Annotated in this window: 105 protein-coding genes and 1 pseudogene (2 of these 106 running past the window's edge); 49 read left to right on the top strand and 57 right to left on the bottom strand. The window is 63.7% G+C overall.

Features of this window, described 5'->3' with window-relative positions; translation table 11 throughout:
- The 5 genes from EPN51_RS18510 to EPN51_RS18490 form a co-directional block, all read left to right on the top strand.
- Positions 1-1,684, top strand: partial view of an MMPL family transporter gene (locus EPN51_RS18510; RefSeq protein ID WP_293045173.1) — the 3' portion only. Its footprint begins 1,178 nt before the window's first position; only the last 1,684 of its 2,862 coding nucleotides appear in the window; the start codon falls outside the window, past its left edge; the stop codon is at positions 1,682-1,684.
- 84 nt (positions 1,685-1,768) lie between these two features.
- Positions 1,769-2,434 carry a TetR/AcrR family transcriptional regulator gene (locus EPN51_RS18505; RefSeq protein WP_293045171.1) on the top strand — a complete coding sequence of 222 codons (666 nt, stop codon included), beginning with the start codon at positions 1,769-1,771 and terminating at the stop codon, positions 2,432-2,434.
- Positions 2,435-2,733: 299 nt separating this feature from the next.
- Positions 2,734-3,627: a DUF1295 domain-containing protein gene (locus tag EPN51_RS18500; RefSeq protein ID WP_293045169.1), complete on the top strand. Its 894-nt coding sequence runs from the start codon at positions 2,734-2,736 to the stop codon at positions 3,625-3,627.
- A 2-nt stretch (positions 3,628-3,629) separates the two neighbouring features.
- The gene (locus EPN51_RS18495) at positions 3,630-5,186 is read left to right on the top strand and encodes an NAD(P)/FAD-dependent oxidoreductase (RefSeq protein ID WP_293045167.1); all 1,557 of its coding nucleotides are present in this window, start codon (positions 3,630-3,632) and stop codon (positions 5,184-5,186) included.
- 31 nt (positions 5,187-5,217) lie between these two features.
- Positions 5,218-6,639 carry a cytochrome P450 gene (locus EPN51_RS18490; protein WP_293045165.1) on the top strand — a complete coding sequence of 474 codons (1,422 nt, stop codon included), beginning with the start codon at positions 5,218-5,220 and terminating at the stop codon, positions 6,637-6,639.
- A gap of 6 nt (positions 6,640-6,645) precedes the next feature.
- Here EPN51_RS18490 and EPN51_RS18485 read toward each other — a convergent pair whose 3' ends face one another.
- Together EPN51_RS18485 and EPN51_RS18480 are read right to left on the bottom strand one after the other, a co-directional pair.
- Entirely contained in the window at positions 6,646-7,959 is a 1,314-nt protein-coding gene (locus EPN51_RS18485; protein WP_293045163.1) for an NAD(P)/FAD-dependent oxidoreductase, read from the bottom strand.
- Positions 7,956-8,681, bottom strand: coding sequence for a hypothetical protein (locus EPN51_RS18480; protein ID WP_293045162.1), 726 nt, complete (start codon positions 8,679-8,681; stop codon positions 7,956-7,958). The genes EPN51_RS18485 and EPN51_RS18480 overlap by 4 nt, the downstream gene beginning before the upstream one ends.
- A gap of 274 nt (positions 8,682-8,955) precedes the next feature.
- On the opposite strand from EPN51_RS18480, the gene EPN51_RS18475 reads away from it, so the two are divergent.
- The 7 genes from EPN51_RS18475 (at position 8,956) to EPN51_RS18445 (ending at position 16,185) form a co-directional block, all read left to right on the top strand.
- A complete protein-coding gene (locus EPN51_RS18475) occupies positions 8,956-10,323 on the top strand; it encodes an NAD(P)/FAD-dependent oxidoreductase (protein ID WP_293045160.1) in 1,368 nt (455 codons plus the stop codon).
- Positions 10,316-11,380 (top strand): phosphotransferase family protein, encoded by a 1,065-nt coding sequence (locus EPN51_RS18470; protein ID WP_293045158.1) that lies wholly within the window; start codon positions 10,316-10,318, stop codon positions 11,378-11,380. The genes EPN51_RS18475 and EPN51_RS18470 overlap by 8 nt, the downstream gene beginning before the upstream one ends.
- A gap of 12 nt (positions 11,381-11,392) precedes the next feature.
- Positions 11,393-12,430, top strand: a complete 1,038-nt coding sequence (locus EPN51_RS18465) for a hypothetical protein (RefSeq protein WP_293045156.1) — start codon at positions 11,393-11,395, stop codon at positions 12,428-12,430.
- Positions 12,431-12,454: 24 nt separating this feature from the next.
- Positions 12,455-13,258 (top strand): enoyl-CoA hydratase-related protein, encoded by an 804-nt coding sequence (locus EPN51_RS18460; RefSeq protein WP_293045154.1) that lies wholly within the window; start codon positions 12,455-12,457, stop codon positions 13,256-13,258.
- A 43-nt stretch (positions 13,259-13,301) separates the two neighbouring features.
- Entirely contained in the window at positions 13,302-13,931 is a 630-nt protein-coding gene (locus tag EPN51_RS18455; RefSeq protein ID WP_293045152.1) for a TetR/AcrR family transcriptional regulator, read from the top strand.
- A 154-nt stretch (positions 13,932-14,085) separates the two neighbouring features.
- On the top strand, positions 14,086-14,832 hold the full coding sequence (locus EPN51_RS18450; protein WP_293045150.1) for a hypothetical protein: 747 nt from the start codon (positions 14,086-14,088) through the stop codon (positions 14,830-14,832).
- Positions 14,833-14,952: 120 nt separating this feature from the next.
- The gene (locus EPN51_RS18445; RefSeq protein ID WP_293045148.1) at positions 14,953-16,185 is read left to right on the top strand and encodes a phosphotransferase; all 1,233 of its coding nucleotides are present in this window, start codon (positions 14,953-14,955) and stop codon (positions 16,183-16,185) included.
- Here EPN51_RS18445 and EPN51_RS18440 read toward each other — a convergent pair.
- Positions 16,182-16,544 (bottom strand): hypothetical protein, encoded by a 363-nt coding sequence (locus EPN51_RS18440; RefSeq protein ID WP_293045146.1) that lies wholly within the window; start codon positions 16,542-16,544, stop codon positions 16,182-16,184. The genes EPN51_RS18445 and EPN51_RS18440 overlap by 4 nt on opposite strands.
- A gap of 252 nt (positions 16,545-16,796) precedes the next feature.
- Here EPN51_RS18440 and EPN51_RS18435 point away from each other — a divergent pair, with 252 nt between their 5' ends.
- On the top strand, positions 16,797-17,252 hold the full coding sequence (locus tag EPN51_RS18435; protein WP_293045144.1) for a pyridoxamine 5'-phosphate oxidase family protein: 456 nt from the start codon (positions 16,797-16,799) through the stop codon (positions 17,250-17,252).
- Between the two features lie 51 nt (positions 17,253-17,303).
- Positions 17,304-18,416 carry a phosphotransferase family protein gene (locus EPN51_RS18430; protein ID WP_293045142.1) on the top strand — a complete coding sequence of 371 codons (1,113 nt, stop codon included), beginning with the start codon at positions 17,304-17,306 and terminating at the stop codon, positions 18,414-18,416.
- A 99-nt stretch (positions 18,417-18,515) separates the two neighbouring features.
- Here the strand turns inward: EPN51_RS18430 and EPN51_RS18425 are convergent, their stop codons facing one another.
- Complete coding sequence (locus tag EPN51_RS18425) at positions 18,516-19,235, bottom strand: TetR/AcrR family transcriptional regulator (RefSeq protein ID WP_293045140.1); 720 nt, start codon at positions 19,233-19,235, stop codon at positions 18,516-18,518.
- A 69-nt stretch (positions 19,236-19,304) separates the two neighbouring features.
- Here EPN51_RS18425 and EPN51_RS18420 point away from each other — a divergent pair, with 69 nt between their 5' ends.
- From EPN51_RS18420 to EPN51_RS18405, 4 genes are all read left to right on the top strand, one after another.
- Positions 19,305-20,144, top strand: coding sequence for a hypothetical protein (locus EPN51_RS18420; protein WP_293045138.1), 840 nt, complete (start codon positions 19,305-19,307; stop codon positions 20,142-20,144).
- Between the two features lie 14 nt (positions 20,145-20,158).
- A complete protein-coding gene (locus tag EPN51_RS18415) occupies positions 20,159-21,001 on the top strand; it encodes a hypothetical protein (RefSeq protein WP_293045136.1) in 843 nt (280 codons plus the stop codon).
- Complete coding sequence (locus EPN51_RS18410; RefSeq protein WP_293045134.1) at positions 20,998-21,942, top strand: TIGR03619 family F420-dependent LLM class oxidoreductase; 945 nt, start codon at positions 20,998-21,000, stop codon at positions 21,940-21,942. Before EPN51_RS18415 ends, EPN51_RS18410 begins: the two co-directional genes overlap by 4 nt.
- A gap of 76 nt (positions 21,943-22,018) precedes the next feature.
- Positions 22,019-22,882 (top strand): SDR family oxidoreductase, encoded by an 864-nt coding sequence (locus EPN51_RS18405; protein ID WP_293045133.1) that lies wholly within the window; start codon positions 22,019-22,021, stop codon positions 22,880-22,882.
- Positions 22,883-22,904: 22 nt separating this feature from the next.
- Here the strand turns inward: EPN51_RS18405 and EPN51_RS18400 are convergent, their stop codons facing one another.
- Positions 22,905-24,518: an NAD(P)/FAD-dependent oxidoreductase gene (locus EPN51_RS18400; RefSeq protein ID WP_293045131.1), complete on the bottom strand. Its 1,614-nt coding sequence runs from the start codon at positions 24,516-24,518 to the stop codon at positions 22,905-22,907.
- A gap of 91 nt (positions 24,519-24,609) precedes the next feature.
- A complete protein-coding gene (locus EPN51_RS18395) occupies positions 24,610-25,164 on the bottom strand; it encodes a TetR/AcrR family transcriptional regulator (RefSeq protein WP_293045129.1) in 555 nt (184 codons plus the stop codon).
- 144 nt (positions 25,165-25,308) lie between these two features.
- Between EPN51_RS18395 and EPN51_RS18390 the strand changes: the two genes are divergently transcribed.
- From EPN51_RS18390 to EPN51_RS18360, 7 genes are all read left to right on the top strand, one after another.
- On the top strand, positions 25,309-26,418 hold the full coding sequence (locus EPN51_RS18390) for a spirocyclase AveC family protein (RefSeq protein WP_293045127.1): 1,110 nt from the start codon (positions 25,309-25,311) through the stop codon (positions 26,416-26,418).
- On the top strand, positions 26,415-27,785 hold the full coding sequence (locus EPN51_RS18385; protein WP_293045125.1) for an FAD-dependent oxidoreductase: 1,371 nt from the start codon (positions 26,415-26,417) through the stop codon (positions 27,783-27,785). Before EPN51_RS18390 ends, EPN51_RS18385 begins: the two co-directional genes overlap by 4 nt.
- 6 nt (positions 27,786-27,791) lie before the next feature.
- Positions 27,792-28,634: a hypothetical protein gene (locus EPN51_RS18380; RefSeq protein WP_293045123.1), complete on the top strand. Its 843-nt coding sequence runs from the start codon at positions 27,792-27,794 to the stop codon at positions 28,632-28,634.
- 24 nt (positions 28,635-28,658) lie between these two features.
- Positions 28,659-29,510, top strand: a complete 852-nt coding sequence (locus EPN51_RS18375; protein ID WP_293045121.1) for a hypothetical protein — start codon at positions 28,659-28,661, stop codon at positions 29,508-29,510.
- 98 nt (positions 29,511-29,608) lie between these two features.
- On the top strand, positions 29,609-31,180 hold the full coding sequence (locus tag EPN51_RS18370; RefSeq protein WP_293045119.1) for an NAD(P)/FAD-dependent oxidoreductase: 1,572 nt from the start codon (positions 29,609-29,611) through the stop codon (positions 31,178-31,180).
- Between the two features lie 45 nt (positions 31,181-31,225).
- The gene (locus EPN51_RS18365) at positions 31,226-31,996 is read left to right on the top strand and encodes a hypothetical protein (protein WP_293045117.1); all 771 of its coding nucleotides are present in this window, start codon (positions 31,226-31,228) and stop codon (positions 31,994-31,996) included.
- Positions 31,997-32,002: 6 nt separating this feature from the next.
- Positions 32,003-33,379: an FAD-dependent oxidoreductase gene (locus EPN51_RS18360; protein ID WP_293045115.1), complete on the top strand. Its 1,377-nt coding sequence runs from the start codon at positions 32,003-32,005 to the stop codon at positions 33,377-33,379.
- A 28-nt stretch (positions 33,380-33,407) separates the two neighbouring features.
- On the opposite strand, the gene EPN51_RS18355 is transcribed toward EPN51_RS18360, so the two are convergent.
- On the bottom strand, positions 33,408-34,571 hold the full coding sequence (locus tag EPN51_RS18355) for a cytochrome P450 (RefSeq protein ID WP_293045113.1): 1,164 nt from the start codon (positions 34,569-34,571) through the stop codon (positions 33,408-33,410).
- A gap of 457 nt (positions 34,572-35,028) precedes the next feature.
- Here EPN51_RS18355 and EPN51_RS18350 point away from each other — a divergent pair, with 457 nt between their 5' ends.
- From EPN51_RS18350 to EPN51_RS18335, 4 genes are read left to right on the top strand one after another with little or no spacing between them, the layout of a single operon-like run.
- Positions 35,029-36,603 (top strand): AMP-binding protein, encoded by a 1,575-nt coding sequence (locus EPN51_RS18350; RefSeq protein ID WP_293045111.1) that lies wholly within the window; start codon positions 35,029-35,031, stop codon positions 36,601-36,603.
- 2 nt (positions 36,604-36,605) lie between these two features.
- A complete protein-coding gene (locus tag EPN51_RS18345) occupies positions 36,606-37,769 on the top strand; it encodes an acyl-CoA dehydrogenase family protein (protein WP_293045109.1) in 1,164 nt (387 codons plus the stop codon).
- A complete protein-coding gene (locus tag EPN51_RS18340; protein ID WP_293045107.1) occupies positions 37,766-38,905 on the top strand; it encodes an acyl-CoA dehydrogenase family protein in 1,140 nt (379 codons plus the stop codon). Before EPN51_RS18345 ends, EPN51_RS18340 begins: the two co-directional genes overlap by 4 nt.
- Positions 38,906-38,937: 32 nt before the next feature.
- Positions 38,938-39,825, top strand: coding sequence for a TIGR03619 family F420-dependent LLM class oxidoreductase (locus EPN51_RS18335; RefSeq protein ID WP_293045105.1), 888 nt, complete (start codon positions 38,938-38,940; stop codon positions 39,823-39,825).
- Between the two features lie 68 nt (positions 39,826-39,893).
- On the opposite strand, the gene EPN51_RS18330 is transcribed toward EPN51_RS18335, so the two are convergent.
- The 4 genes from EPN51_RS18330 to EPN51_RS18315 are packed head-to-tail and all read right to left on the bottom strand — an operon-like array spanning position 39,894 to position 44,407.
- Positions 39,894-41,069 (bottom strand): spirocyclase AveC family protein, encoded by a 1,176-nt coding sequence (locus EPN51_RS18330; RefSeq protein WP_293045103.1) that lies wholly within the window; start codon positions 41,067-41,069, stop codon positions 39,894-39,896.
- Between the two features lie 34 nt (positions 41,070-41,103).
- Positions 41,104-41,898, bottom strand: coding sequence for a hypothetical protein (locus tag EPN51_RS18325; protein ID WP_293045101.1), 795 nt, complete (start codon positions 41,896-41,898; stop codon positions 41,104-41,106).
- Positions 41,899-41,945: 47 nt separating this feature from the next.
- Complete coding sequence (locus tag EPN51_RS18320) at positions 41,946-43,067, bottom strand: spirocyclase AveC family protein (protein ID WP_293045099.1); 1,122 nt, start codon at positions 43,065-43,067, stop codon at positions 41,946-41,948.
- Complete coding sequence (locus tag EPN51_RS18315; protein ID WP_293045098.1) at positions 43,064-44,407, bottom strand: FAD-dependent oxidoreductase; 1,344 nt, start codon at positions 44,405-44,407, stop codon at positions 43,064-43,066. Before EPN51_RS18315 ends, EPN51_RS18320 begins: the two co-directional genes overlap by 4 nt.
- Positions 44,408-44,490: 83 nt before the next feature.
- Between EPN51_RS18315 and EPN51_RS18310 the strand changes: the two genes are divergently transcribed.
- On the top strand, positions 44,491-45,117 hold the full coding sequence (locus EPN51_RS18310; protein ID WP_293045096.1) for a TetR/AcrR family transcriptional regulator: 627 nt from the start codon (positions 44,491-44,493) through the stop codon (positions 45,115-45,117).
- Between the two features lie 223 nt (positions 45,118-45,340).
- Here the strand turns inward: EPN51_RS18310 and EPN51_RS18305 are convergent, their stop codons facing one another.
- Positions 45,341-46,654, bottom strand: coding sequence for an FAD-dependent oxidoreductase (locus tag EPN51_RS18305; protein ID WP_293045095.1), 1,314 nt, complete (start codon positions 46,652-46,654; stop codon positions 45,341-45,343).
- 240 nt (positions 46,655-46,894) lie between these two features.
- Between EPN51_RS18305 and EPN51_RS18300 the strand changes: the two genes are divergently transcribed.
- On the top strand, positions 46,895-47,494 hold the full coding sequence (locus EPN51_RS18300) for a TetR/AcrR family transcriptional regulator (protein WP_293045093.1): 600 nt from the start codon (positions 46,895-46,897) through the stop codon (positions 47,492-47,494).
- A 212-nt stretch (positions 47,495-47,706) separates the two neighbouring features.
- Entirely contained in the window at positions 47,707-48,450 is a 744-nt protein-coding gene (locus EPN51_RS18295) for a hypothetical protein (protein WP_293045092.1), read from the top strand.
- A 35-nt stretch (positions 48,451-48,485) separates the two neighbouring features.
- Here the strand turns inward: EPN51_RS18295 and EPN51_RS18290 are convergent, their stop codons facing one another.
- The 4 genes from EPN51_RS18290 to EPN51_RS18275 form a co-directional block, all read right to left on the bottom strand.
- Positions 48,486-49,322, bottom strand: a complete 837-nt coding sequence (locus EPN51_RS18290) for a CbbQ/NirQ/NorQ/GpvN family protein (protein ID WP_293045090.1) — start codon at positions 49,320-49,322, stop codon at positions 48,486-48,488.
- Positions 49,323-49,337: 15 nt separating this feature from the next.
- A complete protein-coding gene (locus tag EPN51_RS18285) occupies positions 49,338-50,954 on the bottom strand; it encodes a VWA domain-containing protein (protein WP_293045089.1) in 1,617 nt (538 codons plus the stop codon).
- A 145-nt stretch (positions 50,955-51,099) separates the two neighbouring features.
- Entirely contained in the window at positions 51,100-52,266 is a 1,167-nt protein-coding gene (locus EPN51_RS18280) for a spirocyclase AveC family protein (protein WP_293045087.1), read from the bottom strand.
- A 42-nt stretch (positions 52,267-52,308) separates the two neighbouring features.
- On the bottom strand, positions 52,309-53,139 hold the full coding sequence (locus EPN51_RS18275) for a mycofactocin-coupled SDR family oxidoreductase (protein WP_293045086.1): 831 nt from the start codon (positions 53,137-53,139) through the stop codon (positions 52,309-52,311).
- Positions 53,140-53,333: 194 nt separating this feature from the next.
- Between EPN51_RS18275 and EPN51_RS18270 the strand changes: the two genes are divergently transcribed.
- Genes EPN51_RS18270 through EPN51_RS18245 form a run of 6 tightly spaced genes read left to right on the top strand, consistent with a single transcriptional unit; the run spans position 53,334 to position 58,065 of the window.
- Positions 53,334-53,807: a PaaI family thioesterase gene (locus EPN51_RS18270; RefSeq protein WP_293045084.1), complete on the top strand. Its 474-nt coding sequence runs from the start codon at positions 53,334-53,336 to the stop codon at positions 53,805-53,807.
- Positions 53,808-53,863: 56 nt separating this feature from the next.
- Positions 53,864-54,277 (top strand): nuclear transport factor 2 family protein, encoded by a 414-nt coding sequence (locus EPN51_RS18265; RefSeq protein ID WP_293045083.1) that lies wholly within the window; start codon positions 53,864-53,866, stop codon positions 54,275-54,277.
- 24 nt (positions 54,278-54,301) lie between these two features.
- A complete protein-coding gene (locus tag EPN51_RS18260) occupies positions 54,302-55,492 on the top strand; it encodes a thiolase family protein (protein WP_293045081.1) in 1,191 nt (396 codons plus the stop codon).
- Positions 55,493-55,515: 23 nt separating this feature from the next.
- A complete protein-coding gene (locus EPN51_RS18255; RefSeq protein ID WP_293045080.1) occupies positions 55,516-56,283 on the top strand; it encodes an SDR family NAD(P)-dependent oxidoreductase in 768 nt (255 codons plus the stop codon).
- Between the two features lie 7 nt (positions 56,284-56,290).
- On the top strand, positions 56,291-57,334 hold the full coding sequence (locus EPN51_RS18250) for an acyl-CoA dehydrogenase family protein (RefSeq protein WP_293045078.1): 1,044 nt from the start codon (positions 56,291-56,293) through the stop codon (positions 57,332-57,334).
- Entirely contained in the window at positions 57,331-58,065 is a 735-nt protein-coding gene (locus EPN51_RS18245; RefSeq protein WP_293045077.1) for a hypothetical protein, read from the top strand. Before EPN51_RS18250 ends, EPN51_RS18245 begins: the two co-directional genes overlap by 4 nt.
- A 10-nt stretch (positions 58,066-58,075) precedes the next feature.
- Here EPN51_RS18245 and EPN51_RS18240 read toward each other — a convergent pair whose 3' ends face one another.
- A complete protein-coding gene (locus tag EPN51_RS18240; protein ID WP_293045075.1) occupies positions 58,076-59,467 on the bottom strand; it encodes a wax ester/triacylglycerol synthase domain-containing protein in 1,392 nt (463 codons plus the stop codon).
- Positions 59,464-60,507, bottom strand: a complete 1,044-nt coding sequence (locus tag EPN51_RS18235; RefSeq protein ID WP_293045074.1) for an alpha/beta fold hydrolase — start codon at positions 60,505-60,507, stop codon at positions 59,464-59,466. The genes EPN51_RS18240 and EPN51_RS18235 overlap by 4 nt, the downstream gene beginning before the upstream one ends.
- A gap of 133 nt (positions 60,508-60,640) precedes the next feature.
- Between EPN51_RS18235 and EPN51_RS18230 the strand changes: the two genes are divergently transcribed.
- Positions 60,641-61,462: a tetratricopeptide repeat protein gene (locus EPN51_RS18230; RefSeq protein ID WP_293045072.1), complete on the top strand. Its 822-nt coding sequence runs from the start codon at positions 60,641-60,643 to the stop codon at positions 61,460-61,462.
- Between the two features lie 14 nt (positions 61,463-61,476).
- Here EPN51_RS18230 and EPN51_RS18225 read toward each other — a convergent pair whose 3' ends face one another.
- From EPN51_RS18225 to EPN51_RS18210, 4 genes are all read right to left on the bottom strand, one after another.
- Positions 61,477-61,671, bottom strand: coding sequence for a hypothetical protein (locus tag EPN51_RS18225; RefSeq protein ID WP_293045071.1), 195 nt, complete (start codon positions 61,669-61,671; stop codon positions 61,477-61,479).
- A 39-nt stretch (positions 61,672-61,710) separates the two neighbouring features.
- Entirely contained in the window at positions 61,711-62,676 is a 966-nt protein-coding gene (locus tag EPN51_RS18220; RefSeq protein WP_293045069.1) for a propanediol utilization protein, read from the bottom strand.
- 100 nt (positions 62,677-62,776) lie between these two features.
- Positions 62,777-64,060, bottom strand: a complete 1,284-nt coding sequence (locus EPN51_RS18215; RefSeq protein WP_293045068.1) for a sulfotransferase — start codon at positions 64,058-64,060, stop codon at positions 62,777-62,779.
- Between the two features lie 31 nt (positions 64,061-64,091).
- The gene (locus EPN51_RS18210) at positions 64,092-65,417 is read right to left on the bottom strand and encodes a DUF1214 domain-containing protein (RefSeq protein ID WP_293045066.1); all 1,326 of its coding nucleotides are present in this window, start codon (positions 65,415-65,417) and stop codon (positions 64,092-64,094) included.
- A gap of 62 nt (positions 65,418-65,479) precedes the next feature.
- On the opposite strand from EPN51_RS18210, the gene EPN51_RS18205 reads away from it, so the two are divergent.
- Positions 65,480-66,085, top strand: coding sequence for a TetR family transcriptional regulator (locus EPN51_RS18205; RefSeq protein ID WP_293045065.1), 606 nt, complete (start codon positions 65,480-65,482; stop codon positions 66,083-66,085).
- 310 nt (positions 66,086-66,395) lie between these two features.
- Here EPN51_RS18205 and EPN51_RS18200 read toward each other — a convergent pair whose 3' ends face one another.
- Both EPN51_RS18200 and EPN51_RS18195 read right to left on the bottom strand, forming a co-directional pair.
- Complete coding sequence (locus EPN51_RS18200) at positions 66,396-67,382, bottom strand: hypothetical protein (RefSeq protein ID WP_293045064.1); 987 nt, start codon at positions 67,380-67,382, stop codon at positions 66,396-66,398.
- A 30-nt stretch (positions 67,383-67,412) separates the two neighbouring features.
- Entirely contained in the window at positions 67,413-70,028 is a 2,616-nt protein-coding gene (locus tag EPN51_RS18195; RefSeq protein ID WP_293045062.1) for a PEP/pyruvate-binding domain-containing protein, read from the bottom strand.
- 130 nt (positions 70,029-70,158) lie between these two features.
- On the opposite strand from EPN51_RS18195, the gene EPN51_RS18190 reads away from it, so the two are divergent.
- Positions 70,159-70,860, top strand: coding sequence for a TetR family transcriptional regulator (locus EPN51_RS18190; RefSeq protein WP_293045060.1), 702 nt, complete (start codon positions 70,159-70,161; stop codon positions 70,858-70,860).
- Positions 70,861-70,886: 26 nt separating this feature from the next.
- On the opposite strand, the pseudogene EPN51_RS18185 reads toward EPN51_RS18190, so the two are convergent.
- The 3 genes and pseudogenes from EPN51_RS18185 to EPN51_RS18175 all read right to left on the bottom strand — a co-directional run.
- Positions 70,887-71,498 (bottom strand): annotated as a pseudogene (locus tag EPN51_RS18185) (serine/threonine-protein kinase); the annotation flags it as partial.
- 106 nt (positions 71,499-71,604) lie between these two features.
- A complete protein-coding gene (locus EPN51_RS18180; RefSeq protein ID WP_293045059.1) occupies positions 71,605-73,293 on the bottom strand; it encodes a PEP-utilizing enzyme in 1,689 nt (562 codons plus the stop codon).
- Between the two features lie 151 nt (positions 73,294-73,444).
- Positions 73,445-74,602, bottom strand: a complete 1,158-nt coding sequence (locus tag EPN51_RS18175; RefSeq protein WP_293045057.1) for an LLM class flavin-dependent oxidoreductase — start codon at positions 74,600-74,602, stop codon at positions 73,445-73,447.
- A 112-nt stretch (positions 74,603-74,714) separates the two neighbouring features.
- On the opposite strand from EPN51_RS18175, the gene EPN51_RS18170 reads away from it, so the two are divergent.
- Positions 74,715-75,305 (top strand): TetR/AcrR family transcriptional regulator, encoded by a 591-nt coding sequence (locus EPN51_RS18170; RefSeq protein WP_293045056.1) that lies wholly within the window; start codon positions 74,715-74,717, stop codon positions 75,303-75,305.
- 1 nt (position 75,306) lies between these two features.
- On the opposite strand, the gene EPN51_RS18165 is transcribed toward EPN51_RS18170, so the two are convergent.
- The 5 genes from EPN51_RS18165 to EPN51_RS18145 all read right to left on the bottom strand — a co-directional run bounded on the left by EPN51_RS18165 (position 75,307) and on the right by EPN51_RS18145 (position 79,098).
- Positions 75,307-76,296, bottom strand: a complete 990-nt coding sequence (locus tag EPN51_RS18165; protein WP_293045055.1) for a hypothetical protein — start codon at positions 76,294-76,296, stop codon at positions 75,307-75,309.
- A gap of 33 nt (positions 76,297-76,329) precedes the next feature.
- The gene (locus tag EPN51_RS18160; protein ID WP_293045053.1) at positions 76,330-76,599 is read right to left on the bottom strand and encodes a cytochrome C oxidase subunit IV family protein; all 270 of its coding nucleotides are present in this window, start codon (positions 76,597-76,599) and stop codon (positions 76,330-76,332) included.
- A gap of 2 nt (positions 76,600-76,601) precedes the next feature.
- A complete protein-coding gene (locus EPN51_RS18155) occupies positions 76,602-77,204 on the bottom strand; it encodes a cytochrome c oxidase subunit 3 (protein ID WP_293045051.1) in 603 nt (200 codons plus the stop codon).
- Positions 77,201-77,944, bottom strand: a complete 744-nt coding sequence (locus tag EPN51_RS18150; protein WP_293045049.1) for a hypothetical protein — start codon at positions 77,942-77,944, stop codon at positions 77,201-77,203. Before EPN51_RS18150 ends, EPN51_RS18155 begins: the two co-directional genes overlap by 4 nt.
- A 113-nt stretch (positions 77,945-78,057) precedes the next feature.
- Positions 78,058-79,098: a hypothetical protein gene (locus EPN51_RS18145; protein ID WP_293045047.1), complete on the bottom strand. Its 1,041-nt coding sequence runs from the start codon at positions 79,096-79,098 to the stop codon at positions 78,058-78,060.
- A gap of 207 nt (positions 79,099-79,305) precedes the next feature.
- Here EPN51_RS18145 and EPN51_RS18140 point away from each other — a divergent pair, with 207 nt between their 5' ends.
- On the top strand, positions 79,306-79,944 hold the full coding sequence (locus tag EPN51_RS18140; protein ID WP_293045045.1) for a TetR/AcrR family transcriptional regulator: 639 nt from the start codon (positions 79,306-79,308) through the stop codon (positions 79,942-79,944).
- A 59-nt stretch (positions 79,945-80,003) separates the two neighbouring features.
- Here EPN51_RS18140 and EPN51_RS18135 read toward each other — a convergent pair whose 3' ends face one another.
- Genes EPN51_RS18135 through EPN51_RS18110 form a run of 6 tightly spaced genes read right to left on the bottom strand, consistent with a single transcriptional unit; the run spans position 80,004 to position 86,466 of the window.
- Positions 80,004-80,729 carry a hypothetical protein gene (locus EPN51_RS18135; RefSeq protein WP_293045043.1) on the bottom strand — a complete coding sequence of 242 codons (726 nt, stop codon included), beginning with the start codon at positions 80,727-80,729 and terminating at the stop codon, positions 80,004-80,006.
- Positions 80,726-81,520: a hypothetical protein gene (locus tag EPN51_RS18130; RefSeq protein WP_293045041.1), complete on the bottom strand. Its 795-nt coding sequence runs from the start codon at positions 81,518-81,520 to the stop codon at positions 80,726-80,728. The genes EPN51_RS18135 and EPN51_RS18130 overlap by 4 nt, the downstream gene beginning before the upstream one ends.
- A 25-nt stretch (positions 81,521-81,545) precedes the next feature.
- A complete protein-coding gene (locus EPN51_RS18125; RefSeq protein ID WP_293045039.1) occupies positions 81,546-83,144 on the bottom strand; it encodes a PEP-utilizing enzyme in 1,599 nt (532 codons plus the stop codon).
- A gap of 6 nt (positions 83,145-83,150) precedes the next feature.
- Entirely contained in the window at positions 83,151-84,125 is a 975-nt protein-coding gene (locus EPN51_RS18120; protein WP_293045037.1) for a hypothetical protein, read from the bottom strand.
- On the bottom strand, positions 84,122-85,366 hold the full coding sequence (locus EPN51_RS18115) for a cytochrome P450 (RefSeq protein ID WP_293045035.1): 1,245 nt from the start codon (positions 85,364-85,366) through the stop codon (positions 84,122-84,124). Before EPN51_RS18115 ends, EPN51_RS18120 begins: the two co-directional genes overlap by 4 nt.
- Positions 85,363-86,466 carry a TIGR03857 family LLM class F420-dependent oxidoreductase gene (locus EPN51_RS18110; protein ID WP_293045033.1) on the bottom strand — a complete coding sequence of 368 codons (1,104 nt, stop codon included), beginning with the start codon at positions 86,464-86,466 and terminating at the stop codon, positions 85,363-85,365. The genes EPN51_RS18115 and EPN51_RS18110 overlap by 4 nt, the downstream gene beginning before the upstream one ends.
- Before the next feature lie 116 nt (positions 86,467-86,582).
- On the opposite strand from EPN51_RS18110, the gene EPN51_RS18105 reads away from it, so the two are divergent.
- Complete coding sequence (locus tag EPN51_RS18105; protein WP_293045031.1) at positions 86,583-87,191, top strand: TetR/AcrR family transcriptional regulator; 609 nt, start codon at positions 86,583-86,585, stop codon at positions 87,189-87,191.
- Positions 87,192-87,348: 157 nt separating this feature from the next.
- On the opposite strand, the gene EPN51_RS18100 is transcribed toward EPN51_RS18105, so the two are convergent.
- On the bottom strand, positions 87,349-87,978 hold the full coding sequence (locus tag EPN51_RS18100) for a hypothetical protein (RefSeq protein WP_293045029.1): 630 nt from the start codon (positions 87,976-87,978) through the stop codon (positions 87,349-87,351).
- Here EPN51_RS18100 and EPN51_RS18095 point away from each other — a divergent pair.
- Positions 87,977-88,195 carry a hypothetical protein gene (locus EPN51_RS18095; RefSeq protein ID WP_293045027.1) on the top strand — a complete coding sequence of 73 codons (219 nt, stop codon included), beginning with the start codon at positions 87,977-87,979 and terminating at the stop codon, positions 88,193-88,195. The genes EPN51_RS18100 and EPN51_RS18095 overlap by 2 nt on opposite strands.
- A 68-nt stretch (positions 88,196-88,263) precedes the next feature.
- Positions 88,264-89,862 carry a PEP-utilizing enzyme gene (locus tag EPN51_RS18090; protein WP_293045026.1) on the top strand — a complete coding sequence of 533 codons (1,599 nt, stop codon included), beginning with the start codon at positions 88,264-88,266 and terminating at the stop codon, positions 89,860-89,862.
- 41 nt (positions 89,863-89,903) lie between these two features.
- Here EPN51_RS18090 and EPN51_RS18085 read toward each other — a convergent pair whose 3' ends face one another.
- The 4 genes from EPN51_RS18085 to EPN51_RS18070 all read right to left on the bottom strand — a co-directional run bounded on the left by EPN51_RS18085 (position 89,904) and on the right by EPN51_RS18070 (position 97,041).
- The gene (locus EPN51_RS18085; protein WP_293045024.1) at positions 89,904-92,759 is read right to left on the bottom strand and encodes an MMPL family transporter; all 2,856 of its coding nucleotides are present in this window, start codon (positions 92,757-92,759) and stop codon (positions 89,904-89,906) included.
- Between the two features lie 243 nt (positions 92,760-93,002).
- The gene (locus EPN51_RS18080; RefSeq protein WP_293045022.1) at positions 93,003-94,628 is read right to left on the bottom strand and encodes a PEP-utilizing enzyme; all 1,626 of its coding nucleotides are present in this window, start codon (positions 94,626-94,628) and stop codon (positions 93,003-93,005) included.
- A gap of 11 nt (positions 94,629-94,639) precedes the next feature.
- On the bottom strand, positions 94,640-95,530 hold the full coding sequence (locus tag EPN51_RS18075; RefSeq protein ID WP_293045020.1) for a hypothetical protein: 891 nt from the start codon (positions 95,528-95,530) through the stop codon (positions 94,640-94,642).
- Positions 95,527-97,041 (bottom strand): PEP-utilizing enzyme, encoded by a 1,515-nt coding sequence (locus EPN51_RS18070; RefSeq protein WP_293045235.1) that lies wholly within the window; start codon positions 97,039-97,041, stop codon positions 95,527-95,529. The genes EPN51_RS18075 and EPN51_RS18070 overlap by 4 nt, the downstream gene beginning before the upstream one ends.
- Before the next feature lie 278 nt (positions 97,042-97,319).
- Between EPN51_RS18070 and EPN51_RS18065 the strand changes: the two genes are divergently transcribed.
- On the top strand, positions 97,320-98,117 hold the full coding sequence (locus EPN51_RS18065) for an SDR family oxidoreductase (RefSeq protein WP_293045018.1): 798 nt from the start codon (positions 97,320-97,322) through the stop codon (positions 98,115-98,117).
- 27 nt (positions 98,118-98,144) lie between these two features.
- Here EPN51_RS18065 and EPN51_RS18060 read toward each other — a convergent pair whose 3' ends face one another.
- The 5 genes from EPN51_RS18060 to EPN51_RS18040 all read right to left on the bottom strand — a co-directional run bounded on the left by EPN51_RS18060 (position 98,145) and on the right by EPN51_RS18040 (position 103,739).
- On the bottom strand, positions 98,145-98,936 hold the full coding sequence (locus EPN51_RS18060) for a hypothetical protein (protein WP_293045016.1): 792 nt from the start codon (positions 98,934-98,936) through the stop codon (positions 98,145-98,147).
- Positions 98,937-99,042: 106 nt separating this feature from the next.
- Positions 99,043-100,203, bottom strand: a complete 1,161-nt coding sequence (locus EPN51_RS18055; protein ID WP_293045014.1) for an acyl-CoA dehydrogenase family protein — start codon at positions 100,201-100,203, stop codon at positions 99,043-99,045.
- Between the two features lie 69 nt (positions 100,204-100,272).
- Positions 100,273-100,878: a MarR family transcriptional regulator gene (locus EPN51_RS18050; protein WP_293045012.1), complete on the bottom strand. Its 606-nt coding sequence runs from the start codon at positions 100,876-100,878 to the stop codon at positions 100,273-100,275.
- On the bottom strand, positions 100,871-102,499 hold the full coding sequence (locus tag EPN51_RS18045) for a pyruvate, phosphate dikinase (RefSeq protein ID WP_293045010.1): 1,629 nt from the start codon (positions 102,497-102,499) through the stop codon (positions 100,871-100,873). Before EPN51_RS18045 ends, EPN51_RS18050 begins: the two co-directional genes overlap by 8 nt.
- A 100-nt stretch (positions 102,500-102,599) precedes the next feature.
- Complete coding sequence (locus EPN51_RS18040; protein ID WP_293045008.1) at positions 102,600-103,739, bottom strand: epoxide hydrolase; 1,140 nt, start codon at positions 103,737-103,739, stop codon at positions 102,600-102,602.
- 315 nt (positions 103,740-104,054) lie between these two features.
- Between EPN51_RS18040 and EPN51_RS18035 the strand changes: the two genes are divergently transcribed.
- A complete protein-coding gene (locus EPN51_RS18035) occupies positions 104,055-105,758 on the top strand; it encodes an NAD(P)/FAD-dependent oxidoreductase (RefSeq protein ID WP_293045006.1) in 1,704 nt (567 codons plus the stop codon).
- 244 nt (positions 105,759-106,002) lie between these two features.
- On the opposite strand, the gene EPN51_RS18030 is transcribed toward EPN51_RS18035, so the two are convergent.
- From EPN51_RS18030 to EPN51_RS17990, 9 genes are read right to left on the bottom strand one after another with little or no spacing between them, the layout of a single operon-like run.
- The gene (locus EPN51_RS18030; RefSeq protein ID WP_293045004.1) at positions 106,003-107,184 is read right to left on the bottom strand and encodes a phosphotransferase; all 1,182 of its coding nucleotides are present in this window, start codon (positions 107,182-107,184) and stop codon (positions 106,003-106,005) included.
- A 41-nt stretch (positions 107,185-107,225) separates the two neighbouring features.
- Positions 107,226-108,455 carry a phosphotransferase gene (locus EPN51_RS18025; protein ID WP_293045002.1) on the bottom strand — a complete coding sequence of 410 codons (1,230 nt, stop codon included), beginning with the start codon at positions 108,453-108,455 and terminating at the stop codon, positions 107,226-107,228.
- A gap of 10 nt (positions 108,456-108,465) precedes the next feature.
- Positions 108,466-109,269 (bottom strand): hypothetical protein, encoded by an 804-nt coding sequence (locus EPN51_RS18020; protein WP_293045233.1) that lies wholly within the window; start codon positions 109,267-109,269, stop codon positions 108,466-108,468.
- Positions 109,270-109,315: 46 nt separating this feature from the next.
- Positions 109,316-109,507: a ferredoxin gene (locus EPN51_RS18015; RefSeq protein WP_293045000.1), complete on the bottom strand. Its 192-nt coding sequence runs from the start codon at positions 109,505-109,507 to the stop codon at positions 109,316-109,318.
- Entirely contained in the window at positions 109,507-110,892 is a 1,386-nt protein-coding gene (locus EPN51_RS18010; protein WP_293044998.1) for an aldehyde dehydrogenase family protein, read from the bottom strand. The genes EPN51_RS18015 and EPN51_RS18010 overlap by 1 nt, the downstream gene beginning before the upstream one ends.
- Positions 110,893-110,909: 17 nt before the next feature.
- Positions 110,910-111,701: a coniferyl-alcohol dehydrogenase gene (locus tag EPN51_RS18005; protein ID WP_293044997.1), complete on the bottom strand. Its 792-nt coding sequence runs from the start codon at positions 111,699-111,701 to the stop codon at positions 110,910-110,912.
- A 7-nt stretch (positions 111,702-111,708) separates the two neighbouring features.
- Positions 111,709-112,974 carry a cytochrome P450 gene (locus EPN51_RS18000; protein WP_293044995.1) on the bottom strand — a complete coding sequence of 422 codons (1,266 nt, stop codon included), beginning with the start codon at positions 112,972-112,974 and terminating at the stop codon, positions 111,709-111,711.
- A complete protein-coding gene (locus tag EPN51_RS17995; RefSeq protein WP_293044993.1) occupies positions 112,971-114,509 on the bottom strand; it encodes an acyl-CoA synthetase in 1,539 nt (512 codons plus the stop codon). The genes EPN51_RS18000 and EPN51_RS17995 overlap by 4 nt, the downstream gene beginning before the upstream one ends.
- A 4-nt stretch (positions 114,510-114,513) precedes the next feature.
- Positions 114,514-114,918, bottom strand: coding sequence for an SCP2 sterol-binding domain-containing protein (locus tag EPN51_RS17990; protein ID WP_293044991.1), 405 nt, complete (start codon positions 114,916-114,918; stop codon positions 114,514-114,516).
- A 294-nt stretch (positions 114,919-115,212) separates the two neighbouring features.
- Between EPN51_RS17990 and EPN51_RS17985 the strand changes: the two genes are divergently transcribed.
- A protein-coding gene (locus EPN51_RS17985; protein ID WP_293044989.1) for a hypothetical protein crosses the window boundary here: on the top strand, positions 115,213-115,343 show its beginning. 616 nt of this gene lie beyond the right edge of the window; the window shows 131 of its 747 coding nt (coding positions 1-131); the start codon lies at positions 115,213-115,215; the stop codon falls past the right edge of the window.

The following is a 115,343-nucleotide window of genomic DNA, read 5'->3' as shown; positions in this document are numbered from 1 at the left end:
CAGCCTGATGACTTATGTCCCGAGCTACAACGACAAGAAATTCACCCCGCCGGACATCGCAGCCAACATAGCTCAAACGGCGGCCGAGCGGCATTTCTCCCCGGCGCGCATGAATCCGGAATTATTGATGGTCGACGCCGGCCATGATGTGCGCAACCCGGCGGACATGCTGATCATCGATCGGATCGCCAAGAGCGTGTTTCACGAGCGCGGTATCGGGCGGGTGCAGACGATCACCCGGCCCCTCGGGGCGCCGATCGAGCACAGTTCGCTGCCATTCGTGATCGCCATGAATAGCTCCAGCACCCTGCAGACGGCGAAATTCATGAACGACAGTATGGCGTCGATGCTCGAGCAGGCAGACGAGCTGGGCAGAACCATTTCCGTCATGGAGCACATGTACAGCGTCATGAAGGATCTCACGGCGACGACTCACAGCATGGTCGGCAGAACGCACGACCTGGTGGAAACCACCAACGAACTGCGCGACCGCATCGCAGATTTCGACGATTTCTTCAGACCCCTGCGCAGCTATTTCTATTGGGAGAAACACTGTTTCGATATCCCTATATGTTGGAGTATGCGATCCCTCTTTGACGCGATGGACGGTATCGACCAGATTTCGGAGAAATTCACTGGTCTCACAGTCGATTTCGACCAGCTGGATCGGTTGATGCCTCAACTGCTCGCCGATTTTCCGAAGACCGTCGACTCGATGAAGACGATGCGTAACTTCATGCTGTCCACCCACAGTTCCATGGCAGGAATTCAGCGCCATATGCAAGAGGGTGCCGAAGGCTCAACGATGATGGGAAATTATTTCGACGAGGCCAAGAACGACGACACCTTCTATCTGCCGCCGGAAGTCTTCCAAAACCCCGACTTCCAGCGCGGCCTGAAAATGTTCGTATCGCCTGACGGCAAAGCCGTCCGGTTCATCATCACCCACCAGGGCGACCCCGCCTCAGTGGAGGGAATCAAACATGTCCAGGGCATCAAGCAGGCGGTCGCCGACGCGATCAAGGGAACTCCGATGGAGTCCGCCAAGGTTTCGCTGGCCGGCACCGCCTCGATGTACAGCGACATGCAGGACGGGGTCATCATCGACCTGGCGATCGCCGGCATCGCCACCCTGATCTTGATCTTTTCGATCATGCTGCTGATCACCCGGAGTTTGGTGGCCGCCCTGGTGATCGTCGGTACGGTGCTGGCATCGCTGGGCACCGCATGCGGTTTGTCCGTGCTGCTCTGGCAGGACATCCTTGGGCTGGGCCTGCAATGGATCGTGCTACCGCTGACGGTCATCATCCTGCTGGCCGTGGGGTCCGACTACAACCTGCTGCTGGTCTCCCGGCTGAAGGAAGAAATCCCGGCCGGCCTCAACACCGGCATTATCCGGGGCATGGGCGCCTCGGGCCGGGTGGTCACCGCGGCCGGCCTGATATTCGCTGCGACCATGGCGTCGATGATCGTCAGCGACCTGCGCGTGATCGGGCAGTTCGGTACCGCGATCGGGATGGGCCTGCTCGTCGACACGTTTATCGTGCGAGCACTCATGACGCCGGCGATCGCCGCCGTACTGGGTCGCTGGTTCTGGTGGCCGTTGAACACCTTCAAGATGAAGAAGGATGCCGCAGAGCCAGAGAGCGACACCGCGCCCCTCCCACAGTTGACTACGGTGTAACGCTCACTCCTCGCGTCGGCATCTGGCACGCTCTCGGCTAGAAGGCGCTGACATCGGATCCGAGTTCAGGGCAGGTATAGGCATATGAGAGAAACGGAATCGAAGCTTCGCCAACGCACGGTTGGGCGGCTGGACCGATCCCGCGATCCCGCGATCCTCAACGCCGCTCTTGCCGCACTGACCGAGAACGGGTACGACGCCACGAACATGGACGACATCGCCGCGCGCGCCGGTGTCGGCAAGGCCGCAATCTACCGGCGGTGGTCATCGAAAGCAGCGTTGATCACCGACGTCCTCGTCTACTGGCGGCCCGATCTGCGCACCGATGAGGTCGCCGACACCGGCAGCTTGGCCGGCGACATCGAAGCCCTCATCGAACGCGCGGCACGCAACGACAACGAGTTGATCACCAACGACCTGGTGCTCCGCGTGGCCCTGGAAGCCACCCACGATCCCCAGCTCGCCGCGGCTCTCGGTGATCTGATGCTGCTCAAGGGCACACACGTCATCTCGACTATTCTGGCCCGCGCCGCAGCGCGCGGTGAGATCGCCGCTGACCGGGACTGGTCCTTGGTCGCCGACGTACTCACCGCCATGGGCCTGCTACGCGTACTCGGCGGACAAACCGTTGACGCAGATTTCATACGACAAGTCATCGAGACACTCGTTCTCCCCGCGGTGTCCACCCCCAGCTGTTTGACCCCACGCTCGAACAGCGACGCGCCACGCCGTAGCGGCGGTGAAGCTTGAGGTTCATGCCGACCCGGAGCTCGCGGGCGGAGCTGTTCGTGTGGGCACAAGGCCCTATCGCACCTCGCGAAGCCAACGCAGGCCTCAGTGCCGATGGGATCGCTGACGCCGCACTCGGTCGCCGCTCAGTTGGAGCGCCACCTCGACGTCCAGGACGAGGTCGACCCGGCCCGCGGCGCCAAGTGACCGCAGGTTGAACGATCGTAAACCCAGCGCCCGACCGCAATTTATGCATCGTAATACGGCATTATATCGCCAACACGTTACCGATCGTTATCATTATTTGTTAGGGTGAGCACGTGAACGGTCTGGTCAGCAGCTTGGGCGTGAATCCGTCCAGCAACCTCAGCGTTTTTGTATTTTGTGTCGTCTTCACGTTCTCGGTGGTGACGATCCTGTGGCTGGTGGGCCTGCTGCAGGGCAACCATTCGATGATGGACGGCTGGTACGGCTTCGCTTTCGCGGCACCGGCGTTGCTCGCGTACCTGATCGTTGGCGCCCAATCGGTTACCGCGGCGCTGCTGCTGTTCATGGTGATGCTGCATGGCGGCCGGCTGGGCTGGTATCTGGCCGCGCGCTGGCGCCGATACGTACCCGTCCACGGCGGGGACCCCCGCTATCTGAACTTCGTCAAGGAGATGTCACCCGGCTACTGGTGGAAGAGCTTCTTCCGGGTGATGGAACCCCAGGCCGTGGTCATCGTGGTGATCGGAATGCCTGCCGTAGTCGGCATTCTGGCGAACCGGACGCCCAACGGCGGCATCGGCCCCGTGGCATTCGTCGGCCTGCTGGTGTTCATGGTGGGCCTGTACTTCGAGACGGTCGCGGACGCACAGCTGCAGTCTTTCCTAGCGCTGGAGCAGCGCCCGCGGTACCTCAACACCGGGGTGTGGAAGCACAGCCGCCACCCGAACTATTTCGGGACCACCACGGTGTGGTGGGGCATGTGGCTGGTGGCCGTCGCCGGCAACCCGGACTGCTGGTGGACGGTCGCCGGCCCGATCATCAACACGATCATGCTGACGTCGGTGCTGGGCTCGGCGTTCCAGGACAACTACATGGGCGTGCGGCCGGAGTACCAAGAGCTGATGGCCCGCACCCGCCGATTCCTGCCACTACCATTGTCGGCCGACGCCATCGCGCGCAATCAGGCCCAGCTGGCCGAGCAGCGCGCCAAGGCGAACGCTCGTTGACCATGTATGACGCCATCATCGTCGGAGGCGGTCATCACGGCCTGACCTGCGCCACGTATCTCGCTCGGGCCGGCAAACGCGTAGTGGTGCTGGAGCGAAAGCCGTGGTTGGGCGGGATGACATACTCGCGCGAAACCGTTGCCGAGGCACCGGGATTCGTGATGAACCCGTGCGCGGTGGATCTGCTGTTCACCAACTTAGAGCCGTCCATCGTCAGCGAGCTTCGGCTGGAGTCCTTCGGCCTGCGCCAGGCCAGCCCGGAACCATGGGGCGCCTACCTTGGTCCGGAAGGCCAGTCCATCGGGTTGTGGCGTTCGCTCGACCGCACCGTCGAAGAGATCCGGCGGTATTCGAAGCGAGACGCCTCGAAGTTCGCCCAGCTCTGCGAGATGTGGTGCGACTTCTGGTATGTGGCGGCGCCGTATCTGATGGACCATCCCACCCGTCCGCGGGCCAAGACGGTCGCGGAATTGGGGTGGCGGGCCGTGCGCAAGCGCCGCAGTCTCGCCCCCGTTGCGCGCATGCTGATGGCTTCCCCGCATGAGCTCATCGAGACCATGTTCGAGTCGGAAGAAATCAAGTCGCTGCTGGCTATCTACGCCTCGGGTTCGGAAGCGCCACTGCGGGAACCGGGATCGGGCGCGGTGCTGGGAGTGATCATGCTGCACATCGGGTGGGGCATCAAGCGCCCCATCGGGGGTATGGCCGAGTTCACCAAGGCGCTGGCGGCGTGCCTGCGCCACCACGGTGGCGAGACCCGTACCGATGCGGCCGTCGAAGAGATCCTGGTCCGGGACGGGCGGGCGGCCGGAGTTCGGCTGGCCGACGGCGAAGTGCTGCACGCCGGTCAAGTGGTCGCGGCGGTCGATCCAGTCTCGCTGATGTGCAAGCTGGTCGACTCGGCTCACGTGTCCGACACGGTGCTCGACGAGGTTCGCAACATCCGCATCAACGGCTGGGGCATCAACAACGCCAAAATCGACGTCGCACTGTCTCAGCGTCCAAAGCTGTTGTGCGACAGGCCGGAACTGTGGGGCAGCTATATGCTGATCGGCGACTCCAAGGACTATGTCGACCGCGCGCTCGACACCGCGATGCACGGCCGCATGCCGGCCGAGACGCCGATGTGGGCCTTGATGCCGTCGGCGTTCGATCGCTCGCAGGTGCCGCCGGGAAGCCCCGGAGACACCATGTACCTGTTCTGCACCGCGGTTCCGCAGAACTTCGCCGACGGCAGCGGCTGGCAGGAACACCGCGGACCGTTCGCGTCGCAGGCGATACGCAAGGTCGACGAGGCGGCGCCGGGTTTCGCCGACACTGTCATCGGCAGCTGGGTCAAGAGTCCCGACGAATTGCGGGAGATGACGCACGAGGGCAGCTACGTCGTCGCCGACATGTCGTTGAACCAGATGGGCCCCAATCGTCCGACCGCGTCGCTGGCGGGCTACCGCACACCCGTCCCGGGCCTGTGGCACACCGGTGCGGGCGCACACCCGATGGGCGGCGTGCACGGCTGGGCGGGCAGGACCACCGCGCGCACCGTCCTCAAATCGCTATAGCCAAGGCCGGGGCCGCTCGTATGCTTCGATCATGAGCGAAGCGAAGCCGAATCGTTTGCCGCCCGGGCCCCCGCTCCCCCGGTCGGTGCAGACGGCGCTGATGTTGCGCTATTGGCCCCGCTTCGTGGCGGCCTGCCGCAGTCGTTACGGCAGCGTATTCACGCTGCGAATCGCATCGATAGGAACACTGGTCTATCTCGACGATCCCGCCGACATAAAGACTGTCTTCGCCGGTGATCCGACCATTTATCATGCCGGCGAAGCGAATTCGCTGCTATCGGGGTTCGTCGGCGAAACCTCGGTGCTGGTGATCGACGAGGACCTGCACCGTGACCGGCGCCGTCTTATGATCGCGCCGTTCCAACGCGACGCGGTCGCACGCCAGGCGGCACTGATTGCCGAGATCGCTGCCGCCAACATTGCCCGCTGGCCGGTGGGCGTGGAGTTCCCGGTTGCGCCCAAGATGTCGGAGATCACCCTCGAGGTGATCTTGCGGACGGTCATCGGAGCCACCGATCCGGCCCGGCTGGCCTCGTTGCGCGAGGTCATGCCGGGGTTGCTCAACATGGGGTCATGGGCGTCGCTGTCCATCGCAAATCCCGACCTGCAGCGGCGCCGTCCCTGGCGATATGTGCGCCGCCGCATCGACGAAGCCGACCGGCTGTTGTACGCCGAGATTGCCGATCGTCGCGCCGCTCCCGATATCGCGGAGCGCACCGATGTGCTCGCGATGCTGGTGCGTGCCAGCCACGACGACGGCCGAACAATGACCGACACCGAACTACGTGATCAACTCATGACACTGCTGGCCGCCGGACACGACACGACCGCCACGGCGCTGTCGTGGGCACTGGAGCGGCTCATCAGGCATCCCGACACACTCCGCAAGGCGGTACGCGCAGCCGACGCGAGCGCGGCCGGGGATCCAGCGGGCGACGAGTACCTCGACGCAATTGCCAAGGAAACATTGCGGATCCGCCCGGTGGTCTTCGATGTCGGCCGGGTCCTGACCCAGCCGGTCGAGCTGGCGGGCTACCGCCTGCCCGTCGGCGTCATGGTCGCTCCAGGCATCGGGCTGGTACACGCGAGCCCTGCGCGGTACCCCCATCCTGAACGGTTCGACCCGGACCGGATGCTGGGCGCGACGCCCGGTCCCACCACCTGGCTGCCGTTCGGCGGCGGCAATCGCCGCTGCCTCGGTGCGATGTTCGCCATGGTCGAGATAAGGGTCGTGCTGCGCGAAATTCTCCGCCGCCTCGAGCTGAGAACCACCGCGGCTGCGGGTGAACGGCGACGGGTGAAGCATGTCATCCTCGTGCCGCACCGCGACACGAGGATGACCGTCCAATCCGTCCGGAACGCCGTGCCGGCGCCACCCGCGACTGCCGAGATGCCACGCTGCCCTATCGACACCTCTCAGGGTGCGGCTCCGCCGACGTCGGCGTCCGCCTGACGTCCCTCAGCTCGCGCGTGCACCAATCACATTGCGCGCGGCCCGATTTCCAAACTCCACTGCCGTGTTCTGACCGGCCGCCGACATGAAGTCGGCGGCGTACTGCACCGGTGACGCCGGATCGAGCCCGGCGTTGAGGCGCCCGATGTCCTGGTAGGCGCCGATGCGGGTGAACGGCAGCGCCCGCCGCCACCGCGTCACGTGCGTGAACTCGATGGTGTTGCGCAGTTCGGGAAACACGTCGAATACGGTCCTCAGAGTGTGGGCAACCAGCTGCTCGTCGGGCGCATCGATCATCCGCTGCGACGCGTCGGTCTCCCACAGACAGCTCAGCAGGCCGTGTCCGGCCGGCGCGCGGTCGGGGGCCTTGTTGTGATCGAGGAACATCAGGGCGATATCGGGGTCCTCGACCGACGGGAACATCAGCAGAAACGCTGGGCAGTCGGGTGGTCTGGTGGTGGCGACGGCGACGCTGATGCATTGGGTGTAGCCCAGGCTGTTGTCGAGCTGACCGAGGATGCCGCGGTCATCGACGCAGATGGCTGTTGCCTCGGGCAGCGGGCAGGTGACGACGCAGGCATCGTATTCCGACGTTGTACCCGAATGCCTGACACTGACCCCGTTTTCGGTGCGTCGCACCTCGAGGACCGGCGTCTGCAGGTGAACCTTGAGCCGCTCGGCCAGCGCCTCGGGGACCCGGCCCTGTCCGCCTGCGGCGGCGAGAATCTTGGCGGTGAAGATGTTGCCGATCCCGGAGAGCAGCTCCACCTTGGACACCTTGTCGGTGTCGGCGATCAGCATGGTGCGCACGATCGGCTCGCACAGGTAGCTGTCGAGTTCCGCTGAGAGCGCGCGGTGGGCGTACGCGCGCGCACTTTCGGTGTCGAGCGGTGCGGCCTTGCGCATGTCGGCGTAGTCCAGCCGGCCGCGCGCCTTGGCCATCGCCACGTCGATTGCCAATCGCGGCACTCGCAGCTTTGCGCCCAGTGACAGCAGTGGCGTCGTCAACCCCGAACGAACCATCTTGTCCATATCGAGCAGATGCGTCGCGCCGGCACGGCGGATCCCGATATACGGTGCAGTGGAGCGCATTTCGACACCGAGTTCGCGCGCCAACGCCAGGTAGCCGTGGTATGTCGAACCGAGCGCCGACGCCCCGGTGTCGATCGCGTAGCCATCGCGGCGCACCGTCTGCACCCGGCCGCCGGGCGAGTTCGTGGCCTCGAAGATGTCGACGTGCCAGCCGGCCGCCTGCAGGCGATAGCCCGCCGTCAGCCCGGCCAGGCCCGCCCCGACGATCGCGGCGCGAGCGGCGCTCACGCGGCCACCGGCACCGCGGGCTCGCCGTCGAGCCGGTGCAACGACTTGCGGATCGCGTAGTACATCACGAAGAACCAGACCCAGAACGTCGCGAACGGCAGGTAAAAGCCGAACAGCCCGTTCCAGGCGAATGGCCCGGTCTTGAACAGGAAGATGACGCTCAGCGGTATCAGGTCCAGCATGAAGAACACGTTGAACCACCCCACCCAGCGCGGAATGATCGGATCGGGGTCCTCGTCGGCCAGTGAGGCGTAAATGATGCTGATGACGACGAAGTAGAACGGCGCGATCACGCCGAGGAACTGCAGCCAGGCGATGTCGTTGAGCAGTTGCACGAGCCGTGGATCGCGGTCGGAGCGAAACGATGCGGTGAGCCACCATCCCGCGGGATACGCGGTGAGCAGCACGTTGGTACAGCCCGCGATGATCTGGCAGAAGGTCAGGATGCCCGGCTTACCCTCCACGGCCGCGATGAGCTTGGCGAGCATTGCCGTCCAGGGCACGTAGAACATCGAGCCGACGAGTACCAGCACCATCCCGATGCGGATTCCCATGACGTTGTCGTGGTAGACCCGGGTGATCTCAGCGGCGTTCCAGCTCGGCGGTTGGGAGGGAAAGAAGCCGGCGAGCGGCCAGATGCCGACCATCAGGAATGCGATGTAAACGAAGCCGCTCCACGAGGTGCGCTGCAGGAGCCTCAGATTTGCCTGTGGCGATAGCATTTCGCATCCTCCCTGGCGGCTCGCGCTCACTCGATCTGGCTCGAGGTCGTGCGTAAACGATCGTTGTCACTTCCGATGCCGTCACAGACTACCTCGCCGAGCGCGGCTTTAGCTCCGACTTCGGTGATGAGATTGGATATGCACGATTCCCGACTAGTCCGGCACCGAAATTACGTAAACGATAGTTGACACCGACTATTTATAGACCTTAGTGTCTCAAAATAACCTCCATCACGAGAGTCGCAGAAGCCACCAGGTGCCCCGACCATCATTTGTGAAATCGCGGCGAGCGGTCGTCGCCGGCGCTGGAATCGCCGGCCTCACCGCCGCATACCGTCTGCAGCAGGCGGGCTGGGAGGTAGAAGTCTTCGAAGCGGAACCCCGTGCGGGCGGGCGCGTCGAGACGATCGTGCAACGTGGCTACCGCATCGACACCGGCGCGACGGCGTTCGCCGCGCGATATCCGATCGCTACGCAGCTGGCACGAGAGCTGAGCCTGCGCATCGTTGATACGGCGCCATATCTCGGCGTGTACCGCGACGGCCGAATCCGGCTGTTACGCCTCGATCGGTTGATCCGCTCGGGGCTGAGAACCGATGTGCTGTCCTTGTTCACCAAGGTCAGGCTCGCACGGGTGGTGCTCGACGTCGCGCTGGCCAGCATGCGCGGCATGCTGTCGTACGAAGACTTGCGCGCCGCCGCACCGCTCGACACAGAGACCGCCCGCGATTACCTGACCAGGCTGGCCGGCACCGAGGCTGACGTCTACTTCGGTGAACCGATCACGCGTGCGCTGTTGCTTGCCGACTCCGACAAGGTCAGCCGCGTCGAGTTGATGTCGGGTCTGGTCAATGCGGTCGCCGGACGGCTGTCGACGCTCGCCGGTGGGCAGGGCGCGATCATCGACGCACTGCTGTCACGGCTGCGGACGGTGCACCTGCGCTCCCCCGTGCTCTCCTTGACCGAGAGCGACGACGGTGTGCGCCTCAAATACCGCGATCCCGAGGGCGAAACAAAGGCCCTCACGGCCGATGCCTGCGTCGTCGCTACCCCATTGCCGGTGGCGGCCACGATCTGCGCACCAACCAGAACATCACTCGGCCTCCTCAACGACACGCTGCGCTTCACTCAGGCGATCAACGTCGCCATCGGAACCACACGCCCTGCGAACACACCGGCATTCCTGGTGCAGCTGCCCGCCGCTGAGGACCGCGAGGTCTGCATGATCATCGTCGAGAACAACAAGGCGCCGGACCGCGCGCCGGCCGGCCACGGCCTGCTTTCGGTGTGCTGGGAGATGTCGGCGGCCGCGGCATGGATGCCGCGCACCGATGACGAACTCATCGCACGCTCATTGGAAACGGTGCTGCGACTGTTCCCGGAGCTGCGGGACACCGTCGATTTCACCTACGTGCGCCGATGGCCAATCGCGTTGCCGCAGACACGCGTTGGCGTCTATCAGCAGATCGCCGAGTTCACCTCGAACTTGGATCCCCGGTCTCGCATCCAATTCGCCGGTGACTACTTGTCTCAGACCGGCCAGAACACGGCCGTCGCCTGGGGCAACCGCGCCGCGGCGAACTTGCACACGCACCACGGTCATCGCACCCCCGCACAACACGAGGAGTTCACTCATGGCTGATGTCCAGTCGATGCTCAGCAACGTGATCGGCGCCGGCAAGGATGTCGTTCACAAGGTCGGTGCCGATGAGATTCGCCGCTTCATCGAGCACCAGCCCGACGTCGATGGCGAAGTCGATGTGGCGGTGATCGGCGACGGCGGTGAAGTCGGCGCATCAAGCGGCACAGTGCTGTTCGACGCAACCCTGAACAGCGGTCAGGGGCGCGTCGCCCGCGAACTGGTGCTACGTCATGCGCCGCTCAGCGACAAGCGCTTGTTCTTCGAATACGACATGTCGCGACAGTTCCGGGTACAGCGCGCGCTGTATGGCACCGATGTGCCGGTGCCCGAGCCGTTGTGGCTCGACCCGGATGGCCGCTTCCTCGGCGCCTCGGGCTATGTGATGTCGCGGGTGCACGGGAGGGGACAGCACCCGGCCGCCTTCATTCAGGGCCCGCTCGCCGAGGCCTCACCGGCCGATCGGGACGAGATGCTGGCCAAGGTCATGGCCGCGCTGGTCGCCATTCATAACACCGACATCAAGGCGCGGGGTCTGGAGGACTTCGTGATGAACGCGCCGGGTATCGCTCCGTTGGAGCGCTTGATCAACTGGTATTGGCAGACCTGGGATTGGGTGCACCTACCGATATTCGAGCGCTTGGTTCCGGTGCGTAGTTGGCTGCTCGACCACCTTCCCGATGGCGAGCCGGAACTGATGCACGGCGACTCGACACTGCAAAACTACTTTTTCGACGGCACACGGCTCGCGGCGGTGCTGGATTGGGAGATGTCGAGCCTTGGGCGTGCCGAGGCCGATCTCGCCCTGCAATGCGTGAGCAATCGCATCTTCGCGGCCCCGCCCGACAGTGGGCTGCTGCAACCACCGAGCGAAGACGAATGGCTGGCCATGTATTACGCCGCCGGCGGCCGTCCCTTGCACAAGTTCGACTATTTCAAGAAGTTCGCCGCGTACATGATCATCGTCGCCGTCAGCGCGCTGCAGCGGAATATGACGGAGGCCCAGCGGGAAGCCCAGGCGCCGCTGCTGCGGCCGTGTTGGGAGCTCGCGGAATCGTGAAGGGAGATCAGGGTGACCAGTGAAGCCATCGAAACCCACCAGGCAACGCACGAAAAGGCGTTCTGGGAGGAAAAGAACCTGTCGTTCAAGGCCGCGGCGCCCGAAGACGACCTACTACATCGGCAGTTCAAGGATTCGAATCGATCACCAAACCTGACCGAAACACAATTTTTCGGCTTCAGCGTCCCGGAGGAGAACATCCACGCGCTGACCTATTTGTGGCATCACCCGAACCTGGGCATCGTCAGCGGCGGGGCCTGGGTGTGGCAGGGCGTGAAACAGCACGTGCTGCAATCCGAATTGTTCAACTGGACGACCTATGCGAACGAGGACGTCCTGGTAAACGACTTGTGGGACTACGAGTTCGACAACGGCTATCACGTCCAGACGCTCGAACCTCTCAAGCGGCACCGGCTGCGCTACACCGACGAGCTGCGCGAGAACGCATTCGACATCGAGACGCAAGCCCTCATGGAACCGATGCTGCTGGAAACCGGCATGCATTTCGAGCAGGCGGTGCGTGCACGCGGCGAACTCAGACTGCGCGGCAAAACATACGCGGTGGATTGCACTCACGTTCGTGACCGGTCGTGGGGCCAGAACCGCAGCGAACAGCACGTGCCGGCGCCGCCGATCGACTGGATGACCGGTGTCTTCAACGAGGACTTCATGTTCGGTTGCACGGCATACGACCACCCAGATCTCGAACCCGATTGGAAGGGCCACCTGCAGCTTCCGGGAGGCGACCCGACCAAGGGGGGCTGGGTTCGCCGCGACGGCGAATTGATCCCCATCGTGTCGACCCGCAAGCGCGTCCACAACGATTACTCGACGTTGGCCCCGACCGCCGCCGAGGTGCTGATGACCGATGCCACCGGACGCCAGTATCAGCTCCGCGGGAAAGTTGTCGCGGCCAATCGTTTTAACGTATGGCCGAATATGGATACCTGGATATGCCTCACACGCTGGGAGTGTGAGGGCCAAGTTTGCCATGGCGACCTACAACAGGTGCAGTGGCACGACTATGTCCGACAATTCTTAGGACGGTAAGTACCGATGGTTTCTTCGCTTCCAGTGACCGCGGACACGCAGCCCGCCGCAGACGTACTCGTCGAGCGCGACGGGACTGTGGGTGTGGTCACGATCAACCGGCCGACACGACTCAACGCGGTCACCCCGGAGGCTGGCGACACGCTGAGGTCGGCTTTCCTCGAGTTGGAGGCCGACAGCCGGATCCGCGCTGTCGTGCTGACCGGCGCCGGGCGGGGATTCTGTGCGGGCGCAGACATTTCCGGCGATGTGGGCAACGCACGCCAGGTGCTGCTCGAGGCATGGAACCCGCTGGTGCAGACGATGCGATCACTTCAGATCCCCATCATCGCCGCGGTCAACGGTGTGGCGGCCGGCGCGGGTGTGTCACTGGCGCTGGCGTGCGACCTGCGTGTTGCCGCCGCATCCGCGCGATTCGAGTTGTCGTTCGCGAAGATTGGGTTGATGCCCGATGCGGGCCTGACGTGGTTGCTTCCGCGTGTTGTCGGGCTGGGACGTGCCAACGAAATGGCGATGCTGGGAGGGCGCCTTTCGGCCACCGAGGCACGTGACTGGGGCCTGGTGAATCATTTGTCCGAGGACGGTGAGGCGCTCACCGATGCGGTTGCGATGGCCCGGCGTTTCGCGGAACTGTCGGTGAGCGTGGCGGCGATCAAGCAGGCGCACCAGCGGGCGCTGGAAAGCGACTTCGCCAGCCAACTGACCCACGAGGCAGAGACCCAGGGCTGGCTTCAGCAGCAGCCCGATTTCGCCGAGGCGACACAGGCGTTCACCGAGAAAAGGCCGCCTCACCTGTGCGAACGCACGCCTCCTGACCGGACCGGGTGAGCGGATACCAGTCCGACCCAACCATCTACGCTACCGTTGAGAAATGGCCAATCGTAACGACCGTTCAGACCAGATCCTGCGTACGGCGATGCACCTGTTCCATGAGCGTGGCTTCGACGGCGTAGGAGTGGATCTCATCGGCGAGACCGCCGGTATTTCCGGGCCGGCGATCTACCGCTATTTCAGCGGCAAGGACGAGATCTTGATGACGCTTCTGGACGAGGCGATCGATCGAGTCCTGATGTCGACGGGCGGCCAGTTCGAGAATCCTCGAGAGGAGCTCGAGCATTTGGTGCGCGGCCACGTGCAGCGGGCTCTCGAGGAACGCGAACTCATGAGCGTGTGGACCAGGGAACGCAATTCGATTCCCAAGGCGTACCGGTCGAGGTTGAGCGCCCGGATCAAGCGCTACATCGACCGGTGGGTGGATTGCCTGCACGCCTGCTACCCGAATCAGTCGCGCGAGGTCCTCAACGCGGCCGTCCACGCGACCCACGGACTGATCGACTCGACTTCCATGTGGCCCGAAAAGTCGCTGCGGACCGCAGGCCTCGCTGACGTCCTGACCGGAATGGCGCTGCAAGGTTTGGATTGGCTGGGCAGCGAGGCCTCGCGGGCCAAGGCCGCACCCAAGAGCGTCCGCCGAAAGCGGACTCCGGCGCGTTCGGCCTGAGGTCGGCCTGTAAACGCACGTTAACGAAATCGGCCGAAATTGCAGACGGCGTCGCGGGTTGCGCCTAGCATTGACGCGGAAGGGCCGATCGCACGGGTGCCGTCACTCACTGCGATGGCGGCACCTTTCTGGGGGCCAGCCCGAGGAGACGACGATGGAGCCCTTGACCAAGTCACGGATTCAGATGTTTGGCGCGTGGTGCGCAATCGGCTATCTGGTTGCGCTGTTCGTTGGCTGGGGCGCGATAGCCGGGTTTCTCCCGCCCACGGCCCCTTCGGCCGACGCCGCCCAGATCGCCGCGCTCTTCCGGGGCGACTACACACGAATTCGTATCGCGATGCTCGTGGTCATGCTCGCCGCGCTGATTTTCATCCCGTTCGCCGCGGTGATGTCACAGTTCATCGCACGCGTCGAGGGCACCGCGGGTGTCTTGACCTACACCTTCCTGCTGGGTGCGGCCGGCAATATGGTGCTGACGTTTTATCCCGCGATCTGGTGGCTCACCGCGGCCTTCCGCCCCGACCGGCGCGCCGAACTGATCTACCTGATGAACGACATGGCGTGGCTGCAGTTCCTTGGCGGCATCACCATGTACTTGGCGATGCCCCTGGCGGTGATGGTCGCCTCGCTGTGCGACAAGAGCGCGGCGCCGGTGTTTCCGCGCTGGTGCGGTTACGCCAACGGCTGGATGGCGTTGACGATCGTTCCCGATCAGCTGCTGTTCTTCTTCCACAGGGGCCCCTTCGCCTGGAACGGCATCTTCGGCGTCTGGGTCCCGGTCGTGGTGTTCAGCGGCTTTTTCATCGTTAATTTCATCGTCCTACGTCAAGCGGTTCACCGTGAGCGCGCGTCGATCAAGGCGCCCACCGCATCCGAAGCCGTCGCAGCGCACACTGCCTGACCCCACAAATAACCGCTGATAGACGCTCTGCGCAGCGGGGCCTATTTGTGCAGGCTTAATTTTGATATAACTTGTATCAATAACCTGCCTGCCCTCGTCAGCGCAAAGGAAGAATGCTTCATGTCCGAGTCGTTTACCCAGAAGCTCAGCGTCGCCGGCCAGCTGGGACGAATCGGCGCGCACGTCGTCAACGAGCGGTTACGCCGTCCCAAACCCACGACGCTGGCCGAGATCCCGCCGTCGGTCGACGCGCTGACACCCGAGTGGCTGACCGCCGCGCTATGCCGTGAGCACCCAGGCGCATGGGTGACCGCGGTATCGACCGCCTCAGGGAGCGACGGGTCGACCACCAGGCGCGTGCTGAGCATCGACTACAACGATGTCGGGCGCCGGGCCGGGCTGCCGACATCGATCTTTTCCAAGTCCACGCCCAAATTCACCTCTCGCGCGATCACGGTTCCGTCAGCGGCATTGCAGTTGGAGGCCCTGTTCTACGACCGGGTCCGCCCCGTCCTCGACATCGAAGCCCCCCGCGGCTATTACATGGCGGTGGACAGCAGATCCGGGCGCTCGATGTTCCTGATGGAAGACGTGGCCACCACCAAGAACGCGACTTTCGGCGACCCGACCAAGCATTACATCGACCGGACCAGGGCCGAAGCGATCGTGACCACGCTGGCCACCGTCCACGGAAACCTCTGGGAGAGCCCGCGCTTCGCCGGCGATCTGGCCCTCGTCAAGGATGCCCACCGGTGGCAGGTCGACGTCAACGAGACGATCGCCTTTCCCCGTCGCACCCTGATCGGCTTCGACCGTGCCGAGTCCGTCTTCCCCGCCGGGTTCCGCCGCCGCCGGACCGAGGTATTTCCGGCTCTGATGACGTCCCTGGAGTTGCACCGCTCGGCCCCCAACACGTTGCTGCATTGCGACGTGCATTCCCGCAACTGGTATCTGACCCCGAACGGAGGCATGGGCCTGTACGACTGGCAGATTATCTGTCGCGGCGTGTGGGCCCTCGACGTCTCCTACGCGCTCAATTCGGCGCTGACCGTGGATGATCGACGCGCTTGGGAGCGGGAGCTCATCGAGTTGTACGTCGACCGCCTGTTCGCTTCAGGAGGCCCGGCGCTCTCGTTCGATGAAGCCTGGCTGGGGTACCGGCAACAAGCCTTCCACGGTCTGGTGTTCTGGCTCTACACGATCGGCGCCGGGCGCCTGCAGCCGGCCATGCAACCCGACGAAGTGTCGCTGGCGAACCTTGAGCGCATGACGACCATGATCGACGACCTGGATTCATTCGGCGCCCTACGGCAGTCTCCGACTACGTCGGGCCGGTTGCCGTCTATCCGCTAGCGCTCGAAGAGCGCTTTGGCGCTCAAGGCGAGGCAGCCCAGCGAAGCCGAGATGAACAGCCCCGCACTCAGTCCAGAGATCTTGCCGCGCCGGTGCGCGATGCCGGCGGCCACGATATCGCCGACGTCGCACGCCGCGGCCACCTTCAACATTTGCGATCTCGACCGGCGCTCGGTCACCAAAGGGGCTGCGGCCAGCGCGAAGTCACGCGTACCGCCGAGCCGCAGAAAGAGCGCTGCGCTGACGTCCTTGGAGACGTTCATGCCGAACAACCTGGAGGCGGTTATCGGCATCAGCCATCCACTCGCGCCGATCGCCGATCGCGCCCCCGCGAGAATCGTCATCGTTGACGGAGCCATTTGCACCGGTTCCTTTCCTGGGTCGCACTCCCCTGCGCTCGCCTGAGTCCAAACGAGCGTTAACCAAAATGGCAGTATCGCATACGGCGCATACCGGTCTACCTACCAAGCTGACGCGCGAACTGATCGCCAGTCATGAGTGTTCCGATCAACGGCACTCACCAGTTGGATTGAAAGTTTGAATTATCGAGAACGTCCGTTCACATCCATGATAGATTCGCTCCGACACCCGTATAGCGGCAAGGAACGCGCGTGGACGATCTCGCCATGTCTCCCGAAGAAACCGACGACTTCTTGTCCGGACCGCATACCGGACAGTTGGCCACCAACGGCCCGACGATCCGACCGCTGTGGTACCAGTGGGAGGGCAAGGCCTTCTGGATCATCAGCGGCCCCTGGGCAAAACTCTACGAACGCGTGCAAAAGGACCCTCGCGTCGCATTCTGTATAGACGTCGGTGACTTCGACAACGGCGTCGTCAAGCAGGTAATCGCGAACGGTTCAGTGGAACTCCACGACTACGACGTCGAGCGCGCTCGTCGGTTGCTGTATCGCTACCTGGGTCCTGACGAGGATTCGTGGTCGGACTCTCCCGATGACTACCGAAGCTACCTGCGCGATGGCGGACCGCCGGGCGCGGTGTTCCTGCGCCTGGAGCCGGCCAAGCTGACCGCGCTCGACTTCAGTTACGCGCGCAGTCGAACGTGAGTTGAGACCTCGCAGTCGAAGACCAGGCGGCCGAACCTCAGGAGCGCGGACATGGCACTGCACAACAGAATCGACACCGGCCAAGCGGCGACCCGTGTCGCGAAGTGGTTGGGCACCAAATACCCCGCAGCGCGCGACATCGTTGTCGACAACCTGCAGGTTCCCAACGCGGCGGGCATGTCGAACGAGACTGTGCTGTTTGACGTCTCGTGGCGAGAAGATGGCGTCCGCACGACGCACGGATTGGTCGCCAGAGTGCAGCCGAGCGGACCCGGCGTATTCATCGAATACGACCTGAGGAAGGAGGCGCAGGTCATCTCCGCACTCAGCGATCACACGCCGGTGGCCGTTCCGAAACTGCTCTTTTACGAAGAGGATCCGTCCATCCTTGGCTCGCCGTTCCTGGTCATGTCGCGGATCGATGGTCAGGCACCGGGAGATGACCCACCGTTCACTGTCGATGGTTGGGTGCTCGAGCTAACGCCGCAACAACGACGAGTGATGTGGCTGAACAGCATTGATGTGCTGGCGCAGGTGCACGCCACCGACTGGCAAGGCATCGGCCTCGACTTCCTCGATTCGCCGGACCACCATGCGGGCGTGTCGGGTCAGTTGAAGCTGTGGCGTGACACTTTCGAATGGGCGACCGAGGGCGAACCCAACCCGACGATGGAAGCGGCACTCGACTGGCTCCGCGACAACATGCCGGTGGACGATCGCCCGAAAGTGCTGTGCTGGGGCGACTCCCGGCCGGGCAACATCCTTTACGACGGCCAGCTCAACGCCGCGGGGGTGCTGGACTGGGAGATGGTGTGCCTGGCGAACCGAGAATACGACCTCGGCTGGATCCTGTTCACCACGCGCCACCACACCGAGGGCATCGGTGCACCGCTCCCCGAGGGCTTTCTCGACCGTGCCGCGACGATCGACCGGTACCAGGAGATCACGGGCCACCAGGTGAATGACATCGACTACTACGAGGTCTTTGCCGGCGTCCGGTTAGCCATCATCATGGTGCGGGCCGCCCACATGCTGATAGCCGCGGGGGCACTACCTCACGATTCGACAATGGCTCAGAACAACCACGCCAGCCAGCTCGTCGCTAAGCTCATCGGCTTGCCGGCACCATCGGGCGCCGCCGTGAGCTATATCGGAAACCGCTGACGTCCCAGCGGGCCGCTTGCCTTGGATATCGACGCGAAAGCACCGCGACGCCAAGGTATTTCTTGCAACGCCTGACCCGTCGGCGCCGTGGACATCGGGTCACGACGGGTGGTCTCGCGCGATTATTGACCGCGACCTCGCGGCTGCGCCGCCCACATCGGGCTGCCTCGCTGCGGTCGCGCCCGCATTGCCCATAGGCCTGCTCCTGCGCTTCGATGCCGTCTTGGCGTGTCGTCGGTGCAGCGCGGCGCCAACGAGCATCTCGCCGAGTTCCGCGACGATCCGATCCCGGGTCATCCCATCGGTACCCGCAAACAGCGACTCGTAGAAGACGCTGCTCGACATCACCATCAAGAAGGCGGCGCGGACTGCGATGGGCTCGTCGTAATCGAGGTGGTGTTTCGCGGCCACGATGTGGGCCATCTCGTCGAGCCGGGCGAACGCCGCATTGAGCTCGTCGCTGTGCAGACCCCTGGCCATGAGCGCGGCGAACAGTTCCCGCTCGGCGGCGACGATGTCGTATAGCGCGGCTGCGTAGTCACGCAGAACGGTTGCTGGATCCGCTGAGGTCACCGGTACGTTCCGCCAACCTTCCGTGTAGCGGGCGACGTACTCCTCAAACGGCTCTATCACCGCCGCCTCGAAAAGCCGCTCCTTGGTGGGGAAATGACGGAAAAGGACCGTCTCCGACACATCGGCCGCGTTGGCGATGGCGATCGTGGTGGCTCCGGCGAACCCGTCCGCGGCGAATCGTTCGCGGGCCGCCTGGAGGATCAAATGCCGCACTTCGGGGGTGCTTCGGCGCGGTCGGCGTGGCATGAGGACATCTTGACATCCTCGCAAGATAAGTGGTAATTACTGCTTATCGTGGAGCCCTCAGGAGTGCTAGTGAGTACATCACCCGACTTGACCCAACCCCTTCCCGATCCCCACTGGGCGATGCCGTCACCGGCGGGTGAAGTGCTGCTCGCGATTTTCGGTGGTGGTGCCGCGGTATTCGTCGCATACTGCGCATTCCTGTCCTACCGCAAGCGCTCCCCGCTGCCTCTGCTGTTCGCCCTTGCGGGCGGCTGCTCGATCATGCTCGAGCCCATCGCCGACGCACTGGGCAAAGTGCAACACCTGCCGGTCGGCCAGATCAACGCCTTCGTCACCGCCGGGCAGCCCATCCCGTGGGCGATTACGCTCGGCTACATCTGGTACTTCGGGCTGGGCCCGATTCTGCTGTGGCGGTTCGCCGAACACAGATCGATGACGCCGCGGCGTTGGTACGCCGCCGCCTTGATGGCCTTCCTCGCGGTCACCCTGGTGGAGCAGATCCCGATCGGGATCGGACTGTGGAAGTACTACGGTCATCAACCGCTGGTGGTCGGGGTCATGCCGATCGACATGGCGATCGCCAATATGGTCTCGGTCATCCTGCCGATGGTCGTTCTCTATGCCGTCTGGCCCATCCTGACCGGCTGGCGACAGCTGCTGGTCCTAGCGCTCGTGCCGATCTGTGTGGTGGGCGGGCACACCGCCGCGGCCGCCCCGGCGTACATGCTGATCGACGCCAACCCGAATGTGCAGCCGGTGTTCGTTCACCTCGCCGGCGTCGTCACGTGCGTCTTCTCGGTGCTGATTGTGTGGTTCGCCGTCAAGCTCCTGCACGGCGGATTCCCGGAAATCGCGGCAGATGGGGAAGCGGGTCACACCGCCGCCGCCGAACCCGCTCGCGCCCACTAAGCGAGGAAACACCAGTGTCTCAATACACCCAGCCACCGCTGTATCACATGCCGCCGACCGGCGAGCTGATCTACCTGCTGTTCGCCGGGGCGGCCGCCGCGCTGGTCGCACTGTATGCGCTTTATCTCGCCGCGACGCGCCGCACCGCATTCCCGCTGTTGATCTGCGTCGGAGCGTTTCTTACGGTACTGATCGAAGCGCCCGCGGACGTTTTGGGTAACGCCGTGCACTCCCAGCTGGGTCAGCGCAATGCGTTCACCGTGCGGGGCGCTCCCGTGCCATGGGGGGTGGTGCTGACCTACGGGTTCTACGCCGCGACCCTGCCGGTGGCGCTCTTCGACCGCATCAAGGCCCAGACCCTGACACCAAGATTTTGGTGGGGAACCTACGCCGCAAGCCTGCTCGCGGTATGCGCGGTGGAGCAGATCCCGGTGCACTTCGGCTTGTGGCACTACTTCGGCTACCAGCCATTCAAGATCTGGGAGATGCCGGTAAGCATGGTCTTCGCCAACGCCGCCTGCGTTGTGGTGCCTGTCTTATTGGTCTACAAGCTCTACCCGGTTCTGACCGGATGGCGACAGCTGCTGGTGGTGGGCCTCATCCCGAGCGGCACCATGGCCGGATGGGCCGCGGCCAGTCTGGCAATCATGAATGCGTTGGGCACTGACACCGAGGCCAATCACGGGATTGTGCAGATAGCAGCGATTGCGACTGTTGGCCTTTCGCTGCTGGTGACCTGGGCGTCGATCACCATTGTGCACTGGCCCGCCGCGGGCGCTGCCGAAGATCTACGGGGCGTCGCAGCGACAGCCGATCGAGGCCTGCCGGACCGCACAATCAGGGGGGCGGCGTCGTGAAAGTCGGTGTCTTCTACGGCAATATCGCCTACGGGAGTCGCGACATGATGACCGCGCTCGCCGCTGCCGTCGATCAAAACGGCATTGAGTCGGTGTGGGCGGAAGAACACCCGGCCGTCCCTAAACAGATGACGTTGCCCGATGATCTGGACGCCGACATGTCGGGCGAACAAAGTGGCGATACGCCGCTGCATGAGATTCCGTTCCCCGATCCCATGGTGTGGCTTTCGCAGTTCGCCGCGTTGACCGCAACGGTCAAGCTTGGAACCGGTGTGCTGGTGCTGCCACTGCACAACCCGGTGCTGCTCGCCCGGGCCGCCGCCACCCTGGACGACATGTCGGGAAGACGCCTCATCCTCGGAGTGGGGCTGGGATGGCTGAAGGAGGAATACGAAGCGTGCGGAGTGGCGTACGCCTCGCGCGCCGCGCGTCTCGAGGAATATATCGGCGCGCTGCGCGCCGCGTGGCTGCCCGATGCGAGCTATGCCGGCAAGACGGTCCGCTTCGAACGGATCGGTGGCGGGCCCAAGCCGCCCGACGGGCACATCCCCATCCACATCGGCGCGTCGATGTCCAAGGGTGCCCGACGCGCCGGGCGCCTCGCCGACGGCTTTTTCCCCCTGCCGTTCGAGAGTTCCACGGTGGCAATGATCGCCATGCGGGCGACTCTTACGGGTGAGGAGCCGGACTGGTCGGGTTACCGACTGCCTGAAGGGGTCGCCACACTGATCCAGGAATGCCATGCCGGTGCGATCGAGGCCGGCCGCCGTCCCGACGACATCGCCCTCACCGTCACCGGCCCACCCAGCCTCGAGGCCGCCAAGCAGGCCGCAGATCTCGGTGTGACTCGGTATCTGGTGACCCCGCCCGCATTTGAGCTTTCGGCGGTGCCGGACGCCTTCGGCCGCCTGGCAGACGACTTCGTCGGGCCGCTTGGCTGACGGGCCGGACTCCTCGCAACGACTCCCTTGAGCGACAACAGATTACACCAACACTTATCGATCTCAGGAGATTCCGATGCCCGACGGTGCGAGAACCCTCGTCCAAGGCGCGGCGCGCATGATCGACGCCGGCATAAACGACGCCGTCGCCGGCCGCTCGCCTGAATCACGCACCTGGCAACGACTTGCAGGTCGCACGGCCCTCGTCGTGGGTGCGGCGCGCGGCATGGGCGAGGCTACCGCGCGCCTGTTTCATGCCGAGGGCGCCAAGGTTGTGCTCGGCGACGTGCTCGACGCGGAAGGAGAACTGGTCGCCAAGGACCTCGGCGAGGGGGCGTCTTTCGTGCACCTCGACGTCACCTCGGAGACCGACTGGGCCGGCGCTCACGAAGCAGCCGAGTCCGAGTTCGGTGCACCGGTGACCGCGTACGCCCACACCGCGGCGGTCGCCAGTTTCTCGTTCATCGCCGATCTGTCCCTCGATGACTACCGCAGGACCGTCGAGATCGACCAGGTGGGCGTGTTCCTCGGTATCAGATCGTGCATCGAGCCCATGACCCGCGCTGGGGGTGGCGCGATGGTGGCGGTGTCGTCGGTGGACGGAATCGGCGCCCATCCGGGCCTGGCCGGCTACACCTCGGCGAAATTCGCGATCCGCGGCATTGTCCGGGTGGCAGCACTTGAGTTGGCCCGCAGCGGCATTCGGGTGAACACCATTGTTCCCGGTGGCATCGACACGCCGATGATCCGGCCCCGCGACGTCGAGCCCGAAGTCCTCGACCCGTTGGCGCGGCAGGTGCCTCTGGGCCATGTCGGTGATCCGGCCGAACTGGCGCGCGCGGCCCTATGGCTGGTGTCCGACGAATCGAGCTATGTCACCGGGACGGACCTGATCGTCGATGGCGGTCTGATGGCTCGCGTCCCATTGGATCTGGGGTGACCGTGGACAACCATCCGGGCGATCACCGAGCCAGCAACGCGCGCCCACGCCCGCGAATGGTGTTCGACGACCCCCGCAACTCGGCGTCGATGGTGCGGGCCGTGGTGCGCCCACTCCATCCGGTGAGCCCACCAACCGGGTGGGCTCCCGACCCGCTGTGCCACAGATTGCGCACCGGAGTCCGATAACCCGAAAGGGACGGCGTCGGACGCCACGGCCCGAGCTGGGCGAGTGTCATGTCGGCGTGATACAGGTTTCCCCGGCCCGCCATCGCGTTGTAATCGTCCGGTGTCCGAGAGAAGCTTCCGATGACCGCGTCGGAGATGCCGGGTGCGTGTTCGTCGAGGAACCCAAGTGCCTGCTGGCCGAATTTCTCTGCCTCGTCGGCCCATTCGCTGCCCTGGATCCGCACGGGCACGGTAGCCATGGCCAGGAAAAGGGTTTCGCCGTTACTGCCCTGCGGAACTTGAGCCCGATCCACGACCGATGGCAGCGCGGTCCACTGCGGGTAGGCGTCCGGGATCTGGCCCGCCGCGGCCTGCAACTGAGCCCGCTTGATGTAGCCGAGCGTAGGGCCGAGGAAGAGCAGGCCATTCCACAGCTCTTGGCGTCCGCCGACAAGATCGGGCCGGTGCGACAAGGCGGCGTCGCTCTTGAATACACCGATGTTCCAACGCAAATTGCTCAGGGCCTTCAATTCTTGCTGGGTGCGGCGCGGCACCTGCGAGCTGGGCACCAGGTCGCACATCAGTCGCTGCGGGTCGATCGCACCGACGACGTGGCGGGCCATGATGCGCTCTCCACTGGCCAGCTCGACGCCCTCGGCGGTGCCGTCGGTGCTGACGAGCACCCCGGCCACCGGGGCGTCGACGCGAATCGTTCCGCCATATGCGCGCACGCATCGCGCCATCGACGCGGCGAAGCTGCCCGTTCCGCCCACCGGTCGCGATGATTTCTGGTTGAAATAGGTGCTGCACATCGCCAGGACGCCGCCCGAGCCACCTTCCGACAACGGCAGCATGGACCACGAGGCCAGGTTGGCCATCAGGGCCTTGACCTCCTCGCGTTCGAACTCCTCCTCGATGAGCTGTTCGGGCGATGCCATCAGCATCCGCAGCAATGGGCGAAACGACCGACGACCTTTGGCAATGTGCACAAATATCTGGCCGATAGTCCGCAAGCTCGGGTGGGTCGGATGGTCTTGCAGATAGGGCCGAACGGCCAGCCAGAGATCGGTGAACAGCACATTCAACCGCTCGAACGCCGCGGCGTCACGTGCCGAGAACCGGCGAATCTCGTCGACCGAGCGTGCCGGATCGCGCCACAATGCAATCGAAGCGCCATCCGGGTTGAGATAAGAGCCCCAAGGGTCCGCGATGGCAAAGCTCAGCCCATGCCGCCGCAGGCCGAGTTCCTCGATTACCGACTGATCGCTGTTGGAGAAGACCAAATCCAAAGCGCCGGTGTTCATCTGGAACCCCGGGGCCTCCTTCACCGTTTCTTCCGTGGCGCTGAGGCCTCCCAGCACCCCCTGGCCTTCCAGAACGACTACCCGCCGTCCCGCTTTGGCAAGATAAGCAGCGCAGGCCAACCCGTTGTGGCCGCCGCCAACGACGATCACATCAACGTTCCTCATTCCGGAGTCTCCCCTCGGCGCATGTCGGATAAAGACACAGTACGTCGCAAAATTACTCCGCCTCAAGCACGAGAAAACGGGATCCTCGGCATCAGACGGAAAAGTGCTGCGCGAGCCGTGCGCGCCAGGCCTCGATCTCTCCAACGAAGTCGTAGCCCTCGCGACGTAGGGCTGACCTGAAGCAGAGGCCGATGGCATAGGACACAAAGACTTCGGCCTCGCGCGCGGGGTCGAGTTCTTTTCGGACCGATCCGTCCGCCTGCCCCGCTGCGAGGTGGTCGGCGAGTTCGGCCTGATAGTCGGTGATAAGGCCGTCGAACCATCCGGAGAAATTCTGCAAGGCGGCCGGCGTCTCAAAGGTGAGCACGATCATCGCCCGCATCGTTTCGGGCTCCCGCTCGACCGCGTCCAGTAGGTCGTCGAGCTGACCGAGGACTCGGTCCAGACCGCTTCCGCCGCGCTCGCCTCGCACGGCGGGAAGCAGGAGTTCGGCAAAGGTGTTGAAGACCGACTGCAGCAGCGCCTCTTTGGAGCCGTAACGGTCGCGAACCATGTTGCGGCTGAACCCCGCATTGATGCCGATCTCCACCGCGGTCGTGCGTTCGTACCCCTGGCGGGCGAAGAGCTGGATCGCGGAGGCGATCACGGCGAGAGTCGACTCCTCGACGCGCTCCTGATTAGTCCTCGGCCTGCGCCTGATCGCACTGGACACCTCATGAGTGTACGCCGCATCTGTCCGAAAACAGATAGATATCTGTTCATCGACAGATGGATCTGTTACCGTCATCACATGCTGGATGAACGCCCGTTAACGGCGGCGAAGCGGGTAGGGGTCGATGCGGCGGGCCCGGATCCCGCCTCCGCTCAACGGACATGGGCGAAGGTGTGGATCGTGCACGGCTTTCTGTGGCTGGCACTGATCGTTTACTGCTGGACCATGTGGGTCGTCAGCGGGGACTTCACGCCCAACACACTCGGCCGCGGTGAAGAACCCACCTGGTACGTGGTACTGGTTCGCTGCGTCGAGGTGATCTTCGGCATCCTGATCTCCGGCTGGATCATCTGGCGCTTCATCATCGCGCCGAAACTGCGGACCGGACGGTTCACCTTCGACGGACTGTTCTTCCTGGCCGGCTGGCTGATGTTCTTCCAAGAGCCGTGGATCGATATGATCACGTATCAGTTCCAGTACGCCACGACGTTCGTCAACTTCGGCAGCTGGCTACCCCAGATTCCTTGGTGGAGTGCAGGAAACGGGCAACTGATCCCGGTCCCGATGGTCTACTTCATGGCCTACCTGTGGATGGCCTCGATTTCGGCCTACGGTGGATCCAAGTACATGGCGTATCAGCGCCGGAAAGATCCGTCGCGCAGCGTATTACGACTCATTCTGCAGACGTACCTGGTGATGATCATCGGCGACGTCATCGTCGAGCTGTTCATGACGAGGGTAGGACTGATCAGCTACTCGTCGACCATTCCGGAGCTGACACTGTTCGCGGGCACCGATCACCAGTTCCCGGTGCTTGAGCCGCTGAGCTGGCCCGGGACGTTCATCATCTTGAGCTGCCTGCACTTCTTCCGTGACGACCGTGGCCTGTCCTGGCCCGAGCGCGGCATCGACAAGCTGAAGTTCAAGCGGGAAGGACTCAAAACCTTCGCCCGCTTGTGCATCCTCGTAGGGTTCGCCCAGTTGGCGATCCTGATCGCGTTCAACATCCCCTACTCGATCTACGCGTTGCACTCCGGGCCCATGCCCAAACCGCACATCGAACGGACTTGGCGTAACGGCGGGGTGTGCGGCCCCACGACCGCCTTCAATTGCCCTGACCCGAAGCTGCCGATCTCGCGCCGGTCAGCACCGGATCGGCCCGAGCTCTTACCAGAGAGGCATCGATGACACAGCAGCACAGCACCGCGGCAGTGATCGGCGGGGGGATCGCCGGGATGGCGGCCGCCTACGAGCTCAAAAAAGCCGGCTTCCAGGTGACCGTTTTCGAGACCCGTGACCGGGTGGGCGGGCGGATCTGGACCGTGCGCAAGGGCGACTTCGTAATGGATCTGGGCACTGCCGTGTATCTAGGCACCTATCGCGAGGCGGTCGCGATGATCCACGAGGTCGGCTTGACCAATGAGTTCGTCGAAACGCCGGTAATTTTCGGGATGCCTCGGCAGGGCAAGCAGCATTATCTCGACCTAGCCAAGCCGATCCGGGCGAGCCTGGGCACGCACGTCATTTCCTGGCCCGCCAAGGTCAAAGCCCTGCGATTGTTCGCGGATGTCTTCAAACACCGGGCGAGCCTCGGCTACGACACCTATGACGGGCTGGCTGAGATCGACAGCGAAACCGTCTACGACTACTGCCACCGGGCGCTCAACGAGGAACTTGCCCGCTACGTCGCCGCACCATTGGTCAGCGGCACCTGGGTGCACGAGGATCACGACACCTCAGTGGCCCTACTGCACTGGACGGTGCGCAACATGCTGGTCAAATCGGTGTTCAACCTGACGTCCGGAGTGGCCGGGCTGCCAACGAAATTGGCGACGCTGGTCGATACCAAGCTGGAGCACGCGGTCACCAACGTCACCGACAACGGTTCGGCCGTCGAAGTCACCTACACGACGCCCTCGGCCGCGCAACACACCGAGACTTTCGACACCGCGATCATCGCGACGACAGCCCAACCCGCGCTGGACATGTACCCGCAGATGGACGAAAACCACCGCGGCCTTTACGAAACCGCCCGGTACCACCGATTGGGCAACGTCTCGCTCGGGTTCTCGGCGCGACCGAACGATCCGGGGACCTTCTCGATGGTCTCCCCGTACGACGATCCCGACACCATCGCGGTGATCGCCGACCACAACAAGGCGCCGGGAAGGGCACCGGCGGGCAAGGGCCTCATCTCGGTGCTGCTCTCGCCCGCCTATCTCAACCGGACCGACGACCGCGACGACGACTACCTGGTCGATCACGCGCTGGAGCGGGTCAAGTACTACTACGGCAAACTTCCCGGCGACCTGGAGCAGCACGCACTGTTCCGCTGGCCGGAGTCCGTTCCGGTCCTTGACAAGGGCCGCTTCAAGCGAATCGCGGACTTCCGTAAGAAAATCGATCGCACTTCGCGGGTGCAGTTCGCCAGCGACCTCGACCGCATTCCAGGCCTCAACGGGGGGTTGGTCAGCGGCAAGGAAGCGGCCGCCCGCGTCGCGGCTTTGTTCGCCCGCGGTCCGCGCTCCCGGCTCATCGGCACCACAGGATCGTAAGCCGACATGACCGGCACGAGCCTCGCGTGGGACCAACCCCCCTGGGACATCACGACACCCGCCACTCCGCAAACGATCATCACGGTCGTGCTTGCCGTTGCGGTGGCAGGCTTCGTCGCCGCCGCGGTGGTCAGTTGGTACCGCATCAAGCGGCCCACGTTTCTTTTGATGCTGGCGGGCGGCTACATCTGCTCGTTCAACGAGCCACTGATCGATTTCCTTTGCCACTGCTTCTTTCCCGCCGACGGCTGGGTGGGCCACACCGTGTTCCACCGATCGATCCCGATCTGGGTGATCCTGGCCTACGTGATCTTCTATGGCGGGCTCACATACTTGCTCTCCGTGGCGTTCGAAGGCGGAATCACGCGTCGTACCTTATGGATCGGCATCGGAGTCTGGGGAGCACTCAATCTGGCCATGGAAATCCCGCTGCTGCACTCGAAGCTCTACCTCTACTACGGCGACCAGCCGTTCGTGGTGGGCGGTTTCCCCCTCAGCCAGCTGGTTTTCAACGCGTTCGGGTCGCTGCTGGGTGCGGTGGTCATCACCCGGCTCTCCTGGTTGTTCACCGGCGCGCGCCGGCTGCTGCTGCTCGTGGTTCCATTCGTCACCTTCATGTCGTCGTGGGTAGTGGGCATGCCGCTCTTCTTGGTCCTCGGCACCGACGCACCCCACGGCGTGCGCATGTTGGCTGCGGTCGTGAGCATGGCGCTCGGCCTGTTCGGGATCGACACGCTGATCCGGTTCGGCACCGGGCAATTTCGGCTCCTGCCACCCGTTGCAGCGGCACAGGATGCAGATGGACGCCTGTTGGCAGCCAACCCCGACCGCAGCGCCGTCGGCGCGTAGTACAGCGAGATAGGAGCTCTGGCCGTGACAACCTCAATCCTTGCGATCGCCGAACCCCCATGGGGCATGACCACCCCGGCCACCGCGCAATCAGTCATCACCGCGATCCTCGCCGTGGTGGTGGCGGGCTTCGTGGCCGCCGCCCTGGCCGATTGGAAACGATCCGGATCACCGGCCTTCCTGCTGATGTTGGTCGGTGGCTATGTCTGCTCATTCAACGAGGCGACGGTCGACGTGCTGGGCCATTGCTTCTTCCCCGTTGACGGGGTGAACGGCTACACCGCCTTCGGCAGAGCCGTTCCGGTGTGGGTGGTCCTGGCATACGTCGTCTTCTTCGGCGGCTTGTCCTACGTGATGGCGCTGGCGTTGAGGCGAGGTGCCAGCCACCGTGCGATGTGGTGCGGCATCGCAGTTTTCGGCGTACTCAATGTGTTGCTCGAGATACCGATGCTGCGCGCCGGGCTGTACCTGTATTACGGGTATCAACCCTTTGCGATCGGCGGCTTCCCCGTCAGTTGGTTGGTGATCAACAGCCTGGGATCGCTCTTCGGCGCCGTGGTGGTCGTCCGGCTGTCGTGGTTTTTCACCGGCGCGCGAACCCCGTTGCTCGTGTTCGTACCCTTCACGACATATATGGCGTCGTGGGCGCTGGCGATGCCCCACTTCGCTATCACCAACACCGACGCGGCGCCCGGCATACGGATGGCGGCCGCCGTACTGAGCATGGCGCTGGGGCTGATCGCGATCGACGCTCTCATCCGAATCGGAACCGGCCAGTGGCGCCTGCTGCCCCCGCAAATCTCCGGCACGCCCACCGGGGACCTAAGCCATGCGTATTCACAACCTAGAGTTCTGCAGAACGATCGTTATGTGTGAACCACGGGAGAGCTGGCGACAGCCGTGCGAAACAGGAAAAACAAGCGCATATCTCCCGAATCTTTTACTGCCCACCTGACTGACCTAGGATCTCGAATATGGAAACGTTCGATTACATCGTGGTAGGTGCGGGGCACAACGGACTCTGCGCGGCGGCGACCCTTGCCGAGCAGGGCCGCTCCGTGTGTGTCATCGAACGACTGCCGGTGCTGGGCGGTCTTTCGGCCAGCTATCCGTACCTGCAGGATGCGCCGGAGCACAAGCTCAGCATCGGGGCGATGGATGACCTTTTCATGGCCCAGACGCCGCTGGCCCGCGAGATGCGGCTGGCCGACTTCGGTTATGACACAGTCCCTCTCGCGCACCCGTACGGCTGGATGAACGAAGACGGTGACACACTGCTGCTGTGGGGCGACTTCGCGCGCACCCTCGACGACATCCGGTACTTCTCCCCCAAGGACGCCCGCACCTACGAGCAGCTTCGGGGACCGATCGACTGGATCATGGATCTCATCGACATCCTCACCGTCCAGGACCCGTCCGCGTGGGGAAAGCTTGACTTCGCCAAGTACCTACTGCGGCACCGCCCCGACAAGGCCACCCGCCGCTTCATCGGCAGCATGCTGTCCCTCAACGTCTTCGAACTCATTTCAGAGACCTTCGAGTCTGACGCCATGCGTGGCCTGTGGGCCTATTGGTCGTCGATGGTGGGCCCGGCAGATGCCATCGGCTCGGGCGCCTACTTCCTGGGCTTCGCCGGGGTGCACCGCCACCTCGGCGTCCAGCGACCCCGTGGCGGCATGACGAACCTCGTCGAGGCGTTCAAAGGCAAGCTGGAGAGCCACGGCGGGGTCGTGCGGCTGGGCAATGGGGTCAAGCAGATCGTGATCGACGCCGGGCGCGCCAGCGGCGTGTTGCTCGATGACGGTACCGAGCTGCGGGCCCGCCGCGGGGTCGTCTCGAACGCCGCGGCACAAGTCACCCTGGGCAAGCTGGTCCCGCAACAACTGTTGAGCCGCGAACAGCGCAACAAGGTCTCGCTCATCCCGGCGAACTCGGTCAACGCCGCCGCCTTCAAGATCGACGTTGCCACCGCGGGCCGCATCGGCTACCCCAAAGCCGAAGCGGCCCGGGCCAAGCGGGATGGGGAGGACATCCGCACCACCACCTTCATGACCGGGACCCTCGAAGACCACATCGAGCAGATGTACGCGATGAAGCGAGGCGTCAACGTGGACACCCCCCCGGTGTACATGGCGATCCTGTCGGCGCCGGATCGATCGATCGCATCGGCCGAGGGTGACGTGCTCTACCTGCATTCGAATGTGCCGGGATATCCGAGCAACGGGTGGGACGTCAACAAAGACGCCTACACCGAACAGATTTGGAAATCGGGTCTGCGTTTCCTCGGTGGCCTGGAAACCGAAATCGGGCGGATCGTGTCGACCCCACAGGACTTGGAGAGCCGCTTCGCCGCGCCGGCCGGCGCGTACTTCCACGTTGACATGCTGGTGACCCGGCTGGGTAAGAACCGTCCGGCACACGGCCTCGGCGGCTACGACACCCCCATCAACGGCCTCTACCAGACCGGCGCCGGCACGCACCCGACGGGCGGGGTGGTCGGGTGGCCGGGGCGGCTGGCCGCCCAGCACGCGCTGCGCAACGAATAGATGCGATGCGACAAGGTAATTGGACCTAAACGAGGAGGAAGACCGATGTCCAAGATGAACGTGACGGCCCAACGGCTGTGCGTCTGGTGCGGTCCGGTCATGATTGCCATCTGGGCGACGGCGTTCGCATTCCTCTGCCACTTCATTCCTCCGCCAAGCCCTGCCAAATCACGGGCCGCCCTTGTCGCTCAGTTCAGCGAGCACACCAACATCATCCGGCTCGGCCTGGTGATCAGCCTGTTCTCTTGTGCGCTGCTGGTGCCGTTCTGCTCGGTCATCGCCGCCCAGATGCGCCGGATGGAAGGCGTACGGTCGGTGCTTGCCGAGTCGCAGCTGGTCTCCGGCGGGCTATTGTGCGTCGAGTTTCTCGTGCCCTTCGCGATCTGGCAGACCGCACTGTATCGGCTCCACGAATGGAGCCCCGAAATCGTCCAAATGCTCAATGATCTGGCATGGCTGATGTTCCTCGGGATCATCTCGTCGGCCTGCATTCAAGTCGCATCGCTGGGTGTCGCGATTCTGCTCGACAAGGGTGCAAAGCCGGTGTTTCCGCGTTGGGCCGGCTATTTCAACATCTGGGTCTCGATGATCTGGGTGCCGGCGGCGATCATCCCCTTCTTCAAAACGGGCCCCCTGGCGTGGAACGGAATATTTTCCTGGTGGATACCGCTATGCGTCTATTTCTGCTGGTTCGTCGTGATGGTCGTGCTTCTCCTGCGAGCCATCGGCGATGACGAGCGCGCAGAACGACAAGCCGGCATCAACGACTGGCTCACCGGTACCAAGTCGGAACTCGCGAGCCCCAAGCTGGCCTGACCCGACGTGACAAGCGAACCCAGGGGAACCGTCGCGGTCATCGGTGCCGGGTTGGCCGGACTGACTGCTGCTTATCGACTCCAACAGCGCGGATTCGACGTCACCATGTTCGAAGCGCGGGACCGGGTCGGTGGCCGCGTCTGGACGGTCCGCAAGGGCGACTACGTCATGGACCTGGGCGCTGCTTTCTACCTCGGCACCTACCGTGAATCGATCGATCTGATCTACGAACTCGGCCTTGGTCCGCTGTTCACCGAAGTCCCGGTCTGGGGTGTGATGCCCAAGCAGGGCGACAAACACCTGCTCGACTACGGCAAGCTGCTACGCACCGCTGTGACCACCCGTGCGTTGTCAACGCGCAGCAAGCTGAAGGCCCTGAAGCTGGTGCGGCCCATGCTCAAGGCCAGGGGCAGCCTCGGTTACCAGTCCTATGACCAGGTCGCAGAGTTGGACACCGAAACCGTGCGCGAATATTTCCGTCGGGAGCTCAATGACGAGTTGCTGCAATGGGCCGGCAGGCCGCTGGTCAGCAGCACCTGGGTCGCCGACGACGCTGATACCTCGATTGCATTGCTGCTCTGGACGATACGCAACATGCTCGTCAGCACCATGTACAACCTCCGCCCCGGAGTGAGTGGGCTGCCCGAGGAACTCGCCCGTCGACTTCGCGTCCGGCTCCAGCACCCGGTGGCCGACGTCGCAGACACCGGGGCGGCGGTGGAAGTGACCTTCACACCCGCGAGCGGAGGCAGTCAAGAAACGGAGTCGTTCGACGCGTGCGTGATCGCAACTCAAGCGCAATATGCGCTCGGGATGTATCCACAGATGGACGAAAACCACCGAGCGTTATACGAGACAACGCGATACCGGCGCCTCGGCAGCATCTGTCTGGGATTAGCGCAACGCCCGAACGATCCCGCGACCTACTACATGGTGTCACCGCAGGAAGACCCGGACACGATCGCGGTGATCGCCGACCACGCGAAGGCACCTGGCCGAGCTCCCGAAGGCAAAGGCCTGTTGACTGTCCTGCTCTCGCACGAATACCTAGAGCGCACACTGGATCTCAGCGACGAAGAGGTCTTGGAATACGCGATAGGCCGCGCCCGCTGCTACTACGGAAACGTCGTAGACACTCTCGAAGAACATGCCGTCGCACGGTGGCCCGAATCCGTCCCGGTGATGGACAAGGGCCGATTCGCGCGGATCGCCGATTTCCAGAAGCGCCTCGATTGGACATCCCGTGTCCAGTTCGCATCCGATCTAGACCGTATCTCTGGTCTCAACGGCGCCTTGGTCAGCGGCCAGGAAGCCGCGAACCGCATCATGAACGCTGTGCTGGCGCCCCGACCGCAGCAGATCCTGGTTGGCGGGCGTTCCTGAATTCTCCCCCGCCACGGTGGTCAGCTGATCAGCGAACCTGCAAATGCAGCTCGCGGAAGTGGAGCGTCCCGCACGGCCACCCAACTGTAGGTTCACGCAAGACCGAGTAGGTCGGAATCCGGCGATTCCACTCCTCGATGATCAGGCGGAGTTCCAGACGGGCCAGATGCGAGCCGAGGCAGCGGTGCGGGCCGCGACCGAATGTGAAGTGATTGCTCCGCTTTTCCTTGATCACGTCGGCTTCGGGATAGCGTTCGGGGTCGCGGTTGGCGGTCCCGAACCCAAGCCAACAGGTCGATCCCGCAGGGATCGTCACCCCCGCCACATCGACCTCGGCGGTGGTCACGCGAGGCACGTAAGGGACCGGCGGGTTGATGCGCAAGACCTCTTCGATGAAATGTGTGACGGCCTCATCGTCATCGATCAGCCCGGCGCGCAGCCTGGGATCGCGGGCCAGCTCGTACAGTGCGAATCCTGCTGCGGCGGTGACGGTATCCAGCCCGGCGATGAGGAACAGGAAGCACAATCCGATGATTTCTTCGTCTGTCAATGCGCCGTCGCTCGAGTCGCAGAGCAATTGGCTCAGCAAGTCGTCACCGGCGCTACCGCGGCGGTCGGCAAGGTGACGGTTCAGATAGTTCATCAGTTCGGCGCCGCGGGACAGTGTTTCCGGTGAGGGCGTCGCGCCTTCGGCGGCGGAGAATTCCAAAACCGCATCTTTCCAGCTGATCAGCAGGTCCCGGTCGGAGAGCGGCAGACCGAACAGCGTCAGAAAGACCTGGGACGGAAAGGGGACGGCGAGCGCGCCCATGACCTCGGAGCTGTCACCGGATGCCTGGATCCGGTCGATGAGCTCGCCCACTTGTCTGCGCAACTCGGGTGCCCGCTCGGCCATGCGGCGCGGGCCGAAAAACCTATCCAGAATCCGCCGAAAACGGGTGTGGTCGGGCGGATCAAAGGCGATCGGCACCATGGGGAAAGGGCTTCCAACCAGATCGAACGCGCCCTTGGAGGAGAACAGTTGCGGTTTGGTGGCCGCCTGCTCGACGACATCGGCGCCGCTGAGGAAGTACACGCCCGCATCGGACACCGCGACCTTGCCCGGCGCCAACAGCATGTGCCAGGCCGCGTCGCGGTCGTGAGCGAACGGCAGGGTTTCCAGCGCCGGTAGCGCGGGGCAGACTTCTTGCATGAACGCTCCTGGAACTGGTGGCCGCGGTTAATCAGGGTTAAATTTTAAGCCCGGTCAGCCTTTCTGCGACGCGCTATCGCACATGTATACAATAATACCTGTATGTGATCCGCATCACATTTGACCGTGGCACAGCGGCCACCCTTCCCGATCCCGCCCATCGCTGTCTGGGTATGCCCAACAGCGCCCGCCCGCGACAACCAGATGCCATGGCACCGTTGACAGATAGAATTTATAGCCGTACTGTCTCAAAATAATCGCGGATGCGGATGAGTCGGGGCAGTCGGCACGGACGGTCAGTCAGCTCGGGGGCGACCCAAACGGCTCAACACCGCGACCGAAAACCCGTAAATAAACGTTAACGCATCGCTCAAAATGGAAGACATGCACGAACAACTGAGTCGAGCTTGCACCATCGCTGCCCCACCGGTGAGTGGTCCGTCATTGGGAGGCCGAAATGGTTCGTGACGCCATCGGCAACATCTTGCGCGCACGCGCCTCGAGCACACCCGACGGCGTCTGTTGCGCCATGGACGAGCACGTTTTCACCTACGCCGAGATGAACCGCCGGTCGGACGCGCTCGCGGCCGGGTTGGCTCAGCTGGGCGCCCACCCGGGTGAGCAGGTCGCGATGCTTGCCCCCAACCGTGTCGAGTTACTCGAGATCTTCTACGGGGCGGCGAAGACCGGGGCGGCCCAGGTGCCGTTGAACGCATACCTGAAGGGCGAGTTTCTACTTCATCAGCTACGCCAGTCCCGGTCGGCCATCCTGGTCACCGATGCCGCCGGTCGCGAGGCGGTGGCTCCGCTGCGGAGCCAGCTACCCGACCTGCGGGCAGTGATCATGCTCGATGAGGCACAAGACGACGAAGTTCCCTATGCCAGTTTGTTCGACCACGGTGACACGCCGCCACCGGTGGAGCTGACCGCGGCCGACACGATGTCGATTCTCTACACCTCCGGCACCACCGGATTGCCCAAAGGATGCGTCGCCACCCACGGCTATTACTGCCGAAGCGGGGAACTCATCGGTGCCGCGCTCGAGGTCACCGAGAACGACGTTCTGTTCGCCGGACTGCCTTTGTTCCACGCCGGGGCTCGGCTGGTCACCGTGACACTGCCGCTGGTCTACGGCATACCGGCCTACCTGCAAGGCACCTTCAGCGCCCGCGCGTACTTTCCGCGCGCGAGGGAAGTCGGCGCGACGCTGATGATCGCCGTCGGGGCGATGGGCGCCGCAATTCTGGCGACCGAACCATCCCCGACCGACCGCGACCACAAGGTCACCAGGATCATGTGCGCACCGCTTTCGCTGGAATCTCAGGCAGTCTTCCGCGACCGCTTCGGCGTCGATCCCTGGGTCGACGTCTTCGGCCAAACCGAGTGCATGCCAACCACATTGACGCCGCTCTCGTCGGACCGCCGTGACCCGAACGGGTGCGGCATCGGCGCGCCAGACCTCGATGTTGCCCTACTCGACGACGAAGGCTACGTGCTTGACGGCGAGGCAACGGGCGAGATCTGCCTGCGCCCCAAGACGCCGTACGCCATGTTCGACGGGTACTTCGACGACACCACGGCGACCCTCGAGGCCTTCCGTGGCCTGTGGTATCACACGGGTGACTACGGCCGGCGCCTTCCCAGTGGAGCGTTCGCGTTCATCGACCGCAAGAAGGACAGCCTGCGCCGCCGCGGCGAGAACATCTCGAGCTTCGAACTCGAACAGGCCATCGATGCCCATCCGACGATCGTCGAGTCGGCGGTGGTCGCCGTCCCATCCGACCTCGGCGAAGATGACATCAAGGCCTGCATTGCCGCCAGCTCGCCGATCACACCGGCCGACCTGTTCGACTTCTTCAAGAACAATCTCCCCTACTTCGCCATCCCTCGCTATGTCGACTTCCTCGACGCCCTCCCCCGCAACGGCGTCGGCCGCGTGTTGAAACACAAATTGCGCGCAGCCGGAAACACCGCCCAAACATGGGACTTCGAAGCAATGGAACTGACCGTCGCAAAACAGGAGCGTCGCTAGCAATGGACTTCACCCTGACCCCGAAGCAACAGGACCTGCAGGCCCGCGCTGAGAAGCTCGGCCGATCCTTCGTCGACGAGGCCCGGGAATGGGACGAGTCCGACGAGGCGCCCTACCGTGAAATCTTCGAACGTGTTGGCGCTGAAGGACTTTTCGGTGTCGCGATGCCAACCGAGTACGGCGGTCAGGGCGGCGGCGCCGTGGAGTACCTGATCGTGGTGGAGGCGTTGTTCCGGTATGCGCAGTCCTGGCTGCCGCCCGAGCCGGTGTTCTGTACCAGCGGTCCGGGGCCATCGATGTTTTTGCTCGGTGGCGATGCCGTGCGAGAGAAGTATCTGCACGACATCGTCGCGGGCCGTCGCGCATGCAACATCGCGCTCACCGAACCGGAAGCCGGATCGGCGCTGACACATCTGACCACCACCGCGGTCCGCGATGGCGATGACTTGATCCTCAACGGCACCAAGAGCTTCCTGACCGGGTCGAACGTCAACGACCTCAACGCGACCTTCGTACGCTTCGACGACGTGCCCGGCGCCAAGGGAATAGGCGCGGTCGTGGTGGAGAGCTCGATGCCCGGCGTGGAGGTTCAACGCGGTCCGGTCTATATCGGTGATCGCGGTATCCATCACGGCGACATGGTGCTACGCGAGGTCCGGGTGCCCGCCGAGAACATCATCGTCGGCCCCGGCCAGTTCGCCCGGTTGATGACGGCGTTCAACCTCGAGCGCCTGCACAATTGTGGATTCTGGCTGGGCTTCAGTCAGGCCGCGTATGACGAGGCCGCCAAATACACCCAGCAGCGCGAAGCGTTCGGGAAGCAGATCATCGACTTTCAGGCCGTCTATCACTCGTTGGCCGATATGTGGGTGCAGATCGAGGCGCTCCGACTACTCGCGTACAGGGCAGCTTCCTCGGCGATCGAGGGTCGATTCCCGAAGCTCGCGGACGTTACCCAGGCCAAGCTGTTCGGCGCCACGGCTGGTCCGCAGATCACCCTCAAGGCAATGGAACTGCACGGTGGCTACGGCGTGACCACCGATTACCCGATTCAACGGATTCATCGGGACTGTGTAACCAATGTCGTGGCCGGGGGCGCGCCGGCCGTGCTGCGCAACGGCGTTGCCGCGGGGCTGTTTCCCGACCGAAGATTCCCGCAAGCATGAGTCTCACCGTCGAGCAGCAGGATTTTCAACAGGCGGTTCGCGATTTCTGTGCACGCGAATGCGGCACGCGGGAACAACGGGAGGCATTGCTCGACCCCGACGAGGAAGATCAGTCCGCGGTCCTCTACAAGAAACTCGCCGAGCTCGGATGGCTGGGCATCGCGATCCCGGAGGAATACGGCGGGTCCGATGGAACGTACGTAGAGCAGACGATCTTGTTCGAGGAGCTGTGGCGCGGCCTTGCTCCTGTCAAGGCGCTCGGCCCGACGAACACCGTCGCCGGCTGCTATAAGCGTTTCGGCTCCGAAGAACAAAAGCGCGAGGCGCTGTCCGCGATCGCCAACGGCGAGATCATGTCGATTTCCATCTCCGAGCCGGGGGCGGGATCGGATGTCGCGGCGATCACGTGCCGGGCGGACGCCGTCGGTGACGGCTATGTTCTCAACGGGCAGAAGACATGGTGCTCGTACGCACACCGGGCCGGGCGAATCCTGTTGGTGGCGCGAACCAGCCGCGACGACAAGCCCCATGCGGGCCTGACCATTCTCGAAGTGCCCCGCGACAGTGAAGGTGTCGAAACGCGGCGTATCTCGACGCTGGGTGGTCGCGAAGTCAACGACGTCTTCTTCACCGACTGCTTCGTGCCCGCCGAGAACGTCGTCGGCGAGATCGGGCGCGGCTTCCCGCAGATCATGGCCGGCCTCGATGGCGAGCGGCTGCTCGGCGCGGCGGTCGGTCTCGGTATCGGCCAACGCGCCCTGGACGACACCATCGCATACGTCAAGGAGCGCAAGCAGTTCGGCAAGGCGATCGGCACGTTTCAGGCACTGCGCCATCGCATCGCGGACCTCGCGACCGAGCTCGAATGCGCACGTCTGCTCACCTATGAGGTCGCAGCACGACTCGAACGCGGTGCGGACCCGGTCACAACGCGGATGACATCGATGGCCAAGATCAAGACTTCCGAAGTCGCCAAACGCATCGCGCTCGAGGGCATGCAGATGATGGGTGGCTACGGCTACGCGACCGAGTACGACATGGAAAGCCACGTGCGTCATTCACTGGTGTTGCCAATCTACGCCGGCACCAACGAGATTCAGCGCGAGATCATCAGCGGATCACTGGGTTTACGCTAGCCGTCGCGATCGCGCAAGCAGAGGATTGCAACATGAAATTCGGTTTGTGGTCCGCGAACATCGGCCCGTGGGCGGCGCCTGCGGCGGCACTGGAATTGGCCAAGGCCGGCGAAGCCACCGGCTTCGAGTCGATCTGGACCGCCGAGCACTCGATCTTCCCCCGCCGGTACGCGTCCCGTTACCCCTACAGCGTGGATGGCAAGGCACCGGTGCCCGTTGAGACGCCGATGGGCGACCCGCTGATTCACCTCGCCTGGCTGGCGGGGCAGACGTCGTTGTTCCTCGGCACCGCGGCGGTCGTACTGCCGTTGCGAAACCCGGTTCTGCTCGCCAAGGAGTTGGCCTCGCTGGACTACCTCTCCGGCGGCCGGATCATCCTAGGGGTCGGGGTGGGCTGGCTGGAGGAAGAGTTCGCCGCCTGCGGGGTGCCCTGGGCGGGACGCGCTCAACGGGCCGAGGACGCGATCGCCGCCATGCGGACGCTGTGGTCGGGTGCGGATGTCAGCCACCATGGCCCGCACTTTGCATTCGACGCTGTCACCGCGTACCCACAGCCTGCGCGCGCGGGCGGGGTGCCGATCGTCATCGCCGGCAGCTCAGCGGCCGCGGCGAGGCGGGCGGGCCGAGTCGGCGACGGCTGGTTGCCGATGGACGTAGCCCACGACCATTTCCCCGCAAGGCTTTCGGAACTGAGGACGAGTGCCGAGCAGGCTGGCCGGGACGTGAGCGACATTGAGATCTACTACGGTATTTCGCCAATGACGGACGAATACCAACGAGTGATGGCCGACCCCGGCGAGATCCGGCGCTACGCCGACCTCGGGGTGTCGCGGCTCCTGCTCGGCGCACCGATTGTGGAACCGGGCGCGGTCAGGACTGTTCTGGAACAATTCGCCGAGACCGTCATGGTGAAGGTCTGACGATCGCCGCAGACCTGGCCAACCACGGAATGGCCGGGCGGTGCAACGTTTTTCGTCGGCGGAGCGCCCTAGCCGGTGCCCCCGCTCAGCGGAACCTGTGCAGGCAGCACACTCCCCGCCGGCGTGTGCAGCTTTCCATCCGACCCGACGTAGGCCGACCCACCGTCTTTGCCGGAGTTGTCGTTTCGCACCAACGGCACGACGGGTCCCGGACAGGCACGACCGGTCCCCGCGCCGCAGATCCCGTCGAGAAAATACGACCGCTTCTGGATGTCCTGGTTCCATTCGCGGCTGTGCGCCCCGACGAACAGATGCGGCAGCGTGTAAACCACAAGAAAGATCATGTTCACTGCGCCGATGATCGACAGCGCCCGAATGACGCCCTGCCCGGCCGGCGAGGCCTTGACGCGCTCCGAGCCGCGCTCGACCATCGTCCTGCCTCGGTCGTCGAGAAAGAAACGCAGGAACGCGTACGCGGTGAGCAGGATTCCCACCAGGAACGCCTCGTGCAACGGAAAGGCGTGGTAGCGGTCGGCGAAGATGTTGAGGTGCCCGCCGGCGTAGGTCCATACGCCCAGCGGCATGAAAGTCACGCCCTCGAACACGACATCGAACACGAACATCACGCCCCAACAGATCAGGGCAAGCCCGACCTTGCCGAGCTGCGGCCACCGGCCCGAAGCCCAGCGCAACGTCGCCACGCCGATGCGGACGGCGACGGTCATGATCACGACGTAAAGACCGATGATGGTCATCGGTGGTTCGACCACCGTCGCCCCGGGCGCACCGAACGACATCCAGCCGGGAACGCTCGTCACCCATGAGCCTCGGTTGAATGACCAGGAGTTGTAGGTGATCCAGGGGCCGAAGTAGTTGGATAACGGGTCCTGAAAGAACAAGGTGGAAAAGGCGAGCGTCAGCGCCCCGTCGACGGTGATTGTTCGCTCACGCCGCCACGGCCGAATGACGAACCACCAGATCAGGCCCGCCATCACCGGGATCATGGTGACCTGCAAGGTCATCAGGAAGACCTTCATGTACATCGGTGGATCGCTCGGCCCCACCGGCACGCGCTGGAAGTAGGGTCCTGCGATCCAGCGGGTAAGCACGTAGGTCATGAAGGCAAGCCACAACGCTCCAAACGATGCCCACCACAACACCGGCCGTGAGCGGCGCGGCTCAACCGGGCGACCACCGCCGGTGTTCGACTGCTCTCTTGTCTTGGCGCTTACCGAAATATTCACGGCTGCAGCTCCATTCGTCATCGAGTTGGCGGATTCATACCGTGCGCAGCGCCTGACTTCTCGGTGCCTCCGGCTGCGGCCGCATCGCGGCCAGCTCCGCCTCGAGCGCCGCAACACGATCCGCGATCGTGCGCCCGTCGCATTGCACATCATCGTGATTGATGGCACGGCCCGTGACGATGGTTGTCACCACCACCCACACGAAGTAGACGGTGACAGGAATCCAGAAGCCGATCAGCCCGTCCCACGCAAGGGGTCCCGTCTTGAAAATCCAGACCCCGAACGTCAGACCGACGCCCAACGCGCACCAGAGTTGGAAGTAGGAGAACCAACGCGGATAGACCGGCTGGGCGCGCTGGTCGCGCAGCGTTATCACCGCCAGTGCGACCATCTGAAACATCCCGGTGCAGACGATCCCGAGAAACGGCAGCCATCCGAGGTCGTCGAACGTCTGGACGCGCGAGGCATTGTCGGGCCGAAAAGCTGCCATCAGCCAGAATGCGCATGGATAGACGAATTCGATGACCACGCACCCCTGGGCCGCCGCCCAGGCCCATGCAAGTGGCGCTCGCGGACCTTCGACGCGCAACATCTGTGCACAGATCGCGCCGCCCCACGGCAGCAGTAGCGCCGAGGCGAACAGGGAGAGCACCATCCCCACCCGGATGCCGAAGAGATGGTCGCGGAAGAAGCGACCGATTTGCTCCGGGTCGTCCGCGGGTGACGGCGGCGGAACCATGCGTGCCAACAACACCCAGCCGATCAGGAAGAGGACGATGAAACCGAAGACCGAGTACAGACTCCACAGCTGCACGCGCTTGCCACTCATCGCATCCAAACCTTTCTCACGAAGTGAACGGCCGCGCCCGCGCGTGACTAGCCCCGGTCGTAGGCGACCTGCGGTGGATAGTTCCGGCCGAACACCCCGCCATTCGCTCCCCCGTTTCGGTTGTCGTTGCGCAGCATTGGCACATCGGGTCCCGGGCAGGCCAGGCCTGGCCCCTCACCGCATGTGTACGTCAGGTACGACCGCTTCTGGATGTCGGTGTTCCACTCCGTCGAATGCGCCCCAAACCAGGTGTTGGGCAACGTGTATCCGATCGTCATCGCAAGCGTCACCAGCCCGGTCACCGCGAGCATCCGCACCGCCGCGACCTTGATCGGCCCGCCCCCGAGTTGCTCGGCTCCCCGCTCAGCCAACGATTGACCGCGGTCATTGGTGAAGAACTTGATGCAGGCGAACATGGTGAAAATCGCTCCGGTGGTCAGCGCCTCGTTGACCGGATACCCGTGGTAGGTGTCGGCGAAGATCTTGAGGTGCCCGCCCGGGTACTCCCAGGAGCCCATGGGCATGAAGACGACGCCCTCGAAGATCAAGTCGAATGGCACCATCACCGCAAAGCAGATCGCGGCCAGCCCCACTCGCGGTATCGCGGGCCAGCGCCTGTGCGCCCGGCGCATGATCGCCGCGCCCATCATCGTCACCAAGAGGAAGACCACGATGTACGCGCCCGGCACGATGAGCAGCGGAAAAGCCACCTGGTGGTCCGGAGTTCCGGGCGCTAGGGCACCGGGCAGGCTATTGAGCCACGAGCCCATGTTCACTTGCCAGGCGTTGTAGGTATACCAGTGTCCGACATAGGCACTGAGTGGATCGTGAAATGACAGCATCAGAAACGCGACGACCATGAGCCCGTCGAGCCCGATGCGTCGTTCCCGCCGCCACGGCCGCACCACGAACCAATACAGGACGATCAGCCCGCCAATCGGCAAGACGATCTGCCAGATTGTCAGCTCAATCTTCATCCACCGGGGAACCGGAGTGGGGCCGGGATCGACCGACTTGAAGTACGGCCCGGTCATCCACCGAACCAGGACGAACGCCTGAAATACGAGCAGTGTCGCGCCAAGAGTGGCCCACCATTTGACCGCCGGGGCGGGCCGCTCGCCGGCCGCAATCGGACGTTGTTTGGCCACCCCGGGAGACGTGATACTCATGTCGGGACCTTTCTGGTCGCGGTCAGCTGGCGAACGATCCGCTCCCCCGCGGCTTGACCGGATACCAGAGCGCCGTTGACGCCGGGGATCGGTCCGATATCTCCGGCGAGCTGTATCCGCGCGGCCGGGTCGGTCTCGCGCATGAAGCGGTCCACTGCGCGGAAGCGGCCCTCGCGCATGATCGGAACGACGTTGCGCCACCGCCCAATCTCAAAGTCGACGACCTTCGAGGTGAGATCGCCGTAGTAGGGCTTCACGAAACCCAGCACGGCGTCGATCACCTTCTCGTCAGGGTTGTCCAGATTGTCCAGGCACCACTCGTGGCGGCAGAACGTGGTGATCATCCCCTTGCCATCGGGGCATCTGTTGTTGGCCTTGAGATGATCGACGATCACGCCGCACAGGTCGGGTTGTTCGCGTGGAGAGCACATGATGTATGTCGCCGGATTCGACGGCCGCTCCGACAACGCGATATGGCAGTTGACACTGCAGATGTAGTCGGTGTTCTGGTAGTACTCGCGGGCGAATCCGGATATTTGAGGATATATTTCCAGCGCCGCCGCCGTCGTCGTGGCAACGACGGCGTTTGCGAATTCCTCTGTTCTCTCTCGACCGTCGCGGGTGAAGGTGACCTCGACGCGATCACCCGCGTCGGTGACGTTGATGACCGGTGTCGCGACCCGAACATCAGTCAGCTGCGCCGCCATTGCCCGCGGCAACGCATCCATGCCGTCGTCGAGCCCATAGAAATAGGGCTTGAAAAAGTTCTTCATCGTCCACAACAGCTGGCCCACCGAAGCATACGAAGGATCGCTTAGCCAGGGCCCCCGAACCACCACAGCGGCAACATAATCGAGGATCTCGTCGCCCAGCTCACGCTTGCAGTACGTCGTGACCGTGTCGGTATCGATGGCGGCGACACCCGAAGCATCGGTGTAATTCAGGTCTTTCCAATGCTTCATCAGGAAAAGCAACAGCTTGGCCAGCTTCAGCTTGGCCCGACCGGACAGATAAGGCGTCCTCAGTAGGCTCAGCGGCTTGCTGAGGTCGAGGAAATTCAGTTCACCTCCGCGGGGCATCGCCCCGAAGGCGTCGAATTTGTGCATCTGCGGACCGAGGCCGACCTGGCGCATTTCCTGCGTGGCCTCGGCGTAACTGCCGAGATAAATGAACGCCCCGACGTCGTAAACAAATCCGCCTCGTCGGACCGTCTTGATCCGGCCGCCGACCCTGTCTTCGGACTCGAACACCACCGGTGTACCGCCCGCTCCCTGGATCCGCCGCGCCGCGGCCAGCCCGGCGACACCACCGCCCACAATCGCCGTCCTCGCGTCTGCCACCCGGCCAACTTAACGTAGAAATGATTCGAAAATCAACAATGATTCGATAATCAGTCACGGATCTCCGGGGCCGCTTTTAAGCTGTGGTGGTGGCACCACCTAACGGACCGTCCCGCACCGCACGACGGCAGGCCCAGACACGAGTAGATCTGATCAGCGCCGCGCGGGAAATCATCGCCGAACGCGGCGTGGATGCCCTGCGGGTCAGTGACGTCACGAAGCGTGCCGATGTCGCGTTCGGCACCTTCTACAACCAGTTCAAGACCAAGGACGACATCGTCGAAGCGGTTGTGGCCGAGACGATTGTCGGGCTCGCGCACTCGGTCGAAGAATCAGCGGAGTTCGGTGATCCGGCAGAGGCGCTCGTTGCGTCGACCAGGGCCATCGTCCGTATCGCGTACGACGACCCCCCGCTGGCGCGCCTCCTGGTGAAACTCGAGCAGGCCGAGACCCGCTTCGAGCGGATCATCCGTCCGCAGGCCGGCGCGCTGCTGGAGCGCGGGGTGGCTGACGGGCGCTTTACCATCGACGACCTCGAGACCACCCTGACGATGTCGATTGCGGCGGCATTCGAGGTGATCAGGGGCATCCTCGACGGACGGCTGGGCGACCGGGCCGATTTCGCTTGTGCGGAAATGCTGCTGCGCATGGCCGGAGTCAAGCCGCAATGCGCTACACGCTATGTGCGCGCAGCTGAAGGTGTTTCGTGATGTTGTGGTGCCGAGGCCATGATGCGCCGTGTGCTCTCACCGGCGTATCCGCTTAGTCGTGTGCGCCAAACTCGCTCTGGGCATCCAGAACGACGGCATCGAACTTCTCGACCGATTGCGCCAACACGCTCACCCCAAGAGTCGGACTCGATCTCAGAGTCTCAGCCGTCCATCACCGCTGTTGATCCCGATGGAGCCGCTGCAGGCGCAATGGTCCAGTCAGTCAGCGGCCCTCGATGATGCGGTGCGCAGCGTGCTCACCCCAACGCGCGGCGGATTCCATGGAACCCGCGCCGAATAGGTCGCCGGCAACCTGTACCGGGCCCCGGGTAGGCAGCGAATCCCGCAGGACACTGTTTCGGCGCCAAAAGCCTGGGTCCGCAAGATAACCCGCATACGGCCAGCGCGTCACCACCGAGAGTTCGCGGTTTCCGGCAAGTTCGGGGCATAACCCTTCGATGGTGCCGGCGGCCCAGGCTTCCAGTTGAGCGTCGGTGTATTCGAGGAACCTGTCGGTGACAGCGGTATCGGTGTAAATGGTGACGAGGCTGTGTCCGTGCGGTGCCCGATCGGCGGCCTTGTTGTGTTGCAGGAAGATCAGCAGCGCCTCGGGTTGCTCGACAGTGGGGACGAGGACCGTGTAGGCCCTGCTCGTGGTCGGAACCCGATAGCCGAGCGACACGCTGATCAGCTTGACGTTGCGTAGCTTGTCGCCGAACGCCGGCGATGCCGTCAGCAGTGGCGGCCACATCTCGACGGCACGGTGATACATGGCGCTGATGACACAGTTGTCGGCGCCGACGTCATGGGCGCCCGTGCTGTCGAGGTATGACACGATCACGCCCGATTCGGTCTCGTCGACGTGAGTGACCGTCGCGCCGTAGCGCACATCGAGCCGCGATGCGAGCTCATTGGGCACCGTCGCCAACCCGCCCCGCAGGCTACGCAGGCCACCAGACCAGGCACCCAGCGCTCCAAGCACATTCACACTGGACGCGTGCCGGGCGCCGGAACCGGTGGTGAGGCGCATCATCGGATCGATGAGATACTCGGCCACCTCGCGGCCGAAATAGCGTCGGGCGAAATCGTGCGCGGAGACATCCGGATCGTCCAGCGTCGAGGATCGCCCCATATCGTAGGAGTCGACACCTTTGATCGCCTTGCGCAATCGGATGAACCCGGCGGCCAGGCGCAGCTTGCCCGGGATGGACAGCGCGGGCGTAAAGGGCAGGCTGGGTAGGTTTTCCGGATCGATGTCGATCACCCGCCCCTGCCGGACGAGACCCATGACGGCGCTGGTGTCCACCAGGCGGTCCTCGAGCCCGAGATCCGCCACCAACTTCAGGTAACTCGCGTAGCCGGCCGTCAGGGCGTCCGGCCCGGTATCGACGATGTAGCCGCCGTGGCGCTCCGTTTGCACGCGGCCACCTGGTCCGCTACCAGATTCGAGCACCGTGACTGTGGCGCCACGTTGTTGCAACCGGTATGCGGCGGCCAGCCCGGACAGCCCCGCGCCGACGACGACGACCGAAGTCACGAGCGACCGGCCCGGTGTTTGAAAAGCTCCCCGGCAGGCTTCATCACATAACTCCGCTCGGTCTGCATCATCCGTTAGTAAACGATCGTTATCAGGGGCCAAGTTACCACAGCTGGCCACCGCCCAGACTCGATCGCTTCCCTGTTCTCCATCGGCTGGACGGCAAAGCCCCTTTGTTGCCTGCTGCGGCAATAGCGCGGCCGGCGCCGATGTCGAGTTGCGCGCTTATGCTGACTCCTGATGAGCTCATTACGCGAGCGAAAGAAAGCGGCACTACGCGCGACGATTGTCCGCTCGGCCGTCGAGCCGATCGTGCAGCGCGGCTACGACTCGGTCGGAATGGAAGAAATCGCGCACGCCTCGATGTGCTCGCGCAGCACGTTGAACAGGTACTTCGGCACTAAAGAGGACGTCCTGTTCCCGGCGGTCTCCGAAGTCATCGAAGGATTGCGGCGCGCCCTGGACAATGCGCCGAGCAAAGGTGATCGATGGACGATTGCGCGTGCAGCGGTCACCACACAACTGGGCCAGTTCTTCGAGAATTTTGAGCCGGATCTGCGCGTGACGATCATGCGGCTCTGGTTCACCGAATCCGCCCCACGTCGGCGGTATCTCGAAATCACGTACGAGTGGGAAGAAATACTGAAGGGATACTTCGCGGCCGGCTTGCCCGACAGCCCGGACGCCCACCTGCTCGCGTCGGCGAAGGTGTCCGCATTGCGCGCGGTGCTGCACGCGGCGATCGAAACGGGCGATGACATATCAAAGCTGGCCGACCATGCGTTCGGCATGCTCGAAGCCGGCCTGCCGGCCGCGACACGGCCCCCGCGACACAGGTAACGCGTCTTCGCGCGGCGGCCCGCACCGCTCGGGACTCGGGCCCAAACAACAGCGTTGGGAAGCAGGCATCATCGGCGGTTGCGCCGCACGGATGAGTCCCTACGCCACGAATTGCGCAAAACAACGCGGAGCGTCGCCAAATGTCTTCTGCAAACTGGTTTACTACGATAACGTGAACGCACGTTAATATCCGCCGCTCGCTAGGAGATGGCATGACCCCAGTCCAAGCCAAACTTCGTCTGTTCGGCGCCTGGTGCGGCCCCGGATACCTGCTCCTGCTCTTTGTCGGCTGGGGCGCCTTCGCCGGCTTTCTGCCCCCAGTTTCTCCGTCGCGCAACGCCGATGAAATTGCGCGAATCTTCCAGGACAACACCAATGGCATCCGCATCGGCATGGTGCTGGTGATGTGGGCGGCCGGTGTCTTCATCTTCTTCGCCGCCGCGATCGGGCAGTTCCTGTCCAAAGTCGAAGGCGGCGCGGGCGTGCTCACCTATGGCGCAGTGATCGGCGGCTGCGGCAACATGGTCCTGTCGTTTTACCCGGCCATTTGGTGGCTCGTCGCAGCCTACCGTCCAGAGCGGGCGGCTCAGTTGACTTATATTTTCAACGACATGGCGTGGCTACAGTTCATCGGTGGAGTGTCCATGTTTGCGGCGCTCCCCGTCGCGATCGCCATCGCCGCCTTCATCGACAAGAGCTCCGATCCGGTCTTTCCGCGCTGGGCCGGCTACGTCAACATCATGGTGGTCTTGCTGATCCTGCCCGACCAGCTGTTGTTCTTCTTCCACTCCGGACCGTGGTCGTGGAATGGGCTGTTCGGATTGTGGATCCCGGTGGTGCTGTTCGGCGGCTGGTTCCTGGTGACGTTCTACTTGATGCGCGCCGCGGTGCTGCGGGCCAAGCGGGATCTCAGTCCCGCGGCCGAAAGCCTGGAGGTCATCGCGACCAGCGGGTAGTCAACCGGCGGCCAACGTGTGCTGAGTCGTCCCGTTCACAGATACGAATCGATCAGCACCGTCAAACGCTCACAAGTTTCCACGTCATCGGTCAGCGGACTGGCGATCGCCGACACCGCCGCCGTGCGGGGACGCAGGCCAACGCGCACCAGGGTCGCGGTCGCGACCAGCGCACGCGTGGAAGCGGTCTCGCGCAATGCGGCGTCATCGAGGCGGCGGATCGCTTGGCCCAGCCTGATGATGTCGTCGAGCGCGTTGGAGTCGAGGCCGCTTTCCTGCAGCAGAATCTTGCGTTCGACGTCCGGGGGCGGAAAGCCCAGGTCGATGCCGACAAGACGCTGGCGCGTGGACATCTTGAGGTCCTTGAGAACGCTCTGATAGCCGGGGTTATACGACACGACGAGCTGAAAGCCCTCTGCCGCTTGCAGTTTGAGGCCACCGAGGCGCTCGATGTTCAATTCGCGACGGTGATCGGCGAGCGAGTGCACAGCGACGATCGCGTCCTGGCGGGCTTCGACGACTTCATCGAGGTAGCAGATGCCTCCTTGGCGCACCGCCTGCGTCAGGGGGCCGTCCACCCACTCGGTACTTGAATCGCGGAGCACGAACCGGCCCAACAGATCCGACGAGGTCATGTCCTCATGGCAGCATACGGTGAACAGCGGCACCCCGAACTGGTCTGCCATGTGCTCAACGAGCCGAGTCTTGCCGCAACCCGTGGGGCCCTTCAGCATGACCGGAAGACCCGATTGCCACGCCGCGGTGAACACGTCGACTTCGTCACCGACAGGAATGTACGGGCGTTTCTTCGGGTCTTCCCCGAGAACATTGTCACGCACGAAATCCCGTTGCTCCACTGTCAATTCGCTCATTCCCACCTCACTGGTTCACACATATGTGTTCATGGCATTGCGCTTGGCCGCGTGTAGCGACCGGAGGTATCCGTGGTGTTCTTCGGACAGCAGTTCGCGCCGACGGCCGTTGCTGCGTGTGACTCGCAGCGCGTTGAGCAGCAGGCCGCGCAGGTGTCGCTGGATATCGCCGCATTGTCCGATCACCCTGAACGACGCGTCCGACCACACGTCCTCAAGGACCTCGGGCTCGGTCGACGAGCGGATTCCGATTCCGGCGACTCCGATTCCCTGCAGCACCGCTTCCTTGATCGCCTGCCGCGCGTCGGCACGCGCATAGCGATCCTCGTAGCCGTCGTCGTAAGGCAGTCCGTCACCAACCACCAAGAGCACCATATTCTTCGCCAAGGCCTGCGATTCCAGGACATGGGTGGCGTGGCGTATCGCGGCGCCGATGCGTGTGAACCCGGACGGTTGAACCGACTGCAGCCGATGTTTGGCGGCCGAATCGAACCTTGCGTTGAAGCTCTTGATCCTCAGAAACCGCACCGCGTCCTTGCCGCGCGAGTAGAACCCATATGTCCCCACCCGATCACCCAGCCGTTCCAGCGCCACCGTGAGATCACCGGCAAGTCGACGCTCCTCCTCGAAGACAACTCGACCTCCGGCGTCCTCTCCGGTCGAACCCGAACAATCCAGGAGCACAAGCACCGAAAGGTCACGCCTGGTCAGCCGACTGCTCTCATAGATATACGGGTCCGGGTTGTCGCCGTGCCGGCGGTCGGTCTCGTAGTCCAGCAACGCCGACAGATCCAGCGAATCGCCTTCCGGCTGGCGGCGGTGGCGCTCGGGCTCGATTCCGACTCGGGCCAGGGGACGCTGCAGGAAAGACCTGGCAGCGTCATCACCATGCGCGGCTTCCGTGTCGGCCGGATCGTATTCGGCGACCGCGCACCAATCGAAGCGATAAGCACCCTTGTGGCAGTCCCACTCCGGGTAACGCGTACCGACGACCGAAGCCGGTTCGAGCACAGCCGACAGAAGCCGCCCCATCGGACCCTTCCTGGCGTTTCGCCCGACCGGCCCAAATCGTTGCTTGCCCACCGGGATTTCGGCAGAGCCTTGGTGTTTGTCCCGACCGCTGCGACCCATCCCAAGGAGCTTCTGGATCGCATCGCCGAGCGGATTGGGTATTCCCGGAGCCGACAGCAGATTAATGATCTTGCTTTCGTCGCCCTCGTCGCCGGCGTCATCCTCCTGTTGCGAGTCTTCTTGTTCAAGCTTGCCGAGTTGCTTCAGGTCGCGGTCCGTGGGCGAGGCCCGCAGGTCCTCCTCACTCGTCCGCCGCAGCCGAGACGGCTGCAACACACCGACCCATGCGGGCAGCGACGGGACACGTTCGCGACCCAGCGCGCGGTGCAACGACTCGTCGCTGCCGCCTGAGATCGCCGACAAACCCGTCGATTTGATCCGGCTCAGCGTCCGGGCCGGCAGGACGTGGTCCAGTTGCTCGGCAACGCGACCGAGTTCCAAAGCGAGATAACGCTTCACCACCGCGGGACGTTGCCGGGCAAGCTGCACCATCAAGTCTTTGCGCAGCGCACCACCAGCCAGCAGTGCCGCCTGCACCGCGACCGCGTCGCGCACGTCCACCGCATCCAGGCTCGCCGCGATGTATACCGTGCGCCCGTTCGTGTGGGTTGGTTCGCTGTGCGTTGCTTCGACGGCTAACGGACGTGAGGCGATCGCGGACGCGAGGACAGCGAATCTGGTGATCGATGAAATGGTTTTCCTCGCACTACTTTCCGCGATCGAAGGGCACCATGCTCGGTAACGTGGTGTTGGGAGGCACAACCACGTTGCCATTGGGGTCCAGATGCGCCGAACCGCCGTGGGGGTCCAGGTTGTTGTTGCGGAACTGGGGAACAGCCGGCCCCGGGCACATCTGGTCGGTTCCCTCACCGCACAGCCCATTGGTCAAATACGAACGCTGCTGCAGGTCCGCGGGCCAGTCGGCCATACGCGTCGCGGTCCACGTGTTGAGCACGTTGTAGAGGACGAAGAACAACATATTGACGAAACCGATCATCGCCAGCGCTCGCAGGGCGCTCTTGCGCCGATCCGAGGCCTTCAGCGACTCGAGACCACGGTCCGCGAGGGTCTCGCCGCGGTCGTTCTTGAAAAAACGCAAGATGGCGACGGACGCGAACGCGGAGCCGGCCGTGATCATCTCGGTCAGCGGAAAGCGGTGGTAGGTGTTCGGGAAGATACTGAAGTGCCCGCCCGGGTACTCCCATATCCCCAGCGGCATGAACATGATGCCTTCCAGCACAATGTCGAAGCCGAACATCGCGACGACACACATTGCGGCGAGCTTGACCGCGCTCAGCTGGGGCCAGCGCTTGCGCGCGGTGCGCATCACCCAGGCTCCGGCGAACATCGCTACCACGAAGCAATACACGTATGCCCCGGGGATGATCAGAATCGGCTCGACCAGCATCGCCCCGGGCGCGGCTTTGCCGGTCGCAAAGGGGACGCTGTTGACCCAGGAGCCATAGTTGAGCGCCCAAGCGTTGTAGGTGAACCACGTTCCGCTGTAGGCGGACAGCGGATCCTGGAACCAGACCGTCGCGAACGCGATCGTCAACGCCCCGTCAACGCTGAGCTTGCCATCGCGGCGCCATGGCCGCACGACCAGAAAATAGAAGCAAGCCAATATGGCCGGGATCGAGATGACTTCGAAGAACACGACCGCGACCTTCATGAAGGTCGGAACCGGGGTCGGACCGACCGGCACGGTCTTGAACAACGGGCCCAGCACCCAGGCGGTCAGCACGGCCACCATGAACACCAGGTAGGCAGCGCCGGCGGCCGCCCACCACTTCACTGGTGCCGACGTGCGCGGCGCCGCATCGACTGCTCGTGAGGCGGTTACCCGCGTCGGATGGTCCAGCCTTTCAGCCATCTGGGTCATCGTCGGCCCCCTTCGAACGAACCACTCCGACGCTTATTTGTTGTTGGTGAATCCTGCATCCATGACAAACGTGCTGCCGGTAATGTAGCGGCCCGCGTCCGAAACCAGGTGCATGATCGAGTCCGTGACGTCTTGCGGCTCGAGCAACCCGTTCGGTACCGGCAGCGGATTTTGCAGGTTCTCCGCGATCGTCGGGAACTCCTGCACGTAGCGTCCGAAGGCCTCATTGGCGATCATCGGCGAGTTGACCCCGGTCGGGTGAATTGTGTTCACCCGAATGTTTTCTGGTGCAAGCACATTGGCCCAAGAACGCATCAGGCCGACGACGCCGTGCTTGGAGGCGGTGTACCCGAGCACACCGGGCGAGCCGTCCCCGAGTCCGCCGACCAAACCCGCTGTGGAGCTGGTGATCACGATCGATCCACCGCGTCCGCCGGCCCGCAGGTGCGGGATCGCGGGCTCCACGGTGTTGAACACGCCGACGAGCATGATGTCGATACCGGCCAGGAAGGCGCTGCGCTGTAGGCGCTGCGGCCCGGTGATGGCCATGACGCCGGCATTCGCCAGCACGATGTCCAGTCGCCCCAGTTCGGCCACGCCGTCGTCGACGACGCGCTTCACCGCCTCATGATCACGAACGTCAACGACCGACAGCAGCGCCTTGCGGCCGAACTTCTCGATCAGCTTGGCCGTCTCGTCGAGATCATCGCGGGTGGCGAGTGGGTATTCCACCGAATCGTCGTTCGCACAGATGTCGAAACCGATGATGTCGGCGCCTTCCTCGGCAAGTCGCACCGCGTGCGAGCGGCCCTGCCCCCGCGCTACCCCGGATATGAAGGCGACCTTGTTATCGGCGAGTCCCATGAAGTTAGTGTCCTTGTCTCCAGTCTCTCCCGAACGGACGTTCTTCCGACGGGGTCACGTTTTTAAGGTTCAACGTCTCATAATTGCCGATTCGGGGTGTTTGTGTCAATGCTCACACGCGACTCAGGAATGACTATGCTGACGGAACGATCGTTTACATTGCCAGAGGAAACCGAGAAAACCGGAGCGTGACGATGTCGCACGAGGCAATCCCGTCCGAAGCGGAGTGGTGGTATCCGGCGGGGGGCGCAACAGTGGATTGGTTGACCTGGGTCAACGCACTGCCCTACTGCCGGGATTTGGGTCTGGTGTGTACGGAGATCGACCCCACGTCGGCGATCTTTCGGATGGAACGGTCGACGCTGACCCCCAACCCCAACGGAGCCGTGAACGGGGGCACCGTTACCGCGGCGGCCGATCAGATCATGGGCGCGCTCACCATGCGGATGAGCGAACCGGGACTGTTGCCCGCGACCGGATCGCTGCATATCCAGTTTCACTCACCCGCGCGGCCGCCACTGACCTTTCGCGCGACCGGGTTGGGCGGCGGCCGGCGAACCAAGTTCGTCGAAGTGGCGGTCGAGGACCGGGACGGCAACCGCTGCGCCACGAGCCAGGGCACGATGATCGCCGGCGGCTCCGGGGGACCGCCGTTGCCCAGCTCTTAATGAGACGCTAAGGTTCTAAAATAATCCCTCCACTCCGGACATAGTGAGGTTCCCTAATGTCGCAAAACGCCCAAATCGTCGCCGACTTCTATGCCGCGCTCAGTGCCGCCGATGCCGAGGCGATAGCGGCGGCGATCGACGCCCACTTTGCCGAGGACGCCGCGATCGAGTGGCCGCCCTCGCTGCCGCATGGCGGCCGGATAGAGGGAAGCCGGCGGCTGCGCGGGCTGTTCACCGGAATCGCGAAGGCCGGCAACCAGGCCGGCGCCACAAACCTCAAGCTGGAGCGCACGATCGGCGACGGCGATCACGTGGTCGCCTGGATCACGTTCGAGTGGAAGAACCCCGGCTCCGACGACACCGTCCCCAACTCCGCCCTCGAGGTGTGGGCGTTCTCCGACGACCGGGTGCAAGAGATCAGGGCGTTTTACTGGGATGGCGCGGCGATCAGCCAGCCGCAGAACGCCTAGAACACAGGGCGAAGGAGAAGCCAAATGTCGCGTAGCGCAGTCATTGTCGATGCCGTCCGCTCGCCGATGGCCAAGGGGAAGCCCCCGAAGGACGGTCGGCCCGGCGGGGCCTTGAGCGGCGTGCATCCGGTCGAGCTGCTGGGTCAGGTGATCGGCCAATTGATGGCCCGCAACGACGTTGACCCGGCCCGCGTCGACGACGTGATCGCCGGCTGCGTGAGTCAGGTCGGCGAACAGTCCGGGCCGGTTGGGCGCTGGGCATGGCTTTCGGCCGGGCTGCCCGAGAGCGTGCCGTCTGTGGCGGTGCATCGCGCCTGTGGATCCAGCCAGCAGGCCGCCGACTTCGCGGCGCAGGCCGTGATAGCGGGCGCGTGCGACATCGTCGTGGCGGCCGGTGTCGAGTCGATGAGCCGGATTCCCATGTTCACCGCGCGCATCGGGCAAGATCCGTACGGATCGGCAGTGGCGGAGCGCTACGCGCCGGGACTGGTGTCGCAGGGCGTCTCGGCCGAATTGGTGGCCGCCCGCTGGAAGCTCGACCGCGAGTCCATCGACGAGTTTTCCGCCCGTTCGCATCGCAATGCGGCCGCGGCCGACTTCAGCGCCGAGATCGTGCCGATCACCACGCCGGATGGTGACGCGAGTACCGACGAGACCATCCGGCCGTCGACCACCGTCGAGGGGCTGGCGGCGCTCAAGTCGTCGTTCTACTCCCCCGAAATGGCGGCGCGCTTCCCCGAGATCACCGACTGGCACATCACTCCGGGGAATTCGTCCCAGCTCTCCGACGGTGCGGCGGCGGTATTGATCATGGGCGACGACACCGCCGAGGAGCTGGGGCTCACGCCGCGGGCGCGCTTCCACGCGTTCGGGCTCGCCGCCGATGATCCGATCACCATGCTGACCGGACCCATCCCCGCGACCGAGCGGGTGTTGCGGCGGTCGGGGCTGTCGCTGCCCGACATCGACCACTACGAGGTCAACGAGGCGTTCGCTCCGGTGCCGATGGCCTGGGCGCAACATTTCAACGCCGATCCGGCCAGGCTCAACCCGCGCGGCGGCGCCATCGCGCTGGGCCATCCGCTCGGGGCCTCCGGCGCCCGGCTGCTGACCACGATGCTGTACGCATTGGAATCCAGCGGCGGTCGCTTCGGGCTGCAGACCATGTGCGAAGCCGGCGGAATGGCCAACGCCACCATCATCGAGCGACTCTGAAGCCGCGAAAGGAACAGCAAAGCATGCAGATTGACGGAATCAGCGCGGTCGTTACCGGCGGGGCATCCGGACTCGGCCGCGCGACCGTGGAACGCCTCGTGGCGTCAGGGGCCGCCAGAGTCGTCATCGCCGACCTGCCGTCCTCGAACGGCGAAACGGTCGCCAAGGAGCTCGGTGACGCCGTCCAGTTCGTCGCCGCCGATGTCCGCAGCCCCGAAGACGTCACCGCGGCGATCGACGCCGCCACCGAGGCGGGGCCGCTTCGGGCGGTGGTGCACTGCGCCGGCCGGGGCGGTCCGGTGCGCGTGGTCAACAAGGACGGCTCGCCCGGCTCGCTGGAGACCTACTCCGACGTCATCGGCATCAACTTGATCGGATCGTTCAACGTGCTACGCCTCGCCGCCGCACAGATGGCCACCAACGAGCCGGTTGACGGCGATCGCGGCGTGGTCATCCTGACGGCATCGGTGGCCGCCTTCGAAGGCCAGATCGGCCAGATACCGTATGCGTCGTCCAAGGCCGGCATCGTCGGTATGACCATCGTCGCCGCGCGGGATCTGGCGTCGAAAGCGATCCGGGTGTGCACCATCGCACCCGGAACCTTCGACACACCACTGCTGGCGAAGGTCTCCGACGAGGTCCGGGCCTCACTGGCGAAGACCGTGCCACATCCGAGCCGACTGGGCTTGCCCGACGAGTTCGCCCGGCTGGCACTGTCCATCATCGACAACGGCATGCTCAATGGTGAGACAATCCGCCTGGATGGTGCGATTCGCATGGCGCCGAGGTGATTTCAGGGTGAGTTCGAAGCCCCGGCGCATCTTCGACGAAGATCACGCGGCGTTCCGCGACAGCGTCAAACGTTTCATCGCAACCGATGTCGCGCCGAACCTTGAGGCTTGGCGTGACGCGAATGAAACGCCACGCAGCGTTGTCGCCGCGGCCGGCGAAGCGGGTTTCCTCGGTACCGCGGTGCCCGAGGAGTTCGGCGGCGGCGGCGCCGATGACTTCGGGTTCCTGACCGTCCTGATCGAGGAAACCATCGCGGCCGGGGCGACCGGCCTGGCCGCGCTCTGGGCGCTGCAGGCCGGCGTCGCCATCCCTTTTCTGCTCGATCACGCCACCGCCGCGGACAAGCGGCGGTGGCTACCCGGGCTCAGCGCCGGTCAATTGATCGCAGTTCCCGCGCCCGCCACGCTGTCGAATGTTGTCGCCGGCCGCATCGCCGACGCGCTGCTGGTAACCGCCGATGATGCCGTTACCCTGGTCGCGCTCGACCGACCGGGCATCGCCGTCGCACCGATCGACGAGAACCTCGCCGGCCGCGACGCCGGCCTGGCCGATATCACGCTCAGCGATCTCGACGCCGGAACCGAGATCGCGTCCCCGGGCACACTGCGTCGCGACATCGACCTGTGGTTCGCCGTGTTGGCGCTGGCGAGCGCGCGCGCTGCGACGGCGTTGGCGGTCGATTACGTCCACGCCCGAAAGGTATTCGGCCGCCCACTGGCGGAGTTCGAAAACACCCAATTCCGGCTGGCTGAGCTCTGGGCCGAGGTGGCCGGCCAAACCGCATTCGTCGATTCGTGCGTGCACGCGCGCAGCACCGGCACGCTCGACGCGGCCGATGCGGCGGCCGCGTGCCTTACCGCAACTCGGGTCTGCGGCCAGGCCGTCGACCAGTCCCTGCAACTGCACGGCGGCTACGGATACATGCGCGAATACCCCATCTCGCACGCGTTCGCCGACGCCCGCTTCCTCCAGGTAATGGCCTCGTCCTACTCCAATCCCCACGAAACACTGGCATCGACCGCGGCCCTGGATACCATGTCGCAGCAGTGAATACCTACGATCCCCAGACCACACTCGACGCGATCTCGCGCAATGCGGTTGCCGTCGTTGTGATCGGTGGGCTGTCGATACTCGCGATGTTCGTGTTCTTTGTCGAAGGCGCCCGAATGGGAAGGCGCGACAGGGTATATCCGATGGCGCTATGGATGACCGCGCTGTGGTGGCCGCACGACGGGTCGTATCTGCTGCACTTCAACGACTGGTTCGGCGGCCGCCACAGTCACTGGTTCATGCAGCTGTTCTGGTTCGCCATCATCGTCACGTTCATCGCCGAATCGGTATACGCCTGGCAGACCATTCAATACGGCCGCGACGAGCTCTCCCCCGGCCGTTCGCAGCGTGCGCACACCATCAGGATCGTCGGCGCCGTGGCGGCCGGAGTCATCAGCTGGGCATTGGTCAAAGGTGCGCTCCGCGACGACCTGTATCTGTTGTCGTTCATGGCGACATTGTTGTGGGGTGGCCCCTCGGCCAGCGCGATGCTGGGACGCCGACCCGACGCGCGTGGTCAGTCACTGCTCGAGTGGATCGGCTATAGCGTTATGGCAGTTCTCTATTCGATCGTGTCGATCTTCTTCTTCGGCGGCGGGTTCTTCCACTCTTGGCAATACGTCGGAATCTGTCTCGCAGCGTGCATCTGGAGCTTTGTGATCGTCGCCGACGTCAAGCGTGCTGGAGGACCGCTGACCTCGTGGCGTTCAAGCCCAGCGCCGGCGGGTTAGGGCGCGATGCTCAGCCCAGTGCGAGGGTTTCGTCGAGGCTCTCCTGCATCGAGTTCCATAGCAGATCCAGATCTTTGAAAACCTCACCGTCGGCGTTCATGGCGATGCAACACACGCCGCAATGAGTGCACATGGCGGAGGTCAAGACGGTGCCGGGCAACGGCGCAAAGACGAACATCCGCTCGAAGCGAGCACCCGCCATATACCGGTTCTCTGAAATACCTGGCCATGAGCTCGTGGTGAGCACCGCTCCGCCGACGGACCCGAGGATCGCCGCGGCCACACCCGAGGGGGTGCGGTTGAGAATTGGGGTGATGGCACCGAGGAATCCCAGTGCGGGTTCGGACCGCACGTGTTGCACCCGCTCGCGCATTGCGCGGATCCGTTCGGCGGGATCCTTCACCCCGGAAGGCACGAGAAAATACGCCGCGGCAAAGTCATTGCCGCCCGTGGCGTTGTCCGCACTGCGCATCGCTACCGGCATCGAGATCGGAACATCTTCCAGTTCCTCGCCGTGGGCACTGCAGTACCGCCGAAGCCCTCCGAGCAGCGCACTGACGAAGGCGTCATTCAGTGAGCCGCCGGCCGCCTTGGCCGCACGCTTCAGGTCATCGAATTCGCATTCCATGGTCCCAAAGCGCCACATCCTTCGCGACCCACCCCGAAGAATCTTGGACGGATTCTTCGGCGGCGGTCCGGCCACCCGCGCCAACGAAGACACGTAATCCGCGGTCGAGCGAAGGTTGCCGAACGCTCTGACGACGGCGCGTCCACCTCCGAAAAGGGCCTTCGGAGTACCGGCGATCTGTTGTCCTAGCTGCTCAGCCGCCACCCCGATGGGACTGCGCCGCACCGGCTCCCGCACCGGCATGGGCTTGTCGGGTTGATGCTTGCGGCCGGTGTTGAGGACACGCTCGTGCAACCGGGCCAGCGCCAGCCCATCCATGAAGACGTGATGGGCGTGCATGACGTAGGCCGCGCGGCCACCCTCGAGCCCCTCTACGAGGTAGCCCTCCCAGGGCGGTCGCGACCGATCCAGCGGCGACAATCCGATCGTTTGCGCGAGTTCGAGCAACTGGCTGTGCGCCCCTGGTGCCGGCAATGACACACGCCGCAGGTGGAAGTCGAGGTCAAATGACGGGTCGTCCTCCCACATCGGTGGGCCCACCGGAAGGAGCGGATCAACCACTCGCTGCGCGAAACGCGGCACGATCTCGACGAACCACTCATGAGCGGCCTTGAGCCGCTCCCAATCGGGCACGCTATCGAGCAGCTGAACTACCACCCCGGACCAGGCAGCCTGCGGGTGCCGATCCGTGCGCCACATCAGCGCATCCAGTTCGGACAACACGGGATCGCGTCCCCAGTTCTCCAAGTCAGACCACAGTTCGTTCCTGTTCATCCCGACTTCTCCCCTCCGGAAGTCTTTTCCCACTGAGGAATCCGTTGCCGCAGCTGATCGCTACTCCCACCGAGCGGATCCGTTGCGAAGTCGGTCGCGGTGCGGTCAGCCATCGGATTGCGGGCGAAATCGGCGATCAGAGCCGCGGTCTCGTCGGGCTTTTCGAGCATCGCGCAGTGTGCAACATCATCGAGGACCACCAGCCGCGCATGAGGAATGGCGTCTGCGAGCCGGCGCCCCGACGAGAGCGGAACGATACGGTCTGCGCGGCCCCACAGCACCAAAGCGGGTCCGTGAACAGCCTCAGGGGTCGCCACTGCCACAGCTTTTCCCGCGGCCTGCATGCCGGCGATGAACCCCGGAGCCGCCATCCGCGGTACCAACTCGTCGGCCAGCGACCGCGTAATGCAGCGCGGCTCTGCCACGGCGAGTGCAAAAAACGCGGCCCGCAAGTACGGCCATCGCGCGATGGCCCGCGGCACGGTGGAAAAGCTGAACACCCAGTCGAACAACCGGAAGCCGAGCAAGATCGCCCGCAACCGCGCCGGACCGATGATGTTGCTCCCGGAGTCGATCAACATCAAACCGTCGACCCGGCTGGGGTGGTCGCAGGCAACCTTGAGAGAGACGAGACCTCCCATCGAGTGCCCGACGATTGTCGCCTTCGCCAGGCGCAGCTCATCCAGAAGTCCTATCACCGTCGCAACCTGTTCCGCGAAGACATCGCCAGCGGCCACGGGTTCTGATGCGCCGAACCCGGCGAGGTCGAGCGCGATCACACGGGTGTGGCGCGCCAGGGCGGGTAAGACGCGCAGCCACCATTGCCACGCTCCTCCTTGACCGTGCACCAGCACCACCGGCCGACCCGCTCCGATGTCGGAGTACCGTACGCGTCGCCCGCGCACAACGGCGTTACGGACGTACGGGGTCCAGTCGATTTTCGTCCACTCGCGGTCAGCACGTTCCCATAGCGCAGTGTCGGTGTTCCGCCGATGACGTCTGCGTAACCCCAGGCGCCGGCCCTTCGCACTCCGAGTCATCGCGATTCCCTGACCCCCATCACTCGAATTACGTCCGATCGTTCACAAGAGTGATTCGCACTACAATACATGCGATGCAGGCTTAGTCAATGCTATAAGGAAACGATCGTTCGCACTAATACTAGGGTAAGTTATGCCCCACGATCGAACTGAGGTTTCGGCGGCCGGTGCCGCTGATGTAGAAGTAACCGCCGCACCGCCCAATTCTGTCGGCGACGACCGCGACATGTGCTGCGAGCGTGCACTCCTGCTCTATGAATCCGGCGATGTCACGTTACAGGCGAAGGCCGAACGGTGGTGGCGGCGCGCTGCGACGTCCGGGAATCCCGAAGCGCAATACAGCCTCGGTGTGGTTTTGCACGAAGACGCAACCGACCAGTCGGTCGGCGAGGCCGAATACTGGTGGCGCACCGCGGCATCGGCAGGCCATGTTGAAGCCCGGTACAACCTCGGTGTGCTCCTACAGATGCGCGGCGATCCCGAAGCAGAACACTGGTTGCGTCTCGGCGCCGGTGACGGCCACGCCGCTGCGCAGTACAACCTCGGTGTTCTGCTCGATCTCTACGGTACCGAATCCGCCCGATCCGAAGCACAGCATTGGTGGCGCGTGGCCGCAGAAGCAGGACATACCGGGGCGCAATACAACCTCGGGGTCGAATGCCAAGACCGTGGCGCCAAGCGGGCAGCCGAGCGCTGGTGGCGGAGCGCCGCAGAGTCGGGTCACGTTGATGCCCAATATCATTTAGGTGTTTGTCATCATCTACGAGGCGAACACGACATCGCCGAACAGTGGTGGTGCATCGCTGCTCTGGCCGGACACCTCGATGCCCAGCACAACGTTGGCACCTACCGCTATCGGCGCGGCAACCTAACAGCCGCCGAGTACTGGTGGCGCGCTGCCGCCGAGGCCGGACACCCCGAAGCGACCAACACCCTCGGATGGCTGATGCGTTGACGTGGCGATCGCCGTCATAGCGCGGCGAGCGCGGCTACCAGATCATCGGTGGCCGACATGAAAGGCGAGTGATCGCCGTCGAGTTCGATGAAATGAGCTTCCGCCCGCGCGCTCATCTCGTGTTGCAGTTGCCAGGGAACGGCACGATCGTTTCGTGATCCGATGTAGGTCTTGGGCAGTGAGCCGAAACGCGATCCGGTGACCCGCACGGACTCGCAAACGTCCCCAAGCCCGCAACTGAGACGCAGTCACTGCCGCTTGGTGATTCCTTCGGCGAGTGTTGCACTGATCGCCGTCCCGATCGGCGCGGTCCCCAGGCGAGCGTTGTTGCTCACCTCGAAGTCGCACATCCCCCACCGGTCGGGGTTGCCCGGGAATTGCACGGCGCAGATTGAGTCGATGTAGTAGACGTTGTGCAGCTGCGCGACCACCGCGTCCATCTGCTGAGCCCGAAGCTCGATTACCTCTCCGGTCGGCATCGACCAGCGCACCTCTCCGCCACGGTGCGTCAGCCCATCGGGCTCGAGGTAAGTCAATGCATCGACGTCGGCGGCGTAACTGATCTCACCATCGCGGACCAGGTAACCGACCTTGACGAGCGACTCATCCGCGGCATGCCACAGGATGGAGCCGAATGACAGGTCGGGACCGAATGTGCCCGAAATCCATCGGTGACTCTTCAGTGTCATGGTTTTGCGCAGGCCCCAGGAATGGTCGCGGTGGTACATGCCGTCGACGTCGAAGCTCCGCCCGTCAATACGCACGCTGCCGCGGATGAGCCCCGAGGTTTCGTAATGGTCTTTCGCGAAGTCCTCCGCCATGCTGCTGCTCGGAGGGAAGAAGTCGGTCAGGGGATAGAAATTGTCCATCACCAGGTCGACGTGAACACCCGGCTCGTTGATCACCAGCCTTGGGCGTCCACCGTCGACGTGCCACGCCGAACCGCCAGAACGAAACCCGCGTGGGGTCGTCGCCGCCTCGAACGGAAGCTGAAAATCGTTGCGGCGAAAGCGTGTCCCGTCGGCGGTGGCTACGAAGCATTGCAGCGCGGAGCAACCCCCGCCGGGCCGGTTGGGTTCGTGACCTATCCGGCTGACCCCGCCGACCCCGGCCGCGCGGTCATACCAGTGCACAAACACACTTTCCTGCCAGTCCGGATCGTCTGTCCCGGGCTCGTGACTGCCCTCGTCCTCGTGGCTGTATTGCTTGCTCATACCGGCTATCGCTCCTTCTCGCCCCTGGCTAGTACCATCGGTCCGAAATCACCGTTGAACTCGATCTTCGCACGGACCCGATGACCCGACGGACATGCGGTCACTCAATCGGGATTCCGAAGTAGTCTTGGTAGTCCTGTAGCGCCTGCCGCGCGTGAGCGACCACATCGGATGAACCGAAATTGAACCGGTGCGGCGGACGGCTATCGCGCGGGTTGTCGATCATGTACTGGCTCATAGCTTTACGCCCTTCTTCGGTCAGCTCGATACCGAAGTGCCGGTACATGTCCTCAACCGTGCCCACCACGTCGCCGACCAGATCCTTGTAGAGCACGTTGTAGATCTGGTTCGACGGAATCACGCCCTTTTCGATCTGGTTGATCACGGCCGCGAACCGGACGGCCGAAATATTGGGATCCGTCATGTATTCCAGCGACACGCCGTTGAACGGATGGTCACTGCGACTCCATTGAATGGTACCGATGATGCTGACCAATGATGCCAAAGCGCGCGTCGGATCGCGGTGCGGCCAAACGAACTTCGCGTCCGGATAGACCCTGAGCAGGTCGGGCATCCGATCGAGGTGCATGGGGTCTTTGAGCACCCAGCGCTTGCGGGGGTTCCGCCACTGCAACAGCTTGAGAACCCGCTGGTGCCATTGAAAAGCAGGTCCGGTGTCCTGGGCGAATATGTACGCGTCGTAACTGGGGACCTGTCCGAAACAGTCCAGCCAGGTGGGCGCCATGAAATTGATGGCCATCATGGCGCTGTCCTCGAACGGCATGTCGCCGGCGAGCTCGTGCATTGACGGCATGGTCGGCGTGACCCGGTTCCACTGGCCGACCAGTTTGTTGGCCTTCTCGATCCGAGGATCGGTGCGGTAGGTCGCGGCTTCCGGGGGCGGACAGGGGAACATCATCTCCCAGTGCATCAAGGTGCCATTATCGGGGTGCGCGGCCAGGACATTCTGCAGCAGGGACGTTCCGGAGCGGCCCTGGCCGACGATGATGATCGGCTCAATGATCCGCTCGTCGTTGATCTCCGGGTGACGCTTGTAAGTGTCTTCGATCCGAAGTTTTGCCTCGAGCAAAACCAAGACGTCCGAGCGCGTCCGCAATCTCCCCACCAGGTTCAATTCGGCTTCGTCCTCGAGTGCCCTGATGAAGTGGCGGAAGGGCTCGCGCCAGTCGTCGGCGCCGAAGTCCTCGAGACCGGTATTGCGCTTGGCCGCTTCCAGAAGGGAGCGTTCATCCAAGGGCACAACGCCCCGGATATCCATACAGTCGCCCTCTTCGTTGACCGCCTGGACCCAGTCCGGGCGCGGTGGGGGCTGCCATTGCATGCGGTGGTCGGGTTGCGCCGTTGCCGTTCCGATATCTGTCACCGTTGCACTCCTCGTGATGGCCGATTGCCGATCAAATGACGTGACGCTTCTGGAAAGCCGCGAACCGTTCGGCGAGTTGCTGCTCGCGTTGCTGCGCCGAGAGCCATGTCGTTCCCGCCGGCAGAGCCGCTTTGAGGTCGACGAGCTTGACGAGTTCGCCACGCGCCGAAGGGTTCCCGCCGGCCCACGGCTGTGCATCGGCACCTTCGTCGGCGCGCGGCAGCAGCTGCCACCGCTGCATGAACAGCGTCTCGTGCATCCCCAGGGTGTCCACCCAGTTGTGCACCCCCGGATCCTGAATGGAAAACACGTAGGTGTACGTGCCGTCGGGGTTGGCGACGCTCTGGGTGGTGTTGAGGCAACTGGTGCGGCTCCAGAAATTCCCACTCATCAGCCACCAGTCGTAAAGCGTAAGGATCCAATAGTCGGAACCGCCGGGGTCGAGCGTGAGCACATAGGCCTCGTCGTCGGCCAGGCTCAACCTGCCGCGCAACAGCTGCTGCGTCTGCATGCCCCCCACCCCCGAACTGTTGGCCGGTTCGGTAATGGTGTTGGGCTCCAAAAAGGCGACCATTTGCTTGAACCAGTAGTTCGTCGGAACGTCGTCAATGATGAACCGTTTCGCCACTGCGGTGAGCTGTTCGACTGTCCACGGCGGCGCGGTGGGCGGGTCCAGGCGCTCAACCCGGTACGCGTTGGGAACCTGTCCCCAATCGCGACGGCCATCGCGGATGAACAGGTACTTGGCGTCGAGCGTCGTCTGCAGGTGATTCGGCCGTCCATTCGCCGGTTCGGGGTCGATGGTGATGACGAATGTGCCGTCGTCGGCGATCACGACGTCGCGCCAGTCCAGCCACGCAACGTTCATCGACTGCGACAGATTGCTGGTGATGAACATCGGGCAGTCGCCGACCCGCGCGTCGGATACCTTGCCGTACAACACAAACCGCGAATGTCCGTCGACGGGGACGAAACTGTAGTGATTGTCCGGGTTCTCACCCGTACCCAGGCCACGGCAGCCGGGCACTTTCATGCCGAGCCAATCGTGCGGCGGCCCGTATCCATGGCCCAAAACCTTCGGATAGTTGGAATCCGAGTTCAGCGCCAGGATCACGTAGTGGAAGGCCCACTCCGCCATCTTCTCGTCGATCCGCTCGAGCGCCTCCGCGGGAATGTCGGATCCGCCCATGATCCTGAAGCGCGTGGTGGCCTGGGCCTGCGCCTCAACGATCGTCGGTGATTTCACGAGTTCCAGCGCTAGCGCTTCCAAGTCGCGCTGATCAACGGTAGCCGTCGGGTTGACCGGGGACAAAAAGAACACGTCGTCGACGAAACGCTCGTTCACGGATTTCGACATGCATGTCAACATAGGCACTGACTGCCAGAAGGTCAATACACGACAGTTGTATGCTGACTGCCATGGACCGACCCGCACGCCTGATGGATCGACGCCGGCAGGATGCACGCACGGAGATCGTCGCCATCGCGCATGAATTGTTTGTCCGCGATGGGTTCGAGGCGACGACGGTCGAGGCGATCGCCGGGGCGGCCGGCTGCGCCACGCGAACGTTCTATCGCTACTTCGGATCCAAAGAAGACGTCATGTTCCACGATCTGCCCGACGTGATCGCAGGCCTTGAAATGCTTCTCGACACCAAGCTCGCGGCCGGAACGGCCGAATGGACCGCGGTGAGTGAATCACTGATCGACTTCATCGGGCGATTCGATGCGGCGGACGCGCGCGCCGCGACCCAGCGAATGGACCTCTGGTTGCACGAGCCGGCACTGAGGGCGCGCTACCTGCAGTACGTGGCGCAAACCGAAGCTGTTGTCGTGGACTCGCTGTGCCGGCATCGGGGCACGTCGGCGGAGAAAGACGATGTCGCCAACCTGATGGCGGTCGCCGCGGTTGGAGCATACCGAGTTATCGTTAGCACCCATCGGGGTCGCGCACAACACAAGCTCGGCGACCATCTTCGGGACGCGCTTGCCACCCTGGGCGCGGGCCTCGGCAGATCGAAGTAGCTAAGGGTGAGGGGCGGTGTATCGCCCGACCCGATCACGCTATCCGCTGGTGGCGCTGCGGGTCCCCTATCTCGCGGCCACCATCCACCGGCCACATTCGGCGAGCCAATGAAAAGACAAAGGACCGGTATCTGCGCGAGTGCACACGAATACTCGAGCTTCCTTTGGATGGCGCGCTGGAGGCATTCCGGTTGGTGTGGCGGCGTTTTGACCACGCTGTAGCCCTGCGGGCGATGGCCACACTGGCCGTTGTCCAACGACTGCGTGAAGCCGTAGGGGCGCTGATAGAGCATCCGGGGTATCGCTGTTTTTAGCCGTGCCCTTTGCGAAGCCTGCGCAGGAATGTGCGCGAGTGGTGCAGTGGCCAGTAGTCTTGGCCTTCGCCCAGAGCTGTTTGCCCGTCGAAGTCCCACTCGACCAGCGACCAGAAGGTGGTCAGCCAGGCATATCCCTGCCAGTTGAACATGTTCCGCACGCGGCCCGTAGCCTCGAGACGCCGGCCGAGCGAATCGGTTGCTTCGACCCGGTAGGTCGCGGGGCGGCCGGATTCGTCGCGTCGGGTCACCGCGATCGTGTTGCCTTCGGCGAGTGTGAGATCGCCGTAGCGGCCGTCGCGCAGGTAGTAGCCAAGGATCATGTCTTCGGCGGTGCCGATCACCGGATCATCCTCGGGTTTGCGGAAACTCACCGCGAGCGCATGGAAGGAACTACGCTCGCCCACCGCCCAGACCATCTGGCCGCGCGGGTTGTTGACGATGTCGCGGATGCCCCACGACCGATCGCGCTGAGCGACACAGTTCACGGCGATCACTTCTCCGTCTATGTGCAGGGTCCCGATCATCCGGCCCGGCTGGTCGTAATGGCCCTTGCCCCATTCTTGGAGGCCGCCAGGGAAACCCGTATCGTGCGGGAGACAGTCGGCGAGGAAGTCGAGGTCGACCGCGACGCCGGCGTTGAATGCGGTCTGACCCCGATAACTGAACCGGTAGTGGCGCAGCGGCTCGAGGAGTTCGACGCGCAAGCCGTTGGCCAGCTCGAAGTCAAACATCTGTGCGCCTGCGGGAGTTTGGAAGCCCTCACCCCAGTCGTACAGCAGGCAGTCGTACGTCTCGCTCCCCTGGCCGTCCCAGGCCGCTATTCCGCCCACCGTGTAGCCGATGTTGGGCCGGTGGTACAGGTAGACGAATCCCGAGAGGTCCCGTTCGGGGGCCATAAAGGAAAACCAGCTGGCCTCGTTCCAAAATGGCTCGCCTTGCGGGGCTGGGTGAAACAAGTCGTCGTGCACGGTGATGCCCACCGGTCCTCCTCGTGATGCTGTCGGATGTGGTTACGTGGCTTGTTCGAGCACCTCGACGGTGCCGCTGGCACCGTCGACGCGGACCCGGTCGCCGGTGCGCAGGCTCGTGGTACCGGTACCGGTGTTCACGACGCACGGAATCCCCAGCTCGCGGGCGACCACTGCGGCATGGCTGAGTGTTCCGCCGATGTCGACTACTAGTGCCGCCGAGATGAGCATCGCCGAGGCCCACGAGGGATCGGTTGTTGCCGCCACGAGCACGTCTCCCGGTTGCACCTCCGACAAACTGGGGTCGGTGATCACGCGCACGACGCCCTCGACGACACCAGCACTCGCGCCGATTCCGGTCAGTTCGGCAGCGGCTTCCCCGGGTTCGGCGGACGCCGCCAAGGCGGGCTCGGGGCTGCCCCAGAACGCGGTCGGGATTTCAAATGAGCGGTAGCGGACCTGCTCTGCTCGGCGTTCGGCGACCAACGTGCGGGCATCGTCGGGGATGACGCCGGAGATCTCTGCTGCGGTCAAATACATGATGTCGTCGACGGTGTCGAGGGCGCCCGTCGCCACGAGGATTTCGCCGATGCGGCGGGCGGCTGCGCGGGCGACGTCGAGTGAGCGCAGGAAGTTGGTTTTGCCGATGCCGCGCATGGGCATGTTGCGGCGTGCCAGCCATAGGACGATCCGCGCCCCCGTACGGCTGACGGGGTTGGGCATCCGCGACAGCAGTTCGGCTTCCGCCGCTTTTCGCTCGACTGTTCGCCGCGCGCCGGCACGACGAGGATCCTTGTCGTCCGGCTGATCTCGGTAGATCCGCGCTAGCCGTCGAATGGGGGTCGGATCTTCGCGCCAGACGCGACCGGCGATATCACCCTCCAACGTCCCGTGAAAACCGTGCCGACGCAAGAACTCTTCCTCGCTCAGGCGCCCATGCCCGAGGTCCCACAGGTCGATGACCACTTCAGTTTCAGCGTGCTCGCCACTGCCAGCGGTCAGCGCACCGAAAGCGTCCTCCATGCCGGCGCGGGTGACGACCTTGCGCAGCGCGTCAAAGACCGGTGGCACTCCGACGATGTTGCCCTGGGCCTGTAGCGCGGTCGCTTCCTGGAAGCGTTGATTGGCCTCGCGGAATTGTGCTTGCGCACCAGCGAGATCCAGCTTCGGAGAGCGGAGCAGCTCCGCTGTCCACCATGGCGTAATCTCTTTGTTCTGGCGTACCAGAACGGCTTTGGCGCGGGCGAAGTTACGCGGCATGTTCCACGCAACGTGCGGGTACCGGCGTCGGGTCGCGGCCTTGATCATGCCATCGGGCACGCTGCCCAGTAACTGTTCGGCAAGCATTTCCCCGCTGGCTCCCGGAATCCGTTCGCCCATCGCGTAAAACGCACTGACCGAGGCGACGGCGCGGCCATAGGCGATCTGGATGATCCGGTCCTGCGGGTCGTCGGGAACCCCGGAGGACGAGCGTTCCAGCACCCCCATCTGGACGAAGCCGTAGCGGGCGGCGATCTCCGCGGCGGGACCCCACACCGACCAGGTCAGCGGGGACAGCACGCCGGGTGCGGCCTCACCGAGGTTGGCCGTGGAGTAGAACTGCGCAGGGTCTAGATCGCCGTGCATGGTGCTGGGAGTGCCCAGCGCGGGGCGGTTGCTCCAGACGGTCTCGGGACGGGCTTGCAATACCAGCAAAGTACCGTCGCAGTCGAGCGCCCATTCGACATCCATCGGATGACCGAACGCGGTCTCGATCGCGGCGCCGAGTTCGGCGAGGGAACGGGCTTGGGAGGCGTCGAGACTGGGCTGCACGCCGATGGTGGGGTCGAGTGGTTGCAAGGTCACCCGGCCGGTGGCGCGGTCCAATGCATACTGGGCGGACTGCTGGCTGATCCGCGTTTTCTTTGGTTTTTCCAGGGCGCCTTTGGTGAACCAGAACTGGTCGGACAACACATCACCGACCACGACACCCTCACCGAGTCCGTGCGCGGATTCGATGAAGATCAGCCCCCGGTAACCGGTGACAGGCTCTAGCGTCATCATCACTCCGCCGGCGGCCGCCTGGACCATACGCTGCACCACGACGCCCATGGCCGTATGGTCGGCGTCGACCTGGAAGCGGCCGCGGTACCCGATCGCACCGGCGTTGTAGAGGCTGCCCCAGCATCGTTTGATGTGTTCGTGCAGCGCGTCCCGACCTTCTACCCATAGGTAGGTGTCGTGTTGGCCGGCGAAGGAGGCGGCTGCGGTGTCCTCCGCGATGGCACTGGACCTCACGGCGACGGGGCCATCCCCGAGTTCGGCGTAGGCGGCGTCTATTTCGGCGGCCAGATCAACCGGTAGCTGCAGAGCGGAGATCAGTTCGTGGATCGCCGACGACTTGTTCTCGTCGTTGAGGTCTTGCCGCGCAAGCACTTCGGCGACGCGTGGGCCGATACCGGCGGCTGCGATCACGCCGCGGTATGCGTCGGCGGTGATGGCGAAGCCGGCAGGCACCGGCAGGCCGAGTTGGATCAGCGCATAAAGGCCTTTGGCTTTACCACCGACTTGATCTGTAAGTTCGGGCGAGCATTGCGCCAGAGGAAGGACGACGGGCCGGGACGAATCCCAGGATGAGTCGAAGCCATCCCGCAGCTCCTGCGCGTCATGTCCGTTCATGGCTTATTCCTCACTCCGCGTCAACCATGACATCGACCACGGCCAACTGTACACAGTGTGGATAGATCGGTTTGTCCGCGGCCGGCGCTCGGGTTTTACGATGTGAAGGTTCCGAATCCCCAGGGGGGTCATGGCGTCGCGGCAGTACCAACGAATCCCACCGGGCCCTAAGCCACGGCTCAGCCGGGACGACATCGTCGACGAGGCGCTGCAGATCTTGGCGGTCGGCGGACCCGATCAACTGTCACTGCGTCGGCTCGGAGCTCGGCTGGGCGTGACCGCCCGCACGTTGTATGGCTATTTCGACTCGAAGGATTCGTTGGAGTCGGCACTGGTGGAGCGCGTCATGCCGGCGCCGCCGCCGCTGGATCCGGCTCAGCCATGGCATCAGCAGCTCCGCTCCTACGTCCTGCGAATCCATGACGCCTTCGTGGAACAGCCCGGAGCGGCGCAGCTTTTCGCGGCGCGTTCGGCACGCAGCAGCGCCATGGACCAGGTACGGGAATACTTGCTGACACTATTGGTCGACGGCGGCCTGGGCCACGCCGACGCGATTGCCGCCCTGGGTACCTTGAGTCGCTACCTGATGGGTTGCGTCGTCATCGAGGCCGAGCGTCATGCCGAGGTCGGCGTCAAGGTCGACCGGTTCACCACGCTTCCCCGTGAGAAGTTCCCCGTACTCGCGTCCTTCGCCGACGAATACGCCGGGCGCGACTCGGAAGAATCGACGCGATATGGCTTAGATCTGATCCTGGCAGCACTGCGCGACGTAGCGGGACATGGTTCAACGAGTGACCAGGCCGACGGAGGGCAGCGGTGTGCGAATCACTGATCGACTTCATCGGGCGATTTCGATGCCTCAGAGGCGGTAGTCGGTGGATCCCCACCGAGAATCTCTGGGGCGCTGAACGCCGGCGAGCCGGTGAAGGTTCCGATGGCGGTCGTGAACCCGCCCGTGATGTGCGCGATCCCGAAGTCGCACAACGCCGGCTCGCCGAAGTCGGTAAACAAGATATTGCCCGGTTTGACGTCCCGGTGCAGAATCTCGAGCCGGTGCGCACCCTCCAGCGCGCCGGCCATCTTCACTCCGAGCCGCAGCGTCTGCTCCAACGACAGCGGCCCGACGCCGCGAATCCGTGCCTCTAGCGACCCGCGCCGGTGGTACTGCATCACCAAGAACGGGTAACCGCTCGCGGTTTCCCCGACGTGCAGAATGTTGACGATGTTGGGATGCCCGGTGAGCCGCCCCATCGCGCGCTGCTCGCGCAAAAACCGCTCGTGGTTCTCGTCGGGCTCGGTGGTAAGGACCTTCAATGCCACGACTCGGTCAAGCGCGGCTTGGGTGCATCGGTAGACGATGCCGAAACCACCTCGCCCGATTTCCTCGGCGTCAACGAATCCGGCCGCACCCAATTCCATGGCGACCGTTAGGCCGACATCGCGTTGTGTCGTGAACGGATCGCTGTTCATCCCCCAACTCCCTGCGATACATGCGAGCTTAGCCCGCGGTCGCGGACGTGGTTATCGCATTGGGGCAGCCTCTGTCGCCTCGCAGTGATTGGCTAGGTGATTTCGTTCAATCGCCCGCTCGCGAGGCACGGCCCGTACGTGAGATCTTCGGCGCACCCCCGAGGATCTCGACGCGACCGGTTGTGCCGTCCACCCGTACCCGCATGCCATCTCGCAACGTGGTGGTCCCGTTGCGGGTGCCGGCGACACACGGCAGTCCCAATTCGCGGCACACGATGGCGGCGTGGCTCATGGCACTTCCGACGTCCGTGACCACCGCTTCAGCTAGCGGGAATAGTGACGCCCAGCTGGGATCGGTCGCCCGGCACACCAGAACCGTGCCCTCGTCGATGTCCGCCTCGTCGAGATCGTGAATGACACGCACGATTCCCTCGGCGATGCCGCCGCTGACCCCGAGGCCCTCCACCGTGTGGGGCCAACAGCCGACCTGTGTTTCGCCGGCCGGGGTGGCGACGTCGAGGGGGGGCTTGCCGCGCCAGACGTGTGGAAGGACGATTCGGTCGAATGCCGCGTGGTCGGACCGACGCTGGTTGACCAGGTCGGGCCAGCGGTCACGGTCGCCGCGGGCGATCTCATCGATTGTCAGGAACCGGACGTCCGCGGGATCGTCGAGCACTCCGGCGCCGGCGAGGTCACGACCCACGATCCGCGACGCCGCTCTCGCGCCGTCCACGGCCCGCAACATGCTGGCACGTCCGGTTTCGCGCCACATCGGTGCGTGCGCCGCGAAGCGCACGAGTGCGCGCGCTGGGATCGACCGGATCGGACCGAGGGCCTGTTCGAGGCGCTGCACGGCGGCGGCATGCTCGCGGCGCCGCCGAATTACCAGCTGATCCACGTCCTCGGTGGCGTGGCGTGAGCGGTAGGTGGCCGCCAGCTCGACAACTGGTCTCGAATCCTCCCGCCACACAACCGATTCCACCAACCCCTCGCGCGGCCCGTGGTAGCCGTGCCGGTGCAGAAAATCCTCGACGGAAATTTTGTCGGCCGACAGCTGCCACAGGTCACGGACCAGATCGAACTCGGCGGTCCCCTCCTCACTCTTGATCAGCTCGTGCTGCAAGCCCTCGAGCCCGGCGTTGATCGCCATCGTCTCGACTCGACCCATGACCCCCTGGCACGCCATGGACAACACCATGTGAATGACCAAGATCGCCTCAAAGCGGCGGCGCGCCTCGACCAACGCGCGCACCGCCGAATCACCGGTCAGCCCTTCGGGTTCGAAGACCGTGGCCTGCCACCACCGCGCGGTCTCATCAGCGCACGGCTGGAGCTCGCGCATCGCGCGTCGCAGCGCGACGGGAAATTTCGCCAGGACAAACGGATAGCGCCGCATCTTGCGCAGACCGGTGGGTTCGGGGTCGCCGCCGCGCTGCACCGAGCCGAAAAGCTGCGCCTCCATCAAGGCGGCCGAGCCGCCCGGCACCCGTGCGGCCATTCGGCCCATCTGGTCGAGGTTGGCGATGGCATGGCCGTAGGCCACAGACAGGAAGCGAGCATCGACGTCGTCGGGAATCGGGCGCTGCGATTCCGGCAGGACACCGAGATCCACCCAGCAACCGCGCATCGTGGCCTCGGTCGGCGGGAAGTACATGGAATAGGTGAGCGGCGTGACCGTTCCGGGCAGGCCCTCATCGACATTGGCTGTGGTCCAGCGCAGCCGGGTGCCGGGCCAGTGCACCGGGCTGGCAGCCAACTCGCCGGGTGTGAGGTTGGCCGTGGGTGGCGGCTGCACGTCAGCGCTCCCTCGTCACCGCGAGCTGGGACGGCGGGTAGTCGGGTACAACCCCGAGAGAACCCTGAGCGCTCAGCGCGCGGCGTGCGGAACACACGGACAGAAACATGCTGCTCAGCAATATATAATTATCATTAAATTTTGTGCAACCCTAAACTTTCGCGGCCACAGGCTGTTTGATCAGCCGGCAGATCTCGGCCGAAGCCTCGATGGTGGCCTCGGGTTCAACCGGCACCAGGATGGGCCCGAAATCGGCGATCAGATTGATCGTTGAACCCGCTTCGACGAAGGGCCTAATCTCCTTGGCGATATCGTCCGGAGTGCCATAGAAGAACGTCTTGCGCACCATCTCCGGTGTCACTCGGTCGGTGACCGCCTTGAGGTCGTCGAGCGTCATCGAATTCGGTTTCATGTGGAAGGCGTAATGCCAGTCGAGCGGCATCACCGGTTCGATTCCCTCAGGCTCCCAGTCCCGCTGGTTGATCCGGCCACCCGTTGCCGCGTACCACTTCACCAACGGGTTGTCGACGTACTGCTCGAAATCGTCCTTGCTCTTGGTGATGAACGCGATGTGGTGTAGTGCGAAATGGAATGGGTCGTCGCCGCGACCCAGGTCCTTCAGCGTCTGTTTGTGCCCTCGGACCAACTCCCCGAAGCGCGCGGGGTCGGCGTAAACGAACGGCGCGCCGGTGCCGAAACCGTCGGCGTATTTCAGTGCCATCTCGGTCAGCCGCGGGCCGCCGCCCATTGCGATGACCTCGGGCCGGTGATCCTTGCCGGCGTTGCCGATGAACGCATCTTTGAGGTTGAAGATCTCGCCGTCGAAATCCACGGGCTCGCGAGCCGTCCACAGCAGCCGCAACACCTGCAGGGTTTCGTTGAGTCGCTTGAGACCCAGCGAGCGCTTGCGGCCGAAGGGCCCGATGTTGCGCATCTCGCCCGCACCCAAAGACAACAACGCGGAGCCCGCTGTCGACGAGGCCAAGGTCAGCATGGTTTGCGCCAATTCCGGCGCGTCGCGCCGCAGCGCGTCGGTGCAGATCGCAAATCCCAACTGGTCGACACCGCTGAGCGCGAACGCCATCGTCACGAACGGATCCTGCAGGGAATCGATATCGGGGAATTCCGCTGCCAGCGGCGTGTTCTCGGGGACGAACAGCTTGTTGGGCCACCAGCTGGTCAGCTGATCCCAGATCACCGCGTAGTCGATTTGGCCCGTGGCCTGTAACGCGGCCGCATAGGGGCCCGCAACCTTGGGATCGATGTGCCTGGAGGCCCAGATACCAATGCCGGCACGGATTTCGTTCATGGCTGCTCCCACCTGCGACGCTGCTGTGGCGACAAACTAATGATTTTGTAAATACATACGCATTAAACGTAGATGCGAGCATTCCACAATGTCAACAGCTACCCTGCTGTTTATGGCGAGCTCCAACGTTTCACCGCCGACTGCACGCGACGCCGCCCGTGGCCAGGTTCTGGATGCGGCCCGCCGGTGCTTCCTGCGCGACGGATTGCGCGCTAACACAATGGAAGACGTGGCGCGTGCAGCGCAGACATCGCGACAAACCGTGTACAAGTACTTCTCCGGGCGGCGCGAACTGATCGAGGCTGCGATCGCCGCGCGCATCGCCGAACTCGCCGACGACATCCTCGCCCGTGACTGGAGCACGATGACGTTGGTCGAGGCGTTTGTGGCCCGCGCCGCGGCCATCGTGCAGTCGATCCGCGACGACCATGAACTTGGCGTTTTGCTCGGCGAAGGATCGCCGCTCACGCTGCATGAGGCGCTGTGGCAACCGTCGGTGCGGCAGCGGGGGCTCACCGACTGGCGGCCATGGCTGCGAGAAGCCAGACGCGCCAGTCTGATTCGCGGCGACGTCACCGACGACGATCTGTACGACTGGTTGCAGACCGTGCTGACGTCGGTGATTCTGCGCCCCACTCCCGACCCGCCCTACGAGCGAATGCTTATCGAGACATTCTTGCTGAAGTCGTTGAGCGACGGCTGATTCAAGGTGCCCGCAGCCGAGCGCGGGCCTGCTCGGTCGGCATGCAGGACCAGTCCTCACCGCCCGCGCTGACGCCGTCGAAGGTCCAGTTCATGCCAGCGCACAGCTGGTAGGTGCGGTCGTAGACGGGCCACACCAGCGTGTTCAGGTGCGTCCCGGTGGCGTCGAGCACGCGGCCCCGGTCGTCGATGGCGTGCAGCTCCGCGCGACGGGCACTCAGGTCGGGCCCGCGCTCGGAGACGCGGCACGTCCCGCCGGTGACAAGCCCGCTCTCCCCGTCCCGGCAGTAGTAGCCGAAAGCGACGGCGTCGTCGACTCCGAGAACCGGATCCTGCGCGGGCGGTTGCGTGCTCACCGACAGCACGGAAAAGTAGTTGCGCTCTGAGGCGCAACACCACATCAGCTCCATCCGACGAGCGGCGACCGCATCGCGCGGACCCCACGACCGGTCGCGGATCGACGGCTGGTCGACCACGATCGTCTCGCCGCCGACGGTCACGGTGCCGGTCATCTGGCCGTACTGCTGATAGTGGCCGTTGGTGAAGCCCTCCGACTCTGTCGTCCAACCGTCAAGGCCCTGGTTCTGGCCAAACGCAAATGGGTGGGTGAGTTTGCGCCACTCCAGATCGAGATCCAGCGCGCCACGGTGGCGAATTCGGAAGTGCCCGAAGGGCTCAACCATCTGCACCGACAGCCCGTTGTCGAGCGTGAAGTCGAACATGTCCGCACCGGCGGGCAGCGCGAGATGCCGGTTGTAGTCATAGCCCAGGCAGTCGTACTCGCTGCTCCCGGAAGCATCCCAGACCTTCACGCCGCCAGCGGAAAGGTTCATGTTCGGCCGGTGGAAGAAGTACACGTAGATGGTGGTCCGGCGTTCCGGCAGGACGAGGCCGAACCAGGCGCTCTCGTTCCAGTGCGGATGGTCGCTGCGAGCATGGAAGTGTTCGTCCGCGGCGTCGATGTCAATCGAATGAGTTGCCTCAACCGCCATCTCGCTCAGCCTCTCTCGCGTGAGGTCATTCAGCTATGACTTGACGAAGACGTCGAGGCCCATGAGAACCAAGAAGACGACCAATACGTAGCCCTCGAACAACGCCCGCAGGGCGAACGGGGCGGACCGCACATCCATGAAGTGCAGGCCGATCAGCCGCACCTTGAACATCGCGATGCCCACGATGATCACCGCACCCACCGAAGCGAATCCGGCACCCTGTTCGACCCCGACCAGAAACGATCCGAAAGTCAGTGCCAGCAGCAGCACCCACACCAGCGTTACACGACGGGTCGCAGTCATCGTCACCTCACCAGATAGAACAGGGCGAACAGCACCACCCACAGCAAATCGACCATGTGCCAGAAGATTCCGCCGGTCTCGCACAGTCGCGCCTGCTTATCCGCGAACTCGGTCTGTCGGATAACGACGATCAATCGGCCCAAGACGGCGAGACCAATCACCACATGCAGCAGATGGATACCGGTGAACATGAAGTAGTACGAGAAGTACTCGCCGCTACCCACCCCCTTGTCGGCGGCGAACAACTGGGTCCATTCGACGGCCTTGACGACGATGAAGCCGGCCCCGCAAGACATTGCGGCCGCGACCAGGCGCCAGGCGCCCGCTCGCCGTCCGGCGAGGACCCGCTGGACGGCCAGCACCACCAGCAGCGAACTCAACAGCAGCAGAACGGTATTGATCGTACCGAGCGCGACGTGCAGTTCGGTGTGGTCGCTCGCGAACACCGCACGGTTCTTACCGCGGGAGTACATGAAGGTCGCGAAGAACAAGGCGAACACCATCATGTCGCCCAGCACGAAGACCCAGATCCCCTCTTCGCCGGGGATTTTCCGCGGTGAATCCGCGGCTGTCTGCTGCACCCGCGATTGCCGGAGTAGTGTCATCGCTGCAACTGACTCCGCCGCGGCTCATTCTCGTTCTCCGGTGCGGCCGAGGCGATCGAGCCGCCTTCCGCGGCGCCAACGCTCACCCACAGCTGCCACGCCATGATCAAGAACCACGCTCCGAAGAAGACCGCGACCAGCCAGAATGCCAGCAGACCGTTCCAGGCGAAGACGCCGTTCTTGAACAGCACCACCAAACCGCCTGCGGCAAAGATGAATCCACACCAGACGTTGAAGTAGCCGAACCACCGGGGCCAAATCTCGTGTTTCGCACCGAAGATGGCGAACCCAATGGCCAAGCACTGGATAGTGGCGGCCGGCCAGTTCATAACGAACGGTAGCCAGCCGAGGTCGTTGAGAGCCTGGGTGATCTCTGGATCGCGCTCGGGACGGTAGGACGCGGCGGCGAAGGAGAAACACGGCAGGATGATCGCCATCACCGCGATCGCCACCCCAACGAGTTCGGTATAGGCAAGCGCGGAGTGCCGGCCGCCCTCCATCTGCCTGATCCGGATCGCGATGAGCGCCCCGAATGGCGCCTGCAAACCCGAGGCGGCCAGCATCACGACCAGCCCCAGCCGCTTCAGGCCGGTATTCGTCGACCAGAACTGGGCTATCTCAGTGGCGTTGCGCATCGGAGATATCGGCGGAAACAAACCGATCATGATCATCGCGGGGAACAACAGCAGCACGAACGCGGCGCCGCAGAACGCCATCGTCTTCTGCATCGCTGGTGTCATCGCAGAACTCCTTTGTTCCCGGGGTTCACATCAATGCGTCCCGAATTGCCCTCGCGTCGTGGGTCGCCTGGGGCTGGCCCGGGCGACCCACGACGACTTCGATCGTCCGGGGCTCAGACCCCGGCTTTGTCCGAACGAGGAGCGGAGGTTGCGCCGTGCGCAAACACCACGGTCGGGCCGACGAGCAGCGCCTGAGTCGGGTCCTCGGGGTCGGTGGCGATGCCGTCACCGGGTTTCACCCCGCCCTCCTCGCACATCTTCTGCCACATCGCCGCCCGCGTCGAGCGCTTCGGCGTCAGTTTTCCGTACGCGAAGATGCGCCACAGGGTCCAGTTCGGTGCCGGCAGAGACTGCGGCCGCCCGACGAGTTTATGCAGGACCAACATCCAGCCGACCATCATCGCCATCATGATCGTTGTGGCCACCCAGCGGGCCGCGACCGGCAGCGTCGAGTTGTGCGCGAGCAGGTGAATCCAGCCGATCCCGAAGTAGTTCATCATCATGCCGGTCGGCGCCACGAGCAGTAACCACAGTTTGTGCGCGCCCTTCAGGCGCGGCACCGCAAAGGCCAGCATCGCCCCAATGGTGACGAACGACCCGCCGTTGATGAACCCCCACCAGTAGGGGAAGCCGAGGAATTTGAATGGCTGCACGCCGTAGTACTCGTAGGTCCTCAGGTTGATGCCGATGGTCTCCATCAGCGCGTCGGTGGCGATACCCAGCCCGAGCAACATGACGAAGTGCTTGGCATGGGCTCCGTTGCGGATGACGAAATAGCAGAAATACGCCTCGAGACCGAGGAACGCCACGTAGCACAACGGGATGAGCGCGGGGACGGTGATGCCGAAGTTGGTGAACGCGGGTACCAGGTTCTTGGCCCAGTGCAGGTGGCCCAGCATGTCGAGCATGGGTTCGCACTGGCTGCAGATGAATCCGCTGGCGATCACCAGCAACGGCGTGTAGTTCCTGCTCCGCGCCGCTGCCCTGATCGCCCAGGGCAGCGCGAAGATCACGGCGGCCGCGCCGGCAACAAAGAAAAAGGTGATCTGGGCCGGGGCGCTCGCGATGAAGTCGCCCGGGCTCGGCTTGATATTGGGAGGCCAGCCTTCCTGGCCGACCAGCGGCCACCAACTCTGACTGAGCATCGAACTCATCGATATCAACCTTTCTGACTGTTAAGGCGTACGCGGTTGCTGAGGTGCGGTTTCCCGCACTTCCAGTCGCCGGAAACCCCCCTCGGCTGGTGTGGATCAGCTCACACTAACACGCTGTTCAGACAACGTGTATACCTCGTTTTAAATTTGCTTATATTCTTCTTCTGAGGCCCGGTGACGAGCGCAGATCAAGGTAAGGTTCCGGCGATGACCGAAATGGCGCGACGTGCGATCGGTCGACGACGGGTGGCGGATACCGACACGGCCTCAGCGGCGGAAAGTATCTTCGCCGCCACTGCGCGCCTCCTGGCGCGGCAACCGTTCAACGACATCAGCGTCGCGCAGATCCTCTCTGAAGCAAAGATTTCACGGGCGACTTTCTACTTCTATTTCGCTTCCAAATTTTCCGTGCTCAGCGGACTGCTCGAGCGCGCGATGAACGACATCTTCGAGACCGTGCAACCGTTCTTGGCCCGACCCCCCGAGGAATCGCCGACAGCTGCCCTGCAGCGCAGTATTCGAGCTGTCACGCACGCGTGGCACCGTCACCGAGCGGTACTACAGGCAGCGAATCACCACTGGCACTCCGAGCCGGAACTACGCGATCTGTGGTTGGCCATCGCGGAGCGCTTCATCGCCGCCGGGGCCGTCGAGATCGAACGCGAACGCGATGTGGGACTGATCAGTTCGCCGGTGCCCAGCAGAACGCTGGCCGCCACGCTGTTCTGGGCTACGGAACGAGTTCTCTACATCGCGGGCCTGGGAGTTGAGCCGGGGCTCGCCGACGAGGAGGCTTCCGTCGACGCGTTGGTCACCATGTGGCGGGGCACCCTCTACGTGTCCTGATGAGCCGGCCGGCCCGGTTTGTCTCACGCGCTATCTCGGCGACATCCAGCGCGCGCCGTTCAGTTCTGGCCGGCCAGCGCCGCCCGCCGAATTACCGGCTCCCCGCGGTCCCGACGCGCCTCAACGATCACCAAATAGGCGGTTACGCAGATCCAGATGAAGAAAATCGCCACGCCGATACCCCAGACGATGATCCCGTTCCAGGCCAGCGGTCCCTCCTTGAAGAACACCACGAATCCCGCGGGGAAGACACCGAGAACGGCGAAGAAGTTCAGGTAGGCGTACCACCGCGGATACACCGGTGCCGAATTGCGGTCCTGCAGCACGATCGCACCGATGATCGCGTTCTGGATGAGCACGGTGGTCGTGGTGCCGATGAAGGTCAACCACGCCACATCGTTGAGCGCCTGGGTTACCGCGGGGTCGCGCTCCGGTCGGTAGGCCACGCCCTGCCAAAGCATCAGCGGCAAGATGATCTCGAGCACGGTGCACGCCGCGGCTGCGAGCTGCGCGTAGACCAGAGTTCGCGGCGCACCCTCGATGCGGCGCATCTGAGCGGAGATCACCGCGTAAAACGGTGCGAGTAAACCTGTTCCGAGCATCGCGATGAACAAGCCGATCCGCCTTGCCACCGTGTCGTGGGCAAACCAGGCCGCGACCTCTGTCGCGCTCAGCGAAGGTGCCGGCGGCCAGATGAAGTGCCCGATGGGCAGCAAGCCGATGAAGAACAACAGCGTCATCAGTGGCCCGCACCAGGCGCACACAACTTGGTTGCGATACGTCACAGCGATGCTCCCTTACGATGATCTGCCAGGCGTGCCACCTCGGCACGCAACTGCTGCACCTGCACAGCCAAATCCTCTTGCGGTGACTGATTTTCGGGCGTGGAGCCTTCGGCGCGAATGGCCTTCAGCATCAACACAGACATGGTGACCATCCAGATCGCGAACACGGTCAGAGGTAAGTACCAGGTGAACAACCCGTTCCACGCAAACGGCCCGTCGTGAAAAAAGACAGCAATCGTCCCGGGCGTGAACAGCACCGCCACCCAGTAGTTGAGATAACCCGCCCACCGGGGAAACACGGGGTTCGGGCGCCCGTCGCGGGTGTCGAGGAAGATCGCGGTGCCGATCGCGACGGTCTGCAGTATCGGCGTCGAAGTGATGCAGACGAACAGAAACCACGCGGTGTCATTCATCGCGAGCAGCACTTGAGGGTCGCGCGCGCGATAAGTCATGGACTGCCAGATCATCAGCGAGATGATGAATTCCAGCACGAACAACGCGCCGACGGCCAGGTTGGTATAGGCGAGCGCCCCGACGTGACCCCGCATGCGCAGCATCAGAGCGGTGATTGCCGCGCTCCAGGACGCCAGCAGCGCCGACGCGAACAGCGAGACGATCATGCCGCCCCGGATCCGTACGGCATTGTCGGTGAACAGCTGTCCTAGCTGTTCACCGGTGAGCTTTGGCGCAGGCGGCGGGATGAAGCCCGCAATCACCCAGAACCCGACGAAAAATATTATGATGCAGGCGATTCCGCTCCAGGCGCAGATGCGCTGAGCCGTCGTGTTCATCGGATGACCTCTCCGTTGAGGCTTATTACTTCTCGGCGCGTTTTATCAGCTGCACGGTGCCGGCCGTGCCGTCGACGCGGACCAGGTCGCCGTCGCGCAGCCTGCGAGTTCCGGTGCGGGTGTTGACGACACAGGGCAGCCCAAGTTCCCGTGCGACCACCGCTGCGTGGCTGAGAACACTGCCGATATCGACGACCAGCGCCGATGACACGAACATGATGGACGCCCAGCTGGGGTCGGTGGTGGGGGCGACCAGGATCTCACCGGGCTCGACCTCGACCACCGCCGGATCGTGGATCACCCGGACAGGCCCTTCCACCACACCGCTCCCTGCCGCTATCCCGGTGAGCACCACGTCGTCCCCGGAACTGTCGTCCGCGCTCTGGATCACGGTGGGTTGTGGTGTGCCGCGCCACCATGAGGGCAGTTCGAGGCGCTGATACTCCGCGCGCCTTTCGCGCCGTCGGTCGACCAGACTCTGCACGTCGCCGGGCAGACCGTGGACGATTTCTTCCACGGTCAGATAAAAAACATCGCTTGCATCCGCAAGTGCACCGCTGATCGTGAGATGCTCGCCGACCCGACGCGCGGACGCACGAGCGACGTCGAGCGCCTGCAGGAACGACGCCTTGCCCACCCCACGCAGAGGGATCGTGCGCGCAGCGTGGTTGAGCAACAACCGGACTCCGGGGCGCGCAGTCGCCGGCAGCGCCGCGAGCAGCTCGGCTTGCACCTTCGGGAGGCGCGCGCGAGCCGCTCGCTCCCGGGCCAGCGGACTCGCTTCTTCGTCGGTGGCGGCGTAACTCTGGATCACCGCGGCCACCGGGGCGGGGTTCTCGCGCCAGACCCGGCTCGAAATCTCGCCTTCCAGGGGACCGTGGAAACCCTGGTTGGCGACGACCTGCTCGAGCGTCAACTCACCGCGTGAGGCCTTCCAGATGTCTTCGATCATCGACATTTCCGCACCGCCGGTGCCGGAAAGCACCCCGACGTCGCCTATTCCGGTGCGCTTCACCAAGGCGGTGAGCGCATTGACGAGCGGGGTGATCGCGGCGAACAGCGCGATTCCGTGCGCGGTCATGGTCTCGGAGAACCGGCGTGTCGCACCGTCGAAGATCGCAACGGCCCCGGCCAGGTCCGTGTCGGTCAGCCGCGGGATCTCGTTGCGCCACCACGCATCGACCTGCGGCGCCAACCGCCGAACCCTGCCCGGCATCGTCAATGCCGCATACGGCAGCCGGTAGGCGATGACGGGATAGCGTCGCATCGTCGGGGCGAAGGTCATGGTCGGAGGGGCCTCGCCGAGCATCCCGGCGATGGCGACCGCGCCCGTGGTGCCCGGCATGCGATCGCCAACCGTGGCCAACCACTCACTTCGCATGGCGATGCGGCCGAAAAATGTGGTGATGATCCGGTCGGGCCCCGCCGCGGGCTGCATGCGTTCGGCGCTATCGAACACACCTATCGCGTAGGACAAATCGCGGCACATGCGGTCGCCGATGTCCGACCAGATCGACCAGCCGAGCGGCGTCGCGACTCCCGGCAACGCCTCACCGACATTGACAGTGGACCAATGGGTTTCAGCTCGGCCCGGCTGGTGGAGGGGATTCCAGACATCCGTCATGCGTCTTTACCCGATTTTGATTGAACGCTCGGTGTGGCCGTAGCCGACTTCACCGTCCCACTCGAACCGCGACAGGTTCTCGAAGTTCGCGGTCGCCGTGACGGACGGGTCATAGCCGATGCAAATATCGTTGGGGCCGTCAAAACCGTTCGGGAATGGGTGCAGGATCTCCGCGTTGATCCGATGCTCGCCCAGCTCGAGCACGTAGGGATCAGCGTGTTGGGAACGGTCGGTCAATACCGGCGAATTACGCAGGTCTACTGCGGTCAACGTACCGTTCTCCTGGACCACAGCACGAGTCAGGTACTGACCGTTGACCACGAGGTGCAGCAGAATAAATCCGCGGCCGCTGGGGAAATTCGCCCAGGACCAGATGTGGCTGGCGAAGGTGGTGAAGTCCCTTGCGCCACTGGTGTGATCACGCAGGCCCTGGCCATCGAACGGAATCGACTGCCCCCCAATGCTGATCGTGCCCTTGACACCGACGAGCTGCTCGTAGTGCAGTTTGCCCCACTTGTGGGCATCTTCGACCTCGCCCCAATCCCAGACTCCCCCAAAGCAGTCCAGGGTGACATCGAACCCGACGCGTTCGTGGCGCTGGTCGGTGACCATGCCGTGATACAGCTGGCCCACCGTGGTCCGGATCGAGCCTCCGTCACGACTCATCCGCCACTGCCGGAACGGCTCGACACACTGGAAGGCCATGGTCGCTCCCCCGGGGCCTCTCGGCGTCTGGCCGCGGCCATAGCCCTTGTTGACGAGTCGTTCGCCGTCGGGCAGGTACACAATCGACAGCTCGCGCCATAACGTGGAATCGAAAGGGGCGCGGCCGAGATGGGTCCACAACCCCACTTGGCTGCTGGGATCGTAGGCGACGAAGCAGTAATTCTCGGTCCACAGGGGGATGTTGTCGGGATAACTCTGCGCCGGGAACTCGCGCTCCGGCTCCAGTCCCTGCGGCGGGGCCAACGATGCGCTCATGCTCGAGCCTGGCTCGAATCCCAGGCCAGCACCAGCTTTTCGGGACCACGGAACAGCAGCGCGTCGCGCTCCCACTCGAGCTCTTCGATCCGCAGTCCACGCAACCGGGAAAGCAGTGCCTCGACGGCGATGCCGATCACCGCACGGGCCATGTGCTGTCCCGGACACTTGTGTGGGCCGTGGCCGAACGCGAGATGATCGGATGGCACGTCGCGGGTGATGTCGAAGGACTCCGCGTGCGGACACCAGCCTTCGTCGTGATTGGCCGCGGACAGATAAACCATGATCGGCGTGTCGGCAGGAATGTGGTGGCCGCCCAGCTCGATGTCCTCGGTCAGCAGCCGGTGCGTGCCGTGCACGGTCCCGACGTGCCGCAGAATCTCCTGGACCGCATTGGGCAGCAACGACATATCCGATTGGAGCGCGGCGAGTTGCTCCGGGTGGCCCAACAGCGTCGCCATCGCGTTGCAGATGGACAGCGCGCTGGTGTCGTGGCCGCCGACATAGATGCTCCACAGGTTGGCGATGAGTTCGTCTTCGGTCAGCGTGCCGTCGTCGGCTTCGGCGATCATGCTATTGACCAAGTCGTCCTCTGGCTCGGCGCGCCGCTTGGCCACCAGACCGCGGAAGTAGTTATCCAGCGCGATCATCGAATCGTTGGCGACCTTCAGCTGATTGGCGTCCAACGGCAGCATTTGGATACCGAGTTTGAACCCGTGCATCCACTCGTGGATGTTGGCCTCGTCCTCATGCGGGACGTGCAGAAGCTGGCTGATGGCCGACAGCGGCAGAGGCGAACCATAGGCAGCCATCAGTTCGACCCGGCCCGGCCCGCCGTCGGGATCGGTGAATGCGTCGATCAGTTGGTGGGCGCGATCGGCGATCGCCGGTCGAAGGCTGTCCACCAGGCCCGGCCGGAAGTTGCGCTGAAATGTTCTACGCACCCGGGTGTGGTCCTCGCCCGCCTTCATCAGGACGCTGTCGGCCATGATCGTGAAATACGGTTCATCGACCACGCCATCACCGTGGCGCATTCGCTGGAACTGTTCCCAACGGAGATCACCGTCCCTGCGCGCCAACAGCTCCCAGGCCGGATCGTGTGCGGTCACGATGAACGAGCCGAGCGCTTCGGCGTGGAACACCGGATCGATCGCGCGCAACCGCGCAAAGATCGGGAACGGGTCGACGGCGAGCTCGGGGTCGAGCGGGTTGAAGACGTATTGGTCGTCCTGTGTGGTCATCGGTTCCTCCAGGCCTCGATCAACTCGGCGTTCTGAGCGGGAGTGCTCCCGTAGGTGGCGATCTCGTCGGCGCCGGCGTCGCGGAACTGCTGTAACGACTTGACGCACTCGTCCACCGAGCCGATCGCGCAGCTGTCGATCATGTACTCGTCAGGGATCAGTTTTGCGGGCTCCAACAACTGGTGGCGGTGGAAGAGTCGGTCCGCCACCTTCTCGTTGGCGGCCAGTTGACGATGCGCGCGCAGCTTGTGAATCACCTCCATGTCCCAGCCGTTCTCCTCGATCAGGGTCTCGCCGTAGCCCGGGTACTGCAGATAACCCACTGCCCGCCCGTGCGCGAGCGAACGTGTCTCGATGTCGTCCAGCCCGGGCGCGGTAATGACCGCTTGGCAGATCCGGATCTCTCTGGGATCCCTACCAATTCGTTCGCAGGCGATGCGGATGCGTTCCACCGCTTTGAACGTGGCCTCCGGAGTCAGCACGGGTGGCAGCAGCACCCCGTCGAACGACGAAGCCAACAACGCGGCACCTTTGGCCCGGGCGAACGTGCCGAACCACACCGGCGGCTGTGGACCGGGCACGACCTCGGAGAACGCCAGCGCCGGGAATCTGCCAACCGGTCCGTCATAGTCGACCGTCTCGCCGCGCCACAAGCTCCGCAGGATGCCGACGTAGTCGGCAACTTCGCGATACGTCGGCATCTTCAGGCCCATGTCATGCCAAATTGCATCGGTACCGCGGCCAAGCCCCAGCGTGAAACGTGGGCCGTAGCAGGCCTGCATCGTCGCCGCAAACGCCGCCATCAGCCAGGGCTGGCGCGTTGGTGGGCATACCATCCCGGTACCCAACTCGATGCGTGATGTCAGGGCTGCGGCGCCGGAGAGGATGACATCAGCCTGCTTGATATCCCATCGTTCGGACAAGAAGACGGCCCGGAATCCGAGTTTCTCAGCTTCGACGGCGTCTTGGATCCCAAGGGCAGGCGTTCGCACATCTGACTCGTAGTCGACGTCACCCTGTACTGCTCCGACCGCACCCGAAATCACGTAGGCGCTCAGGTCGTCCGCGACCTCGCCGATCACACCGTCGTTTATCGTCATAGCCACCTCGACAACCCACTTGGCACCCATATCCACACACCGAGGAAGGGGCGCTGCGATCCTTGACGCGGTATGTACAGTAAAACTAATTCTTACACTTGTAAAGGGAAAGCTCGATGACCCCAGATGAGCGCCGCCGTCGCGGCCCGAAACCTACGCTGAGCCGCGAAATGGTGATCGAGGCCGCTCTGGAATTGGTGGACGCTGAGGGACTTCCGGCATTGAACCTGCGCAAACTCGCCGGACAGATGGGGATCAGCGCGATGGCCCCCTATCACTACTTCGCGGACAAGGGCGATCTGCTCGCGGCGATGATCGGGCATGCGCTCGCGCCGCTTGCCAGCGATCTGGACCCAAACCTGGCCTGGGACGACCAGATTGGCGCCGCCATGCACGATTTCCACGACACGCTGAAACGCCATCCCGGCGTGGTCGAGCTGATCATCGCAGAGGCCGACATGGTGCGGCTCGACGATTTCCGCCAGGGCCTCATCACAACGTTGCGCAAGGCGGGCCTGTCACAGGCCCACAGCGCGGACGTGTTGCGCTCACTGACCAGTTACATCCTGGGATACACCTTGCTGGACCGGCTCCGGCCCAAGCAACCGGGCCGCACCGACCCCCCGGCGTCCTTCGATATGGGGCTGGAAATGATGATGCGCTCGTTGCGCGAGGACGTCAATGGACGCCAACGGTCCGGCAAATCCCGGTTGGGTGGAACCTAGCCCGGTGCGACACTGACCCGATAGCACCGGCGAAGTCGGTCGACGATTGAAATCGACTGTGTGGGGCACCATATCATCGCGTCGGCCGCCGCCGGATCGCGCGCCGGCCTTCGTCTCCTCTCACGCACGGCCTTGGTGGTGGTCACCGCTCGACATGTCAGAACAGCCTGCGCACCACACCATGTTCGGCGAGCCCGAACCCCGTGGTGCCATCGGCCATGGTGAAGGACGCGAATTCGTCGAAGCAGCTCATCGCCGGCCCGGCACGCTCGTCCCCCATCGGCACCCAGAAACCGGCGCGCCTGCCCTGCGAGCGCAATTCGAGCACTTCGCCGTCGGCCAGCTTCAGCGTCGCGCCGGCGCACAGCCCCGCGGCATCGCGGGTGATCGCCATCCCCTGCACCGGACGGCACCCATGCTTGTCAAGCACGAAACCGTCGACAACATCGTGCTCCGTGTCTCCGAGGAACCGCATCACTGTCACCGACACGTCCGCGAATGCCACGAAGACCCAGACATATTCGGAGATGTTGACCGATTCGTCTCGGTGGCCCCACGTGCGGTCACGGATCCCCCGCCCGTCGATCGCGGTCTCGCGTCCCTCGATCCGGCAGTGTCCGGACACTGCGACGGTGGTCTGGAAGTGCTGAAGCGGTTCGCTGCCCATGCGCGGGATGACGCCCTTGGAGCGGAAGTCGGCGATCGCGAGGAGCGGAGCCGTCTTCAAATCCAGCTCAATACCCGGCGCGGCGGCCACGGCGCGGCCGGATCCGAGGTCGAAGGACATGCTCCTGCTGCTGAACGATCCCGGCTCGAGCGGTTCGATGATCTCGCGCATCAGGCCGTCGACGCTCAAGCTCAAGCGCGCCCTTCTGCCTCCGCTGTTGGGTGATGTGGAGACGTGCAACGTGCCGCAGACATTCCGCGCCGGATCCCAGAAGGACAGAAAGGCATTGTCGCGCCACGGTGCGTCGCCGCCCGGATCGTCGCCCCGGATCGGTTGAGCAAGCGGCCACACCCTCGCGGTTCCCATACTTTACGAGCGTAAAATATTGCGATAGCTTCGGCAAGCATGACCGGCACCGACCCACTTCACTGTCCGGGATCGTCCACGACCCACTGGACGACAGACAACGTCGGCGAAGCCATGCCCGGCGTCGCGAGTCCGCTCGGCTGGAGCATCTGGGAGTCCGGCAGCGACCCGGCTAATCGCGAAATGTTCTTTCGAATAGGGATTCTCACCCGCGCGGAGCGCGACTGCGGTGGCCCGATCACAGAGCCCGTGATCCGAATCTTCCTCGGCCGCATAGCGATGTGCATGGAGTGGCTCGGCACGGTCGGCGATCGCATGCCCGGGACGACCGGGCCCGACGCCATCACCGGAGTTCTCGGTCGGGTGCCCGACACCATGACGTTCACGCCCACCCGCAGGCGCTACCCCATCATCGCCGCCAAGATGCCCATCGCGGCTCGCCGCGCGATCCGCGAGATGCGCGCGCTTTCCGAGCCCACGAAAGAATGGTGGAAGCGCAGCGTCTCCGCCGTCGCAACCGCCGACGAGGCGACCGCACGCGCCACATTGATCGACGGTGCCACCCGATACCGTCACCTGGTCACCCAACAAGGATTGGTGCTGTTCGCCGCCACCACGCCGGTGACACACGCACTCACAGTGTTGGTGGCCCGCGCCGGCGTCGGCGACCTCGGCACCCTCAGCGGCACCGGCGGAGCAGAGATGCGCATCGTCGAGGATCTCTGGCGCGCGTCGCGTGGTGAGATCGGCATCGACGAGGTCGTCGCCGAACACGGATATCACGGGCCGCTGGAGGGTGAGGTGGCCAGCAGGGTGTGGCGCGAGGATCCGGAACCGTTGCGGCGCATGGTCGTCGCATATGCCGAGCGGGGCGACGACGAAGACCCGATCGCTCACAACGCGCAGCTGCGCGCGCAACTGCCGCAGATGCAGCGTGAGGTGATCCGGGCGCTACCACGCACACACCGGGCGGCGGCCCGCGCCATCCTGACTTTGGCGACCCGGACACTGCCCATGCGCGGCGTAGGCAAAGCCGCTTTCGTTCAGTCGCTCGATGTGACGCGGGCCGCGGCTCGCCGACTCGGAAGGTTGTATTCCGACGCAGGCCGCCTTGACGATCCGGAAGACATCTTCTACCTCACGCTGGCGGAACTGCGCTCGGGGCTGCCCTCAGACGCCCGGGACCTGGTTGCGACCCGAAGGGGCCGCCGCGAGGACTACCGGCGCATCCGATTGCCCCATTCATGGCGCGGCACACCGGATCCCGTTGACGCCGACACCTGCCGCGCCGCTATCGGTGACGTGATCTCAGGCGTGGCCGCGAGCGGCGGTCAGGTCGAGGGCACGGTCCGAATTGTGACCGATCCCAGCTTCGCCGAAGTGGAACCGGGCGAAATCTTGGTCAGTCACACCACCGACCCGAGCTGGGCGTCGATCATGTTCGTCTCGGCAGCACTCGTCGTCGATATCGGCGGAATCGTCAGCCATGCGGCCGTGGTCGCCCGTGAATTGGGCATCCCCGCCGTGGTCAACACCCGCCATGGCACGGAACTACTCCGCGACGGGGACCGCGTCCGCGTCGACGGCGCCGCCGGCACAGTCGAGCTACTCGAACGGGTCTCGATGCCTGTCGGGTAAAAGTCCCATCGGCACCGTGCGACATGATGCACTGGAAATACTCACTGCCGCACCAGCATTGGCTGCCTCTGCACGTCGGCGGACCGCGATGATGATCGACGCACATTGTCGGTGCCGCGCGGATGGACAATTTGCGGCCACCAGAACCAGCGGCCCAGCAAGGTAGCGATCGAGGGCATGAACAACGTTCGGACGATCAGGGTGTCGAGCAGTAGACCCAATGCGATGGTGGCACCCATCTGGGCTACGATGCGGTCGTCGCTGCCCAGCATCGAGGCCATCGTGAAGGCGAATACCAGGCCGGCAGAGGTGACCACCGAACCGGTGCCGGCCATCGCCCGGATGGTGCCGGTCTTGAGCCCAGCGTGGATCTCGTGCCTGATGCGGTGGACCAGTAGCAGGTTGTAGTCGGATCCGACGGCGAGCAAGATGATAAGCGCGAAAAGCATGACGGAAAAGTGGAGCCTGATACCGAAGAGATCCTGCCAGATGAGCACGGAGAGTCCGATGGACGCCGCTATTGAACTCGCGGCGGTGCCGACAATGACGAACGCGGCGACGAGGCTTCGAGTCAGCACCAGCATGATCATGAAGATCAGGGTGAGCGAGGCCACCGCGGTGATCATCAGGTCGTAGGTGTTGCCGTCGTGCATGTCCTTATAGGTCGCGGCCGTACCGCCGAGGTAAACTTTCGCACCCGCCAAGGAGGATTGCTTCAGGCCCTGCTGTGCCGCGGTTCGCTCCGCATCAACTCGCGAAATGCCTTCCGGTGTAGCGGGATCTCCCTCATGGTTGATGAAGAAACGCGCGGACTTGCCGTCCGGTGACAAGAACATCCTCAGGCCCCGCTGAAATTCCGCGTTGTCGAAGGCCTCCGGTGGCAGATAAAAGAAGTCGTCGTTTCTGGCGGCGTCAAAACTCTGCCCCATGGCGATGCCGGTGTTGCTCATCGCCTCCATCTGGCTGATCATCGCCTGGAAGGTGCTGTGCGCCGCCAGGGTTAGCCCGCGAGTCGTTTTCATGCTGGCCAGCATCGGCGGCAGCAGCTCGGCCATTTCGTGGGTGAGGGTGTCGGTGCGCCTTATCTCGTTTGTCAGTTCGTGCAGCTTCTGATCGAGCTGGTCGACTCCGTCGAAGGCATCGAAGATGGACCGGAACGACCAGCAGACCGGGATGTTGAAGCAGTGCTTATCCCAATACAGGTAGCTGCGGATCGGCCGCACGAGGTCGTCGAAATCTGCGATGTGATCCCGCAATTCATCGGTAATGGCCGCCGTTTCCGCGGTGTCGCGGGCCGTATCGTGCGTCACGTCGGACAGCCGCTTCGTGATGTCGTACAGCCGCTGCATGTAGTCGATCGTGACCTGCTGCTCGTCGGCCATCTTCAGGATGTCGGCCATCCGGTCTTTCAAAAACCCCATGTTTTGCATGGTCGTCTGGCTTTGCATGCTGTTCATAAACGGTATCGAGCTGTGCTCGATCGGAATTCCCAGGGGCCGGGTGATGCCTTGCACCATCACGATGCCCTGGACGCGCAGCACGTTTTTGGTCACTCTGTCCAGCACCAGCATGTCGGCGGGGTTGCGCATGTCGTGGTCGGCCTCGATCATCAACATGTCGGGGTTGAGCCGCCCCTCCGAAAAATGCCGCTGCGCAGCCGCGTATCCGACGTTGCCCGGAGTGCTGTCCGGCAAGTAGTAGCGCTCGCTGTACAGCGTCTTGTATCCGGGCAATCCGATCATGCCGACCAGAACGGTCACCCCGCTGACGGCCAGAATCGGCGCGGGCCAGCGTACGACGGCGGTACCGACCCGCCGCCATAGTCGACCCTGACGCGCCAAGTTGGGCTCTAACAGGCCAAATTTGGTGGCCACCACAAGGACGGCCGGCCCTAGGGTCAGCGCCGCGGCGACGACGACGATCATCCCTATTGCAACCGGGACCCCCATCGTGGTGAACCAGGGCAACCGCGTAAAGGTAAGACAATACGACGCCCCGGCGATCGTCAGACCCGAACCCAACACGACGGGAGTGACGCCGTGAAAGGTGGTGTAATAGGCAGCCTCGCGATCCTCACCGGCCGCGCGCGCCTCTCGATAACGTCCGATCAGGAATATCCCGTAATCGGTTCCGGCCGCGATGGCCAACATCGTCAGGAGAGACGTCGCGAATACCGCGAGCTCCATCAAGTCGTAATTGCCGAGCACCGCGATGACACCCCGAGACACCGCTAACTCGATCAGTGTCACGAAAAGCTGGATCAGGGTGGTGGCGACCGAGCGGTACACCAGAAACAACATGATCGCGATCGCACCGAGGGTGAACGCAGTGATTTTGTTGATGCTTGCGTTGCCGATCACGTACTCGTCATAGCTGTGCGCCGTCGAGCCGGTGACATAAGCCTTCACCCCGGGCGGTGCCGGCATCCGATCCACGATATTGCGCACTGCCTCGACGGACTCGTTCGCCAACGTGGTGCCTTGCTCACCGGCGAGGTTCAACATCACGTAAGCGCCCTTGCCATCGGCACTTTGGACTCCGGCCGCCGTCAGCCGATCGCTCCAGAAGTCCTGAATGTGTTGCACATGCTCGGGATCTTGCTTCAACTGATTAATGATGCTGTCGTAATAGCGGTGGGCCGCCGCGCCGAGTTCCTGCTGGCCCTCCAGGACGATCGTGACCGTGCTGTTGGAGTCGAATTCCTTGAAGTTGTGCCCCAAGCGCATCATCGCTTTCATCGATGGCGCATCCATGGGGGCCATCGGCGCCGCGTGCCGCTCCCCGACCACCTCGAGCTGGGGCGCAACCATGTTCACGACGACGGTCAGCGCGACCCAGCCGATGATGATCGGCACCGCAAGCCACCGGATCAGCCGGGGCAGGAACGGTCGTTTCACATCCATACTCGTCTCGGATGCCGTCGACGTGCGGTTCGACACAAGTGTCACTGTCCAACCCCGAATCGCCGAAACTGTTGAGTTCCAACGCCGCGGCAAGCGCAGATCAACTTTCGGGGCAGCACCACGAGCACCCCCGAGCAACAGAACGATTTAAGTACGGTTAAAAACACGGTGGATGGTTTCTACCACAGGCTTTGCCGTAGGGTCCAGCTTTCGGCCAACCCCCTAGCAAACTCAGATTTAGCGTGACGCTTTCACGGCCGGTTCCACAATTTCCACCCGGCCGGCGTCGCCGTCCACCCGGATCAGCTGACCGTCCCGGATCCGCCGGCTTCCGACTTCGGTGCCACACACGCAGGGAATACCGAGTTCCCGGGCCACAATTGGACCGTGGCTCAACAAGCCCCCATGATCGGTCACGACGGCCCCAGCGACCAGGAACAATGCCACCCAGCTGGGATCGGTGGTCTCGCATACCAGGATGTCGCCCTCGTCCAGTTCGGTGGTTGCCGGGTCCTGCACCACCCGTGCTCGTCCGGTGACCACGCCGGGGCTGGCGGCAACGCCCGTTAACGGACCGGTGCTGTCGTGGGTAGCAAGGTCCTGCACCGTGGTGATTTGCGGCCGGCCCGCCCAGGCTTGCGGCAACCGGCGCGACTGGCGCTCCGCGAATCGCTCGCGCCGACGGTCGATCATGCTCAGTTCGTCGCCCTGGCGGCCGCTGTGCAGGGCGCCATAACTGAGGTGAAAGACGTCGTCGGGTTGCGACAGCGATCCGGCCGCCACCAGGTCCGCACCCAACCGTCGCACGCAAGAGCGGGCCACGTCGAATGTCATCAGGTAGCCGGCCTTACCGTGCTCGCGCAGGGCCAGAAAACGCGCCGCGGCCCGTATCGTGGCGTCCACGATGGGCCGCTGTAACACGGGCGCGGCGGCCCTCACCCGCGCCATTGCCTGGCGCCGCGCCACCAGCTGCGCAGCGCTACGCCGGTGTGGTGCCCGCGGATGGTCGGCGTCGATCGATCGGTAGTCGTCCAGCCGCGCCAGGATGGGCGAGGGATCCTCACGCCATGACACGCCAGCGAGCTGGCCCTCCTCGCGCCCGTGGTAGCCGTGGCGATCAGTGAAGCCGCGCAAGGTAATCCGGTCGTGCGCGAGGGCCCAAAGGTCGGCGGCGACCTGATTCTCGTCGGCACCCACGCCGGACAGCACCGCGGTTTCCAGCTCCGGGTGATTGAGCCGAGCCAGCATTGCGGTGACCCGCTCGGCCAATCCCGAGCTGACCAGCGCCACCACCAGGTGCAGGATCATGATCTTCTCGAAGTGCGCACGCGATTCGTCCAGCAAAGCCAGGCATCCGGCGCGGTCCAATCCCTCGATACGTGCCAGCGCGTCGAGCCGCCAGGAGCGTAGGTCGGCGACCATGTTGTCGTGGGCCCGCGGCAGGGTGGCCACCAGCAACGGCGCCTTTGCGATGATCGAGGGATAACGTCGCCGCGAATTGTTGTCGACGGTATCGGGGCGCGCGTAACCGAACAGTTGCTGTTCAACCGCGGACGCTGAGGTTCCCGGCATCAGGCCGGCAATGTCACGAAACTTGTTGATATTGGCGGCGGCTCGGCCATCGAACAAGGTCCAGCACATGTCCTCGGCGCGCTCGGGCAGATAGATCTCGCTGGCCTTGTACACCCCGAGGCGGACGAACATCTTCCGGAACGCCATCTCCATGGGCTCTTCGATGAACGTGTATCCGAACGTGGTGAAGACGCCGGGGAAGGCCTCGGCGACATTGCCCGTCGTCCAGGTCAGCGCAGGATCGATCTCGGGATTGTCCAGCTGCCGCGCAACGACAAATCGACTACTCATCGGCGACGCGATCAGTGCACTCGGTGCAGGATGCCCTGCTCGAAAAAGCCTGCGCCGGAGCTGCCTTCGCATTCCAGCGACATGAAGTCGTCATAGGTCCCAAACGAGGGCCCCTCCGAGTCTGCGCCCATCGGGACGAAGAATCCGGCCAGTCGCGACGAGAGGGTCACCAGCCTCGCACCGCCGCCGGTGTCGCGCAGCCTGGCCAGCCGGAACTGCCCCGCGGCGTCGCGCCCGAAAGTGACGTCGGCAATCGTGCGTGATCGGTCCGCGTCGATGAGGAATCCGTCGGATCGCAGTATGCCGTCCGCGCCCAGAAACTTCATCACCGTGATGAAGATGTCACCGAAAACCGCCACCAGACCCGCGTACTCGATCCATTGCGCCGATTCGTCACGGAAACCCCAGGTGCGATCACGCATACCGCGTGCCCGCACCTCCGACTCGACACCGTCGAGCACCAGCGTGCCGGTGATTTCACAAGCCTGCTGGAAATGCTGAAGCGGTTTGCCCGGGACCAGCTCGGGAACCACCCCGCCCGCCGCATAGTCGGCGGGCGCGAACAGCGGGACGTTGACCAGATCGGTCCGCAACCGCGGATGCCGCACCGTTATCACACCATTCAGACCGAAGTCGATCGACGCGCTGGCGAAGCTGCCCGGCGGCAGGTCTTCGATGATCTCCAAAACCTTGCCCTTGACCGTGACGCTGCACCGGGCCCGCCGGGCCCCCGTGCCATTCGGCGATGTCGAGACATGGAATGTGCCGAACACCTCGTTCGCGGTGTCCCAGAATGAAAGGTAGGCATTGTCTTTCCACACGGGGTCGGCCGGGCCCGCGGCGTCGGGGTGGATGGGCTCGGCCAAAGGTCCCCAGGTGTCGGCAATCTCAGCGACGGTCATCGGCTTGCTGCTCCTATTCGTTGCATGATTTCGACGGTGCCGGCGGCGCCGTCGATACGGATCACGTCGCCGGTGTGTAGTGCGGTGGTGCCGCGGCCGGTGTTCATGACGCAAGGAATGCCGAGTTCGCGGGCGACCACGGCGGCGTGGCTCATCATGCCGCCGATATCGACGACAAGTCCGCTGGCTAAAAACATCAGGGACACCCAGGACGGATCGGTGGTGTGTGCGACGAGAACATCACCGTCGTCGATTTCGGCGTCGGCCGGTTGGTCGACGACTACCGCCCGACCCTCGATGACTCCCCCGGAGACGCCGACGCCGGATAGCGACGTGATCGTCTCCCCGTCGTTGCCGGTCTTGACGACCGGTTGTGGCTGACCTGTCCACCATGATGGGACATCGAGGCCAAGATACTCATCGCGCAATGCTCGCCGCTGAGCGACAAGAGGTTTCAGGTCGCCCCGCGGATCACGGCCAAGCTCCTCCGCGGTGAGGAAAAACGCGTCATCACGGTCGCCGAGCCGATGCCCGGCGACGAGCTGGTCGCCCAGCTGCCGCGCGCAGGCGCGAATGACATCCAGACTTTGCAGGTACGACACTTTCCCGACACCGCGCAACGGCAGAAATCGCCGGGCCAACCGCAGCACCAGGCGCGCCTTGAGCCTCTCCAGTCTTCCGAACGCCGCATAGAAACGGGCCTCGGCAGACTTGCCCGCCCGACGCTGGGCGGCAGGATCGTCGTTCGGTGCGGCCGCATCGCCCATAGCGCGATACCGCGCCACAATCTTGTGCACGGGGGCGGGATTTTCCCGCCACGCCACGCTGGCCACCTCGCCCTCCCCGGCGCAGTGGTAACCGTGGCGGCGCAGAAAGCCTGCCATATCGAGGCGGGCGCGCGAGACCGCCCACAAATCGGCCAGCACGTGAGCCTCCTCGTGGGAGCCATGCCCGCGCAACAAGTCGGTGCTGTCCACACCGGCTCGCGCGGCCAGGTTCGTCAACTGCTCATGCAGCGGCTGGATGGCGCACGCGCTGACCACCGCTTGCGCTGCCAGTGTCTCGTCGAAGCGAGCAACCGCATCCGTCAATAGCGCTCGGGTCTGCTCGTCGGACAGCGACCCGACACGGCTTATCTCCGTGCGCCACCACGCATCGGTGTCGGCGCGCAGTCGATCCATCCGGCGCGCGATTTGCAGCAGCGTCCGCGGGTAGCGCGCGGCGATCCAGGGCAGGCGGCGCATCGACGGGCGACTGACGAAGTCCTCGGGAACAAATCCGAAAAAGTCGCGTGACAACGCCTCACCCGTCTGGCCGGGTATCAGATCACCCATCTCGCAGAGGAAATCGACCCGCACGGCCATGCGGCCATAAAACGCGCCCGTGATGCGTTGGTCGGCGTCCCCCGGAATGGCCACCTGTCTTGCCGGCAGCACGCCCATCGCCGCGAACGGTGCCCGCAATCCGAGCTCACTGGCCGGAACCCACACGCTCGCGCACAGTGGCGTCATCACACCGGGAACGGCCTCCGCCAGGTTGATCGAACTCCACGACGCGTCGGGAGGCGATATCGCGTGCAGAGCAGACGCGGGGGCGTCTGCCACTTCCCGCATCGAATCCTCCCGCGAACAGGCCGATCAACAGGTTTTCTTACTAATATTAAAATCTAGCACGGATGCGTCGGCCGTTGTATCGTTTCGTAAAGCGCACGGCTGCATAGGCGGCGAAGGCGTTGACACTGCGATCGGAGCTTCCAGTTGACAGCGACGTTGGCCAATCCTCCATCTCGATGAGTATTCCTGCAGCCAAACCGAATTCGGCGGCATTCGTCACCGGGGCATCGTCAGGAATCGGCAGAGCACTCGCGGCAGAACTCGCCGGTGTAGGACATAACCTCGTCCTGGTGGCACGTCGCCGTGCGCGCCTGGAAGCGTTGGCGGCCGAACTCCGGGACCGGTACGGAATCCGCGTCGACGTCTTGACCTGCGATCTCTCCGACCCCTCGGACCGCGATCGGATGCTGGCCGACCTACGTACTTTGGGTCACCAACTCGACGTCCTGATCCTGTCCGCCGGTTTCGGGATGGTCGGCCCATACCTGGGCCACGATGCCGACCGGTTGATCAACATGGTGCGCACCAACGTCGAGGCAACCATTGCACTCACCCGAGAGCTGGCCCCGCCGATGGCCGAACGTGGAAACGGAGCCATACTGCTGGTCTCCTCGATGGCGGGCAACCAGCCGATGCCCTACTTCGCGCCCTATGCCGCCACCAAGGCCGCGATCACCTCGCTGGGCGAATCTCTGCACAGCGAGCTCAAACCGGCCGGAATCACGGTGACGGTGCTCGCGCCGGCGAACGTCGCCACCGAGTTCGCAGAGATCGCCGACGCATCGCGCCAAACCAATCGTCAACCCGCACTCTTGACCGCTACCGCCGAAGAGTGCGCGCGGGCAGGTATCAAAGCCCTGCGCGACGGCAAGCGAAAGCTTGTGCCTCTTCCACAGGCCGCGGCCTTCGCGTGGGTCGGCGCTCACCTGCCTCGGCGGATCTGGTTTCGGGCCTGCCGCATGATGCTGAATTGAGCGACCCGACTGCTGGCTGGAATGCGTTCAGGCACTGGGCGAAAGTGTGTCGATCCGCGCGCGCAGGCCGTTCACTTCGCGTAGCAGTCGCGTGATTGACACGTCGTCATCACGATCGGCGTCGATGGCTCGCAGCAGGAAGACGAAGTTGGGCAGAAACCACAACAAGAAGGAAAACACCGGTACCCACCACACCAGGACTCCGTTCCAAGCGAGAGGGCCGGTTTTGAAAAACACTAGGAAGCTGGCGGGTACGAAGGTGATGGCGAGCCATAAGTTTACGTAGCCGAGCCAGCGCGGAAAAATCGGCTCGGGTCGCCGGTCGATCAGCACTGCGACACCGAAGATCGCCAACTGCAGAACGAAGGTCGAGACGACACCGAGGAAGAAGAACCAGCTGATGTCGTAAAGAGCCCGGGTGACGTCGGGATGCTGATCGGCCCGGTACGTCGACACGAGCATGAAAACGTACGGGATGACGAATTCAACGGTCGCCAGCGCACCCAGGGCGAGCTGTGTGTACGCCAAGATCGGGCGGAGTCCTTCGATGCGAAGCATCTGTATGGTGAATGACGCCAGAAACGGCATTAGCAGCGGGCAGGAAGCCAGGCAGATCACGATGCCGATGCGGATCGCCGCGCGATGCTGATCGATCATCGCCGCAACCTCTGCCGCACTCTGGTTCGGTGACGGGGGCGGGAAGAACCCCGCCTCGACGAACCCGACCACAAACAATGCGCCCATCAACGGGCCGGCCCAGACGCACGCCTTCTGGACGATACGGCTGGGTCCGGCCTTGTCCGCGTTATGGGCTACCAACGATCACACCTCGAGAAAGCCGATTTCGTACTCGGGACAATGGTATCCGCTCGTCGGCGCCGATCAAGGTTTTTGAGATCTTTGATACCAAAATAATTCGCGCCGGTCAGATGCCGCCGCGCGCGACGAGCTGCCCGGCAATCACGTTGCGCTGGATCTCGTTGGTGCCTTCCCCGACGATCATCAACGGCGCGTCACGAAAATAGCGTTCGACGTCATACTCTGTGGAATAGCCATAACCGCCGTGGATCCGTACCGCGTCCAGCGCGATCTCCATCGCCACCTCCGACGCGAAGAGCTTGGCCATGCCGGCTTCCATGTCGGAGCGCTCGCCGCTGTCGTAGCGCTCGGCGGCATACAGGGTGAGCTGTCGGGCGGCTGTGAGTTTCGTTGCCATGTCCGCCAAATAGTTGCCCACCGATTGGTGCTTCCAGATCGGCTTGCCGAAACTCTCCCGTTGCTGCGCATAGTCGAGCGCGTCGTCGAGGGCCGCCGTCGCGACGCCAAGCGCTCGCGAGGCCACCTGAATGCGGCCGGTCTCCAGGCCTTTCATCATCTGCGCAAACCCCTTGCCGGGCGCGCCGCCAAGGATCGCCGATGCGCCAATGCGGTAGCCATCGAAGGACAGCTCGCAGCTCTCGACGCCCTTGTAGCCGAGTTTGGGCAGATCCCGCGAAACCGTCAGGCCCGGACCGTGTTCCACCAGAACAATGGAGATGCCGGCGTGCTTGGGTGTCGCCTTTGGGTCAGTTTTGCAGAGCAACGCAATCAGACTTGAACGGCGGGCGTTGGAGATCCAGGTTTTTGCGCCGGTAATCACCAGGTCGTCACCGTCGGGAACCGCGGTGGTCGTCATGTTCTGTAGGTCCGAGCCGCCGGCGGGTTCGGTGAGCGCCATCGTTGCGCGTATGTCACCGGTCGCCATTCCCGGTAGGTAAGCCTGCTTCTGCTCGTCGGTGCCGAACCGCGTCAGCAGTTTGGCGACCACGGTGTGCCCACCCATGGCACCGGCCAGGCTCATCCAGCCGCGCGCCAATTCCTGGGTCACCAACACGTAGCAAGGCATCGACACCGGCGATCCGCTGTACTCCTCAGGGATCGCCAGACCGTAGATCCCGATCTGCTTCATTTGCTCGATCCACTTTTCGGGATACTCGTTGGCGTGCTCGACATCGCGGACCGTGGGCCTGACGTCACGGTCGATGAATGCCCGGACAGTTTCGACCAGGAAGTTTTCTTCATCGGTCAGCGCAGAGCTCACACCCATCACCTTTCAGCCAGATATTTTATCCCAGATTAAAACATCTGGATGGCAGGTCCGGCCTTCGGGTGTTCGCTATGTCGCGTGTCCGGCTCTGGCTTCCTCTTCGCGAGTGAGGCCCGAGGCGGCTATCAGTTCCTCATGTAGTTCGAACCAGACCGTGTGGTAGGAGTCGATGATCGGCCGGGCTAACCAGGTGGTGTCGCCGTCCTTGACCTTGACCAGGGCAGCGTCCAGTTTCTTTCCGTAGGCGCTCAGCCGGGGCAACAGTGTGGTGACGGTGGCGACGATGGGCGATACCTGTTGGTGCACGCTGTCGAGGCGGTTCAGCACCGCGGCGTCGTACTCCGCGTCATCGTGTGCGTTGGGTTGACCGTCCTTGAGCTGCCAATCCGACACCAGCGCCTTGAACGCGTTGTTGACGGCCCGGAAATCATCGTACGATTTGGCCAGGACGGTCTGGTCGATGCCCGAACGCTCCTCTGTCAGAAGGGCATTGAGGCGCTCACGACCCTCGGGGCTGATACGGAGCATCTTGCCTTCCACCAGCAGACCCGCCGCCACCAATTGCGCTACCGTCGCGGCAACGTCAGCGGGGTCTTCGCCTACGGTGGCAGCCAGATCGGCCTCGCTCACCCGCCCCTTGAGCCGAACGGCCTGTAACACGATCAACTCAGACATTTGCCAGTCCCTTTCTGTCCTCGTTCAGTTGTAGCGCGATCAGCATGGTGATGAGCGGGTGAGGTGAGATGACGTCCGTATGACCTGCGGCGAGCGCGTCGGCTACCGCCGCCGGCGACGGGTCGGCAAGCGCCGCGTAGTCACCGTGAGTGTGGGCGCGGATCGGGCTGATCCCCCGCGCGATCTCGGCGAGCTCGGCCAGGTCAGGCGAATCCGTCTCCGACCAGGCCGTGCGTTCGAGGACACCCTCGCGCACTTCGCCCTGGTCACCATCGACGGTGATCAGCTTGCCGACCAGGGCAGCGACCACCCCGGCTCCGCACCCCACCACCGCCGGTCGACCGATCTCGCGGCTCACCACCGCGGCATGCGATGTCGCTCCCCCGATCTCGGTGACGATGCCGCGGGCGGCCAACATCCCTTGCACGTCATCGGGGCTTGTCGCCGTACGGACCAAAATGACGTCTTCGCCTTCGTCAGCGGCATCGAGGGCCTCGTCCACATCGGAGTAGGCCTTACCCGACACCACACCGGGACATGCGGGCAGACCCTTCGCCAAAAGGTTTGCCGCAAGCCGTGTTTCGGGTTGCAGCGATGGCTCGAGGAGCGCCTGGATGTGCGTCGGAGTCACCCTGCGCAGCGCCTCGGCGTCGTCGACCAATCCCTCATTGCGCAACTGTAGCGACAGGCGCACCGCGGCCTGCGCCGAACGCTTGGCCGTCCGGGTCTGCAACAGCCAGAGTTTGCCCTCTTCCACGGTGAATTCGATATCCTGTACGTCAGTGGCGAGGCCCTCTAATGATCGCGCCGCGGTCATGAGCTGTTCGTAGACCGCGGGTTGCTCATCACGCAAGGCGGCGACGGGTTGGACGTCCACTGTGCCCGACACGACGTCCTCACCCTGGCCGTTCGCCAGCCATTCGCCAAACGGCTCCTTGGCGCCGGTGATGGGGTTGCGGGAGAAAAGGACTCCGGTGCCCGAATCACTGGCCAGATTGCCGAAGACCATGGCCTGCACAATGACCGCGGTGCCGGCGCTGTCGTCCAGGCCATGATGGGCCCTGTACTTGATCGCGCGGGAACTGTTCCACGACGCGAACACAGCTTCGATCGCGCCCCGCAGCTGCGCCCAGGGATCGGCGGGTACCTCCGCGTCGCCCTCACCCCCCAGCACGATGCGTCGGTACATGTCGGTGAAGCGGTGGTGGGTGTCGCGGGCGAACTCGACGGACCCGCTTGCCGCGAGCGCGTCGGCGACCGCGTCGTCCATACCCAGGTCCAGAACGGTGTCCATCATCCCGGGCATCGACAGCGCCGCCCCGCTGCGCACGCTGACCAACAGCGGCCGCGGACCTCGTCCGAAGGTGCGTGACGTCTCGGCCTCGAGCCAACCCATCTTGTCGCGCACGTCACCCCAGATGTCGTCAACGCAGCGGCGCGGGTCAGCGAAGAACCTGGCACAAACCTCGGTCGTGATGCAGAACGCGGGCGGCACCGGCAAACCGTGCCGGCGCATCGAGTCGATGCCGTAGCCCTTATTGCCCAGAATCTCGCGGGGAAGGCGGGCACGTCCGTCTAACGTGATGACCAGAGGATGCGCTTCGCCCACAGTTTTTGACATAAGATTAAATTCTAGCTGACGGGATTCCTTAGCGGCCGGCCCCTCAGTCCGCTCGATGCGTTCGCACACTAGCCGTGGCATTCGGCGTGCACAACCCGCTTCACGAGAGTGCGCGGATGCCGGAGCGGACCTCGTCGACGAAAACCCCGGGCTGTTCCAGAGCGGCGAAATGGCCGCCCCTGTTGACCCCGTGGTAGTAGCGGAGGTCGGTGAACCTGGTGCGTAGCCATCTTTCGCTGACGTTGACTATCTCCTTGGGGAACCGGGTGTACGCCGACGGCACGGTTACCTCCTCGAATGAGCTGATCGTCGAGAAGCTCTCCCAATACAGGCGCGCCGAGGAAGCCGCGGTGTTGGTCAACCAATACACCATCACGTTGTCCAAGATGACGTCGCGCGGCACAGCATTCTCCGGATGCCCATCACAATCGGTCCAGGCGTAGAACTTCTCGGTGATCCACGCGAGTTGACCCACGGGTGAGTCGGCGAGCCCGTAGCCCAACGTCTGCGGCCGGGTTGCCTGCTGCACGGCGTAGGCGCCCTCTTGCTCCAGGTAAACCGGTAACCCCCCAACAGCCTGCTCGTCGAGGGTCAGTTCATCGAACCCGGCCAGTGCCTCCGGCGAGGCCAGCGCCATGTTGACGTGAATGCCGAGTAGCCCGGCCGGACGCTTGATACCCATCGCCGTGGTCACGAAGGCGCCCCAATCACCGCCTTGCGCATAGTAGTTGCGGTAGCCCAGGGCCCCCATGAGTTCGTTCCACGACTCGGCGATTCGCTCGATGCCCACCCCGGTGGTTGTCGGCTTGTCGCTGAACCCGTATCCGGGCAGCGACGGAATGACCACGTGAAAGGCGTCGTGGGCCTGCCCACCGAAGCGTTCCGGTTCGGTCAGCGCACCGATCACGTCGAGAAACTCGACCACCGAGCCCGGCCAGCCGTGCGTCAAAATCAACGGCCGGGCTTCTTCATGTGGAGAGCGCACATGAAGAAAGTGGACGCCCAGGTCCCCGATCGTCGCGCGGAACTGTGGGTACGCATTGAGCCGGTTGGCGACCCGGTACATGTCGTAGTCCCGCGCCCAGTAGTCGACCAGCTCACGCGCATAGGCCAACGGGATGCCCTGGGACCAGTCGGACACGGTCTCACCGTCAGGCCACCGTGTCCGCTCCAGGCGAGCGCGCAGATCCGCGATGTCGGTCTCGGGAATTTCAACACGAAAGTCGCTGATCTCCACCATGGCGCCAAGGCTCCCTTCCTCGGGAGTTAACGATCGCTTACACACACATTGACATGCATGCCGACGGTATAGCTTTTGCTGCAATGAGAATAGTTCTCATCTGCACACGGTCAAGAACCTCCGTTCTCGCGATTGCTGGGGCCATCCGTTCGGCGCCGCTGTGCGCGAGTATTTCGACACACGACAAATAATGCCGCCGGGCCGAAACCGGCGTAGGCCTCATCGACACGGCGGAACCCTTCCGATACTCTATTTAATTGCGGTTAGATTCATGTGAGAGCATTTGCACTGCTCCCGGCGATCAAAGGACTGGTCATGAAGGACGCTCCCCCACCACGCGAGGCCGATGTCGTCGTCGTCGGATCGGGACACAACGGGCTGGTTGCCGCCGCGTATCTGGCCAAGGCGGGCCTTGACGTCCTTGTCGTGGAGGCTTCCCCGACCGCCGGTGGTATGACGTCGACGAATCCGTTTGCGCCCGAGGCGCCGGAGTACACGATCAACGAGGCCTCGATTCAGGCGTCGCTGTTTCGCACCACCACCATCGACCGGGACTTGGGTTTGTCGCGTAACTACGGTTTGCGCCAGACGGTGATCGACCCAGCGCACTTCCAGCTCTCCGCCGACGGCGCATCGCTGGGCTTGTGGCGTGACCCCCGCAAGACCGCCGCGGAGCTGGAATATTTCTCGAAGAAGGACGCCCGCGCGCTGCTCGAACTCTACGAAGTCATCGACGCCGCGGTCGAGATCGGCCTGCCGATGATGCAGACCAGCGTGACCCAGCCGGAGATCAAGAACGTTCTGAAGTCGGCTCGCGCGGTGGTCAAGAATCGCAAGCAGCTGGCCGCGCTCGGCCGCTGGATGTCGAGCTCCCAGGCCGAGGCCGTGGAGGAATCCTTCGAGCACGACATGATCCGCGCGCCCATGCTGTCCAGTCTGCCCTTCATGCCGTTCGACGCCGACATGTCGGGCTGGTCGCTGATCTACCTCGGTGTGCTGAGCAAGTACGGCGTGGCGATGTTCCACGGCGGCACCGGATCGCTGCCCAAAGCGCTGATCGGGGTCATCAAGGACAACCACGGCGACGTGATCACCAGCTCGCCGGTCGAAGAGTTGATCGTCACCAACAACCGCTGCACCGGCGTGCGCATCAAGGGTGGCGCCGAAATCCGCGCCCGCCGTGCGGTTCTCACCGCATGCAGCCCCAGGACCACCCTGACCCAGCTGCTGCCGCGCGGAGTGCTCGAGCCCAAGAAGCAAAACGCCGCCGACCACATCCCGACCCGCAAGCGCGGTATCGCCGACGCCAAAGTCAACGTCGCGCTCTCGGGCCGGGTCGACATGTCCAAACACGAGAAATGGCGCGGCGACGGCATCGACATGCGGCAGGCCTGCAACTGCTACCACACCTACGAGCAGGCGCTGGCCGCCGCACGCGACTGCGTGCGCGGCAAGGTCCCCGAGGCCATCCCCGGCCTGGCCCAGGTCACCAACTCCTTCGACCCATCGATGTCACCTCCCGGAAAAGACCTCTGGTGGTTCTGGACCGGCCTGACCCCGTCCTACCCCGAAGACGGCTGGGACGTGGCCCGCAAAAAGATCACCGACAGCATCCTCAAAGACGCCGAGATCTACTACAAGGGCGTCGAGGACATGCAGGTGGCCGTGCGCCCGCTGGTGCTTCCCGATATCGAGGAGCGGTTCTGGGCGATCGACGGATCGGTGTACCACGTGGACCCGACCATCACACGTTTCGGCCCCAACAAGCCCGTCGCCGGCTTCGCCGGGTACAAGACCCCGGTCGATGGCCTCTACCTGACCGGGTCGGGCACCCACCCCGTCGCCGGCATCAGCGGCATGCCCGGCCAGAACGCGGCACGCACCATGCTCAAGCACTTCCATCTGCAAGACAGGGGCGGCCGGCTGGGTGTGCTCAAGGAGCTGGCGACGCGACGCAAGAAGGCCGACGTCGACCCGTACTCCAGCGGCCAGAACGACCCGTTCCCGGGCCAAGTCTGATCGAAGGCGCACCGACTATTGACGGTGCGCCAGAACCCTCGAGAATCCGTATGCGGCCCGTTGTGCCGGCGATGCGAACCCGCATTGCCATCGACGCCAACGTTGGCTACCCGCCGAAGCTCGGGTGGGTAATTTAGTCTGGTGTCAAAGACTTTTGCGGTGCCTGTGTCGAGGAGATGACGCGGGCGGCAAGCCGGTGGCGTCACGCACGGATCGATGCACGATCCGCACCGTTAAAGTGACATCATCGGAGGCTGTCGAGGGTCTGCAGATCCACCGCAGCCTGACCGATCCGTCTGATGAGTAGCCGCACGTGTGCGTCCGGCTGCAACGTCGACACCTTGCCAATCAGGAATGTGTACGTCCAGAAGATGAATCCGTGCATCATCTGCTGCCGATAGGCTAACCAGGCCTGGTCGAACCTCGGAGCCTTGCCGCCGGCGATCGCAAGTTCGTCGAGATACAGTCGCAGTAGATCTTGCTCCCATTCGCGTCGATCTGTCGTCGTAAGGGCTGCACTGATGGCGTAACTGAAGTCGATCGCCCAGTTGCCCTTCGCGATTCCCTGCCAGTCATACAAGTGGAATGATCCATCGGGAAGCCGAAACCAGTTCGCCGGATGCACATCCTGGTGGACGAGCGTTCTCGGGCCTGCCGCGTTGAGCGCGAGTGACTTAGCCAGTGCGGGCCGCAGTTCCTTCTTCCGCGAGTGGATCGCGGCCGGTACTTCGTCAGCAGCCAATCGCATACCCAGGATTGCGCCCGCGTCGAACTTGGTCTTGGCGTTGAAGTCTCGCTGCCAACTCTCAGTGGTTAACAACGACGTCCACGTCGAGTCAAGACGGGGGTCTTCCCACAGTTGTCCGTGATAGCTGGCCATTTCGCGAACCATCCCCTCCGCAGCCAGCCGATCGACGTACATCGTCGACGCATCGGCGAAAACGGCGCCGCGATTCACGGCAACGTCTTCGGTCAGAATCATCGATCGGCATGTCCTGGGATCCCAACCACCGAAATACCCGGCGGGAGCACCGATCTTGAGTTCGGGTCGAATTCTGCTGTAGAACAGTGCTTCGGCCCCGGCAGCCCCTGTGACACCGACGAGAAGGCGATTCACCATCGATGGTGTGGATTTTGCGAAAATTGCTGTCGGAAGCCCTGCCGCCGCGCCGGCAGGGTTGTAGCTCACCGTTATCGCTCGTCGCGAGCTCGTTCCATCCGAGCCTCCGCCCAGTGTGAAGTCGGTAACCCGCGCCCCGGGATGCGCGGAACACAGTGCGCCAGTGAGCCACTCCGGTGTTAGCTCTTCGATGCGTGCCGGCACCACGGCCGAGTTCGTGACCACGCCTCGTGGCCGGATCCGCTCGTACAACCGGATTCCCGCTACCCGCGCCACCGCCTTGGCAAAGTCGAGTCGGGCTGCCATCGCACGGTCCTGCGTTTTGTCGCTGCGTTTCGTGGCTGCCATCACAGCCCCGCCGTCGGAAATGCATCAAGGTCGTCAATGGCGTGTGCGACTCGCTCGATGATGAGACGACACACATCTTCTTCCTGCATAAGGGGCTGCATGGCGCTTCGGCCGATCACCGTCGTCCAGGTGTGGAACGGGTACATCAGACACTGCCGGTACAGGCGGAACGCCTCGTCAAAGCTCGGAGGCTGTCCACCTGCGGCGGCCAGTGCGTCAAGATAGTAGACGAGAAGATCGCGTTCCCATGCGCGTCGGTCTTCAACCGTCAAGGCTGTCGATACGACATAGGCATAGTCGAAGGCCCACGAACCTTTCATACAAACCTGCCAGTCAAGGAAGGCAGTGGCACCCATGCCGGATCGATAGGTGTTGCCTACATGCGGGTCTCCGTGCAGCAGCGTTGCGGGCCCTGTGCTGCAGGCCTGCATCGAAGCGAGGAAGGGCTGCCAGAGATCGTTGACGTTGTCGCGGATCCTCACCGGAACAATGTCCGCGGTTCGCCGGACCCCAACGGCCACCCGCTTGCGCATATTAAGGAATGCGCTGGTGTTGTGGAAATGATCGTAGGGCGTCTTCAGCCATGACGCGCGGGTGATCTGGGGACTCTCCCACATGGCGCCGTGGAAGCCAGCCATCACGCTGACCAGGCTCTCGATGTCCGCTCGCGAGATCCGGCTCGTGGCGTGCAGAAACGTGGCGCTGCGGGTGGCCGCGATATCCTCGGTTAGCACCACCGAGCGCCACGACTTTCGATCCACGGCACCGTAATAGCCATACGGACACTCGATACTCAACTTCGGCCGGAGGTCTCGATAGAAAAGTGGCTCACCTTCGAGGCATCGAATGAGCCCCAGGAACATTCTTTGACGCAACGTAGCGGTCAGCTTGGCGAATACCGTGTTTGGCAGGCCCGCGTCAATACCCGCGTCGTTGTACTGCAGGTGCAGCGTTGCCCGCGACGTGGTCTGGCTGGTGGGTCCAACCGCGGCAAAGTCGATGACCCGAGCGGCGGGCACATCTGCGCACAGCGCATGGGTAAGCCACCGGGCCGTCATCGCACCTACCGCAGCGGGCACCACGTTGACATCCGCGGTTCGCGGAAGCGGAAGCACCTCGGCAACCCGGTATGCGGTCGTGGAGGCGAGCCGGGCGATCACCCTGCTTGCCGTCGCCCCGGCTCCACCTTCAGCGCTCATCGCGTTCTCGTTGCCCTCCTGTCGGCGCACCCGCACCTCCTTACGCGGCGGTCAGCCGCCTTTCGCTCGACACCGGCTGGTGCTGGCGTGGCAGCACCAGTACTTTGCCGAGCAAAGCGACGGTGGCAGCGATGCCGGCAACGACCGTCAGCGCGCTGACGTGCACAACCACCATCGGTGGATGCTCCATGGAGTGCCGCACCGACAGATACAAGATTCCCTCGCCGAACAACCCTGCCGCGAAGGCCATCGGCACGATCGGGAGCAAGTAGAGGTAGGCCCAACCCCTGAGCAGCGGGGCCAAGCGGTACACCAGGATCCCACTGACCAGGGCCGACATCGCGTTGGTAAACCCGAGGAAGATCGGATACCCGAATAGCACGAATGGCTGGCTAGCTTGGTATTGGTATACACCCAGCACGCTGACGTACGTCATCTCGGCGGCGATGGCCATCACGACGATGAATGCATACATCATCCACACCGTTCGCATCGCTGGCCGCCGTGCAATCACCCCGGCGATCAATACCGTGGCCCCGCCATAGAACGCCAGATATGCGGCGGGCACCCAGATCGGCTGTGCGCTGCCGAATGTCGTGTATAGGTGCCACTGCCCTTGTTCAAGGAACCACAATCCGTACAGGTGATCGAACAGCGGCTCCATCAGGCACGTCAGCGTACCGCTGAGTATCACAAATACCGGCCACACGATGCGCTCTTTGCGGCATAGCAGCACAACCCAGATCAGCACAGCCAAGGCCAGCCCATAGGTCAAAATGGTCGCGACCCACTGCCCCAGCTCGCTAACCGGCCCGTCAATCCCGTCGGAAATCACCGGCGCCATCACGGCCGCCTCCTTAAAATTATTGAATGATGAAAACCGCTGCGTCCTAGTCTTGGATCGACAACGCCCCGGTCGGGCAGTCGTTCACAGCCTGTTCGACTGACGCACGTTCTGCTTCCGGCGGCTCGGGATTGATTGCATGCGATTGGCCATCCTCCCCCACCTCAAACACATTCGGCGCCGTCACCTCGCATAACCCGATACCCGAACACTTACTGGTGTCGACTCGCACTCTCATCAGAACATCCTCCGCATAAGGTTCAGGGCCCGTTGGCTGTACGGCGGGTAGACCAGACGAGGATCCGGCTTGGCCGGCTTGGACAGCACCGCGCGGCGATGGCTGAGCGTCTCGAAGCCCCATCTGCCGTGGTATGCGCCCGTGCCGCTGGCGCCTACACCGCCGAACGGCAGCGCAGGGACGAGGCAATGCATGGCAACGTGATTGATTACCGCGCCACCGGACGGGATCCGGTCGATGAGGTCACGACCAACCTGGGCGGAAGCAAAAACATACAGCGCCAAAGGCTTAGGGCGACTATTGGCGAAATCGACAGCCTGGTCCAGCGTTTCAACCGTTACGACGGGCAATATCGGCCCGAAGATCTCATCGGCCATCACCGGATCGTCGGGCGACGGGTCGACGATCACGGTCGGTTCGATCCGAAGCGTGGCGCCATCCGACCCGCCTCCGGTTACGACTTTGCCGTCGGTGGCGCTGATCAACGAAACCAATCGGTCGAACTGGCGTTGATTGACGATCCGCAACCTCGGATCCGCTTCGCCCGAACGGAAATCCCGGATATTCGCCACGATCTTGCCGACCAGATCGTCGACGATCCTGCGGTCGGCCAGCACGTAGTCCGGCGCGATGCAGGTCTGACCGGAATTCAACAGCTTCACCCAGGCGATGCGCCGCGCCGCAACATCGATGTCCGCGTCGGCCGCAACGATCACCGGACTCTTGCCACCCAGCTCCAGCGTGACCGGGGTCAAAGTGGGCGCTGCCGCGGCCATGATCTTCTTACCGATCTCCGTCCCACCGGTGAACAGAACATGGTCGAATCCAGCTGCTAGCAACTCTTGAGTGACGGACGCGTCGCCTTCGACGACTCGTACGGCCTCTGGGTCGACGTACTGCGGAAGCAACCGTGCCAACAGCGCCGAAGTGGCGGGCGCGAGCTCGGACGGTTTGATGACCGCGCAGTTGCCGGCCGCCACGGCGGCCACCAGCGGCGCCAGGCTCAGATACAGCGGGTAATTCCACGGCCCGATGACCAGCACCACGCCCAGCGGGTCGTATTGCACCCAGGCGCGACCGGGCAGCTGCGCCAACGGCAATGACTCACGCCGCCTGCGCATCCACTTCTTCAGATGTTTGCGTGCGTAAACAGCCTCGCCCTTGGTGGAAGCGATGTCACCCAGCCACGCCTCCGTCGGGGAGCGGCCCAGGTCGTCGGCCAGCGCAGTGGCGATCTCCGGCTCGCGCTCCGCGACGAGTCGCTCGATCCCGCGCAGTTGCTCCAGGCGCCAGTCCACGGGGCGGGTGCGGCCGCTGGCGAAAACCCTGCGGAGGTCGGCAAGCACGCCGGCGCTGCCGGCCGTCTCTATTGCATGAATAGTCACGGATCCTCCTGGGCGCCTTAGATTTCGGGGGCGGGCACTACACCACTCGCCACCGCCCCGCTGATTCCACCATCGACGGCGAGCGCCTGACCATTGACCCACCGGGCATCGTCGGAGGCCAAAAACAGCACCACATCGGCGATATCGGCCGGGTCGGCGTGCCGCCCCAGCAGGTTCTTCAATCCATCGAGGGTGTCCTTGCCCATCGACTCCTCGAAGTCAACCAAGATCGGCGTCTCGACCGGGCCGGGCAACACCGCGTTGATGCGGAATCCCATCTCCCCCAAGGCCAAACCCATCGACATGGCGTACACGGTGCTGACTTCCTTGGAGAAATTGTAGGCATTGCCCTGCTGCGGATTAGCCTTGAACCAAGCCGCGCCCTCCTCAAACGTATCGGTGCAGAGCAAATCGCGGATCCCGTCGAGCCGCAGCGGCCAGCCGAAGCCCGCAGTCGACGACACGATGGTGACCGAGCCGCCGGGCTTCAGGCGCTCGAAAAACGACTCGGTCAGGTGTCGCACCGCAAGGGCGTTGACGGCCAGCACCAACTCGGCGGGCGCGGTGCCGGGGATGCCGGCTACGTTCATCAAGCCGTCGAACTCGCCGTCGAGTTGCTCGCACGCGGTGTCGATGCTGTGCGGGTTCGCCAGGTCGACCTCGATGTGTCGGGTCACCTTCGCGGACGGTTGATTGCGATCCAGGCAGTAGACCTCGGCGCCAGCGGCCAGCAACCGCTCGGCGACCGCATGGCCAATACCTGACGCCGCGCCGGTGACGACGTAGCGCTTGCCCTTGAAGTCGGCCATGATTCTCCTAATCGAGGGTGTAGGGCAGCGATTTGACTGCGGTGATGAAATTGCCGGTCAGATACTCAGGTTCGCCCACCCGCAGGTTCGGCGCCCTAAAGATCAGCTCGCGGAAGATCGATTCGAGCTGCATCCTGGCCATGAAAGTGCCCATGCAATAGTGCGGACCACCGCCGCCGAAGCCCACGTGGGGGTTGGGCGATCGGGTGATGTCGAACTCGTGGGGGTTGGTAAACACCCGTTCGTCGCGGTTCGCTGACGAGTAGACCATCGTCACCCAGTCGCCCTCGCGGATGTGCTGGCCATGCAGCTCGGTGTCCTGGGTGGCGGTGCGCCGGAACGTCATCACCGGGGTCGCCCAGCGGACGAACTCCTCACTCGCGACCTTGATGAGCCCGTCGAAATCCTTCTCCAGCAGCGCTTTCTGGTCGGGGAACTGCTGCAACGCGATCGTGGTGAAGGTGGTGGTGGTGCGGGTGGTGTCATTGCCCGCCACCGAAAGCAGGACGAAGTATGGGCCCAGCTCGTCGTCGGTCAGTCGCCGTCCGTCGACCTCGGCTTGCACCAGCGAGGTCATCAGGTCGTTCTGCGGATGGGCACGACGCGCCTCGGCCAAGCCGATCCCGATATTGAGCAGTCCGACAAGGGAATCGGTCAACACTTCCCCAGGTTCACGACCGGCCGCGATCTCGGGATCGGCCCAGGCCACCATGCCGTCGGCCAGGTGCGCCGCTTCGTCACGCTCGTCCTCGGGCAGGCCGAGCATCTCGTAGATGGTCCACATCGGCAGGCGCTTTGACACCTGCTCGACGAAGTCACCCTCCTTCGTCTTGAGCAGATCATCGACGATCGACTTCGCCTGGTTTTTGATCTGATCACCGATCTTGGCCACCTGCCGCGGCGTGAAGACCGAACTGACGAGCCTTCGCAGGCTCGAGTGTTTCGCACCGTCCATGCCGAGGAAGGACTGGGTGGCATCGAGCATCTCTTCGGGAACGGCCTCGAACGTGATGCCTTGCCCGGAGCAGAAGATCTCCGGATTCTTGCTGACGTAGCAGACGTCCTCGTGGCGCGTAACCACCCAGACACCGTCGATCTCGGGCTCCATCATGGAACCCTCGATCGGGCGGTGCCAGCTGACGGGACGTTCGTCACGCAGAATCTTGAATGCCTTCTCGCGCTCGTCGAAGCTTTGCACCCAGAAATCCAGCTTGGAGATGTCGACCGGGTCGAAGGGCGGACGTTGGATCTTCTGAGTTGCCTCGGTGGTCATGCGCTTGCCTCCATGTAGCGGGCTTTGAGACTTCTCTTGACGAGCTTTCCGGTGGCTGTCCGGGGCAGCTCGTCGACGAAGTCGACGGTGCGGGGTGCCTTGTAATGCGCGATACGGTCCCGAACGTAGCTGATGATCTCATCGGCCAATTCCGCGGATGGTGGTGTCCCGGGCCGCAATTGAACGACCGCCTTGACTTGCTCCCCCATCTCCGGGTCGGGCACGCCGATCACCGCGACGTCGAATACCTGTGGGTGCAGCGCCAGGACATTCTCGACTTCCTGCGGATAGATGTTCACCCCGCCGGAGATGATCACGAATGCCTTGCGGTCGGTCAAAAACAGGTACCCGTCCTCGTCGACGTAGCCGATGTCGCCGACTGTGGACCAATTCTCATGGTCCGGATGCCTTGAGGATGCGGTCTTTTCGGGATCGTTGTGATACTCGAACGGGACGATGTCGCGTTCGAAATAGACCGTGCCGATCCCGCCCGCGGGCAGTTCCTTGCCGTCTTCATCGCAGATCCGCAAGATCCCGAGCGCGGCTTTGCCCACCGACCCACGCTTGTTCGTCCACTCGGCCGTGCTGATCACGGTGCTGCCGTGCTGCTCTGTGGCACCGTAGTATTCAACGAGGATCGGGCCCCACCAGCGAATCATCGCGTCCTTGACGTCGGGTGGGCATGGGGCGGCGGCGTGCACCGCCATTCGCAGCGAGGAGACGTCGTAGGCTCCGCGGACTTCCTCCGGCAATTGCAACATCCGGACGAACATCGTCGGCACCATCTGCGTGACGGTCACCCGATATTTCTGGATAGCGGCCAGCGCCTGCTCGGCATCGAAGCGCTCCATCAGAACCACAGTTCCGCCCAGCGCCTGAACGCCGGCGCACCATTTCAGCGGAGCGGTGTGGTAAATCGGTGCGGGAGAAAGGTATACGTCGTCGCTGCAAATCTTGAAAACATGGGCCAGCAGCCCGACAAGTGGGTCTCCCGGCTCGTCAACCTGGATCGGCAGTAGGTGCGGCTTGATGCCCTTGGGGCGTCCGGTGGTGCCCGAGGAGTACAACATCTCCGCGCCGCGCGGCTGGTCGGTCAGTCGTGACTGCGATGCGGATAAGAGCTCGCCGTACGGCAGATACCCGGCAATGGTGCCGCCGAAGGAGTACCAATGCTGGACCTCGGGAACCGAATCAAGCAGTCGCCCGGCCAATTCCCGCACTCCCGACGAGGCGATCACCACTCGGGCCCCGCTGTCCCGCAGGATATAGGCCGCTTCCTCGGCCGCCAGGTGCCAGTTGATAGCGGTGATGTATAGACCGGAACGTAGTGCAGCCCAGTAGATCTCGAATGCTTCGGCGGAGTTGTCGGAGAGCAATGCGATCACGTCGCCTTTGCGCAAGCCCATTCCGTACAGTGCCGCCGCGAGCCGAGCCGAATTGTCGTCCAGTTCTTTGTAGGTGAGCGCCCTGCCCGAATCGGCCATGATCACTGCCGGTCGATCGGGCGCGGTCACCGCATGGGTACCCGGAAACATGGGATCAGGCGAGCAGGTCGTCGCGACCGTCGTTCTTCAGCCGCTCGATGTAGCTCGGGTAGAGCTTCTTGCCCATCGGAGCCAGCTTGAGCAGGCTCGCCACGTTACCTTCGACCTTGATTTTCTTCTTCGCCATCGCCAGCGGCAAGTTGACCTTGCCCTGCCAGTAGCCGTTGCCGGTGTCAGCCGTCATGAACATCGTCGCCATCGGCGCCGGTCCCCCGTCCAGGCCTTCACGTACCGACTTGTTTCCCATGTCGATCACGACGACAGCCTCGGGATCGGTGAAGGAGAAAGCCACCACAAGCCCGGTGTCAACCAGCTTGGGACCGATTTCCGCATCCTCGAAGGCCGTCTCGAAGATGCCGCCGATGTACTTCCTGACCTCCGCCGAGTCCTTGAACCCCATTGTTCTCCCTAGAATTTATTTTCGATTAAATTCTGACCCCAGTCAGGGCCCACTTCCCAGGTTAAGCCCTTGATCACGAGGTTATGACCTCTGTCACAAAGACGCTACCATAAGTTGACTTATGGTCAAGGCTCGCACGCCGAGAGTCCACGTGATCGTTCGGGTCGCTGCGCCCAGGCATGGTGTCAAAACCCTTGTCGGCGACCTAGTTTTCGGCATCCAGTGTGGTAGCGCGAATCTACCGTGTCTGCAAAATCTGTCTGGTCGCGGCGACGAACGCTACCATCCCTGAACATGTACGACACGCGAGCGGTTCTGGACGCCATCGACAACCACACGATCCCCATCCTGGTGGGCTTCGGGCTGGCCATGGTCCTGCAGAACATCGCGATGATCACCGCGGTCGTCATGACCCGGCGCGAGGG

Source organism: Mycobacterium sp., from assembly GCF_004298145.1.
Classification (GTDB): Bacteria; Actinomycetota; Actinomycetes; order Mycobacteriales; family Mycobacteriaceae; genus Mycobacterium.
The sequence above is the reverse complement of the archived record's forward strand: the minus strand, read 5'-3'. Positions and strand labels throughout refer to the sequence as shown.

Bases quoted from the DNA above. Each gene is read 5' to 3' on its own strand.
- EPN51_RS18505 (WP_293045171.1), top strand. From the start codon at position 1,769: ATGAGAGAAACGGAATCGAAGCTTCGCCAACGCACGGTTGGGCGGCTG.
- EPN51_RS18495 (WP_293045167.1), top strand. From the start codon at position 3,630: ATGTATGACGCCATCATCGTCGGAGGCGGTCATCACGGCCTGACCTGC.
- EPN51_RS18490 (WP_293045165.1), top strand. From the start codon at position 5,218: ATGAGCGAAGCGAAGCCGAATCGTTTGCCGCCCGGGCCCCCGCTCCCC.
- EPN51_RS18480 (WP_293045162.1), bottom strand. From the start codon at position 8,681: ATGCTATCGCCACAGGCAAATCTGAGGCTCCTGCAGCGCACCTCGTGG.
- EPN51_RS18470 (WP_293045158.1), top strand. From the start codon at position 10,316: ATGGCTGATGTCCAGTCGATGCTCAGCAACGTGATCGGCGCCGGCAAG.
- EPN51_RS18455 (WP_293045152.1), top strand. From the start codon at position 13,302: ATGGCCAATCGTAACGACCGTTCAGACCAGATCCTGCGTACGGCGATG.
- EPN51_RS18450 (WP_293045150.1), top strand. From the start codon at position 14,086: ATGGAGCCCTTGACCAAGTCACGGATTCAGATGTTTGGCGCGTGGTGC.
- EPN51_RS18445 (WP_293045148.1), top strand. From the start codon at position 14,953: ATGTCCGAGTCGTTTACCCAGAAGCTCAGCGTCGCCGGCCAGCTGGGA.
- EPN51_RS18440 (WP_293045146.1), bottom strand. From the start codon at position 16,544: ATGGCTCCGTCAACGATGACGATTCTCGCGGGGGCGCGATCGGCGATC.
- EPN51_RS18430 (WP_293045142.1), top strand. From the start codon at position 17,304: ATGGCACTGCACAACAGAATCGACACCGGCCAAGCGGCGACCCGTGTC.
- EPN51_RS18425 (WP_293045140.1), bottom strand. From the start codon at position 19,235: ATGCCACGCCGACCGCGCCGAAGCACCCCCGAAGTGCGGCATTTGATC.
- EPN51_RS18405 (WP_293045133.1), top strand. From the start codon at position 22,019: ATGCCCGACGGTGCGAGAACCCTCGTCCAAGGCGCGGCGCGCATGATC.
- EPN51_RS18400 (WP_293045131.1), bottom strand. From the start codon at position 24,518: ATGAGGAACGTTGATGTGATCGTCGTTGGCGGCGGCCACAACGGGTTG.
- EPN51_RS18390 (WP_293045127.1), top strand. From the start codon at position 25,309: ATGCTGGATGAACGCCCGTTAACGGCGGCGAAGCGGGTAGGGGTCGAT.
- EPN51_RS18385 (WP_293045125.1), top strand. From the start codon at position 26,415: ATGACACAGCAGCACAGCACCGCGGCAGTGATCGGCGGGGGGATCGCC.
- EPN51_RS18380 (WP_293045123.1), top strand. From the start codon at position 27,792: ATGACCGGCACGAGCCTCGCGTGGGACCAACCCCCCTGGGACATCACG.
- EPN51_RS18370 (WP_293045119.1), top strand. From the start codon at position 29,609: ATGGAAACGTTCGATTACATCGTGGTAGGTGCGGGGCACAACGGACTC.
- EPN51_RS18365 (WP_293045117.1), top strand. From the start codon at position 31,226: ATGTCCAAGATGAACGTGACGGCCCAACGGCTGTGCGTCTGGTGCGGT.
- EPN51_RS18355 (WP_293045113.1), bottom strand. From the start codon at position 34,571: ATGCAAGAAGTCTGCCCCGCGCTACCGGCGCTGGAAACCCTGCCGTTC.
- EPN51_RS18350 (WP_293045111.1), top strand. From the start codon at position 35,029: ATGGTTCGTGACGCCATCGGCAACATCTTGCGCGCACGCGCCTCGAGC.
- EPN51_RS18345 (WP_293045109.1), top strand. From the start codon at position 36,606: ATGGACTTCACCCTGACCCCGAAGCAACAGGACCTGCAGGCCCGCGCT.
- EPN51_RS18340 (WP_293045107.1), top strand. From the start codon at position 37,766: ATGAGTCTCACCGTCGAGCAGCAGGATTTTCAACAGGCGGTTCGCGAT.
- EPN51_RS18335 (WP_293045105.1), top strand. From the start codon at position 38,938: ATGAAATTCGGTTTGTGGTCCGCGAACATCGGCCCGTGGGCGGCGCCT.
- EPN51_RS18325 (WP_293045101.1), bottom strand. From the start codon at position 41,898: ATGAGTGGCAAGCGCGTGCAGCTGTGGAGTCTGTACTCGGTCTTCGGT.
- EPN51_RS18320 (WP_293045099.1), bottom strand. From the start codon at position 43,067: ATGAGTATCACGTCTCCCGGGGTGGCCAAACAACGTCCGATTGCGGCC.
- EPN51_RS18300 (WP_293045093.1), top strand. From the start codon at position 46,895: ATGAGCTCATTACGCGAGCGAAAGAAAGCGGCACTACGCGCGACGATT.
- EPN51_RS18295 (WP_293045092.1), top strand. From the start codon at position 47,707: ATGACCCCAGTCCAAGCCAAACTTCGTCTGTTCGGCGCCTGGTGCGGC.
- EPN51_RS18290 (WP_293045090.1), bottom strand. From the start codon at position 49,322: ATGAGCGAATTGACAGTGGAGCAACGGGATTTCGTGCGTGACAATGTT.
- EPN51_RS18280 (WP_293045087.1), bottom strand. From the start codon at position 52,266: ATGGCTGAAAGGCTGGACCATCCGACGCGGGTAACCGCCTCACGAGCA.
- EPN51_RS18275 (WP_293045086.1), bottom strand. From the start codon at position 53,139: ATGGGACTCGCCGATAACAAGGTCGCCTTCATATCCGGGGTAGCGCGG.
- EPN51_RS18270 (WP_293045084.1), top strand. From the start codon at position 53,334: ATGTCGCACGAGGCAATCCCGTCCGAAGCGGAGTGGTGGTATCCGGCG.
- EPN51_RS18265 (WP_293045083.1), top strand. From the start codon at position 53,864: ATGTCGCAAAACGCCCAAATCGTCGCCGACTTCTATGCCGCGCTCAGT.
- EPN51_RS18260 (WP_293045081.1), top strand. From the start codon at position 54,302: ATGTCGCGTAGCGCAGTCATTGTCGATGCCGTCCGCTCGCCGATGGCC.
- EPN51_RS18255 (WP_293045080.1), top strand. From the start codon at position 55,516: ATGCAGATTGACGGAATCAGCGCGGTCGTTACCGGCGGGGCATCCGGA.
- EPN51_RS18240 (WP_293045075.1), bottom strand. From the start codon at position 59,467: ATGAACAGGAACGAACTGTGGTCTGACTTGGAGAACTGGGGACGCGAT.
- EPN51_RS18235 (WP_293045074.1), bottom strand. From the start codon at position 60,507: ATGACTCGGAGTGCGAAGGGCCGGCGCCTGGGGTTACGCAGACGTCAT.
- EPN51_RS18230 (WP_293045072.1), top strand. From the start codon at position 60,641: ATGCCCCACGATCGAACTGAGGTTTCGGCGGCCGGTGCCGCTGATGTA.
- EPN51_RS18220 (WP_293045069.1), bottom strand. From the start codon at position 62,676: ATGAGCAAGCAATACAGCCACGAGGACGAGGGCAGTCACGAGCCCGGG.
- EPN51_RS18210 (WP_293045066.1), bottom strand. From the start codon at position 65,417: ATGTCGAAATCCGTGAACGAGCGTTTCGTCGACGACGTGTTCTTTTTG.
- EPN51_RS18205 (WP_293045065.1), top strand. From the start codon at position 65,480: ATGGACCGACCCGCACGCCTGATGGATCGACGCCGGCAGGATGCACGC.
- EPN51_RS18195 (WP_293045062.1), bottom strand. From the start codon at position 70,028: ATGAACGGACATGACGCGCAGGAGCTGCGGGATGGCTTCGACTCATCC.
- EPN51_RS18190 (WP_293045060.1), top strand. From the start codon at position 70,159: ATGGCGTCGCGGCAGTACCAACGAATCCCACCGGGCCCTAAGCCACGG.
- EPN51_RS18175 (WP_293045057.1), bottom strand. From the start codon at position 74,602: ATGAACGAAATCCGTGCCGGCATTGGTATCTGGGCCTCCAGGCACATC.
- EPN51_RS18170 (WP_293045056.1), top strand. From the start codon at position 74,715: ATGGCGAGCTCCAACGTTTCACCGCCGACTGCACGCGACGCCGCCCGT.
- EPN51_RS18165 (WP_293045055.1), bottom strand. From the start codon at position 76,296: ATGGCGGTTGAGGCAACTCATTCGATTGACATCGACGCCGCGGACGAA.
- EPN51_RS18160 (WP_293045053.1), bottom strand. From the start codon at position 76,599: ATGACTGCGACCCGTCGTGTAACGCTGGTGTGGGTGCTGCTGCTGGCA.
- EPN51_RS18155 (WP_293045051.1), bottom strand. From the start codon at position 77,204: ATGACACTACTCCGGCAATCGCGGGTGCAGCAGACAGCCGCGGATTCA.
- EPN51_RS18150 (WP_293045049.1), bottom strand. From the start codon at position 77,944: ATGACACCAGCGATGCAGAAGACGATGGCGTTCTGCGGCGCCGCGTTC.
- EPN51_RS18145 (WP_293045047.1), bottom strand. From the start codon at position 79,098: ATGAGTTCGATGCTCAGTCAGAGTTGGTGGCCGCTGGTCGGCCAGGAA.
- EPN51_RS18140 (WP_293045045.1), top strand. From the start codon at position 79,306: ATGACCGAAATGGCGCGACGTGCGATCGGTCGACGACGGGTGGCGGAT.
- EPN51_RS18130 (WP_293045041.1), bottom strand. From the start codon at position 81,520: ATGAACACGACGGCTCAGCGCATCTGCGCCTGGAGCGGAATCGCCTGC.
- EPN51_RS18125 (WP_293045039.1), bottom strand. From the start codon at position 83,144: ATGACGGATGTCTGGAATCCCCTCCACCAGCCGGGCCGAGCTGAAACC.
- EPN51_RS18120 (WP_293045037.1), bottom strand. From the start codon at position 84,125: ATGAGCGCATCGTTGGCCCCGCCGCAGGGACTGGAGCCGGAGCGCGAG.
- EPN51_RS18115 (WP_293045035.1), bottom strand. From the start codon at position 85,366: ATGACCACACAGGACGACCAATACGTCTTCAACCCGCTCGACCCCGAG.
- EPN51_RS18110 (WP_293045033.1), bottom strand. From the start codon at position 86,466: ATGACGATAAACGACGGTGTGATCGGCGAGGTCGCGGACGACCTGAGC.
- EPN51_RS18105 (WP_293045031.1), top strand. From the start codon at position 86,583: ATGACCCCAGATGAGCGCCGCCGTCGCGGCCCGAAACCTACGCTGAGC.
- EPN51_RS18095 (WP_293045027.1), top strand. From the start codon at position 87,977: ATGCTCCTGCTGCTGAACGATCCCGGCTCGAGCGGTTCGATGATCTCG.
- EPN51_RS18100 (WP_293045029.1), bottom strand. From the start codon at position 87,978: ATGTCCTTCGACCTCGGATCCGGCCGCGCCGTGGCCGCCGCGCCGGGT.
- EPN51_RS18090 (WP_293045026.1), top strand. From the start codon at position 88,264: ATGACCGGCACCGACCCACTTCACTGTCCGGGATCGTCCACGACCCAC.
- EPN51_RS18080 (WP_293045022.1), bottom strand. From the start codon at position 94,628: ATGAGTAGTCGATTTGTCGTTGCGCGGCAGCTGGACAATCCCGAGATC.
- EPN51_RS18075 (WP_293045020.1), bottom strand. From the start codon at position 95,530: ATGACCGTCGCTGAGATTGCCGACACCTGGGGACCTTTGGCCGAGCCC.
- EPN51_RS18070 (WP_293045235.1), bottom strand. From the start codon at position 97,041: ATGACGCCACTGTGCGCGAGCGTGTGGGTTCCGGCCAGTGAGCTCGGA.
- EPN51_RS18065 (WP_293045018.1), top strand. From the start codon at position 97,320: ATGAGTATTCCTGCAGCCAAACCGAATTCGGCGGCATTCGTCACCGGG.
- EPN51_RS18055 (WP_293045014.1), bottom strand. From the start codon at position 100,203: ATGGGTGTGAGCTCTGCGCTGACCGATGAAGAAAACTTCCTGGTCGAA.
- EPN51_RS18050 (WP_293045012.1), bottom strand. From the start codon at position 100,878: ATGTCTGAGTTGATCGTGTTACAGGCCGTTCGGCTCAAGGGGCGGGTG.
- EPN51_RS18045 (WP_293045010.1), bottom strand. From the start codon at position 102,499: ATGTCAAAAACTGTGGGCGAAGCGCATCCTCTGGTCATCACGTTAGAC.
- EPN51_RS18040 (WP_293045008.1), bottom strand. From the start codon at position 103,739: ATGGTGGAGATCAGCGACTTTCGTGTTGAAATTCCCGAGACCGACATC.
- EPN51_RS18035 (WP_293045006.1), top strand. From the start codon at position 104,055: ATGAAGGACGCTCCCCCACCACGCGAGGCCGATGTCGTCGTCGTCGGA.
- EPN51_RS18030 (WP_293045004.1), bottom strand. From the start codon at position 107,184: ATGGCAGCCCGACTCGACTTTGCCAAGGCGGTGGCGCGGGTAGCGGGA.
- EPN51_RS18020 (WP_293045233.1), bottom strand. From the start codon at position 109,269: ATGGCGCCGGTGATTTCCGACGGGATTGACGGGCCGGTTAGCGAGCTG.
- EPN51_RS18015 (WP_293045000.1), bottom strand. From the start codon at position 109,507: ATGAGAGTGCGAGTCGACACCAGTAAGTGTTCGGGTATCGGGTTATGC.
- EPN51_RS18005 (WP_293044997.1), bottom strand. From the start codon at position 111,701: ATGGCCGACTTCAAGGGCAAGCGCTACGTCGTCACCGGCGCGGCGTCA.
- EPN51_RS18000 (WP_293044995.1), bottom strand. From the start codon at position 112,974: ATGACCACCGAGGCAACTCAGAAGATCCAACGTCCGCCCTTCGACCCG.
- EPN51_RS17995 (WP_293044993.1), bottom strand. From the start codon at position 114,509: ATGTTTCCGGGTACCCATGCGGTGACCGCGCCCGATCGACCGGCAGTG.
- EPN51_RS17990 (WP_293044991.1), bottom strand. From the start codon at position 114,918: ATGGGGTTCAAGGACTCGGCGGAGGTCAGGAAGTACATCGGCGGCATC.